128 protein-coding genes, 1 other RNA gene, 1 pseudogene and 1 riboswitch (2 of these 131 only partly in view) are annotated in these 115,343 nt (G+C 34.5%); of the genes and pseudogenes, 112 read left to right on the top strand and 18 right to left on the bottom strand.

The genetic code is table 11. From position 1 onward, the window contains the following. The 4 genes from lysA to CS937_RS10520 all read left to right on the top strand — a co-directional run. Window positions 1-386, top strand: partial view of a diaminopimelate decarboxylase gene (lysA, locus tag CS937_RS10535; protein ID WP_099158416.1) — the 3' end only. 934 nt of this gene lie to the left of the window's left edge; the window shows 386 of its 1,320 coding nt (coding positions 935-1,320); its start codon lies off the left edge, out of view; it ends in the stop codon at window positions 384-386. A 137-nt stretch (window positions 387-523) separates the two neighbouring features. Then, entirely contained in the window at window positions 524-961 is a 438-nt protein-coding gene (locus tag CS937_RS10530; protein WP_099158415.1) for a peptidylprolyl isomerase, read from the top strand. Window positions 962-1,000: 39 nt separating this feature from the next. Beyond that, window positions 1,001-1,465: a site-2 protease family protein gene (locus tag CS937_RS10525; protein WP_099158414.1), complete on the top strand. Its 465-nt coding sequence runs from the start codon at window positions 1,001-1,003 to the stop codon at window positions 1,463-1,465. 315 nt (window positions 1,466-1,780) lie between these two features. Next, entirely contained in the window at window positions 1,781-2,140 is a 360-nt protein-coding gene (locus tag CS937_RS10520) for a GNAT family N-acetyltransferase (protein ID WP_099158413.1), read from the top strand. 94 nt (window positions 2,141-2,234) lie between these two features. On the opposite strand, the gene CS937_RS10515 is transcribed toward CS937_RS10520, so the two are convergent. Then, on the bottom strand, window positions 2,235-2,318 hold the full coding sequence (locus CS937_RS10515) for a YjcZ family sporulation protein (RefSeq protein ID WP_099158412.1): 84 nt from the start codon (window positions 2,316-2,318) through the stop codon (window positions 2,235-2,237). 192 nt (window positions 2,319-2,510) lie between these two features. Between CS937_RS10515 and CS937_RS10510 the strand changes: the two genes are divergently transcribed. From CS937_RS10510 to CS937_RS10455, 12 genes are all read left to right on the top strand, one after another. Beyond that, complete coding sequence (locus CS937_RS10510) at window positions 2,511-3,248, top strand: segregation/condensation protein A (RefSeq protein ID WP_099158411.1); 738 nt, start codon at window positions 2,511-2,513, stop codon at window positions 3,246-3,248. 3 nt (window positions 3,249-3,251) lie between these two features. After that, window positions 3,252-3,842, top strand: a complete 591-nt coding sequence (gene scpB, locus CS937_RS10505) for an SMC-Scp complex subunit ScpB (protein WP_099158410.1) — start codon at window positions 3,252-3,254, stop codon at window positions 3,840-3,842. Between the two features lie 100 nt (window positions 3,843-3,942). Beyond that, on the top strand, window positions 3,943-4,809 hold the full coding sequence (locus tag CS937_RS10500) for a superoxide dismutase (protein ID WP_425445471.1): 867 nt from the start codon (window positions 3,943-3,945) through the stop codon (window positions 4,807-4,809). Between the two features lie 125 nt (window positions 4,810-4,934). Continuing rightward, on the top strand, window positions 4,935-6,038 hold the full coding sequence (locus CS937_RS10495; RefSeq protein ID WP_099158408.1) for a D-alanyl-D-alanine carboxypeptidase family protein: 1,104 nt from the start codon (window positions 4,935-4,937) through the stop codon (window positions 6,036-6,038). Window position 6,039: 1 nt separating this feature from the next. Further along, window positions 6,040-6,624, top strand: a complete 585-nt coding sequence (locus CS937_RS10490) for a nucleoside recognition domain-containing protein (protein ID WP_099158407.1) — start codon at window positions 6,040-6,042, stop codon at window positions 6,622-6,624. 2 nt (window positions 6,625-6,626) lie between these two features. Continuing rightward, window positions 6,627-7,157: a spore maturation protein gene (locus CS937_RS10485; protein WP_099158406.1), complete on the top strand. Its 531-nt coding sequence runs from the start codon at window positions 6,627-6,629 to the stop codon at window positions 7,155-7,157. A gap of 110 nt (window positions 7,158-7,267) precedes the next feature. Continuing rightward, complete coding sequence (locus CS937_RS10480) at window positions 7,268-8,008, top strand: pseudouridine synthase (protein ID WP_099158405.1); 741 nt, start codon at window positions 7,268-7,270, stop codon at window positions 8,006-8,008. 54 nt (window positions 8,009-8,062) lie between these two features. Next, window positions 8,063-8,635 carry a thiol-disulfide oxidoreductase ResA gene (gene resA / locus CS937_RS10475; protein WP_425445466.1) on the top strand — a complete coding sequence of 191 codons (573 nt, stop codon included), beginning with the start codon at window positions 8,063-8,065 and terminating at the stop codon, window positions 8,633-8,635. A 30-nt stretch (window positions 8,636-8,665) separates the two neighbouring features. Further along, window positions 8,666-10,303: a cytochrome c biogenesis protein ResB gene (resB, locus tag CS937_RS10470; protein ID WP_099158403.1), complete on the top strand. Its 1,638-nt coding sequence runs from the start codon at window positions 8,666-8,668 to the stop codon at window positions 10,301-10,303. A gap of 29 nt (window positions 10,304-10,332) precedes the next feature. After that, window positions 10,333-11,523, top strand: a complete 1,191-nt coding sequence (ccsB, locus tag CS937_RS10465) for a c-type cytochrome biogenesis protein CcsB (RefSeq protein WP_099158402.1) — start codon at window positions 10,333-10,335, stop codon at window positions 11,521-11,523. 53 nt (window positions 11,524-11,576) lie between these two features. Further along, window positions 11,577-12,293, top strand: coding sequence for a response regulator transcription factor (locus CS937_RS10460; RefSeq protein WP_099158401.1), 717 nt, complete (start codon window positions 11,577-11,579; stop codon window positions 12,291-12,293). Further along, window positions 12,293-14,059 (top strand): ATP-binding protein, encoded by a 1,767-nt coding sequence (locus tag CS937_RS10455; RefSeq protein WP_176555815.1) that lies wholly within the window; start codon window positions 12,293-12,295, stop codon window positions 14,057-14,059. Before CS937_RS10460 ends, CS937_RS10455 begins: the two co-directional genes overlap by 1 nt. Window positions 14,060-14,107: 48 nt before the next feature. After that, window positions 14,108-14,288, top strand: a riboswitch (cobalamin riboswitch). On the opposite strand, the gene CS937_RS19485 is transcribed toward CS937_RS10455, so the two are convergent. Continuing rightward, window positions 14,251-14,406, bottom strand: coding sequence for a hypothetical protein (locus CS937_RS19485; protein ID WP_176555814.1), 156 nt, complete (start codon window positions 14,404-14,406; stop codon window positions 14,251-14,253). It overlaps the preceding riboswitch by 38 nt. Before the next feature lie 36 nt (window positions 14,407-14,442). Here CS937_RS19485 and CS937_RS10450 point away from each other — a divergent pair, with 36 nt between their 5' ends. The 5 genes from CS937_RS10450 to CS937_RS10430 all read left to right on the top strand — a co-directional run bounded on the left by CS937_RS10450 (window position 14,443) and on the right by CS937_RS10430 (window position 17,874). Beyond that, window positions 14,443-14,886 (top strand): DUF4430 domain-containing protein, encoded by a 444-nt coding sequence (locus CS937_RS10450; protein ID WP_099158399.1) that lies wholly within the window; start codon window positions 14,443-14,445, stop codon window positions 14,884-14,886. Between the two features lie 5 nt (window positions 14,887-14,891). Continuing rightward, window positions 14,892-15,410 carry an ECF transporter S component gene (locus tag CS937_RS10445; protein WP_099158398.1) on the top strand — a complete coding sequence of 173 codons (519 nt, stop codon included), beginning with the start codon at window positions 14,892-14,894 and terminating at the stop codon, window positions 15,408-15,410. 97 nt (window positions 15,411-15,507) lie between these two features. Next, window positions 15,508-16,041, top strand: a complete 534-nt coding sequence (locus CS937_RS10440; RefSeq protein WP_099158397.1) for an RNA polymerase sigma factor SigX — start codon at window positions 15,508-15,510, stop codon at window positions 16,039-16,041. Beyond that, a complete protein-coding gene (locus CS937_RS10435; RefSeq protein WP_099158396.1) occupies window positions 16,041-17,255 on the top strand; it encodes a hypothetical protein in 1,215 nt (404 codons plus the stop codon). The genes CS937_RS10440 and CS937_RS10435 overlap by 1 nt, the downstream gene beginning before the upstream one ends. 346 nt (window positions 17,256-17,601) lie before the next feature. Next, the gene (locus CS937_RS10430) at window positions 17,602-17,874 is read left to right on the top strand and encodes a helix-turn-helix transcriptional regulator (RefSeq protein ID WP_099158395.1); all 273 of its coding nucleotides are present in this window, start codon (window positions 17,602-17,604) and stop codon (window positions 17,872-17,874) included. Window positions 17,875-17,893: 19 nt separating this feature from the next. Here the strand turns inward: CS937_RS10430 and CS937_RS10425 are convergent, their stop codons facing one another. Continuing rightward, a complete protein-coding gene (locus tag CS937_RS10425) occupies window positions 17,894-18,148 on the bottom strand; it encodes a ferredoxin (protein ID WP_099158394.1) in 255 nt (84 codons plus the stop codon). 184 nt (window positions 18,149-18,332) lie between these two features. Here CS937_RS10425 and CS937_RS10420 point away from each other — a divergent pair, with 184 nt between their 5' ends. The 6 genes and pseudogenes from CS937_RS10420 (at window position 18,333) to CS937_RS10395 (ending at window position 24,601) form a co-directional block, all read left to right on the top strand. After that, window positions 18,333-19,379, top strand: a complete 1,047-nt coding sequence (locus tag CS937_RS10420; protein ID WP_099158393.1) for a YpbB family protein — start codon at window positions 18,333-18,335, stop codon at window positions 19,377-19,379. Between the two features lie 5 nt (window positions 19,380-19,384). After that, a complete protein-coding gene (locus CS937_RS10415) occupies window positions 19,385-20,932 on the top strand; it encodes a RecQ family ATP-dependent DNA helicase (protein ID WP_099158392.1) in 1,548 nt (515 codons plus the stop codon). Continuing rightward, on the top strand, window positions 20,919-21,485 hold the full coding sequence (locus tag CS937_RS10410; protein WP_099158391.1) for a CPBP family intramembrane glutamic endopeptidase: 567 nt from the start codon (window positions 20,919-20,921) through the stop codon (window positions 21,483-21,485). The genes CS937_RS10415 and CS937_RS10410 overlap by 14 nt, the downstream gene beginning before the upstream one ends. A gap of 10 nt (window positions 21,486-21,495) precedes the next feature. After that, on the top strand, window positions 21,496-21,816 hold the full coding sequence (locus tag CS937_RS10405; protein ID WP_099158390.1) for a hypothetical protein: 321 nt from the start codon (window positions 21,496-21,498) through the stop codon (window positions 21,814-21,816). 187 nt (window positions 21,817-22,003) lie between these two features. After that, window positions 22,004-22,947: pseudogene (locus tag CS937_RS20010) on the top strand (BMP family lipoprotein). Window position 22,948: 1 nt separating this feature from the next. Then, window positions 22,949-24,601, top strand: a complete 1,653-nt coding sequence (locus CS937_RS10395) for a methyl-accepting chemotaxis protein (protein ID WP_099158389.1) — start codon at window positions 22,949-22,951, stop codon at window positions 24,599-24,601. A 32-nt stretch (window positions 24,602-24,633) separates the two neighbouring features. On the opposite strand, the gene CS937_RS10390 is transcribed toward CS937_RS10395, so the two are convergent. Genes CS937_RS10390 through CS937_RS10380 form a run of 3 tightly spaced genes read right to left on the bottom strand, consistent with a single transcriptional unit; the run spans window position 24,634 to window position 25,730 of the window. Further along, window positions 24,634-25,203 (bottom strand): manganese catalase family protein, encoded by a 570-nt coding sequence (locus tag CS937_RS10390; RefSeq protein ID WP_099158388.1) that lies wholly within the window; start codon window positions 25,201-25,203, stop codon window positions 24,634-24,636. A gap of 46 nt (window positions 25,204-25,249) precedes the next feature. Continuing rightward, window positions 25,250-25,513, bottom strand: a complete 264-nt coding sequence (locus CS937_RS10385) for a spore coat protein CotJB (protein ID WP_099158387.1) — start codon at window positions 25,511-25,513, stop codon at window positions 25,250-25,252. Next, the gene (locus tag CS937_RS10380) at window positions 25,506-25,730 is read right to left on the bottom strand and encodes a spore coat associated protein CotJA (protein WP_099158386.1); all 225 of its coding nucleotides are present in this window, start codon (window positions 25,728-25,730) and stop codon (window positions 25,506-25,508) included. Before CS937_RS10380 ends, CS937_RS10385 begins: the two co-directional genes overlap by 8 nt. 162 nt (window positions 25,731-25,892) lie before the next feature. Between CS937_RS10380 and CS937_RS10375 the strand changes: the two genes are divergently transcribed. The 5 genes from CS937_RS10375 to CS937_RS10355 all read left to right on the top strand — a co-directional run bounded on the left by CS937_RS10375 (window position 25,893) and on the right by CS937_RS10355 (window position 31,067). Next, window positions 25,893-26,666 carry a metallophosphoesterase gene (locus CS937_RS10375; protein WP_099158385.1) on the top strand — a complete coding sequence of 258 codons (774 nt, stop codon included), beginning with the start codon at window positions 25,893-25,895 and terminating at the stop codon, window positions 26,664-26,666. 165 nt (window positions 26,667-26,831) lie between these two features. Further along, complete coding sequence (locus tag CS937_RS10370) at window positions 26,832-27,410, top strand: genetic competence negative regulator (protein ID WP_099158384.1); 579 nt, start codon at window positions 26,832-26,834, stop codon at window positions 27,408-27,410. 65 nt (window positions 27,411-27,475) lie between these two features. Next, entirely contained in the window at window positions 27,476-28,402 is a 927-nt protein-coding gene (locus CS937_RS10365; protein ID WP_099158383.1) for a D-alanine--D-alanine ligase, read from the top strand. A 143-nt stretch (window positions 28,403-28,545) separates the two neighbouring features. After that, the gene (locus tag CS937_RS10360; protein WP_099158382.1) at window positions 28,546-29,820 is read left to right on the top strand and encodes a Glu/Leu/Phe/Val family dehydrogenase; all 1,275 of its coding nucleotides are present in this window, start codon (window positions 28,546-28,548) and stop codon (window positions 29,818-29,820) included. Window positions 29,821-30,083: 263 nt separating this feature from the next. Further along, a complete protein-coding gene (locus CS937_RS10355; protein WP_099158381.1) occupies window positions 30,084-31,067 on the top strand; it encodes a YpdA family putative bacillithiol disulfide reductase in 984 nt (327 codons plus the stop codon). 43 nt (window positions 31,068-31,110) lie between these two features. Here the strand turns inward: CS937_RS10355 and CS937_RS10350 are convergent, their stop codons facing one another. After that, window positions 31,111-32,082: an asparaginase gene (locus tag CS937_RS10350; RefSeq protein ID WP_099158380.1), complete on the bottom strand. Its 972-nt coding sequence runs from the start codon at window positions 32,080-32,082 to the stop codon at window positions 31,111-31,113. A gap of 93 nt (window positions 32,083-32,175) precedes the next feature. Between CS937_RS10350 and prsW the strand changes: the two genes are divergently transcribed. The 36 genes from prsW (at window position 32,176) to CS937_RS10170 (ending at window position 63,904) form a co-directional block, all read left to right on the top strand. Then, complete coding sequence (gene prsW / locus CS937_RS10345) at window positions 32,176-32,853, top strand: glutamic-type intramembrane protease PrsW (protein WP_099158379.1); 678 nt, start codon at window positions 32,176-32,178, stop codon at window positions 32,851-32,853. A 143-nt stretch (window positions 32,854-32,996) separates the two neighbouring features. Then, entirely contained in the window at window positions 32,997-33,836 is an 840-nt protein-coding gene (gene sleB, locus CS937_RS10340; RefSeq protein ID WP_099158378.1) for a spore cortex-lytic enzyme, read from the top strand. Between the two features lie 14 nt (window positions 33,837-33,850). Next, window positions 33,851-35,194, top strand: a complete 1,344-nt coding sequence (gene ypeB / locus CS937_RS10335; protein ID WP_099158377.1) for a germination protein YpeB — start codon at window positions 33,851-33,853, stop codon at window positions 35,192-35,194. A 92-nt stretch (window positions 35,195-35,286) separates the two neighbouring features. Beyond that, a complete protein-coding gene (locus tag CS937_RS10330; protein ID WP_099158376.1) occupies window positions 35,287-35,946 on the top strand; it encodes a flagellar brake protein in 660 nt (219 codons plus the stop codon). A gap of 143 nt (window positions 35,947-36,089) precedes the next feature. Next, on the top strand, window positions 36,090-36,767 hold the full coding sequence (cmk, locus tag CS937_RS10325) for a (d)CMP kinase (protein ID WP_099158375.1): 678 nt from the start codon (window positions 36,090-36,092) through the stop codon (window positions 36,765-36,767). Window positions 36,768-36,779: 12 nt separating this feature from the next. After that, entirely contained in the window at window positions 36,780-37,364 is a 585-nt protein-coding gene (locus CS937_RS10320; RefSeq protein ID WP_099158374.1) for a lysophospholipid acyltransferase family protein, read from the top strand. A gap of 86 nt (window positions 37,365-37,450) precedes the next feature. Continuing rightward, the gene (rpsA, locus tag CS937_RS10315; RefSeq protein WP_099158373.1) at window positions 37,451-38,581 is read left to right on the top strand and encodes a 30S ribosomal protein S1; all 1,131 of its coding nucleotides are present in this window, start codon (window positions 37,451-37,453) and stop codon (window positions 38,579-38,581) included. Between the two features lie 175 nt (window positions 38,582-38,756). Beyond that, window positions 38,757-39,365 (top strand): YphA family membrane protein, encoded by a 609-nt coding sequence (locus CS937_RS10310; protein WP_099158372.1) that lies wholly within the window; start codon window positions 38,757-38,759, stop codon window positions 39,363-39,365. A gap of 97 nt (window positions 39,366-39,462) precedes the next feature. Then, entirely contained in the window at window positions 39,463-40,773 is a 1,311-nt protein-coding gene (gene der / locus CS937_RS10305) for a ribosome biogenesis GTPase Der (RefSeq protein WP_099158371.1), read from the top strand. A gap of 13 nt (window positions 40,774-40,786) precedes the next feature. Continuing rightward, on the top strand, window positions 40,787-41,824 hold the full coding sequence (locus tag CS937_RS10300; protein ID WP_099158370.1) for an NAD(P)H-dependent glycerol-3-phosphate dehydrogenase: 1,038 nt from the start codon (window positions 40,787-40,789) through the stop codon (window positions 41,822-41,824). 72 nt (window positions 41,825-41,896) lie between these two features. Next, window positions 41,897-42,157: a stage VI sporulation protein F gene (locus CS937_RS10295; protein ID WP_099158369.1), complete on the top strand. Its 261-nt coding sequence runs from the start codon at window positions 41,897-41,899 to the stop codon at window positions 42,155-42,157. Window positions 42,158-42,434: 277 nt separating this feature from the next. After that, the gene (locus CS937_RS10290; RefSeq protein WP_099158368.1) at window positions 42,435-42,632 is read left to right on the top strand and encodes a DUF2768 domain-containing protein; all 198 of its coding nucleotides are present in this window, start codon (window positions 42,435-42,437) and stop codon (window positions 42,630-42,632) included. 60 nt (window positions 42,633-42,692) lie between these two features. Continuing rightward, window positions 42,693-43,379, top strand: a complete 687-nt coding sequence (locus CS937_RS10285) for a hypothetical protein (RefSeq protein WP_099158854.1) — start codon at window positions 42,693-42,695, stop codon at window positions 43,377-43,379. A gap of 304 nt (window positions 43,380-43,683) precedes the next feature. After that, window positions 43,684-45,162, top strand: a complete 1,479-nt coding sequence (gene spoIVA, locus CS937_RS10280; RefSeq protein ID WP_099158367.1) for a stage IV sporulation protein A — start codon at window positions 43,684-43,686, stop codon at window positions 45,160-45,162. Between the two features lie 349 nt (window positions 45,163-45,511). After that, window positions 45,512-45,784, top strand: a complete 273-nt coding sequence (locus CS937_RS10275) for an HU family DNA-binding protein (protein WP_099158366.1) — start codon at window positions 45,512-45,514, stop codon at window positions 45,782-45,784. 113 nt (window positions 45,785-45,897) lie between these two features. Next, window positions 45,898-46,128, top strand: coding sequence for a trp RNA-binding attenuation protein MtrB (gene mtrB, locus CS937_RS10270; RefSeq protein ID WP_099158365.1), 231 nt, complete (start codon window positions 45,898-45,900; stop codon window positions 46,126-46,128). Between the two features lie 114 nt (window positions 46,129-46,242). After that, window positions 46,243-47,046, top strand: a complete 804-nt coding sequence (locus CS937_RS10265) for a heptaprenyl diphosphate synthase component 1 (protein WP_099158364.1) — start codon at window positions 46,243-46,245, stop codon at window positions 47,044-47,046. A 3-nt stretch (window positions 47,047-47,049) separates the two neighbouring features. After that, on the top strand, window positions 47,050-47,754 hold the full coding sequence (locus tag CS937_RS10260) for a demethylmenaquinone methyltransferase (protein ID WP_099158363.1): 705 nt from the start codon (window positions 47,050-47,052) through the stop codon (window positions 47,752-47,754). 43 nt (window positions 47,755-47,797) lie between these two features. Continuing rightward, window positions 47,798-48,769 (top strand): heptaprenyl diphosphate synthase component II, encoded by a 972-nt coding sequence (hepT, locus tag CS937_RS10255; protein ID WP_099158362.1) that lies wholly within the window; start codon window positions 47,798-47,800, stop codon window positions 48,767-48,769. A 613-nt stretch (window positions 48,770-49,382) separates the two neighbouring features. After that, window positions 49,383-49,829 carry a nucleoside-diphosphate kinase gene (ndk, locus tag CS937_RS10250; protein ID WP_099158361.1) on the top strand — a complete coding sequence of 149 codons (447 nt, stop codon included), beginning with the start codon at window positions 49,383-49,385 and terminating at the stop codon, window positions 49,827-49,829. Window positions 49,830-49,887: 58 nt separating this feature from the next. Further along, window positions 49,888-50,661: a CheR family methyltransferase gene (locus CS937_RS10245; RefSeq protein WP_099158360.1), complete on the top strand. Its 774-nt coding sequence runs from the start codon at window positions 49,888-49,890 to the stop codon at window positions 50,659-50,661. A gap of 186 nt (window positions 50,662-50,847) precedes the next feature. After that, window positions 50,848-52,014, top strand: coding sequence for a chorismate synthase (gene aroC / locus CS937_RS10240; protein WP_099158359.1), 1,167 nt, complete (start codon window positions 50,848-50,850; stop codon window positions 52,012-52,014). Then, entirely contained in the window at window positions 52,014-53,090 is a 1,077-nt protein-coding gene (gene aroB / locus CS937_RS10235) for a 3-dehydroquinate synthase (RefSeq protein WP_099158358.1), read from the top strand. The genes aroC and aroB overlap by 1 nt, the downstream gene beginning before the upstream one ends. After that, the gene (gene aroH, locus CS937_RS10230) at window positions 53,087-53,458 is read left to right on the top strand and encodes a chorismate mutase (protein WP_099158357.1); all 372 of its coding nucleotides are present in this window, start codon (window positions 53,087-53,089) and stop codon (window positions 53,456-53,458) included. The genes aroB and aroH overlap by 4 nt, the downstream gene beginning before the upstream one ends. Before the next feature lie 2 nt (window positions 53,459-53,460). After that, complete coding sequence (gene hisC, locus CS937_RS10225; RefSeq protein ID WP_099158356.1) at window positions 53,461-54,549, top strand: histidinol-phosphate transaminase; 1,089 nt, start codon at window positions 53,461-53,463, stop codon at window positions 54,547-54,549. A gap of 5 nt (window positions 54,550-54,554) precedes the next feature. Next, window positions 54,555-55,658, top strand: a complete 1,104-nt coding sequence (locus tag CS937_RS10220) for a prephenate dehydrogenase (RefSeq protein WP_099158355.1) — start codon at window positions 54,555-54,557, stop codon at window positions 55,656-55,658. A gap of 32 nt (window positions 55,659-55,690) precedes the next feature. Continuing rightward, on the top strand, window positions 55,691-56,980 hold the full coding sequence (gene aroA, locus CS937_RS10215) for a 3-phosphoshikimate 1-carboxyvinyltransferase (protein WP_099158354.1): 1,290 nt from the start codon (window positions 55,691-55,693) through the stop codon (window positions 56,978-56,980). A 600-nt stretch (window positions 56,981-57,580) separates the two neighbouring features. After that, complete coding sequence (locus CS937_RS10210; protein WP_245835729.1) at window positions 57,581-58,819, top strand: tetratricopeptide repeat protein; 1,239 nt, start codon at window positions 57,581-57,583, stop codon at window positions 58,817-58,819. A gap of 55 nt (window positions 58,820-58,874) precedes the next feature. Then, the gene (locus tag CS937_RS10205) at window positions 58,875-59,450 is read left to right on the top strand and encodes a ReoY family proteolytic degradation factor (protein ID WP_099158352.1); all 576 of its coding nucleotides are present in this window, start codon (window positions 58,875-58,877) and stop codon (window positions 59,448-59,450) included. 95 nt (window positions 59,451-59,545) lie between these two features. Further along, on the top strand, window positions 59,546-60,004 hold the full coding sequence (locus CS937_RS10200; protein ID WP_099158351.1) for a DUF2487 family protein: 459 nt from the start codon (window positions 59,546-59,548) through the stop codon (window positions 60,002-60,004). Between the two features lie 164 nt (window positions 60,005-60,168). Then, complete coding sequence (locus CS937_RS10195) at window positions 60,169-60,681, top strand: QcrA and Rieske domain-containing protein (protein WP_099158350.1); 513 nt, start codon at window positions 60,169-60,171, stop codon at window positions 60,679-60,681. A 6-nt stretch (window positions 60,682-60,687) separates the two neighbouring features. Further along, on the top strand, window positions 60,688-61,362 hold the full coding sequence (qcrB, locus tag CS937_RS10190) for a menaquinol-cytochrome c reductase cytochrome b subunit (RefSeq protein WP_099158349.1): 675 nt from the start codon (window positions 60,688-60,690) through the stop codon (window positions 61,360-61,362). A gap of 18 nt (window positions 61,363-61,380) precedes the next feature. After that, entirely contained in the window at window positions 61,381-62,151 is a 771-nt protein-coding gene (locus CS937_RS10185) for a menaquinol-cytochrome c reductase cytochrome b/c subunit (RefSeq protein WP_099158348.1), read from the top strand. 94 nt (window positions 62,152-62,245) lie between these two features. Then, window positions 62,246-62,824 carry a lipoprotein heptaprenylglyceryl N-acetyltransferase LhaT gene (lhaT, locus tag CS937_RS10180; protein ID WP_099158347.1) on the top strand — a complete coding sequence of 193 codons (579 nt, stop codon included), beginning with the start codon at window positions 62,246-62,248 and terminating at the stop codon, window positions 62,822-62,824. 68 nt (window positions 62,825-62,892) lie between these two features. Further along, window positions 62,893-63,147 carry a sporulation protein YpjB gene (locus tag CS937_RS20005; protein WP_099158346.1) on the top strand — a complete coding sequence of 85 codons (255 nt, stop codon included), beginning with the start codon at window positions 62,893-62,895 and terminating at the stop codon, window positions 63,145-63,147. 70 nt (window positions 63,148-63,217) lie between these two features. After that, complete coding sequence (locus CS937_RS10170) at window positions 63,218-63,904, top strand: zinc metallopeptidase (protein WP_099158345.1); 687 nt, start codon at window positions 63,218-63,220, stop codon at window positions 63,902-63,904. A 65-nt stretch (window positions 63,905-63,969) separates the two neighbouring features. Here CS937_RS10170 and CS937_RS10165 read toward each other — a convergent pair whose 3' ends face one another. After that, window positions 63,970-64,845 carry a YitT family protein gene (locus CS937_RS10165; RefSeq protein WP_099158344.1) on the bottom strand — a complete coding sequence of 292 codons (876 nt, stop codon included), beginning with the start codon at window positions 64,843-64,845 and terminating at the stop codon, window positions 63,970-63,972. Window positions 64,846-65,008: 163 nt separating this feature from the next. Between CS937_RS10165 and CS937_RS10160 the strand changes: the two genes are divergently transcribed. From CS937_RS10160 to nth, 16 genes are all read left to right on the top strand, one after another. Next, a complete protein-coding gene (locus CS937_RS10160; RefSeq protein ID WP_099158343.1) occupies window positions 65,009-65,347 on the top strand; it encodes a nucleotide pyrophosphohydrolase in 339 nt (112 codons plus the stop codon). 21 nt (window positions 65,348-65,368) lie between these two features. Next, entirely contained in the window at window positions 65,369-66,163 is a 795-nt protein-coding gene (gene dapB / locus CS937_RS10155; RefSeq protein ID WP_099158342.1) for a 4-hydroxy-tetrahydrodipicolinate reductase, read from the top strand. Window positions 66,164-66,174: 11 nt separating this feature from the next. Further along, the gene (mgsA, locus tag CS937_RS10150; RefSeq protein ID WP_099158341.1) at window positions 66,175-66,600 is read left to right on the top strand and encodes a methylglyoxal synthase; all 426 of its coding nucleotides are present in this window, start codon (window positions 66,175-66,177) and stop codon (window positions 66,598-66,600) included. After that, on the top strand, window positions 66,597-67,727 hold the full coding sequence (gene bshA, locus CS937_RS10145; RefSeq protein ID WP_099158340.1) for an N-acetyl-alpha-D-glucosaminyl L-malate synthase BshA: 1,131 nt from the start codon (window positions 66,597-66,599) through the stop codon (window positions 67,725-67,727). The genes mgsA and bshA overlap by 4 nt, the downstream gene beginning before the upstream one ends. Before the next feature lie 14 nt (window positions 67,728-67,741). Continuing rightward, complete coding sequence (locus tag CS937_RS10140; RefSeq protein ID WP_099158339.1) at window positions 67,742-68,944, top strand: CCA tRNA nucleotidyltransferase; 1,203 nt, start codon at window positions 67,742-67,744, stop codon at window positions 68,942-68,944. After that, window positions 68,920-69,924, top strand: a complete 1,005-nt coding sequence (locus tag CS937_RS10135; protein ID WP_099158338.1) for a biotin--[acetyl-CoA-carboxylase] ligase — start codon at window positions 68,920-68,922, stop codon at window positions 69,922-69,924. The genes CS937_RS10140 and CS937_RS10135 overlap by 25 nt, the downstream gene beginning before the upstream one ends. Continuing rightward, on the top strand, window positions 69,914-70,747 hold the full coding sequence (panB, locus tag CS937_RS10130; RefSeq protein ID WP_099158337.1) for a 3-methyl-2-oxobutanoate hydroxymethyltransferase: 834 nt from the start codon (window positions 69,914-69,916) through the stop codon (window positions 70,745-70,747). Before CS937_RS10135 ends, panB begins: the two co-directional genes overlap by 11 nt. Window positions 70,748-70,757: 10 nt before the next feature. Further along, on the top strand, window positions 70,758-71,630 hold the full coding sequence (gene panC, locus CS937_RS10125; RefSeq protein WP_099158336.1) for a pantoate--beta-alanine ligase: 873 nt from the start codon (window positions 70,758-70,760) through the stop codon (window positions 71,628-71,630). 12 nt (window positions 71,631-71,642) lie between these two features. After that, window positions 71,643-72,026 carry an aspartate 1-decarboxylase gene (panD, locus tag CS937_RS10120; RefSeq protein WP_099158335.1) on the top strand — a complete coding sequence of 128 codons (384 nt, stop codon included), beginning with the start codon at window positions 71,643-71,645 and terminating at the stop codon, window positions 72,024-72,026. Between the two features lie 220 nt (window positions 72,027-72,246). Continuing rightward, on the top strand, window positions 72,247-75,048 hold the full coding sequence (gene dinG, locus CS937_RS10115) for an ATP-dependent DNA helicase DinG (RefSeq protein ID WP_099158853.1): 2,802 nt from the start codon (window positions 72,247-72,249) through the stop codon (window positions 75,046-75,048). Between the two features lie 217 nt (window positions 75,049-75,265). After that, entirely contained in the window at window positions 75,266-75,433 is a 168-nt protein-coding gene (locus CS937_RS10110) for a YpmA family protein (protein WP_099158334.1), read from the top strand. Next, window positions 75,387-75,929 carry a cell wall elongation regulator TseB-like domain-containing protein gene (locus tag CS937_RS10105; protein ID WP_176555813.1) on the top strand — a complete coding sequence of 181 codons (543 nt, stop codon included), beginning with the start codon at window positions 75,387-75,389 and terminating at the stop codon, window positions 75,927-75,929. Before CS937_RS10110 ends, CS937_RS10105 begins: the two co-directional genes overlap by 47 nt. A 13-nt stretch (window positions 75,930-75,942) precedes the next feature. After that, window positions 75,943-77,127, top strand: a complete 1,185-nt coding sequence (locus tag CS937_RS10100; protein ID WP_099158332.1) for a pyridoxal phosphate-dependent aminotransferase — start codon at window positions 75,943-75,945, stop codon at window positions 77,125-77,127. A gap of 19 nt (window positions 77,128-77,146) precedes the next feature. Beyond that, on the top strand, window positions 77,147-78,439 hold the full coding sequence (gene asnS / locus CS937_RS10095; RefSeq protein WP_099158331.1) for an asparagine--tRNA ligase: 1,293 nt from the start codon (window positions 77,147-77,149) through the stop codon (window positions 78,437-78,439). Window positions 78,440-78,597: 158 nt separating this feature from the next. Next, window positions 78,598-79,275: a DnaD domain-containing protein gene (locus tag CS937_RS10090; protein WP_099158330.1), complete on the top strand. Its 678-nt coding sequence runs from the start codon at window positions 78,598-78,600 to the stop codon at window positions 79,273-79,275. Window positions 79,276-79,277: 2 nt separating this feature from the next. Further along, window positions 79,278-79,934 (top strand): endonuclease III, encoded by a 657-nt coding sequence (nth, locus tag CS937_RS10085; protein ID WP_099158329.1) that lies wholly within the window; start codon window positions 79,278-79,280, stop codon window positions 79,932-79,934. A gap of 54 nt (window positions 79,935-79,988) precedes the next feature. Here nth and CS937_RS10080 read toward each other — a convergent pair whose 3' ends face one another. Both CS937_RS10080 and recU read right to left on the bottom strand, forming a co-directional pair. Continuing rightward, window positions 79,989-82,730 carry a PBP1A family penicillin-binding protein gene (locus CS937_RS10080; RefSeq protein WP_099158328.1) on the bottom strand — a complete coding sequence of 914 codons (2,742 nt, stop codon included), beginning with the start codon at window positions 82,728-82,730 and terminating at the stop codon, window positions 79,989-79,991. Between the two features lie 17 nt (window positions 82,731-82,747). Further along, on the bottom strand, window positions 82,748-83,338 hold the full coding sequence (recU, locus tag CS937_RS10075; RefSeq protein WP_099158327.1) for a Holliday junction resolvase RecU: 591 nt from the start codon (window positions 83,336-83,338) through the stop codon (window positions 82,748-82,750). A 125-nt stretch (window positions 83,339-83,463) separates the two neighbouring features. Here recU and CS937_RS10070 point away from each other — a divergent pair, with 125 nt between their 5' ends. The 8 genes from CS937_RS10070 (at window position 83,464) to CS937_RS10035 (ending at window position 89,590) form a co-directional block, all read left to right on the top strand. Beyond that, window positions 83,464-84,423 (top strand): DUF2515 family protein, encoded by a 960-nt coding sequence (locus CS937_RS10070; RefSeq protein ID WP_099158326.1) that lies wholly within the window; start codon window positions 83,464-83,466, stop codon window positions 84,421-84,423. A gap of 307 nt (window positions 84,424-84,730) precedes the next feature. Beyond that, complete coding sequence (locus CS937_RS10065) at window positions 84,731-84,946, top strand: hypothetical protein (protein ID WP_099158325.1); 216 nt, start codon at window positions 84,731-84,733, stop codon at window positions 84,944-84,946. A 57-nt stretch (window positions 84,947-85,003) separates the two neighbouring features. Continuing rightward, window positions 85,004-85,351, top strand: coding sequence for a DUF1798 family protein (locus CS937_RS10060; RefSeq protein WP_099158324.1), 348 nt, complete (start codon window positions 85,004-85,006; stop codon window positions 85,349-85,351). A 75-nt stretch (window positions 85,352-85,426) separates the two neighbouring features. Then, window positions 85,427-85,834, top strand: coding sequence for a cytidine deaminase (locus CS937_RS10055; RefSeq protein ID WP_099158323.1), 408 nt, complete (start codon window positions 85,427-85,429; stop codon window positions 85,832-85,834). Window positions 85,835-86,035: 201 nt separating this feature from the next. Further along, window positions 86,036-86,341 (top strand): cell division regulator GpsB, encoded by a 306-nt coding sequence (gpsB, locus tag CS937_RS10050; protein ID WP_099158322.1) that lies wholly within the window; start codon window positions 86,036-86,038, stop codon window positions 86,339-86,341. A gap of 68 nt (window positions 86,342-86,409) precedes the next feature. Beyond that, an RNA gene (gene rnpB, locus CS937_RS10045) (RNase P RNA component class B) lies at window positions 86,410-86,786 on the top strand. Window positions 86,787-86,949: 163 nt separating this feature from the next. Beyond that, window positions 86,950-88,077 (top strand): THUMP domain-containing class I SAM-dependent RNA methyltransferase, encoded by a 1,128-nt coding sequence (locus tag CS937_RS10040; RefSeq protein ID WP_099158321.1) that lies wholly within the window; start codon window positions 86,950-86,952, stop codon window positions 88,075-88,077. Window positions 88,078-88,090: 13 nt separating this feature from the next. Beyond that, entirely contained in the window at window positions 88,091-89,590 is a 1,500-nt protein-coding gene (locus CS937_RS10035) for a carboxypeptidase M32 (protein WP_099158320.1), read from the top strand. A gap of 178 nt (window positions 89,591-89,768) precedes the next feature. On the opposite strand, the gene CS937_RS10030 is transcribed toward CS937_RS10035, so the two are convergent. From CS937_RS10030 to CS937_RS10020, 3 genes are read right to left on the bottom strand one after another with little or no spacing between them, the layout of a single operon-like run. After that, window positions 89,769-91,427 carry a b(o/a)3-type cytochrome-c oxidase subunit 1 gene (locus tag CS937_RS10030; protein ID WP_099158319.1) on the bottom strand — a complete coding sequence of 553 codons (1,659 nt, stop codon included), beginning with the start codon at window positions 91,425-91,427 and terminating at the stop codon, window positions 89,769-89,771. Between the two features lie 2 nt (window positions 91,428-91,429). After that, window positions 91,430-91,930 carry a cytochrome c oxidase subunit II gene (locus CS937_RS10025; protein WP_099158318.1) on the bottom strand — a complete coding sequence of 167 codons (501 nt, stop codon included), beginning with the start codon at window positions 91,928-91,930 and terminating at the stop codon, window positions 91,430-91,432. A gap of 35 nt (window positions 91,931-91,965) precedes the next feature. Further along, on the bottom strand, window positions 91,966-92,112 hold the full coding sequence (locus CS937_RS10020) for a cytochrome c oxidase subunit 2A (RefSeq protein WP_099158317.1): 147 nt from the start codon (window positions 92,110-92,112) through the stop codon (window positions 91,966-91,968). A gap of 207 nt (window positions 92,113-92,319) precedes the next feature. Here CS937_RS10020 and CS937_RS10015 point away from each other — a divergent pair, with 207 nt between their 5' ends. Then, window positions 92,320-93,408: a type III polyketide synthase gene (locus tag CS937_RS10015; protein WP_099158316.1), complete on the top strand. Its 1,089-nt coding sequence runs from the start codon at window positions 92,320-92,322 to the stop codon at window positions 93,406-93,408. Beyond that, window positions 93,405-93,926: an isoprenylcysteine carboxyl methyltransferase family protein gene (locus CS937_RS10010; protein WP_099158315.1), complete on the top strand. Its 522-nt coding sequence runs from the start codon at window positions 93,405-93,407 to the stop codon at window positions 93,924-93,926. Before CS937_RS10015 ends, CS937_RS10010 begins: the two co-directional genes overlap by 4 nt. Before the next feature lie 32 nt (window positions 93,927-93,958). On the opposite strand, the gene CS937_RS10005 is transcribed toward CS937_RS10010, so the two are convergent. Together CS937_RS10005 and CS937_RS10000 are read right to left on the bottom strand one after the other, a co-directional pair. After that, a complete protein-coding gene (locus CS937_RS10005) occupies window positions 93,959-94,636 on the bottom strand; it encodes a queuosine precursor transporter (protein ID WP_099158314.1) in 678 nt (225 codons plus the stop codon). Between the two features lie 153 nt (window positions 94,637-94,789). Next, window positions 94,790-94,990, bottom strand: a complete 201-nt coding sequence (locus CS937_RS10000) for a cold-shock protein (protein WP_099158313.1) — start codon at window positions 94,988-94,990, stop codon at window positions 94,790-94,792. A gap of 373 nt (window positions 94,991-95,363) precedes the next feature. Between CS937_RS10000 and CS937_RS09995 the strand changes: the two genes are divergently transcribed. Next, window positions 95,364-97,034, top strand: coding sequence for a formate--tetrahydrofolate ligase (locus CS937_RS09995; RefSeq protein WP_099158312.1), 1,671 nt, complete (start codon window positions 95,364-95,366; stop codon window positions 97,032-97,034). Next, on the top strand, window positions 97,034-97,624 hold the full coding sequence (locus tag CS937_RS09990; RefSeq protein ID WP_099158311.1) for an HD domain-containing protein: 591 nt from the start codon (window positions 97,034-97,036) through the stop codon (window positions 97,622-97,624). Before CS937_RS09995 ends, CS937_RS09990 begins: the two co-directional genes overlap by 1 nt. Window positions 97,625-97,824: 200 nt before the next feature. On the opposite strand, the gene CS937_RS09985 is transcribed toward CS937_RS09990, so the two are convergent. Together CS937_RS09985 and CS937_RS09980 are read right to left on the bottom strand one after the other, a co-directional pair. Continuing rightward, window positions 97,825-98,190 (bottom strand): DUF2512 family protein, encoded by a 366-nt coding sequence (locus CS937_RS09985; protein WP_099158310.1) that lies wholly within the window; start codon window positions 98,188-98,190, stop codon window positions 97,825-97,827. Window positions 98,191-98,286: 96 nt separating this feature from the next. Then, window positions 98,287-99,312 (bottom strand): C40 family peptidase, encoded by a 1,026-nt coding sequence (locus CS937_RS09980; RefSeq protein WP_099158309.1) that lies wholly within the window; start codon window positions 99,310-99,312, stop codon window positions 98,287-98,289. A gap of 181 nt (window positions 99,313-99,493) precedes the next feature. On the opposite strand from CS937_RS09980, the gene CS937_RS09975 reads away from it, so the two are divergent. From CS937_RS09975 to CS937_RS09915, 13 genes are all read left to right on the top strand, one after another. Further along, the gene (locus CS937_RS09975) at window positions 99,494-100,453 is read left to right on the top strand and encodes a thymidylate synthase (RefSeq protein WP_099158308.1); all 960 of its coding nucleotides are present in this window, start codon (window positions 99,494-99,496) and stop codon (window positions 100,451-100,453) included. Between the two features lie 23 nt (window positions 100,454-100,476). Continuing rightward, a complete protein-coding gene (locus CS937_RS09970) occupies window positions 100,477-100,971 on the top strand; it encodes a dihydrofolate reductase (protein WP_099158307.1) in 495 nt (164 codons plus the stop codon). A gap of 15 nt (window positions 100,972-100,986) precedes the next feature. Further along, on the top strand, window positions 100,987-101,565 hold the full coding sequence (gene mobA / locus CS937_RS09965; RefSeq protein ID WP_099158306.1) for a molybdenum cofactor guanylyltransferase: 579 nt from the start codon (window positions 100,987-100,989) through the stop codon (window positions 101,563-101,565). Between the two features lie 145 nt (window positions 101,566-101,710). Further along, window positions 101,711-101,917: a twin-arginine translocase TatA/TatE family subunit gene (locus tag CS937_RS09960; protein ID WP_099158305.1), complete on the top strand. Its 207-nt coding sequence runs from the start codon at window positions 101,711-101,713 to the stop codon at window positions 101,915-101,917. Window positions 101,918-101,938: 21 nt separating this feature from the next. Then, window positions 101,939-102,112 (top strand): twin-arginine translocase TatA/TatE family subunit, encoded by a 174-nt coding sequence (locus tag CS937_RS09955; RefSeq protein ID WP_099158304.1) that lies wholly within the window; start codon window positions 101,939-101,941, stop codon window positions 102,110-102,112. Between the two features lie 95 nt (window positions 102,113-102,207). Then, window positions 102,208-102,969 carry a twin-arginine translocase subunit TatC gene (gene tatC / locus CS937_RS09950; protein WP_099158303.1) on the top strand — a complete coding sequence of 254 codons (762 nt, stop codon included), beginning with the start codon at window positions 102,208-102,210 and terminating at the stop codon, window positions 102,967-102,969. 17 nt (window positions 102,970-102,986) lie between these two features. Further along, window positions 102,987-103,202 (top strand): YozE family protein, encoded by a 216-nt coding sequence (locus CS937_RS09945; RefSeq protein WP_099158302.1) that lies wholly within the window; start codon window positions 102,987-102,989, stop codon window positions 103,200-103,202. Window positions 103,203-103,315: 113 nt separating this feature from the next. After that, complete coding sequence (locus CS937_RS09940; protein WP_099158301.1) at window positions 103,316-104,467, top strand: exonuclease SbcCD subunit D; 1,152 nt, start codon at window positions 103,316-103,318, stop codon at window positions 104,465-104,467. A 1-nt stretch (window position 104,468) separates the two neighbouring features. Then, window positions 104,469-107,612: an AAA family ATPase gene (locus CS937_RS09935; RefSeq protein ID WP_099158300.1), complete on the top strand. Its 3,144-nt coding sequence runs from the start codon at window positions 104,469-104,471 to the stop codon at window positions 107,610-107,612. A gap of 446 nt (window positions 107,613-108,058) precedes the next feature. Beyond that, window positions 108,059-108,526: a VrrA/YqfQ family protein gene (gene vrrA / locus CS937_RS09930; protein ID WP_099158299.1), complete on the top strand. Its 468-nt coding sequence runs from the start codon at window positions 108,059-108,061 to the stop codon at window positions 108,524-108,526. Window positions 108,527-108,606: 80 nt separating this feature from the next. After that, window positions 108,607-109,566: a peptide-methionine (R)-S-oxide reductase MsrB gene (gene msrB / locus CS937_RS09925; RefSeq protein WP_099158298.1), complete on the top strand. Its 960-nt coding sequence runs from the start codon at window positions 108,607-108,609 to the stop codon at window positions 109,564-109,566. A 51-nt stretch (window positions 109,567-109,617) separates the two neighbouring features. Then, on the top strand, window positions 109,618-109,824 hold the full coding sequence (locus tag CS937_RS09920; RefSeq protein WP_099158297.1) for a DUF6501 family protein: 207 nt from the start codon (window positions 109,618-109,620) through the stop codon (window positions 109,822-109,824). Between the two features lie 182 nt (window positions 109,825-110,006). Next, entirely contained in the window at window positions 110,007-110,555 is a 549-nt protein-coding gene (locus CS937_RS09915; RefSeq protein ID WP_099158296.1) for a histidine phosphatase family protein, read from the top strand. On the opposite strand, the gene CS937_RS09910 is transcribed toward CS937_RS09915, so the two are convergent. Next, window positions 110,556-111,746 (bottom strand): M14 family metallopeptidase, encoded by a 1,191-nt coding sequence (locus CS937_RS09910; RefSeq protein WP_099158295.1) that lies wholly within the window; start codon window positions 111,744-111,746, stop codon window positions 110,556-110,558. Window positions 111,747-111,939: 193 nt separating this feature from the next. On the opposite strand from CS937_RS09910, the gene CS937_RS09905 reads away from it, so the two are divergent. From CS937_RS09905 to CS937_RS09895, 3 genes are all read left to right on the top strand, one after another. Beyond that, window positions 111,940-112,179, top strand: coding sequence for a ferredoxin family protein (locus CS937_RS09905; protein WP_099158294.1), 240 nt, complete (start codon window positions 111,940-111,942; stop codon window positions 112,177-112,179). 66 nt (window positions 112,180-112,245) lie between these two features. Beyond that, window positions 112,246-113,220 (top strand): P1 family peptidase, encoded by a 975-nt coding sequence (locus CS937_RS09900; RefSeq protein ID WP_099158293.1) that lies wholly within the window; start codon window positions 112,246-112,248, stop codon window positions 113,218-113,220. Between the two features lie 145 nt (window positions 113,221-113,365). Beyond that, window positions 113,366-115,343, top strand: partial view of a nitrate reductase subunit alpha gene (locus tag CS937_RS09895; protein ID WP_099158292.1) — the 5' portion only. The gene runs 1,700 nt beyond the window's last position; the window shows 1,978 of its 3,678 coding nt (coding positions 1-1,978); the start codon lies at window positions 113,366-113,368; the stop codon falls past the right edge of the window.

The following is a 115,343-nucleotide window of genomic DNA, read 5'->3' as shown; positions in this document are numbered from 1 at the left end:
AAATACCTGGAATCCGAGATTATATATCTGTTGACGGAGGTATGACAGATAATTTAAGACCTGCATTATATCAAGCAGTATATGAAGGGGTAATTGCGAATAAAGCAGATAGAGATGCTACACAAACTGTATCTGTTGCCGGAAAATGCTGTGAATCAGGTGACATGCTTATTAAGGATTTACCAGTTCCAGATGTTGAGAGCGGGGACATATTTGCAGTGTTTTCCACAGGTGCTTATGGATATTCAATGGCAAATCATTATAATCGTTTTCCTAATCCTGCTGTGGTCTTTGTGGAAGATGGAAAAGACAAGTTAGTCGTACGCAGAGAAACCTATCAAGATATTGTTAAAAATGATTTATCCTATGAAGAATTACTGAAATAATCTTCTATTTCTTTTAATAAACACAAGAAAATGGTAAGATAAAGTGAAACTTCATCAGTGTGATTCTATAGTTTAAGTGGGTTTTATTGTCTATAGGATAAACTGAGATTTAACAATTATTAAAAGGGGTCTAGATTATGACAAAAAAAGGATATATTGTAATGGAAAATGGAAATAAAATTGAATTTGACCTTTATCCAGAAGCAGCTCCAAAAACAGTTGAAAACTTTGAAAAATTAGCAAATAATAATTTTTATGATGGACTTACATTTCATAGAGTAATTGATGGCTTTGTAAGTCAAGGTGGCTGTCCAAATGGAAATGGTACTGGATCAGCTGGTTATACAATAAAATGTGAGACAGAAGGAAATCCGCATAAACATGTAGAAGGAACATTATCAATGGCACATGCTGGAAAAGATACTGGTAGTTGTCAGTTTTTTATCGTTCATGAACCGCAGCCACATTTAAATGGTGTCCATACTGTGTTTGGACAAGTTACATCAGGTATGGACTATGTTAAAGCAATGCGTAATGGAGATGTTATGAAAGAAATGAAGGTTTTTGAAGAATAAAATTAACGTAGTTGTTTCGGGACTTGTAGGAAGTGTCATATGGATATCTATTTAATAGCATGTCTTATATTATTTATTGCTCCGATTAGTACGATTTTTCATGAACTTGGTCATATTGTTGGAGCAAAGCTGGTAAAAGCGGAATCCGTAACACTTTCGATCGGTACCGGAAATGAAGTCTATAATTTTAATCATAAACGAATCCAAATTAGGCTACATGCATTATACTTTTTAGGTGGCGTAGCATATAGTGAAAGAAATATCCCTTATAAATCTGGGGAAATTATTTGGATTACTTTGTGTGGCCCAATTTTTAATGGAGTTGTTGCAATACTAGTTTCTGTTTTATTTGATTTAACAAACGGGTTCTCTCAATTGCTTGTTTTATTTAACAGCTGGCTGGCAATTGTAAATATTATTCCATTTAAAATAAAAGAAAAACAGTCAGATGGCTATACAATTATTCAAACAATTTCCCGCAATAAATTAAAGAATAAACAGTAGTATGACATAGGTGTAGACTGTTAATGCTGTTAAAGGATGAAATAGTTTTGAGTCAACGTAAAAAAAATTGGATACTATTTGGAATATTACTCATAGTGGGGATAACATGGGGAATTATTTACTGGAATGTATTTGTTTTTGATTAAACCGATTTGACAAATGTGACGTGATAGGGCATAAATATATATACAACTCTCACACGGCTAGATTCATAATGGCAAACGGTATAAGGCAAGACAAAATTTGGTTAATAGTTAATGGATGTATCTTTCTTTTATCCATGTTGGTAAGCTATTTTCTTAATGAGGGGTATCTATGTTAATTCGTTACAAAAAGAATTTGGAAAAGATTGCAATGGGATTACTTTCTTTTATGCCTGAAGAAAAAGATGTAAAAAAATTGCAACAAACTATAAAAGAATATGAAACAAATCCGGATTGGCATCTCTATTTGTGGAAAGATGAAGACATTTTAGGTGCGATCGGATTACGAATTGAAGATGGGATTAATGCAGTAATTCAACATATATCTGTTAATCCTTCTCACCGCAATGCGGGGATTGGCAAAAAGATGGTTAATGAAGTAAACAGACTTTATAATGATAAATTTGCTGTTTGCGCTGATGATGTAACCCAACAGTTTTACAATAAATGCGATGAAAATGAAGATGAATAAACAAAAGCCCAGCCCTCTCAAATAAAGGGCTGGTTTTTTGTGATAAATCCTGAAAGGTTTCAAGCAGTTTTAATCGTGGTTGCGATTGGCAAACTTACATCCAAGCAGCACCAACGATAATGAGAAGAATAAACAAAACGACGATTAACGCAAATCCACCGCCATAATTACCACCCATAATGAAATTCCTCCTTTTCATCTTTACGAATAAATGTTTTGCAACATTTATCTTACGTTAATAACTTATGTTAAAAATGGCTATGATGTATAGGCGATTATGACAAAGGATTTTATTTTTTTAATTTATTTGTCTATATTTTGATGGTAATGTGATATAGGAGTATATATTTATTGGAAGGGAAGAAACGAGATGAATCAAGCATATCAGGTTAAAATAGATTCTTTTGAGGGACCGCTTGATTTATTATTGCATTTAATTAATCAATATGAGATTGATATTTATGACATTCCTGTCGCTCAAATTACTGAACAATATATGCAATATATACATACTATGCAACACTTAGAATTGAATATTGCTAGTGAATATCTTGTAATGGCAGCTACGTTACTGGCTATCAAAAGTCAAATGTTATTACCTAAGCAAGAAATTGAAGAAGAAATTGACGACTATGCTGAAGATCCTCGGGAAGAACTAATGCAACGCTTAATCGAATACCGAAAATATAAAGAAGCTGCCGATCATTTAAAGGAAAAAGAAATTGATGCAAATCAAATTTTTACAAGACCTCCAGTTGTTTTTGACGATATAGAAAATAAGCAGCCGGTTACACAAGGGGATATATCGATTTATGATATGCTCGGAGCTTTAGGTAAAATGCTCGAGCGAAAAAAATGGACAGATCCAATGGAGACAAAAATTAAGCGTGTAGAGATTTCAATTGAGCAACGAATGACCGAAGTCGTGCAAATTGTTAAGGCGGCGTCTAAACAGGGTGTAACATTTGATCAGTTATTTTCAAAACGGACACGCTCGCATATTGTGGTCACTTTTATGGCCTTATTAGAACTAATGAAGGAAGCGCAAGTTTATTGCAAACAGGAAAAACAACTTGATGACTTATATGTTTTTTATTTGGAGGATTAGAAGGTGAAGATTACAGAACTAAAAGCTGTTGTAGAAGGGCTATTGTTTGCAAGTGGGGATGAAGGTATGACTGTAAAACAGTTATCCCGCATTTTAGAAATTAATGTGACAACAGTAGAACATTTATTGGAAGAATTAAAGTATGATTACGACCACACGGAACGCGGAATTATGATTATGCAATCACATCAGGTTTTTCATCTAACAACAAAACCAGAACATAGTATTTACTATAAAAAGTTATTGGAAACGCCGCAAACATCTCGTATGTCCCAGGCTGCATTAGAAACTCTTGCAATTATTGCATATCAGCAACCAATTACAAGGACAGAAATAGAAGAAATTAGAGGTGTAAAAAGTGATCGATCTGTCCAAACATTACTGTCTAGATCACTTATCGAGGAAGTTGGTAGAAGAGAAGGTGTAGGAAGACCTATCTTATTTGGCACGAGTAGGGAGTTTTTAACTTATTTTGGATTAACTTCATTAGAGGAACTACCACCATTACCTGAAAATATGGATCAGGAAGATATTGAACATGAGGCTGATTTGTTTTTTGAAAAATTTAACGAAATTGAGAGTGATATAAAGTAAAAGTCTTGCATAATTGCAAGGCTTTTTAATTATATTTACACGCTGTCACCTTTATAGGCATAAGTTACATGGAGGTGATTTTATGGATAATAATAAACAAATGTATCTTCAAAATCTTATTCAGTGGGGGGAGGAAACTAAAACTACGTTAAGAAATTCCTCGGTCTCAGAAGATATTTATGACGATTGGTTCAGGGAACTTGAAAGCTGGCAAAAAGACATTCAACATTATTTACATTCAGACGACAAAGGCGAAGAAAAATTTATATCTTTACAAAATAATGGACAACAAATATTTAATGAGATAAATAACGAATTAAATCATAGGCAACAAGAAAAAAGTATTGCATATGGACAGCATAAGCTACCACCATTACCCTATGATTATGCTGCACTTGAGCCATATATAAGTAGGGAGATAATGGAGTTACATCATAATGTTCATCATCAATCCTATGTTGACGGACTAAATAAAGCTGAGAAGGAACTATACAAAGCAAAAAATAAAAAGGAAGAAAATTTAATTAAGCATTGGTTAAGAGAACAAGCATTTAATGGATCAGGTCATAATCTCCATACTATATTTTGGTACAATATGACGCCAAACTCTAGTAGAAAGCCTATAGGAGAAGTCGCTAGAAGGATTAGTAAAGATTTCGGATCGTGGAATGCATTTAAGGAAATGTTCACGAATGCTGCAGCTTCGGTTGAGGGTGTAGGATGGGCCGTATTAGCTTGGAATCCAAGAAGCGGCAAGCTAGTAATACAAACATTCGAGAAGCATCAACTATTTCAATATGCCGACATTATTCCTCTCTTAGTATTAGATGTTTGGGAACATGCGTATTATTTACAATATAAAACAGATAAAAAAGGATATATTACAAATTGGTGGAATGTAGTAAATTGGCAAGATGTTAATAATAGATTTATAGAAGCTAAAAAAGTTATTTGGCCACTTTACTGATACTTGGTTTTTAAAAGGCCTCCTTCCGTTTTAATTTTCCGCTGATAATTATAGTTAGTTTATTCATATTGATAGTTGTCCTGCATAATATATATAGACACAATATCTGCGGGAGGAAGCCCACTATGCGTTTTTTAGTAATTATTATGTTGTTAGTTTTATTGTTTAGTGTATTTAACCCTACCATTGGACAAGCAAAACCAAGTGTATCAGCAAATAATGCAGTATTAATTGAACAATCTTCTGGAAGAGTGCTATTTGAAAAAGATGCACATGAAAAACGACCGATAGCAAGTATCACGAAAATTATGACTGCAATCATTGCAATCGAATCTGGAAAAATGAATGAGATGGTTACAACAAGTAAACGTGCAGTATACGCTGGTGGGTCATCCATTTATTTAGAGCAAGGTGAAAAGATGAAACTTAAAGATCTGGTTTACGGCTTAATGCTCCGTTCGGGAAATGATGCGGCTGTTGCTATTGCAGAGCATGTAGGTGGAAGTGTAGAAGGATTTAACTATTTAATGAATGAAAAAGCAAAGTGGTTAGGTATGGCAGATACAAATTTTGATAATCCACATGGTTTAGATTCAGAACAACATTATTCAACAGCCTATGATATGGCATTGCTAATGAAATACGCAATGACCAATGATGTGTTTAAAAATATTACCGGTACCACTTCCTATAAAGCGGAAACAAGAAAGTATGCATGGCGAAATAAAAATAAACTTCTGACCACTTATTACGATTATTGTATTGGAGGTAAAACAGGATTCACGAAGATATCAGGTAGAACCTTAGTATCTGCGGCACACAAAAATAATATGAGCCTCATTGCTGTTACACTGAATGCACCTGATGATTGGAATGACCATATCGGAATGTACGAATGGGCTTATGATAACTTTAATATGACATCTGTTATGGATAAAGGGGTTCAAACTTACCAGCTAAATGGTACGGATAAGACTGCAGTTGGTTATATTCAACATAATGTTACGTATCCGTTACTAGATGATGAAGCAAGTAATATTAAAAAGAAGACATTTATACTGCAGGATAGTAATAAATCGGCAGGGCCAATTATTGGTAAAACTATATTATATTTAAACAAAACACCTATAAGTGAGATACCTATTTTTAAACAGGAGCAACAGGAAAAAACAGATAGTTTGACTACTGAGACATTATCAGTGTTTAAGAAGATAATTGGGTTGAATTAATATGGTTAATATTATTTGGGCGGTAATGGCGATTGTAGGAATTGTATACGCAATGTTTAATGGAACAATGGACAAAGTGAATAAAGCTTTGTTTGAAAGTGCAGATGAAGCAGTAACCATATCCATTGGCTTAATTAGTATTCTCGTGTTTTGGCTCGGGATTATGAAGGTAGCTGATAAAGCAGGGATATTACATATACTCGCTAAAATTTTTCGACCAGTTGTCTTGAAGTTATTTCCGGACATACCTAAAGACCATCCGGCAATAGGGTATATATTATCCAATTTGACAGCCAACATGTTTGGTTTAGGAAATGCAGCTACTCCAATGGGAATCAAAGCAATGGAACAAATGAAACAATTAAGTGGATCAGACACAGCCTCAAGATCTATGATTACATTTTTAGCATTGAATACATCAAGTCTGACAATTATCCCAACGACTGTGATTGCTATTCGAATGCATTATAATTCAACTTCACCGACCGAAATTGTAGGTACAACAATCGTAGCAACCATTATTTCAACTTTGGGGGCAATATTACTGGATCGCTTCTTTCATCATAGAAGCATCAGGAGGGAGTAAAGATGGCTGTAATTACCTTAATTAGCACGTGGTTGATACCATGTTTTATATTGCTTGTACTTTTTGTAGCTACATGGAAACGTATACCAACATATGAAACGTTTGTAGAAGGGGGAAAAGAAGGTGTCAAGATGGCATTTACTTTACTTCCTTTTTTAGTAGGTATGATTGTTTCCATATCTATATTGCGAGCATCTGGTGCCTTGGATGCTTTTGTTGGCTTATTGTCTCCTATTTTAAATTTTTTCGGTGTACCACCAGATATCGTTCCACTTGCTTTAGTAAGACCAATATCAGGGACTGCCGCTTTAGGTGTTACAACTGAATTAATCGACTCAAATGGACCGGATTCTTTCATTGGAAGATTAGCATCTACCATGCAAGGAAGTACAGATACAACGCTATATATATTGACAGTTTATTTTGGAGCTGTTGGAATTAAGAAAATGAGGTATGCATTAAAGGTTGGACTCTTAGCAGATTTAATTGGTATAATAGCCTCGATTGTAATTGTAACAATCATATTTGGATAATCGTAAAAGTAGCGTTAACATGGAGTTAACGCTATTATTATGTTGTAATGAAAAAAGCGTGGGCCACTAGCAAATAAGGGTTTAAAAATATAAGAAGAATTGGTGATAGAATGACAAACACATTAGAACGACTACAAAAGGTAATTGCTAAGAGTGGAATTACCTCAAGAAGAAAGGCAGAACAGCTAATTGTTGATGGAAAGGTTAAGGTAAATGGACATGTAACGACAGAATTGGGCACTAAAGTATCAAACAAAGATGAAGTCGAGGTAAATGGAGTCCCGCTACAAAAAGAGATACCTGTTTATTATATGTTATACAAACCCAGAGGGGTTATATCAAGTGTTAAAGATGATAAAAATAGAAAAGTAGTGACCGATTATTTTCATGAAGTACCTGAACGCATTTTTCCTGTAGGACGACTTGATTATGACACATCAGGCATTATTCTACTGACGAATGATGGAGAATTTGCTAATCTTTTAATGCATCCTAAGCATGAAATGGATAAGGTGTATGTCGCAAAAATTAAGGGAATACCTCATAAAAATGAATTAAACACGCTTAGAAAAGGTGTGAAAGTGGATAAGGATCTCCTAAAAGCTGTTGAATATAAAGTTTTGTCTACTGATAAAAAAAGTCAAACGTCTATTGTTGAACTTACGTTACATGAAGGGAAAAACCGACATATTAGACGTATGATGGAGCACATCGGTTACCCCGTTATCAAATTGAAACGGGAAAAATATGGAATGTTAACGTTAAATGGTCTGCAACCTGGTGATTTTCGAGCTTTAACCCCTCATGAAGTTAAAAAAATGCGTCATTCAGCGAGTGAAATTGTTGAATAATAGTCAAATTTACCATCGTAGATACATGGTATAATGACGTGGGGAGTGAACAACGTGAGTAAGGAACATATTGGTAATAATAAGAAAAGAAAAAAAAGAAATCGTTTAATATTTAGATCCATTGTACTGGCGGTATTATTGGTAGCTGTAGCCTATGCTTTGGTATCCAATTTATCTGAAGAGGATACAAATGTCGATGTCGGTGACCAAGCCCCTCCCTTTAAATTACAACAGGTTAATCAGAATAATGAATTAGAAACCGTTGAATTAAGTGATTTAAAAGGTAAGGGTGTCATGCTTAATTTTTGGGCAACTTACTGCCCACCATGTGAAGCGGAAATGCCTTACATGGAAAAGCTTTATCCAGAGTATAAGGAAAAAGGTGTTGAAATCGTTGCGGTGAGTTTAGATGGCGCCGAGCTTGTTATTAATCGATTTATTGACAAATATGATTTAACATTTCCTGTTCCACATGATAAAAATGGACAAGTGATGGAACAATATGGTGTCGGACCAATTCCTAGTACATTTTTTATTAATCCTGAAGGGGAAATTGTAGAAGTAGTTAATGGCGCATTATCGTTGGATAAGTTGGAGGGATATTTGAAACAAATTCAACCAGAGTAGGTAAGAATGCTATTATTGTGAGGGATTCGAATGAATAAAATAAAATGTGATTGCGGTCATGTCAATCCAGAAGGAACGGTGCTTTGCGAAGCATGCGGTAAACCTATAGAAGAAAATCAACATATTGATGGGAACGATAAACGTACATTATTAAATATGCGTTACGATGGAAGTGCCCGTAGATCACAAACCTATAATAAATCAATAGTTGATAAAATATGGAGTTTTTTTTCATCTGTTAAAGTAGGAGTCTGGCTTATTGTTATTGCTTTGCTCGCTTCTGCTATTGGCACAATTTTTCCACAAGAAATGTACATACCAGCTAATGCTGTATCGCGTGATCCTGCTGTTTATTATGAAGATACATATGGAATATTTGGACAAATTTATTATCAACTAGGATTCCACAACTTATATAGTTCATGGTGGTATATGATTTTAATTGCACTTATTGGGATATCCTTAGTTATTTGTAGTATTGATCGATTTGTACCACTGTATAAAGCATTAAAAAGACAAAAAGCGAAGCGACATGAAACGTTTTTGAACAGGCAGCGACTTTATAGTGAAACCGAAAACGTTACTGCAGAAGAAAAAGATAAAATTGTCCATGCATTAAAAAAACAACGTTACAATGTACGTAACGAAAATGGTCATATATTAGCAGAAAAAGGAAGATTCTCACGTTGGGGTCCCTATGTAAATCATATCGGACTTATTGTTATATTAATTGCGGCTATTTTAAGAATGACGCCATTTATGTATTTAGATGATTACGTGTGGGTACGAGAAGGAGAAAGAACCGTCATTCCTTCTACAGACGGAGAATATTACATTGAAAATAAAGATTTTATCTTGGAAACATATGATAAAAATAATGATCGTTTTAAAGAAGCAATTGAGCAGGAAGGCATGGTCGCTAAAAACTTTCAAACAAATGCAATTATATATAAGGAAATAGCGCCTAGTGTAGCCGGTGCAGAACCGGAGCTGAAAAAAATTGCTGAGGAAAAGATTAAAATGAACCATCCATTAAAATTTGACGGATATACGCTTTATCAGGCGGGTTATCAATTAAATGAATTTACAAGCATGACGTTTAAAGTTCATGAAACCGATGATCCTGATGAAAAAGCTCTTGGGACCTTTACCATTGATTTAAATGCACCTAAACCAGAATATAAACTGGATAATGGTTTTCGTGTTGTAGTTGATCAATACTACCCTGATTACAGTTTAGAAAATGGGGAGCCAAGGTCAGAATCAAAATATCCCAAAAATCCAGCATTTGTGTTTTTTGTGTACCCACCAAACAGTGAACAAGCTGAAGTAAGCTTCGTAGGGATAGGTAGAAATATTGATGCAACGGGAGAAAATCAATATAAACTTGGTGTACAAGATTTTGAGCTTCGCGATGTAAGTGGATTAACAGTACGAAAAGATTATACACTACCATTTTTCATTGTTGGTGCAATTATCTTTATGCTTGGTGTTATTCAAGGAATGTATTGGCAGCATAGAAGAATTTGGATTCATCCAAAAGGAAATGGGCTATTAGTCGCAGCACATACAAATAAAAATTGGTATGGAGTAAAAAAAGATATTGAAAAAGTTATTTCTGGTACAAACGTAGAAATGGTCAAAGATCAACAAGAGTTGGATGAATAAATCATTTGTATGAAATGAGGAGGAAAATCATGGATAATTTAATTAGTGTTAGTAGCACTATGTTATACACTGCATTTATCCTATATTTGATCGCCACATGCTTTTTTGGGGCGACGATTAAAGAGAAAAAGGATAAAGGTAAAAAAGGTATTGCAGGAAAAATTGCTATCACATTAACAATAATTGGCTTTTTAGCGCAAATTGTATATTTCATTACAAGATGGATAGCTAGTGGACATGCCCCAGTAAGTAACTTGTTTGAATTTATGACATTCTTTGGCATGGGGTTAGTGTTTGCCTTTATTATCATTTACTTTATTTATCGTTTAAGTGTATTAGGTTTATTCGCACTACCGATTGCATTAATCGTTATTGCATATGCAAGTATGTTTCCAACTGAAATATCACCGCTTGTACCATCACTGCAAAGTCATTGGTTATATATACATGTAACAACGGTATCACTTGGAGAGGCCATATTATCAATTAGTTTTGTTGCAGGGTTAATCTATTTAATTCGCCAAATAGATCAATCTGTAAAAAGCAAGCGCACAACATGGCTTGAAGTCATTTTATTTTCCTTGTTTATATTTATTGGGTTTAGTGTCATATCCGCAACATTTAATATAGCTGATTATCATGCACAATTTGAGTATGAAGAGAGAGGAAGTACATTAACGACAGACTATCAATTACCAGCAATAGCCGGACCAAATGATGGGAAATTATTAACAGAAAATGCGATGGAGCCATTATTTGAAGTACCGTCCTGGATGCATGGTGCAAACGCGCCAAGGAAATTTAATACACTCATTTGGTCAATATTAGCTGGCTTTGTCCTATACGTATTAGCTCGGTTACTATTTAGAAAAAGAATTGGTGCAGCAATCCAACCCTTATTGTTAAAAGTGAAGCCAGATTTATTAGACGAGGTTTCCTATCGTGCAGTTGCAATTGGGTTCCCAGTTTTTACTCTAGGTGGATTAATATTCGCATCTATATGGGCACAAATTGCTTGGGATCGTTTTTGGGGATGGGATCCTAAAGAAGTCTGGGCACTTGTAACATGGTTTTTCTATGCAGCCTTTTTACATTTACGTCTATCAAGAGGCTGGCACGGTGAAAAATCAGCATGGCTCGCAGCTGGTGGTTTTGCGATTATTATGTTCAACTTGATCGCGGTTAACTTAATCTTAGCCGGGCTTCACTCTTATGCATAACGTAACAGATTTATAATACTTGTGGTGTAAAATTAGACAAAGGGGGAGTTTAAATGGAGGCAAATGCAAAAGTTTTGGTTGTAGATGATGAAGAAAGAATTAGACGTTTAATCCGAATGTACCTAGAACGTGAAGACTTTTTGGTTGAAGAAGCTGACAACGGAAAAGATGCATTAGATTTGTCACTTAATAATGATTACGATGTTATTTTGTTAGATTTAATGATGCCAGAAATGGATGGCATTGAAGTTTGTGAAGCATTGAGGAAAGAAAAAAATACACCAGTAATCATGTTAACAGCAAAAGGTGAAGAGGCAAATCGGGTACAGGGATTCGAAGTAGGTACAGATGATTACATTGTTAAACCATTTAGCCCCAGAGAAGTTGTTTTACGTGTAAAAGCGTTGTTAAGACGAGTATCGCAAACTAATTTTAAAAGTGACGATACAACTACAAAGGAACTTCTTGTTTTTCCGCATCTAACAATTGATCATGACGCACATAGAGTGACTGCTGACGGAAAAGAGATAAGTTTGACACCAAAGGAATATGAATTGCTTTGTTTTTTAGCAAGTGCTCCTGACAAAGTTTTTAACAGGGAGCTTTTATTAAAAGAAGTGTGGCAATATGAATTTTTTGGGGATTTAAGAACGGTTGATACCCATGTTAAACGTTTGCGTGAAAAGCTGAATAATGTATCCAAAGAGGCTTCGAAAATGATTGTTACGGTATGGGGAGTAGGCTATAAATTTGAGGTAGATGATGTATAATGTTTTGGCGTAGTGTAGTAGGGAAACTAGCAGTAACCATTTTATTGCTAGTTTCTTTTATATTATTTATTTTAACAATCTTACTATTGGAGTTTTTCGAGAACTTTCATATTGATGAAGCTGAACAGGATTTAATGCAGACTGCAACGAAGGTATCTGAAATGGTTAAGCAATATGATAATAAGGAATTAATTTATGAAACAACTGATCGTATAAAAGATCCTTCAAGCAGAGTAGTCATTGTCTTTGATAATGGTGACTTTTGGAATTCAAAAAGCAGCAACAAAAAATTAGCTAAGGTAAATGAGAATTGGCTAAAAAAGGATACTGATTTAGCAGAGGTAATAACAAATCATGGAGAAGTTAAGAAACAAACCGTATTGTCAGGAACAGATACCGAAGTATTAATGGTCGGTACACCGATTAAAAATGAAGATGGTGCCGTATTTGTTTACCAGTCATTAGATGTTGTTGATCAAACAAAGGCAGAAACGACAAAAAGAATTTTTCTAGCTGCTGGAATCGCAATAATTTTGACTACTATTTTTGCTTTCTTTCTATCAACTAGAATTACATCACCTCTTATCAAAATGAGAGAAGCAGCGTTTGATTTGACTAGGGGAGAATTCAATACGAAGGTACCAATCCTTACCCATGATGAGATTGGTGAGTTGGCAATGGCATTTAATCGAATGGGTAGACAGCTGAAATTTCATATTAATGCATTAAGACAGGAAAAAGAGCAATTATCTAGTATTGTAAGTTCTATGGCTGATGGGGTTATTACGCTTAATCGAAATGGGGATATGATTGTAACTAATCCTCCTGCAGAAAGGTTTATGGAGGATTGGTATTTTGAGCACAATCAAACAATGGATCAAGAAAATAAACAACTTCCACAAGAATTGAACCTTATTTTACAAAACGTTATTCAGGAAGAAAAAGAAGTACTGCAAGAAATCAGTGTCCAAGGTCGTAATTGGGTTATGATTATGACACCATTGTATGATCAAAAATATGTTCGAGGTGCTGTGGCAGTAATTCGTGATATGACTGAGGAACGACGATTAGATAAGCTCAGAAAAGATTTCATAGCTAACGTTTCACACGAATTACGAACACCGATATCAATGCTTCAAGGTTATAGTGAAGCAATTGTTGATGATATTGCTGAAAGTAAAGAAGAAAAGAATGACCTAGCTCAAATTATTCATGAAGAATCACTGAGGATGGGTCGATTGGTTAATGAATTGTTGGACCTAGCCAGAATGGAAGCTGGACACATTCAATTGAATATAGAAACTGTTCCTGTTGAAACATTTGTAGAAAGAATTTTAAAGAAATTCAAAGGTTTGGCAGATGATAATAACATTATTTTAAATCTCACGAAAGATATAACAGAACAAATTGTGAATTTTGATCCAGACCGTATTGAACAGGTATTTACAAATTTAATTGACAATGCAATAAGACATACAAATGAAAAAGGATTTGTAAATGTTAATGTTTCAGTAAATGAAAAGGAATTTGAAGTAACAATTGAAGATAGTGGTAGCGGTATCCCAGAAGAAGACTTACCATTCGTGTTTGAACGGTTTTATAAAGCTGACAAATCAAGGATGAGGAACAACAAGAAAAAGGGTACTGGTCTTGGATTAGCTATTGCAAAAAATATTGTAGAGGCACATCAGGGTACGATCTCAGTAAAAAGTAAATTGAATAAAGGAACTACCTTTATTGTCAAGTTTCCGAACAACTTAAAATAACTGTTCAATTATATTATCTTATGGTAATATTTATATGGTTATTTAATTAAATATAATTTTGAATTTGGTGCTTTTGCTTAAAAGGGAATCTAGTGAAAAGCTAGAACTGTCCTCGCAACTGTATGTAATGAACGAAATAAGTATAACCACTGTATGCTAGCCATATGGGAAGGACTTAAAGTAGGATTTAATTACAAGTCAGTAGACCTGCCAATATTCAACTGTTTCAATGCTTCGAGGGTATGAGCAATTGAGATAACCGATACATCATAATGGACTTTTTTAATGTTTCGATTGTCTTTTTTAGCTAGCTCTATTTGAAGAGTTAGCTTTTTTAGGTTGTTCAAACGACCCTCCAAAAAAATTATCTGGAGGTTTTTGGGATGAATAAAATTTTGTTACGATTAGGCTCTTTACTTTTAATTATTGGTCTATTAGTAGGATGTAGTTCAGATGATGAAAGTAATTCAGAAGCTACAACCAATGGTCAAACGGAACAAAGTGGTGGTAATGAAGTTAAAAACGAGGAAAATCAAGAAGTTGTAACAATAACAATTTCAAAGGATAAAGAAGCTGAATTTATCACTGAAAAAAAGATAGCAATTGAAGAAGGTGCTATTTTAATGGATGTTATGAAAGAAAACTTCGAAATTGAAACTGATTTTGATGGTGGATTTATTACGTCTATTAATGGAGTTGCCCCGAAAGAAGGAGAACAAAAATCTTGGATGTTCTTCGTCAACGATGAAATGGCGACAAAGGGTGCTAAAGAAATAACATTATCACCAGGGGATAAGGTTAGTTTTGATTTACAGGCATGGGAATGATGTAAGTGAATACATATAAATTAACATTACTTGCGTTACTGGCAGCACTTGCTGTAGTAGGAAGATCTGCATTCGCATTTCTTCCAAATGTTCAACCAGTTACATCGTTAATTATTATATGCGGTTTCATATTAGGACCTGTTGCCTCGATAGTATTAACTTTCTTAACGACATTTTTGTCTAATATGTTACTAGGAATGGGAATTTGGACTGTTTGGCAGGTAGTTTCGTGGGGATTAATAGGAATTTTTAGCGGTCTTTTAGGTAAATTTTTTAAGAACGTACCGTTATTTATAATTGTGGTTTTTGCTGTGTTTAGTGGTTATTTTTATGGATTTGTTATTTCGTTAACCACTTATTCCATAGCAGGAGGAAATTTCTTTGCATATTACCTAGCTGGGTTACCGTTTGATAGCTATCATGCAATAGGGAATGGTGTATTTATGGTTTTGTTGTATCCTGTCATATCCCATTTCTTCAAAAAATATGCTAATAACCGATTCACTATACAAAATACCAACTAAATTAAGGTTGGTATTTTGTATTTTTTTCTTTATAGTTATTATATAATGTAACATTTTAACGAGCGCAGACGACAATATAGATGAACGGAGGATCTTTATGAAGGTCATTTTTGAAAAATTATATGACAGTTATCATCAGGATTTATTTCAATTTATATTTTATATGGTTAAAAATAAACAAGTGGCTGAAGATCTCGTTCAAGAAGTTTATATTAAGGTGTTAAAATCACTTGATACATTTAAAGGAGATAGCAGTGAAAAGACGTGGATATTTTCGATTGCCAGACATACAACAATAGATTATTTCCGTTCACAAAAAAGAAAAAGGAATCGAATTGCTGAATTCTTTGATTGGCACGAGAAAGGGGAATTATTACAAGACCAAAATCATTTACCGGATGAAATAGCGATAAAAAACGAAGAGATAACACAGATATATAACCATTTAGATAAATGTACAGTTGACCAAAAGAGTGTATTGATCTTGCGTTACTTACATTCATTTTCAATTCAAGAAACTGCAGATATTTTAGGATTTAGTCTAAGTAAAGTAAAAACAACACAACATAGGGCTTTAAAGGCTTTGAGAAAGCTATTAACAGAAAATGAAGAGAAGAGAGGAGATGCGTAATGAAATCACGTTACAACAACGACAAGCAAGTAATTAATTTGCTAAAAGATATGCCAAAAGTAAAAGATTCTCGTGATAAAAATGAAATATTCCAGCGTATCTCCACTCAGATGAAAAATGAAAAAACTTCAATTAAACAGAAGAAAACCTATCTCATACCTATTTTAAGTTCTGCATTGGTTGTTGCTATTATGTTGGTTATCATACCTGTTGTTTTAAATAATGAAATGTTTCAAAGACATGAAGAAAAGTTATCTTTAAATAAGGCTGCCGACTCCAGTTCATCCAGTGGAGAATCAGGCATAAAAATGAATGAACAAGAAGACGCGGCACTTTCAAATGATAAAAGTAATCCTGAATTGAGCTTGTTCAGCAAGTCTTCGGAAAATCTAGTTCTAACAGAAATTGATGCCCAGTCCGATATCGTTCATGCAGCAGTATCTGACCAGCAAGGACAATATATGATACCAGTGACGTTTGTAATACCTAAAACAGAGGAATTGGAAAGTTACTATAATAAAGTAGAAACCTATTTGAAAGCAGAAGAATGGGGAGTATCGGGGTATTTGTTTAAAGATGCAACCTTTAAATTTGATTACACAAACAACCACGTTATAATGAATCTTCCTAAAGGATTTTCTTTGAATCACGGCTCTGCAAATGCGACTATTTTCGAAGATACGTTGTCAGCCATGTTTAGGCATCTTGGGTTCAAAAAGGTTGTTTTTGAAACTGATAACAATCAGGCAGTTGATCTTGGACAAATTGGCAATATTTCTGAGTTACCGATTAAGCCAGCTCAAAAATCTAGCTACAAACTCTATCAGGCGTCGGATGATAAACGTAAATTTTTAATCCCAATACCACTTAAAGAACAAACAGAGATTGAAGCTGCTTTAAATGGGATGAAACAAAACGAGGAAACTTTTAGTATATTTCAAACGATACCAAATAAAATTGGCTTTAATGTAGATGAATCATCAGGAGATCAGCTTAGCATTACTTTTGCAGAAGATAATTCATTAAAGGAAACATCAATCACGCTGCAAGAGAAAAATACAATGATTGAAGCTATATTAATGACTGCAAAAAGCTATGGATATAATTCTGTAAAATTTAACAATACAGGTATTGATCAGATTGGAATATATAATTTAACGGAGGCTATAAAAGTACCGTTAGCAGTAAACCCAATAAAAAATGAAGAGAAGTAGTACATCCAATAAATCCACATGCAATTAATTGCATGTGGATTTATTTTTTTATGTCTGTGACCGCTACGGGAGGAAAGGCGTAGGTGAGATCCCGGTTTGCGACAGCACGAGGATGCTCTCCAGCAATCCTTAGGTGCGCAACTGCCCGGAGCGGAAATCATGTTGTTGTTCCATCGTATTTTGTTTCAACTATTAAATACAATTCAACATGTGAAAAAGCGATATTTTTTTAGAAAATAGCCTTTTAAATAAACAAGCTGATTTTTACTTTTGACTTTTCTAATAAAGAAAATTAGTATATAAAGTAGAGGATTTTGGAATTTATAAATTGGGGAATGGTGTCAAAATGGATCAAGAAATAATAATAAGTTCGCTTTCTACCAAAATGAAATTAGTACGTGTAGAGAACGATTATACACAAGATACGATGGCATCTGTTTTAGGCATATCCAAAAAAACACTCGTACAAATAGAAAAGAAACGATTATATGCAAATTGGACAACAATAGTAGCATTATGTGCACTATTTCGAGACAGTGAAATTATACGAAATACATTAGGAGGCAATGTACTAGAAGTAATTAAAAATGCTGCACATAAAAAGGCTGATTCCATCTAATCATGAAACCAGCTATCTATTAGTCATCTTCAAATCTTAATGGATCACCATCAAATGGTTTATCGGATATTTTAATTGAATCACTTGGACAACCCTCATATGCATCAATCATATCCTCTTCTAACACTTCAGGGATTTCAGCTGTTCCCTTATTATTGTCAATTACGTTATAGGCAATGCCTTCATCATCGTAATCATATATATCAGGCGCTGAAGCTCCACACGCTCCACACGCAATACAAGTTTCTTTATCTACAATTGTGTATTTTGGCATGTTTAGGTCCCCCCCATAAGTTTACCAAAATTAAATTACTTATTATAAGTCACTAAAACTATTGTAATGCGGAATTTAATTCAATTCAACAATTGACACTGTGAATAAAAGGGTTCTTGATAGATCAAAAGAGAATAGTCAAAAAAAAGACACAAATATATCGAGTAGAGGAGGCTTGTTTTAATTGTTATTTGATGGAATTCTATTAAAATGCTGTTCTAATATAAAAAACGAACGATCCCTCGCTGCTATCTATCATCTTTTACAAGGGAAAAAATCCATACAAACTGTTCAGGATGCTCATAGTTATGCATTGAAAAATTTTTATGGTATCTATAGATCGATAACGAAACAATTAATTGATAAACAAATACGACAGTTAATAAAGCAAAATTTATTAACTGACGATTTTATACCTACTACAAATGGGGAAAATTGGCTTCTTCATAATGAATACATACTTTTACTCGATATGTTTAATGGAATAAAATATCATACGATTGCACCTGTTTTTTCCGATCGTCTATTATTACTCATTCAAACACTAACAAATAGTAAAAAGAACTATTTTTCGTTCATTCCAATAATAGACAAGACCTCCGTGTTATATTGGATGAAGCTTTACTACAGGAAAATAAAATCCAACGAAACAGCATATTTAAATGCTATATATGTTGAATTACAGCAACTATTAAGCACTTTTTCTAATGAAGAAGCAAATTTGTTTGTCGATCGATTATCCGGTTATAAAATGTATGGTAAAAGCAGTCACCAACTATCAGAGAGCCACAATTTGAATCTACCAGATCTACATCTGGTATGGGTAAGAATGGTTCATCGTATTTTATCAGCTGTTTATTCTGATTTTATGAGATATCCTATCTTACATTCAATTATCAGTGATATCGAAAACAAAATATTAATTACAAGTTCTGCTCAGCGAACAGTTAACTTATTACATGAGAAATACACAGTAGAGGATATTGCACAGATAAGAAAGTTAAAGATAAATACAATTTACGATCATATTGTAGAAATTGCGTTGTTTGATTCAGCTTTTCCAATAGCACAGTACGTTTCAAAAGAACAACAGGGAGAAATAATAAAAGCAATAGAAAGAACTAATTCATCCTCATTAAAGACTATAAAAGAAATCGTCAATAGCGAAATTAGTTATTTTCAAATTCGACTTGTATTAGCTAATGTAAATAAATATAAACAACTTAGGTGATTTAAATGAACAAAGAGGACTCTTTGAAAACAATCTTGTATGAGCAGTTTGGGTACACAATGTTTCGAAGCGGACAGAAGGAGATTATTCAGGATATTATACAGGGGAATGATGTATTGGGCGTATTACCAACAGGTACAGGCAAATCATTATGCTACCAGCTTCCTGCTAAACTACTTACTGGAACAACGATTGTTGTCTCACCACTCATATCACTCATGATTGATCAGGTAAAACAATTAAAAGCTAGCCAGTTCAAATCAGTTATTGCACTTAACAGTTTTATCGATCCACTGGAGAGAAAACAGGTTTATACACAATTGGATACCTATAAATTAATCTATGTATCACCTGAATTATTACAGCATCAAGAGCTAATAACACAATTAAAAAGGATACAAGTAAGTTTATTTGTGATTGACGAAGCCCATTGTATATCACAATGGGGCCATGAGTTCAGACCTGATTATTTAAAATTAGGTGATATTATACAAGTGTTAAACAATCCTACTATATTAGCATTAAGTGCTACAGCTACTCACGATGTTCAAAATGATATCGTTACGTTTTTAAAACGACCGAACATGATCAAACATATTTATCCAATGGATCGCGACAATATTACCTTTTCAATTGAGGAAGTGAGCAATGACAATGAAAAAATAGATGTATTAACTAAGCTCTTTAACCGTTATCGGGTTCCTGCATTAATCTATTTTTCAAGTAGACAATCAACCGAAACGATTGCTGCAATACTTAAAGGGAAGCTGTCAGATCAGCGAATTGCTTTTTATCATGGTGGAATGGAACAAATGGATCGTATAACCATTCAGCAACAATTTATGAATAATCAATTAGACATCATTTGTTGCACGAGTGCATTTGGCATGGGTATAAATAAGAAAAATATTCGATTAGTGGTGCATTTTCATTTCCCACCACAAATTGAGTCCTATATTCAGGAGGTCGGCAGAGCAGGAAGAGATGGGAATTCTAGTGTAGCGCTACTGTTATATTCCAAGAAAGATGATTTCTTGCCAAACAAATTAATAAAAAAGGAGCTTCCTACTGCAGAAAACTTAACTTACGTGTTTCAAAAATTATTACAATTATACAAAGAAGGTATGCTGCTTCCAAAGACAGTTGAACAATTAGGGGAGATTTTTCAACTTAGTGAAATACAATGGCGATTTTTACACTACCAATGTGAAAAACATGATATTATTAAGGGAAATACAATTTATTATGATGAGGAAAACTGGAAAAAATCATTTCGTATAATTCAGGACTTCATTGAAGAGCGTATTTCCATTAAGGAAAAAAAGCTATACGAAATGATTGAATGGATAAATGAGAAGGGATGTTTACGAAAGGGTTTATTCAAAAGTTTTCAAGATACAGTTAGACAACCAAGTTATGAATGCTGTAGCAATTGTGGATTTTCTTTTTTCAATTGGCAACCGGAAAATGTAGAATTAAACAATCCATTAGGAACGTGGGAAGAAAAATTAAAAACATTATTATTAATAGGTGACGGTAATGAAGCAAAGTGAATTGATCAAACACATGTCAGACTTTGAGCTTAAAAAGCAATTAATCATTTCACAAGTTATATTATTAGTATTAAGTATGCTGTTAAGTTTGTTTATGTTTGATCAGATGTCACAATGGTTCAGCTATTTCAATTTAGATAGTAAAGAAATCGTATACTATGGAATTATTCCAGGTTTGACAATAGTTGTATTGGATTTTCTATTAATCTACATTTTTCCTAAACGGTACTATGATGATGGTGGAATCAATGTTAAACTATTTAAAAATCGAACCGTTGGAGATATATGTTTCATTACGTTAATTGTGGCTTTGTCAGAAGAGCTTTTGTTTAGAGGAGTTATTCAAACAAGTTTTGGTTATATAATAGCCAGTACGATATTTGCGCTTGTTCATATCCGGTATTTAACGAAGCCGGTATTACTGATTTCTGTTATATTTGTTAGTTTTTATATTGGTTACATGTTTGAAATAACCGAGAATTTGTATTGTACAATTGTTTCCCATTTTATTGTTGATTTTTTATTAGGATTGGTAATCCGTTTTCAAAAATGAGGTGCTGTAAATGAGTAATAAAACGAAAGAGCTTGAAGACCAGGCTTCTGAATTACGTAAATTAGTTAATGAAGTCCAACAGGAAGAATTAGTAGAATCAACAGAGACTAACGATTTTACAGAAGAAAATGAAATAAAAACAGAAGAGACCCGAGAGGTAGATATTTTAAATCTACCACCGAGGAAGGAAGTACATAGTAAAAATAATACGCGAGCACACGTGAAAATGAGCAAACCATTTATGCGACTAGTACTTGTAATTGTAATCATTTTAGCCGTGTTATTCGGACTTTATTATGTATGGGGAGAAGAATTATTGAATGTTATTTAATATCTGAATTTAGTTAAAGCCATTCAACGCTTGATTTTAAAAGTGTTGAATGGCTTTTTATATTTCTTTTTAAATTTTTTAAGAGTTTTAAACTATTTTTTTATTTCATAGTACCCCCGTTGGTGACGATATATAATTTGGAATTGATAAATGTATGTCGTTAGACAACAAGAAAGGGGAATATTGATTGAGACGTTTACTTATAATTACGCTAATACTATTATTAAGTGCATGCTCAACTGGAGAATCAAAACAAGCTGAAAAAGATGTTTTTAGTGTTGGGTTATTGCTTTCTGACAGTGGGCTTGGAGATGGTTCATTTAATGATTCTGCATTTCGTGGACTAGAAAAAGCCCGTGATGAGCTTGGAATAATTTTTGATTATCGAGAACCAGTGGAGCAAAATTTTAAAGGGAAATTAGAAGAATTGATTAAAGATGGGCATGATTTAGTTATTGGGATAGGTTTTACTGCCGCACCTGCTGTTAATGAATTAGCAGAAAAATATCCTAAACAACAATTTGCACTTGTTGATGCAGTCTCTGATAAAAAGAATGTAATTTCCATTACATTTAAAGAAGATGAGGGAAGCTATGTAATTGGTTTAATTGCCGGTTTAAAAAAAAAACTAATATTGTTGGTTTCGTTGGCGGTGAAAAAGTACCATTAATTAAGAATTTTGAGCAAGGTTTTAAGGAAGGCGTTAAAGCCGTAAACAAGGATGCTACCGTTTTGACAGAATACACAGGGACTTTTGGTGACGATCAAAAAGGAGCTGCAATTGCTAACAAGCAAATTGAAAAAGATGCTGATTTTATTTTTCCTGCCGCAGGATTTTCAGGAATTGGAGTCTTAAAGGAAGCACAAAAAGAAGGAATTTATGCCTTTGGTGTTGATAGTGATCAATTTTACATAGCAGAAAAGGCTGTTGTCACATCAATGCTTAAGAATGTAGATGTAGCCCTGTACGATGTTGTAAAAAAACTAATGAATGGTGATGATCTAACTGGTGAGCAATTTAAATTAGGGGTAAAAGAAAATGGTATAGGACTGGCTCCAATTAGACTGATTCAGTTATCGGATAACGAGCAAGCAATTATCGATCAAGCAATGGATAAGGGGGAACAATGATATGTCGATAAAAAAAAGACTTTTTACTTTTACATTAATTCCGTTGCTCCTTAGCTTAGCTTTAATCTTTTTTATTATCATTCAAATGAATGATTTACAGAAGTCATCGAATAATGATGTCCAGTTATTATTAGAAGTTAAAGAATTGAATGGTGAGTTTATTACTGCAAAACAGTCATTAAGCAATTATGCATATAATCCTTCTGAAGGTACTAAAGCAGAAATTACGACACAATTAACAGAAATCAATAAGGAATTAAAAACTGTTAAAGAGGAATTAAAAACGAATAAACAGGAAGACTGGTTTAAACGAATTCAAGAAAAATATAAGAAATTAATGCCGACTATTGAAAAGGCACTAGTTGAATCGGACACGAATGAAATCAAACGTCAATCTGCAAAAACTGCCGGTGTTTTAAATGATGTGTATATGCTTCAACGTGGTGCAAATCTGTGGTATGAAAATACAGTAGAGAACCGTAATGATATGATAAAAAATATTATTAATTTCACGATTGTAGCAAGTCTCGTATTAATTGCAGCAACTATCTTTTCAATTATTCGGTTGACGATTAAAACAGCAAGACCTATTCGGCGTTTGGCTGATTATGCGGCACAGGTAGCAGAGGGAGATCTAACCGTAAATATAGATATTAACGAAAAAGATAAGAATGAAATTGGTCAGTTAACAACTTCATTTACCCAAATGATAGAGAATTTGAAATCAACGATACAGACAGTTAATAAAATTGGGAAAGAGGTTAAAACATTCAGTACAGATATATCTGGAAACATGCATGTCTTAACAGAAAGCACCAGTCAAGTGTCAACCTCTACTGAAGAATTATCAAGTGGGAGTCAATCTATTTCAGAGGAAATTCAAGATGTATCCTTTCATATAGAACAAATGAATAAAAAGTTTGAAGAAAATGTTCAAAGCAGTCAAAAATCTACCCATGCAAGCGAAATGAGTCTCCAATTAATAGAGGATGGCCAACATTCTATTAAGCAACAACGCTCTATTATGGAGAAGAGTATTGAGTCAACTAACCTAATTGAATCGTCTGTAAAATCTTTTGTAGGTTATGCGACAAAAATTGAAGAGACTGCTAAGCTTGTTAACGAAATTGCTGAACAAACAAATCTTTTAGCATTAAATGCAGCAATTGAAGCTGCACGTGCAGGTGAAAATGGGAAAGGATTTGCCGTGGTAGCACAAGAGGTTCGTAAACTTGCAGATGAATCAACAAACGCTACAAATCAAATTTTTAAAATGGTTGAACAAATTCATGTTGGAATTAAGAATATTAATGAAGTAACGCAACAAGCAAGTGATTTATCTAATGATCAATCGAAATCGATGCAAAATACAGTAATGTCGTTTTCTACGATAAAAGATAATGTAACAAATATGATGGTTCAACTTAAACAACTGAATGAGGATATGGTTCTTTCCAGTGAAATGAGTTCTACGATTGTAGCATCTGTTCAAAATATCAGTGCTGTAACGGAAGAAACTGCAGCAGGAACCGAAGAAATATCAGCATCTGTAGAAGATCAGCAGCGTTCATTTCTTCATGTTAATGAACAGGTACAGCAATTAGAGGAAATGATAAATGGATTAGATCAGCAGCTGAAAAAGTTTACACTTTAATAATAAAGAGGTGCCAACTTGGCACCTCTTTATTAATAATATGTTTTTTTATCCCTCTCTTCTTTCAATATTTCAGCAGCTTCTCTAAAACGCATTGAATGAACCACTTCTCGTTCACGCAGGAATTTTAATCCATCGTTTATATCTGGATCATCAGACATGTTTATTAACCATTGATACGTAGCACGGGCCTTCTCTTCAGCAGCAATATCTTCATATATATCTGCTATTGGATCACCTTTAGCTTGAAAATATGTTGCTGTAAAAGGTGCACCTGCTGCGTTATGGAAAAATAAAGCTTTGTCATGATCTGCATAATGTGCACCTAGACCCGCCTCTTTCATTTGCTCAGGAGTTGCATCTTTCGTTAACTTATAAACCATTGTTGCAATCATTTCGAGATGTGCAAATTCTTCTGTGCCGATATCATTTAATAGCCCAGCTACTTTATCAGGAATTGTATATCGTTGGTTTAAATAGCGTAAAGCGGCAGCTAATTCACCATCAGCTCCACCATATTGCTCAATTAAAAATTTTGCAAGCATTGGATTACATTGACTGACTCTAACTGGATATTGGAGCTTTTTTTCGTAATACCACACAAAAATTATCCTCCCATCTATTTGTTAATCATTGCAAAAGAACGAATTAGACTTGCCAAGGCCAAGGAGCTTCTTTCCAATCCCAAGGATAATTTGAATAGCTTCTGCCAAAATTCATAAGTGGACCGTACTTTTTCTCATAAACAACTTTTAATTCTTTGCTTTTTTTTGTGAATGTATTAAATTGTTCGATTGCATCATAATCATCTGGATGTGTATCTAAATATAAATTCAATTCGACCAAAACAAAATCTACTGCTTGGATTTCTTCAAGTAATTCATAATATTCTTGTGGAAGCTGTTTATTCATCCTGATCACCTCTTTTTTTAGGGTCTGGATAAGGGCTGAATAAAGCCGGCCACAAAGTTCCGCGATACAATGCTTCCATTGGTTTAAATTGTGGTAATCCTTTTGGCTGAAAGGGAATATATAGTTGTGGGGGGGTTGAATAACTCTTAATGCGCATTGGTGGGCAAGGGTCAAATGGACTGATGTACGGCTCCCAATATTTAAATTGTGTAAACATAAAATCCTCCTTTCTTAAGTAGGCAATCGTTCTCTCTTAAGCGTATGATTTTTAGTGGTAGTCCTATACCAAGATAAATACTTAAAACAAATAATTATTTTTTGTGATGGAACGATAATAAATATGGTATTATCGCAATACATAAGAAGGGAAGAATAATGTATGATTTATTTGCTTATCCTTGGTTGTTGTATATTTCTATTTACCTTATATATGGCATACAAAGCTCATCATGATACAATTGATTACTTAGAAATTACTGATAGGAATTTACCTGAAGGATTTTCTGGTTTTCGCTTGTTTTTTATCTCTGATATTCATCGCAGACAAATTAATGAAAATACACTACAATTAATAAAGGGAAAAATTGATATTGTTATAATCGGTGGAGATCTTACCGAAAAAGGTGTTCCAATTAAACGAACACAAAATTACATAAAAAAGCTTAAACAATGGAATAAACCAATTTATTTTATCTGGGGAAATAATGATTATGAGGCATTCCCCGATACGATCTATCATTTATTAATACAAGAAGGCGTTATTATTTTAGCGAATTCAAGTAAAGATATTGTCGCTAATAATGGTGATATACTTAGTTTATTAGGACTGGATTGTTGTAAATACCAAGAGGCACACTTGGATCAAGCATTACAAGGTGCAAAAGGGACGTATAATCTGTTATTAACACATGCTCCAAGTGCGTTTTATGATCTGAATGTGGACGAGCAACAAGTGATACATACCGTTTTAGCAGGCCACACTCATGGTGGGCAAATACGAATTTTGGGATTTGGGCTATACGAACCAGGTGGGTTTCAAGTATATCAGGGGACAAACATATTAATTAGTGAAGGCTATGGTTACACAACACTTCCGTTTCGTTTAGGTACAAAATCAGAATGCCATGTGATAACTTTTAAGAGGAACGAATAATTTAAAATTCATGAAGGATAGCAGTGGTCGATTTAATAAATTTAGATCATATTCATATAGTTCAACAATTAATCATGAAGCATATAGTATAGTAAGAAAAAAATTAAGGATTTTGTTTGATGGGTCATTTCAAGACCATATTGCTGTGTAAAGGAGGATGCTTACATGCGTATTGAACGAGTATCGATGAGTCAATTTACGATATTTCTTACGTTCGATGACCTAATTGAACGTGGTTTTACCAAAGAGGATTTATGGCAGGATGTCTCTAGTGTACGTAATTTATTTAGTGATATGATGTACGAAGCAAGTAGTGAATTAGGTTTTGAGTTGGAAGGAATGTTGCTTGTACAAGTTCACTTAATGCAAGCGCAAGGTATGCATGTCATTGTTACACAAAAAATCGAAAATTTAAATTGGGATGAGGATTTTATTGAAATGAAAGTTACCTTGGATGAAAGCAAAGAATTAATCTTTTCCTTTGATGAATTCGAGGATATTATACAAGTATCTTCTTACTTAATGGCAGCGTCCATTGAAGGCGGGCAAATTTATCATTTGAATCAACGCTACTATATGCTATTGCAGGATGTTGAGTTAGTTGGTAAAAATAAAGAACACATTATTGCCATAATGTCTGAGTTTTCATCACCAAGTATTATCACATCTACACGGTTATTAGAATACGGAAAGGTTATCATGGCATCAAATGCAGTAAGACAAATAATTGATACATTTTATTGATATTGTATGGAAAAGTGATACGATAAATTTGGTAAGTTATTTATGTAAATGAGGAGTGTACACAATTGAAAATAGCAGTACTTTATGGGGGCATTTCTGGTGAGCGTGAAGTTTCATTATCATCGGGAAAGGGAATAATAAATGCGTTAAAACACAATGGTCATGATGTTATCGGAATTGATTTTAATCCAGATGAAATGGAAGAAATTATTAATTTAGATGTTGACCTAGTATTTATAGGTTTACACGGGAAGTTTGGAGAAGACGGAAGAGTTCAAGGCCTATTGGATATGCTTAAAATTCCCTATGTTGGGTCAGGTGTTTTAGCTTCAGCGTTAGCAATGGATAAGGATAAAGCTAAGCAAATATTCCAAACAAATAATATTCCAGTAGCTAAAAGCCATGTTTATTCAATAACTCAACATACTAATATAAACGAGATAGTAAGAGCGATTGAAACATCGTTTGACACTCCTTTTGTTATTAAACCGAATAGGGAAGGCTCAACGTTAGGACTAACAATAGTCAAGGAAAAACAAGAAATTGAACTTGCATTAAAGAATGCATTAGTAAGTGACGATACTATTCTTGTAGAAGATTTTATTGATGGTAGGGAAGTAACTGTTCCTGTATTAGGATCAATTGGAAAAGAAACGGCACTACCTGTAATCGAAATTATTCCAAAGAACGGATTCTATGATTATGAATCAAAATACGCACCTGGTGGAAGTGAGCATATAATTCCAGCTAATGTGCCATTAGAGGTTACAAAACAACTTCAAGCATATGCTGTTCTTGCACATCAGTTGTTAGGGTGCAGCACATACTCTAGAGTTGATTTTATCGTTACATCTGAAAATGTTCCTGTGATTCTAGAAGTGAACACTCTGCCTGGAATGACGCCAACAAGTCTATTTCCAGATGCTGCAAAAGCGCAAGGGTGGACATATGAAGAGATGATCGAAATTTTCGTGAATCTTACAATAGAGTAGATAGGAGTAAACGTTTTCAAATTCGTATAAAATTAACTAATAAAATAGTTATATATTATTGCATATTTATGATGAAGGTGTATACTAATCTCTGAGTAAAGCTATTATACAAAATTTTTATGGATATTCTAGGAGGTAAATTCATGGTAGCCGATAAAGCAGCAGATTCTACCAAAGAAGAAAGTATGGATGTATTAAGTTCAACACGAACTGTTGTCAAAAATGCGTTGGAGAGGTTGGGTTACCCTGATGAAGTATTTGAATTATTAAAAGAACCAATCCGCATGATGACAGTTAGAATTCCAGTTAGAATGGATGACGGTTCAATTAAAATCTTCACTGGTTATCGCGCACAACATAACGATGCAGTTGGTCCTACAAAAGGTGGGGTTAGATTTCATCCAGATGTAACTGAAAAAGAGGTAAAGGCATTATCAATCTGGATGAGTCTGAAAGCTGGTATTGTTGACTTACCTTATGGTGGGGGGAAAGGTGGAATTATTTGTGATCCACGTGAAATGTCTTTTCGAGAGCTAGAAGGTTTAAGTCGTGGCTATGTTCGTGCAATAAGTCAAATCGTTGGACCTAATAAAGACATTCCTGCACCAGACGTATTTACAAACTCACAAATTATGGCATGGATGATGGATGAGTATAGTCGTATTGATGAATTTAATAGTCCAGGTTTTATTACAGGGAAACCGATTGTTCTTGGTGGCTCACACGGGAGAGAATCTGCAACTGCAAAAGGTGTTACAATTTGTATCAATGAAGCGGCAAAGAAAAAGGGAATAGATGTAAAAGGTGCACGAGTCGTTATACAAGGATTTGGTAATGCCGGAAGCTTTTTATCTAAATTTCTATATGATGCTGGAGCAAAGATTGTTGGAATTTCTGATGCCTATGGCGCTCTTCATGATCCTGATGGTCTTGATATTGATTATTTATTAGATAGAAGAGATAGCTTTGGTACAGTTACAAAACTATTCAATAACACTATTTCAAATAAAGAATTACTTGAATTGGATTGTGATATTTTAGTACCGGCTGCAGTAGAAAATCAAATTACTGAAGAAAATGCTCATAAAATTAAAGCGAGTATTGTAGTGGAGGCAGCAAATGGTCCTACTACATTAGAAGCAACAAAAATATTAACAGAACGTGGTATTTTACTTGTTCCAGACGTATTATCGTCTGCTGGTGGTGTAACGGTATCCTATTTTGAATGGGTGCAAAATAATCAAGGGTATTATTGGCCAGAGGAAGAAATCGCTGAAAAATTAGAAACAATTATGGTTAAATCTTTTAATGCCATTTTTAATATTGCTCAAACACGTCGTGTAGATATGCGTCTTGCTGCATACATGGTTGGTGTTAGAAAAATGGCTGAAGCAGCTAGATTCCGCGGATGGGTTTAAATAACAGACCTCTCTAGTTTGGGTTACTATAATATATTTTAAATTTTATCGGCTGAAATCTAAATAAATGACGAAAAAACTCTTATCATGTATAGTGGGATAAGAGTTTTTCTTTTTAGATTTAGGCTGTGTTCTAGAACATTGTTGCTTTATAATGAATAATTTTAATAATGCTGGCCACGAGCTAACAACAATCTATACAAAAACAGACTAGATTTATATTAATAATAATGCTCAAAGGTTTCGAAAAGGAAGTGCAGGTAATGCAAGAAGAACATACGATTATTGTTGGGGGAGGACCATGTGGTATGTCCTGTGCCATCGAATTACAAAAACAAGGTCACACCCCTCCTTTAATAATTGAAAAAGCAAATGTGGTAAACACCATTTATCATTTTCCTACACACCAAATGTTTTTTAGTTCTAGTGAGAAATTGGAAATTGGTGAATTGCCTTTTATTACGGAGAAACAAAAACCAGTTCGCAATCAGGCATTAGCATACTACCGTAATGTTGCTAAACGAAAAGATTTACGTATTAATACTTTTGAAAAAGTAATTGAAGTTAAGAAATTAAATGAAATGTTTCATGTAAAGACAACGAATAGCACTGGTGAACTAACTCACTATCAAGCTAAAAATGTAATAATTGCAACTGGTTATTATGATCAGCCGAACGAAATGAATGTGCCAGGTGAAAACCTTGATAAAGTAATGCACTATTTTAAAGAAGCACATCCATATTTCAACAAGAATGTCGTTGTGATTGGTGGGAAAAATTCAGCAGTTGATGCAACAATGGAACTCCATAAAGCTGGTGCGAATATTACAGTATTATATCGCGGAGACACTTATTCCAAGAGTATTAAACCATGGATTTTACCAGAATTTGATGCTCTGATTAGAAAAGGAATAGTCAAAATGGAATTTAATGCTCAAGTTACAGAAATTACGAATGATGCTGTAACTTATACAGTTAATAGTGAGACGAAAACAATAAAGAACGATTTTGTTTTTGCTATGACTGGATATAAGCCGGATCATCAATTTTTGCAAAAAATTGGAGTAAAGATTGACTCAGAAACTGGTCGTCCACAATTTAATGATACTACGTTTGAAACGAATATTCCTGGAGTTTATGTAGCAGGAGTAGTAGCGGCAGGGTACAATAACAATGAAATTTTTATTGAAAACGGAAGACATCACGGAGAACTTATTGCTAAATCTATTACAAAAAAAGAAAACTAAAATAAAAATGAGGCAATCTTCAAATAGGAAGACTGCCTCATTTTTAACGTTCTTTTTCAAAAATCTTCGTTAGTGATTCAACGTTCGTTGTTTGTTCCAGGCTGATGAGTAATTTTAATCTTGCTTTTGGTCCTGTTAGTCCGTTAGCAAAAATAACTCCGATATCTTTTAATTGCTTTCCGCCGCCTTCGTATCCATAAGTGGGTTGTACAATTCCTTGATAACATCTAGAAACTAGAATTACTGGAATGTCAGCTTGAATCATTTCTTGAATAGGTTCAACTGTACTTTTTGGCAAATTCCCTTGTCCGAGCCCTTCAATCACCAACCCATCAGGCTTTACTTGATAGATAGCGTTGATAATCTGTTCATCCATACCTGCATAGGCTTTTAACAAAAATACATTCTTTGTAATGTTGTTAACCGAGTGATTTGGTCTTTCAATTATCGTATGATGAAATATTATAGATTCCTTAGTAATTATACCGATGGGTCCATATTGCGGGCTTTGAAACGTTGCAACATTGCTGGTTGATGTTTTCGTTACATTGTTAGCAGTATGTATTTCATCATTCATTACAACTAGTACACCTTTATTATTGGCATCATCATTTATTGCAACACGTAATGAGCTAATTAAATTATAAAGAGCATCAGAGCCTATTTCATTACTTGAACGCATCGCTCCCGTTATAATAACAGGCTTGTCAGTTTTTATGACTAAATCAAGAAAATATGCTGTTTCCTCTAATGTGTCTGTACCATGTGTAATGACGATTCCATCATAAGATGTACTTTTCTCCTCAATTATATCGGCCAATTTCAACATCTCTGTTGGTGTTATTTGAGGTGATGGAAGACTGAATGCGATTATTTCGTCTACATTGGCGTACGTTTTAAACAAAAAGGATAATTCAGTTAATGGGTGATTATTTGTAGTAGTAACCTCTCCAGTTTGCTTGTTTTCCAGCATGGATATAGTACCACCTGTATGGATAAGTAAAATATTTTTCAATCATGTTCACCTGCCATTGTTTAATTGCTATTCCCAATCCTGCTACTTAATGATACGATAAAACTAATCAAATTGGAAAGAGGTCTATTAGCTATGTTTGCTATTTTATCCGCGGGTATAGCTCCTACACTTGCATTGATGGCGTTCTTTTATTTAAAAGACCGTTTCGCTGAACCATTACCCTTAATTATAAAAATGTTTATATATGGTGGATTACTTGTATTTCCTATAATGTTTATTCAATATGCCTTTAATGCTGAGGAGATTGCTCAAAATAATTTTATTCAATCCTTTTTTCTTATTGCTCTAATCGAAGAATTTTTTAAATGGTTTATTTTTATTTATGTTATTTATCATCATACCGAATTTGATGCACACTATGATGGTATTATTTACGCGGTTGCAATTAGTTTAGGTTTCGCAACGGTAGAAAATATACTATATTTAATTACGAATGGCATTGAATATGCATTTACTAGAGCATTGTTTCCTGTTTCCTCTCATGCCATATTTGGCGTGATTATGGGATACTATTTCGGTAAGGCAAAGATGAATCAAACCAATAAAAATAGAAATATTTTTCTTGCATTTTGCATCCCTTTTTTACTACATGGAACATATAATTATATATTAAAAACTGTAACAAGTGATTGGTTGTTTTTGTTAATTCCGTTTATGATCATATTATGGATATATGGTTTACGTAAAGTGAAATTAGCTAATCAACCGAAAGCAAAGGTTGCCCTTCATAGTGAAAAACAACGTGCATAAAATCCTCTGTAGCTAGAAACTACGGAGGATTTTTTTGTTGCCGTAAAACTGTTTCTAATACTCTTTCAAGAATGATGAATAAAAGTGAGATTTAATCAAAAAATAGACATCAAGAAGAGATTGGAAAAGTAGGAGGAAAAAGTATGAACTACAAAAAGATGTTCCTATTCTTTATCATTATATGTTTTATAACGATAGGGTTTCAAGCTTCCAAAACACCTGCAACTGTACATGCTTTCAGTCCACAAGTTATCCAACATGGGGCTGTTGGTGATGATGTAATTGAATTACAAGCGAGATTACAATATTTAGGTTTTTACAACGGAAAGATTGATGGTGTATTTGGATGGGGGACATATTGGGCATTACGTAATTTTCAGTATGAGTTTGGGTTGGATATCGATGGTTTAGCTGGCAAAACAACGAAGCAAAAGCTAGTTAAAGCGAGTAAATATGATAAACAGTTTGTCCAAGAACAGATTAAAAAAGGAAGAGATTTTACTTATTATGGTGGAGTTGATAAAGAAAAGCAAACTACACCTAGCAAAAATCAGGCAAATAATACAAATAATGCTAATGATACGAATGCAGAAACAACTCCAACAGCGGTAAATGTACCACAAGGATTTTCACAAAATGATATTCAACTAATGGCTAACGCTGTACATGGAGAATCACGCGGGGAGCCCTATGTAGGACAGGTTGCAGTAGCAGCGGTAATATTAAATCGCGTAGAAAGCCCTACATTTCCAAATACAGTTTCTGGCGTTATTTTTGAACCTAGAGCATTTACAGCCGTTGCCGATGGGCAAATTTGGTTAACGCCAAATGAAACATCCAAACAAGCAGTTTTGGATGCGATAAATGGTTGGGACCCAACTGGCAGTGCATTATATTATTTCAATCCAAACACAGCAACTTCTGATTGGATTTGGGGGAGACCACAGATTAAACAGATTGGTAAACATATATTTTGTAAATAGAAAGGTGTGATAAAATGATTCGATGGATATTAATTACAATTCTCACAATTGGGCTCGCTGGTGTTGCTTTTTGGGGTTACCAGGAGCATCAGGAAAAAAATGCGATTTTAATTCAAGCCGAAAACTCATATCAACGCTCTTTTCATGAGCTTTCCTACCGAATGGATATGTTACATGACAAAATCGGTACATCTCTTGCTATGAACTCTAAACAAAGTCTGTCACCACAACTGGTTGAGATATGGCGATTGACATCAGAAGCGTTATCTGATGTAGGTCAACTACCATTATCTTTGCTTCCCTTTAATAAAACGGAAGAATTCTTGTCCAATATTGGTGATTTTACGTATAGAACTGCTGTAAGAGATTTGGAAAAGGAACCTCTTACCAATGAGGAAACAAAAACGTTGGAAAAGTTATATGAGCAATCTGGTGATCTAAAAGATGAATTGAGACAAGTACAACACGTTGTTTTAGATAATAATTTACGGTGGATGGATGTTCAGCTTGCATTGGCAAGTACAGATAAACAAACGGATAACACAATTATTGACGGTTTAAAAACAGTAGAGAAAAAAGTAGAAGGATACACAGAAAGTAACGTGAATTCTGGATTAATTGGTACTTCATCGGAAGAACATACCTATCAATTTTTAAAAGGGGATAACATAAGTAAGGATGAGGCATTGGAAAAAAGTAAAAAACTGTTTGAAATAAAGAAAAATGCTAATCTAACTATTACTGAAAGTGGAAAAGGCTCAGATATACCACTGTATAGCATTTCATATCGAAATGGTGAAAAAAATGCCTACATGGACATGTCAAAAAAAGGTGGAAATCCAATTTCACTTTTAGTAAATAGACCGATTGGTAAAGAAAAAATAAGTCTTAATGAGGGGCTTAAAAAAGCTGAGGCTTTTTTAAAAAAGAATCAGCTGGATGACATGGCGATATTCCAAAGTAACGAATATAATAATGTTGGTGTTTATTCATTTTTATACAATCAAGATGGTGTTCGAGTGTATTCAGATGCTGTGGAAGTAAAAGTTGCATTAGATAATGGTGAAATATTAGGATTCACCGCAAGAAATTACTATATGAATCATTCGAAAAGAGATATACCTGAACCAAAGTTATCTAAAAAAGAGGCTAAAGCCAAAGTAAATCCAGATGTTAAAATTAATGAAGAATTTTTATCCATAATTGATAACGATATTGGAGATGAAGTTCTCACATATGAATTTTTAGGTGTTATGGGAAATGAAACATATCGAATCTTTATTAATGCAATGGATGGTACAGAAGAAAAGGTTGAAAAATTAGGTGGAACCGAAATAAACTTTGCAGCAAATTTTTAGTTGAATTAGGGATTGGCAAATGCCTTTCCCTTTTTTGATTTTTCTGTAATAATAGGTATAAAGTAATGTTTTCTATTTAGGGGGTAGTGTATATGAAAATCGGGACTTTACTCATGTTAGAAGTTACACAAACCGACAAAAATGACCTACAAAAATATCGCTGTAAGGTAATAGAAAAAAATGAACACTATTTATTTATTGATTATCCCGTAAATGAACAAACTAAAAAAACATCCTATTTACCTAAAGGGACGTATATTGCTGTTACGTATGTTGGAAGTGATCAATCGGTATATTCATTTCACACACAAATAGTTGCAAAAGTGAAATTTAATATACCAGCTCTTGCAATTAGTTTGCCTGAAAAGAGTAAAATCAATCGAATTCAACGTAGAAAATATGTAAGAATTGATACATCAGTAGACGTAACAGTGCATAGTCCAAATGATTCGTTTGAACCGTTTGTTACTGTTACATCGGATATTAGCGGCGGTGGACTGTCTATCATTTTACCCAATAAAGTCAATTTAGCTGAGCGTGATACGTTGGACTTGTGGGTAGTATTACCTATGCAATCAAACGAATATCATTATGTGTTTGCACAAACGGAAATAATTAGGATCAATGTTTCCGACACATCGGTAAATACAGCTTCGTTAAAATTTGTATCAATAACTAGTCAAGCACAACAACATATAGTTCAATATTGTTTCGAAAAACAACGGGAAGCACGAAAGAAGGAATTGTTGTAAATTGTAAATTTCACCTAAGAAAACAAATAGACCAAATTTTTGTTGATATGTTATTATTTTTATAGGATTACATTATCTAAACTTGGCTTCTGCCAAGTTTTTTAAACTACTATTTAGGAAAATGAGAGGAATGACAAGCATCAATGAAGAATAAAACAATTAGAATAGCAATCGATGGACCAGCTGCAGCAGGGAAAAGTACAGTTGCAAAGATTGTTGCAAAAGAACTATCTTATATTTATATAGATACTGGTGCAATGTATCGATCACTAACATTAAAAGCATTAAACAAAAATATAGAATTGGAAAATGAAGAGAAACTAACTGATTTATTAGTACATACTGATATTGAACTCAAACAGAGCGAAAAAGGACAATACGTTTTGGTTGATGGTAATGATGTTTCACTTGAAATTCGTTCTAACATAGTTACAAATAATGTTTCACATGTTGCAAAACATCCCAGTGTCCGAAGAGATATGGTGAAACGTCAGCAACAATTAGCTGAAGAAAAAAGTGTCGTGATGGATGGTAGAGACATCGGAACTCATGTACTCCCGGACGCAGAGGTAAAAATATTTTTAATAGCTACGGTAGAAGAGCGGGCGAAACGCAGGTATGAAGAAAATTTAAAAAAGGGTTTTTCATCAGATTTAGAGGAATTAAAAGAGGAAATAAAACAACGAGATCTTATTGATTCAAAACGGGAAGCTGCACCATTAGTGAAAGCAGATGATGCAATAGAAATTGATACAACATCCCTTACTATTGATGATGTTGCAAATCGTATTTTACAAGAAGTCGATAAATTTATTAATTAAAGGGAGATTGTAATGAGCCTTTATAAGTTTGCAAAAACAGTTGTTGCCATAATCTTTTTTCCTCTATATCGAATTAAGATAGTTGGTAAAGAAAATGTACCTAAGGAAGGCCCTGTAATTATATGCTCTAATCATATCTCAAATTTAGATCCACCGGTAGTTGGGATAACATCCCCTCGGGATATTTATTTTATGGCAAAAGGAGAATTATTCGATAAACCTTTTTTGGGTAAATTATTAATTGGCATCCACGCTTTTCCTGTAAAAAGAGGAATGCGAGATCGTAACGCATTACGAAAGGGTTTAGCCATTCTTGACGATGGAAGGACACTTGGGCTGTTTCCTGAAGGTACACGTAGTAAAGATGGGAAATTAGGAAAAGCTTTAGCGGGAGCGGGATTTTTCGCCTTACGTTCTAAAGCTTCGATTGTTCCTTGTGCGATTGTAGGGCCATATAAACCGTTTAAGAAGCTTACTGTAATCTATGGTGAACCAATGGATATGGACTATTACCGAGCTAATAAATCTTCTGCTCAAGAAGCTGCGGACGCCATTATGTCCGAAATAGAAAAATTGATAGAAAACTATCAATCTTAATATTCTTCACTTGACAAATAATTGTAATTATTAGAAGTTATTAAAAAGAGTATTTTTGTTGTTTGTATTTTAAGGAGGGTTTTCTTATGGGTGAGAATGGTAATGAAATATCGGTATTACAAGTAGGAGATACTGTGACAGGAAATGTTGTTAAAATAGAAGATAAGCATGTTCTTGTTGATATCGGATATAAAACAGAAGGTATTGTTCCAATAAGTGAATTATCAAATCTTCACGTAGAATCACCTGAAGACGTGGTTAAAGAGGGTGACCAACTAACTTTAAAGATAACAAAAGCTGCGGACGATGAAATAGTACTTTCTAAAAAAGCAATAGATTCAGATAAGGCATGGGATGAATTGGAAAAAGCTTATGAGAGTAATGAAGTTTTTGATACTGAGATTAAAGAAATTGTTAAGGGTGGACTGGTTGTCGATGTTGGTTTACGCGGCTTTATCCCAGCATCACTAGTAGAAACGTATTTTGTAGAAGATTTTAGTGATTATAAAGGTAAATCATTAAGTGTGAAAATAGTTGATTTAAATAAAGAACAGAATCGTGTTATTTTATCACATCGTGCTGTTGTTGAAGACCAAACTGCCAAGCAAAAACAAGAAGTAATTCAATCTCTAGAAGAAGGGCAAATAGTAGAGGGGGTTGTACAACGAATTACGAGTTTTGGTGTATTCGTTGACATTGGAGGGATTGATGGTCTTGTCCATATCTCACAGCTTGCACACCAGCATGTGGAAAAAGCATCTGATGTTGTATCAGTTGGTCAAACAATAAAAGTAGAAGTATTGTCAGTTGATCGTGACAATGAGCGAATTTCACTTTCACACAAGAAAACAATTCCTGGTCCATGGGCTAATATTCAAGAACGATTTTCTAGGGGTGATATTGTAGATGGTACAGTAAAACGCTTAGTTAATTTCGGTGCATTTATTGAAGTTGCACCTGGTGTTGAAGGATTGGTTCACATTTCACAAATCGCTAATCGCCATGTAGGTACACCTCATGAAGTTTTGGAAGCAGGACAATCAATTAAAGTTAAAGTATTAGACGTGAATGAAGCGGAAGAACGTATGTCGCTTAGTATTAAAGAAATAGAACAAGAGCAGGAAGCTGCTGAACTTAAACAATATGAAAAAGACGAAGACCAGTCAGGTTTTCAACTAGGCGATTTTATTGGCGATAAACTAAATAAATATAAATAGAATGCTACTTTGCATCTGGTTCCTCTTGTATGAAGAGGAACCTTTTTATTTACAGGGCTCTTTTCGCATAGTTTCTTTGAGAAAATAGCCATTTATAAAATCATTATCTGTTCTATCATCTAGCTTGTTTAAAACAATCTGTTAGTAGTTATAATGCTAATGGTAGGTGATGGTTGTGACGAGTGGTATTATATTTTATTGGATTGGTTGGATTTTTTGGGTTATTGTTACATTTTTTATGAAAAAAGGACGTCAAAGAACTTTCTATGCGTGTTGGATATTGTTAATCATTTTATGTTCTCCTATATCTATACCTATTGGTGGTTATCAAATAGGTGTTTCTTTTTTGATTTTACTAGCAGGTTCTACTTATTTTCACTCAATTGCAAAATCGTTATATCTCTTATTTTCTGCTTTTACCATTTCATTAGGATACATAGCAATTTTGTTTTGGGAAAGAATTACTCCTGTATGGTTATTTTTGCCACGGTCGGTTTTAATTCCACTTATAATGACATTCTTAATCGTAATATTGACAGAATCATTACATGATAAACTCGCTATAGGATTATTGGGAATAACAAGTGGGGAGATTCTCCACAGTATTATTTTATCGAGCTATCAGCTTTATGAAACAATTGGTGGATTAGCTTTTCTGGATATCTTTTTTATGATTACAATGTTAGTAATTTTTATTGAAACTGTACAAAAAGTAAAGGTAAAATTATACGCAGCCATACATGAATACAAACAATCGTTAAGGTGGAAAATGAATCAGCACTAAAAACAATTGTTAATATTAGTTTCTTTTGCTAGAATTAAAACTTGAATTAACTTGTACTTAATAAGTTATTAGAAAGAATAGAAAGGATGTTCCTTTCATGAGGAAATCTGTTGTAGCAATTGTCGGGAGACCGAATGTAGGAAAGTCAACGATATTTAATAGACTAGTTGGAGAAAGAATATCAATTGTGGAGGATATACCTGGTGTTACGAGAGATCGTATTTATGCACAAGGTGAATGGTTAACATCAACATTTAACATTATAGATACTGGTGGAATTGAGGTTGGTGACGAACCATTATTAATGTTAATGCGCCAACAAGCAGAACTCGCAATTGACGAAGCTGACGTGATCATTTTTATGGTAAACGGTAGAGAGGGTATTACAGCGGCTGATGAAGAGGTTGCAAAAATTTTATTTAAATCGAACAAACCTGTTGTACTTGGTGTCAATAAAATTGATAATCCAGAAATGCGTGATAAAATCTATGAGTTCTATTCGCTAGGTTTTGGTGAACCGTATCCAATCTCTGGATCACATGGACTTGGGTTAGGTGATCTATTAGATGAAGTGGTGAAGCATTTTCCTGAAAGTGATCCTGAAGATAAAGATGATGATACGATTTACTTTAGTTTAATCGGTAGACCAAATGTGGGCAAATCATCATTGGTTAACGCACTATTAAACGAAGAGCGTGTAATCGTAAGTGAAATCGAGGGCACTACAAGGGATGCCATTGATACGCATCTACATAAAGATGATCAGGATTTTGTAATTATTGATACAGCTGGAATGCGTAAACGGGGAAAGGTTTATGAAACAACCGAAAAGTATAGTGTGTTGCGTGCATTAAAAGCAATTGAACGTTCTGATGTCGTCTTAGTGTTAATTGATGCTGAAACGGGTATAAGAGAACAGGACAAAAAAATTGCAGGTTACGCACATGATGCAGGTCGAGCAATTGTAATAGTCGTGAACAAATGGGATACGATTCAATCGGACGAGAAAGCTATGAAAGAATTTGAAACAAAAGTAAGATCTCATTTTCAATTTTTAGATTATGCACCGATTGTTTTCTTATCTGCGAAAACAAAGAAACGATTACACACGTTAATACCAATGATTAAAGTAGCTAGTGAAAATCATGAAAAACGTATACCGACAAACGTACTAAACGATATAATTATGGATGCGTTGGCAATGAATCCAACACCAACGATGAAAGGGAAACGGTTGAAAATACTCTATGCAACTCAAGTTTCTATCAAACCACCAAGTTTTGTTGTTTTCGTTAATGATCCGGAATTAATGCATTTTTCTTATGAACGATTTTTAGAAAATAAAATTAGGGATGCATTTGGATTTGTAGGTACACCTATAAAAATATTTGCAAGAAGAAGACAATAAGGAGGAGACATTCTTGGCTAAAGTAGCAGTACTAGGGGCTGGTAGTTGGGGGACAGCTTTAAGCATCGTGTTAGCTGATAACAATCATGATGTCAGACTGTGGACCCACAGACAAGACCAAGCTGAAATTATTAACACTACACATAAAAATGAGAAGTACTTAGAAATAATGATCCCTGAAAAAATTAAGGCTTATCACGACCTAGAAGAGGCGGTACAAGATGTTTCTGCCATTGTAATTGCAGTTCCAACAAAAGCGATACGTGAAGTATCTCAGCAGCTGAATGAGATTCTTCATCACAACGTAACAATCATCCATGCTTCAAAGGGGATCGAGCCAGAGTCATTAAAACGAGTATCAGAAATGATTAGTGAAGAAATGACTGAATTCAAATATGATGATATTGTTGTTCTTTCTGGCCCAAGCCATGCTGAAGAAGTAGGAAAGAGACAACCGACAACGGTAACAGTTTCATCGTTAAATGATTCCAACGCAGAAGTTGCTCAGGACCTGTTTATCAATGAATCGTTTCGCGTTTATACGAGTCCCGATGTAGTTGGTGTTGAACTCGGTGGAGCGCTTAAAAACATCATTGCGTTGGGTGCTGGAATATCTGACGGCTTAGGCTATGGTGATAATGCCAAAGCAGCACTTATAACGCGTGGATTGGCAGAAATAGCAAGATTAGGCACATCACTAGGTGCAAATCCACTTACATTTTTAGGATTACCAGGTGTAGGTGATCTAATTGTAACCTGTACGAGTGTGCATAGTAGAAACTGGCGTGCTGGAAATTTATTAGGTAAAGGTAATAAGCTGGATCAAGTTTTAGACCAAATGGGAATGGTTGTTGAAGGAGTAAGAACGGCTAAAGCAGCCTATCAATTCGCATCCCAACAAGGAATTGAAATGCCAATAACAAATGGTATCTATAAGATTTTGTTTGAAGAGGCAAAACCAAAAGATGTTGTTGATCAGTTAATGAACAGAACGAAACGTGAGGAAATGGATGATATAGCGACCTTGCTTACGGAAAGATATTCACAATAGGCCTATCGAACTCACTTAATTCGCCGTCTTGCATATAATATTGTTGACTTAACAATGCAAGGAGGCGAGCCTGTGAGCGGTTTTCAAAAAAAAGCTTTTGACAAAATTCAACAAAATGCAAATATTGACCCCAGTGAAATTTATAAGGTAGCAGATTCTGTTAAAAATGCTGATTTTTCCGATGAAAAAACAGTAAGAAAACTAGTACGGCAATTAGCAAGAATGGCAAATAAACCAATTTCAAAAGAAAAAGAAGATAAAATTGTTCAGTCTATTGCAAAAAACAACATGCCTGTAGATATGCAATCGTTGAATAAACTTTTTAAAAAGTAATTTGAACTGGGCAAGTGAGGATACAAAAACGTATCAGCTCGCATAATATAAATCGCACAAGCATTCATGGAGAGAGTTGTAGTGGGTGTTATTTAGTCAAAATCGAGGTGGAGATGGCCCCCTCCATCTCGGTTTTTATTTTTTGTGTAAAAAATCAAATTAATAGGAATGACTTTACCTTTAATGACAATTAAAGGTTTTTTGATGCTACGACTATTTTCGATATGATATAATACGTTGTGCAAATATAAGGCGTTATTTATTAGGGGTGAGATAGATGTCACAGTCAATGCTAAAAATGTGGATTTCATTTGCAGGTATTATACTTTTGTTAGTGGCTATTGGTTTAATACTACTTAGCAGACATAAACTACATGGGTGGTTTGCAGGAATTGTATCGTTGCTTGCATATATTTGTTTGATCATTGGTAGTATTATTATCTTTTATATTGTCTTTAGTGGACCGACTATGTAAAAGTTTAGGAGGCATTTTATGAATCATACATATATTAAAGGTATAGGCGTTTTGTTACTTATGGTTTTGTTAAGTGGCTGTCTTTATCCAGATAATGAGTTAGCTAAGAACCAAGTACCCAATGAAGCACAGTTAGAATTAGTACAAACAGCTGTTGATAATTATCGTGAAGATAACAGTGGACTAGTACCTATCAAAACAAAACCAATGAATACTCCTATCTTCCAAAAGTATTTAATTGATTTCACTACATTAAAAGAAGGCCACCAACTGGCAGAAATACCAGGTAATGCATATGAAAATGGTGGTGTTTATCAGTATACTTTAATTACACCTGAGGACAATCCACGCGTGAAATTAATTGATTTACGAATTACGGAGGCAATACGTGAGGTAAGCGTGAAATTACAGATTTATCGTAATAAACATCTTTATCCACCGTTTGGGGATCAAATAGAGAAAGGTATTTATAAAATAAAATATAAAGAGTTAGGTTTAGAAAATGAACCATATGTAGTTAGTCCGTATTCCGGTGATAACTTGCCAATTATCATGACTACAGATGGTGAACTATATGTTGATTATCGAAATGATCTTTATGATGCTTTAAAGGAATATGATCATAACTATAAAGAAGGTGATGATATTCGGTATCTACTAGCCGAAAATACGCCATTCGTACCCGCTTATTCATTACCGTATACAGTCCATGATGGAGAGCCGATAATTTTGAATAAAGATAAATAAATATATCATAATAAATCCCTTGTAACATATATTGGTTGCAAGGGATTATTTGTATGCTTTTTTAATACCTATTCTATGAGCAAAACAGTCTGGATAACAAATTAGTATGCTTCACGGTCCTTTCTGAATGTACATCACAGCAAAATTATACCAGTAATTCCTAGTAAGTCTAAAATATTCATCTTTTTTAAATCTTTACACACATTTAAGTCATATTTTGATAGGACAACATCATAGACTTGTAATGTCAATTATTCGTAGTTTGTTCAACACTATTTGGTAAAGGAGATCGGGAGGGGATCGTTTGGAGAGAATTGATATTTTTAAAGATATTTCGAAACGGACGAATGGAGATATTTATTTAGGGATTGTGGGTGCCGTTCGGACCGGTAAATCAACTTTTATTAAGAAGTTTATGGAATTAGTTGTTTTACCTGATATTGAAGATGAAAGTGATCGGTCTAGGGCACTAGATGAACTACCGCAAAGCGCAGCTGGAAAAACAATTATGACAACTGAGCCTAAATTTGTTCCAAATCAAGCGGTGAAGGTTAATGTTGACGAAGGTCTCGATGTAAATGTTCGACTTGTTGATTGTGTCGGCTACGCCGTTGAAGGGGCAAAAGGATTTGAAGATGAAAATGGCCCAAGAATGATTCATACACCATGGTATGAAGAACCAATTCCATTTCACGACGCTGCCGAAATCGGAACTCGTAAAGTGATCCAGGAACATTCAACAATTGGTGTAGTGGTAACAACTGATGGAACATTTGGTGAGATACCTCGCAATGATTATGTTGATGCTGAATCAAAAGTCGTTGAAGAGCTGAAAGAAGTCGGAAAGCCTTTTATCATGGTTGTCAATTCAGTGCGACCAACGAGTCAGGAAACGGAATTATTACGGCAGGATTTGTCCGAGAAATATGACATACCGGTTCTTGCAATGAGTATTGAATCAATGACAGAACACGACGTACACAATGTATTACGTGAAGCATTATATGAGTTTCCTGTACTAGAGGTCAATGTTAATCTCCCTAGCTGGGTAATGGTACTGAATGAAGATCACTGGTTACGGAAGAATTATCAAGAAGCAATTCAAACTACGGTAAAGGACATCAAAAGACTAAGGGACGTAGATCAGATTGTAGGGCATTTTGCAGACTATGACTATATTGATAGGGCAAACCTGGCTGGAATGGAAATGGGTGAAGGGGTTGCAGAGATTGATTTACATGCACCAGATCACTTATACGATCAAATATTAAAAGAAATTGTTGGAGAAGAAATACGTGGTAAAGATCATTTATTAGAACTTATGCAGGATTTCGCACATGCTAAACGAGAATATGATCAAGTTTCAGGTGCCCTGCAAATGGTGAAACAAACCGGATATGGAATTGCTGCCCCTTCTTTAGAGGATATGGAGTTAGATGAGCCAGAAATTATAAGGCAAGGTTCAAGATTCGGTGTTAGACTTAAAGCAGTTGCACCTTCTATTCATATGATTAAAGTTGAGGTAGAATCTGAATTTGCTCCAATTATTGGAACAGAAAAACAAAGTGAAGAATTGGTACGATACCTCATGCAAGATTTTGAAGAGGATCCATTATCAATTTGGGAATCTGACATTTTCGGTAGGTCCTTAAGTTCAATAGTGCGGGAAGGGATTCAAGCAAAAATTGCTCTAATGCCAGAGAACGCCAGATATAAATTAAAGGATACCCTTGAACGAATTATTAATGAAGGGTCAGGCGGTTTAATCGCCATTATTTTATAGCAGCCGATCAGAGCTGCTATTTTTTTGTCTTTTTTTATAAATTTTTTATTAACAGCAGGAAAATGCAAATTTATGTCGTATATATATTAGTGAAACAAGGTATATTGGACGAGATGATTTTATTCCATTAAATGTAAATTCTGTATAAAATTATAGCTAAAATTCAATTTAAAAATAAAAAATATGAACTTATTGTTGAATTTTGTAGCAATCTCGGTTAATATAAGCCTTGTCATCCTTGAAAAAGATGGCATATAAGTATAATTGATGGCAAATTGGTTAACAAATGAAATTAAATTAGTTATTTGTTCCAATGTCGATTGAAATTTTTTGGGAGGAGGTGAATGTCATGAATAAAACAGACTTAGTTAATGCAGTTGCTGAAAAAGGTGAACTTTCTAAGAAGGATGCTACAAAAGCTGTAGATGCAGTTTTTGAATCTGTCATGGATTCACTTAAAAATGGTGAAAAAGTGCAACTAATTGGATTCGGGAATTTTGAAGTACGTGAGCGTTCAGCTCGTAAAGGTCGTAATCCACAAACTGGAGAAGAGATCGAAATTCCTGCTAGCAAAGTCCCTGCATTTAAACCAGGGAAAGCCCTAAAAGAAAGCGTAAAATAATAGTTTTACATAGGGCGAAAAAGGGTGCGTATTCACGCGCCCTTTTTCTTTTTGAATTGACACATTAGTTGTAATAAGCGATAGTATAAGAAACATACTGTAGGAGGATCCGAATGGACGAATCAAATACAAAATTTAAATCTGATTTCTTTGTAATTAAAGCGCTGGAAGATGGAGTTAATGTAATAGGGTTGACTAGAGGTTCGGATACCAGGTTTCATCACTCAGAAAAATTGGATAAGGATGAAGTTATGATTGCGCAGTTTACTGAGCATACTTCCGCAGTAAAGGTAAGAGGAAAAGCCATTATTCAAACAAGTCATGGTCAAATTGATAATAATTAGGAAAACCAAGAAAATGATTATTCATTCTGATCAAATATGTTCATCTGCTTATGATTTGCACAAAACTTATGCTATAATGTCAGATAGAATTGCGTAATGGGAGAAAGGGCTTAGGTGATTACTGTGCAAACCTCTAGTTTAGAACTTGAAAATCTTAAACGATCCATCGAGAAAACAATCCATCACACATATCTAGAGAAGTATTTACAGAAGCCAGTTATAGATGAGGGAAAGCTGTTTTTATTAGCCTCTATTGTTACTAATACACCGTTAACAGCATCAGAAAAACAGCAATATATTATAACCACGATGTTAGTTCAAATAGCTTTAGATACACATGACTTAGTTGCCAAAAAAACAGCAATTGATGAAAGTAAGGCATTAAAAAAGAAAAGACAACTAACTGTTTTAGCAGGGGACTATTATAGTGGCCTCTATTATTTACTTCTTTCAGAGATTGAGGATTATCAAATGATTCATGTGCTTGCGTCCGCAATCAAGGAAATTAACGAATATAAAATGCAAATATACTACAGAGAAGTAGATTCTTTTCCAGAGTACATTGATTTAATTAAAAAGGTTGAATCATTATTGATTTTACGTGTGGCAGACCATGTTCAAGCAACTGCAGTAAAATCTATAACAGAAGATTGGTTGTTAACTAGTAAATTATTACAGGAGAAAAGACTGTTTCAGAATAAGGATAGCTCTCCATTATTTGATATTTGGCTAGGACAATCAAAATCCAATACATATACAAGTATGGTAACTAACGTTGAAGCAATTATTCAAGAAAATTTATCATCCATGGAAAAGGAAGTGTCAAAACTACCTCTCCATCTATCAAATCTGAAATCACATGTTACAAATAAGATAAATCAATTTTTATATAAAGATCTAAACGTGGAAGAAGGGTAATCGATGCACGAGCAATCCAAAGAGGAACGTGTCCATCATGTTTTTGAAAAAATATATAATAACTATGATTCCATGAATTCCATCATATCTTTCCAGAGACATAAAGCATGGCGTAAAGATGTTATGAGACGAATGGAAGTAGAAAAAGGGACTAAAGCACTTGATGTTTGTTGCGGAACCGGCGATTGGTCAATTTCACTGGCAGAAGCTATTGGATCTGAGGGGGAAGTGATTGGGCTCGATTTCAGTCAGAATATGCTCTCGGTTGCGAATGAGAAACATCAACATCTTAACATGAAACAGCTTAGCTTTATTCACGGCAATGCAATGGAACTTCCGTTTGATGATAACTCGTTTGATTATGTAACAATTGGTTTTGGATTACGCAATGTTCCAGATTACATGACTGTGTTAAAAGAAATGTATCGGGTAGTTAAGCCTCATGGAAAAGTTGTTTGTCTAGAGACCTCTCAACCTACGATGATTGGCTTTAGACAAGGCTATTACTTTTATTTCCGTTATATAATGCCTCTCATCGGTAGAATGTTAGCTAAAAGCTATAAAGAATACGCATGGTTACACGAATCAGCCAAAAGCTTCCCAGACAAGAAAGAACTTAAGCAAATGTTCTTAAATGCTGGTTTTTCTCATGTACAAGTGAAAAGCTATACTGGCGGTGTTGCTGCAATGCATATGGGATATAAATAGTAAGAATAATACAAAATAGTAAGAGAATTAAAAGGTGACATGCATGAAAATAGCTAAAACATATGGATATTTAAAAAAAGATTTAGATTTAATTGAAGAGGCTTTAATGAAAGTAATTCAAGCTGAACATCCTGTTTTACGAGAAGCATCTACACAATTGTTGCGTGCAGGTGGAAAAAGAATCCGACCTGTTTTTGTTTTGCTATCTGGTCAATTTGGTGACTTTAACATTGAACGTATAAAAACAGTTGCTGTCTCACTTGAATTAATTCACATGGCATCACTTGTACATGATGATGTAATAGATGATGCAGCATTACGACGAGGAAAACCAACAATAAAACAGCTTTATGATAATCGTGTTGCAATGTATACAGGGGATTATATTTTAGCTAGATCTTTAGAGAGTATTACAAAGCTGCAAAAACCGTCTGCACACAAAGTGTTATCTAAAACAATTGTGGAAGTCTGTGTTGGAGAGTTTGAGCAAATTAAGGATAAGTATGTATGGGATCAGCAGCTACGAGATTATTTGCGTAGAATTAAGCGAAAAACGGCATTGTTGATTGCGACAAGTTGCAAATTAGGCGCGATTGCAGCTGATGTGCCTGAAACATTAGCAAATAAACTGTATAAATATGGATATTTCATTGGAATGTCTTATCAAATAATTGATGATATTTTAGATTTTACGTCATCGGCTAATGTACTCGGTAAACCTGCCGGAAACGATTTACTTCAAGGGAATATAACCTTACCAGTATTATTTGCTATGGAAGATTCGACGTTTAACCAGTTGTTAAGAGATACGTTCGCAAACCCTGATGATGTTGCGGAAAAGGACATGAACAATCTTTTAAGTGTTTTACATAAAACAAATGCAATTGAATGCTCTTATAAAATTAGTAATTTATATTTAGAAAAAGCCTTAAAGATGCTAGATCAGCTTCCAAATATTAAAGCAAAGCATACATTACAGGACATTGCAAAATATATCGGGAAAAGACGTTCATAATATTAGGCTCTTTTTGCTAGCTTGTTGTTATTTTTAGAATGTAACATAAGCGCTGTAGTAATTTCGTAATTTATATTGTTTTCTGCCTCGCAGACGGTATACACTCCGCATTTCGGGGTGACTGATGAGCCTCCTCGTCTACAAATTCCGGGGTCTCACCGATGCCTCTCATCTCCCCAGGAGTCTACGAGTATACGGGCTGCTAGTAAGAAAATAAATGCTTATCTATTTCTTATAAATGAAATCAGATGAATAAAAGCACAACGAAAGTGATGGAAATTTACATTGACCTCGCTCCAATCACTGAAATTAAGTGATGGATGTTACGGAATTATAGACGCTCGACCTTGGCGTAGTGTATTTCTGTAGTGGTAGCAGGGCACCGACTATTCCTCCAACTAGGAGATAAAGTAAAGCAAAAATGAAGAACGTAAGCAAATTCGTGTTAGACTTATCGTAAGAAGACTTCGGTCCGCTCACGTGGCCATTGAGAAATGGTATCAAAAGTTACATAGTCATATTTCTTACGGGTATATTGTTATTTATGCCAAAGTTTGATAAAATTTTTATCGGCTGTAATATTAGTACAAACATACATAGAAGAGGTGTAGAAATGGAAAAAACATTTTTAATGGTAAAACCAGACGGGGTTCAACGCAATTTGATTGGAGACATTGTTAATCGCTTTGAAAAGAAAGGTTTTAAACTTGTTGGAGCAAAATTAATGAGTATTTCAAACGAATTAGCAGAAAATCATTATGGCGAGCATAAAGAACGCCCATTCTTCGGTGAATTAGTTGATTTCATCACATCTGGACCTGTTTTCGCAATGGTTTGGGAAGGCGAAAACGTAATTGCTACAGCACGTGATATGATGGGTAAAACAAATCCACAAGAAGCTGCATCCGGTACGGTTCGCGGTGACTATGGTATGACTGTTGGAAAAAATATTATTCATGGTTCAGATTCGAGTGAAAGTGCTGAAAGAGAAATTGGTTTGTTCTTCAATGAAAGCGAATTAGTTTCTTATTCTAAACAAGACAGCAGCTGGATCTATTAAGCAAATAAACCTCCGTTTTTTTAACGGGGGTTTTCCTATAACAAAGAGGAGTAATGAAATGTCAGCGGATTACATAGATTTTATTTCCCATATAAAAAGAAAACTGGGAATTGATTTAACGTTGTATAAAGAAGCTCAAATGAAAAGGCGTCTTACATCTTTAAGAAATAAACGTGGTTTTTCTACGTTTAATGACTATGCTCAAGTTTTAGACAAAGATGAAGTTTTGTTACAAGAATTTGTTGATCGTCTTACTATTAATGTTTCAGAGTTTTATCGGAACCCTAAAAGATGGCACGTTTTACAAGACAAAATTTTACCTGCTTTACTAAACAAATCGACTAATCTAACTGTCTGGAGTGCTGCATGTTCAACGGGAGAAGAACCATATAGTATCGCAATTATGTTAAGAGAGCATTTTCCACATGTTAATTTACGCATTATTGCAACAGATATAGATGGTAAAGTATTAGAAAAAGCAAAACGTGGTATTTATCAGAAACAAGCATTAAAAGAACTCCCATTTGAATTGAAGGAAAAATATTTTCGTTGTGAACATGGATTGTATTATATTGATAATCGAATTAAACAAATGGTGACATTTAAAAAACATAATTTATTGGTCGATCGTTATCCAAGAAATGTGGATTTAATAGTTTGTCGAAATGTATTAATTTATTTTACTGATCAAGCAAAAGAAATCATCTATGAACGTTTCAGTGATGCGTTGGTAGAAAAAGGGGTTTTATTTGTAGGTAGTACGGAACAAATATTTAGTCCTAATCAATATCATTTTAGTTTACTGGATACATTTTTCTACACAAAAGAATGAATATTAAATACTCTTAGCAAACATTGCCGAGAGTATTTTTGTATTGTTTAAAAAAATTGCATAAATAATTATCTCGATTTATAATTACAAATTATACATTAAATTCGAAATAATTTTTTTGAATTTTAACTATAAACGACTGTGATATGGTATAGTAATACAAATTACGGAGATGGAGGAATTTAAATGCGCTACTTAACTGCAGGAGAGTCTCATGGAAAACAATTAACAACAATTATCGAGGGTATTCCTTCAAACATGCAAATAGTTAAAGAAGATATTAATGCTTCATTACTTCGTAGGCAAAAAGGGCATGGACGTGGTAAACGAATGCAAATTGAAAAGGATTTAGTTGAAATCACGAGTGGTATACGACATGGTTATACAATAGGATCACCTATTTCCTTAGTTATACATAATGATGACTTTAAACATTGGTTAGATGTGATGGGTGAAGACCCTATAGAAGAAGATACGAAAATTAGGAGAACTGTATCACGACCAAGACCTGGTCACGCTGATCTGAATGGTGCTTTAAAATATGGTCATCGTGATATGCGTAACGTTTTAGAGCGTTCTTCAGCAAGAGAAACAGCTGCACGAGTAGCAGCAGGAGCCGTTGCGAAGACGATGCTTAAACAGTTAGGAATTGAAGTAACAGCCTATGTAAAAGAAATAGCTGGTATTAGAGCAAGTGAGGATAGTTCTTTATCTATAGAGGACCGCAAAATGATAGCAGAGGAATCACCTGTACGGACACTTGATAAAAGCGTTGAAAAATCTATGATGGATGCGATTGATAAAGCAAAAAAAGATGGGGACTCAATCGGTGGTGTTGTAGAGGTTTATGTCGAGGGAATGCCTGCTGGTGTTGGTTCTTATGTACACTATGATCGAAAGCTTGACAGCAGAATTGCAGGTAGCGTTATAAGTATCAATGCTTTTAAAGGTGTAGAGTTTGGTATTGGATTTGAAGCAGCGAGAAAAAATGGTAGCCAAGTGCACGATGAAATTGCTTGGAACGAAGAGGATGGATATTATCGAAAAACAAATCGTTTAGGCGGTTTTGAGGGGGGAATGACAACTGGAATGCCTATCGTTGTAAAGGGTGTTATGAAGCCAATCCCGACATTATATAAACCATTACAGAGTATTGACATTGAAACCAAGGAACCTTTTAATGCTAGTGTCGAAAGATCTGATTCCTGTGCTGTACCAGCGGCTTCTGTTGTTATGGAGCATGTCGTTGCGTTTGAATTAGCACGGGCGATAACAGAACAATTTCCAAGTGATCAATTTCCTACTTTACAAAAAGCTGTAGCAGATTATCGCGAAGAAATAAGGTGCTTTTAGTGGAGAAAATAACAATCAATACGAGTACACATCCATACAACATTTATACCGGTGAAAATATTAGATTTAATATTAAGGGCTTTTTACCTAAAGAATATTCCTCTATTTTAATCATTTCAGATGAAACGGTAAGTAAGTTGTATTTGAAAGATGTAAAAAGCAATTTTTCTGTAAATGAACAGGTTTTTTATTCTGTCATTCCATCGGGTGAAAGTTCTAAAAATATAAATACGTATTACCAGCTTCAAACAGAAGCGATTAACTTTGGCCTGGATAGACAATCACTTATTATTGCACTAGGTGGTGGAGTTATAGGGGATATTGCCGGTTTTGTAGCGTCTACCTACATGCGCGGAATAGATTATATACAAATGCCAACTACTATTTTAGCTCATGACAGTAGTGTAGGTGGAAAAGTAGCGATTAATCATGATTTAGGTAAAAATATGATTGGCAGTTTTTATCCACCTGTTGCAGTTGTTTATGATATACAGACATTGAAATCATTAGATGAAAAAGAAATACGGTCCGGGTATGCTGAATTAATAAAAGAAGCATTTATAGCAGATGGTGACTTTTTACAAGTGTTATTAAATACAAATTTACAAGCGATAACTACTGAACAATTAGAAAAACACTTGCAAACCGGAATTAAAATCAAAGCTTCTATCGTTGAAAATGATGAAAAAGAGACTGGGATTCGTAAATATTTAAATTTTGGCCACACACTTGGTCATGCATTAGAAGCAGAAAAAGGATACGGAACGCTAACCCATGGAGAAGCAGTTGCAATTGGCACGTTATTTGCTTTAAGGGTAAGTGAATCTTTTTTTTCTATTAATCTTCCATACGATGCATTTTATCATTGGTTGCGAAATAATCTTTACCCTTTACAATTAGACAATTTAAACACAGATAAGATTATAAAGAAGATGAAATCAGATAAAAAAACCGTAAATAAAAAAATACAAATGGTTGTGCTGCGAAAGCTTGCAGATCCAACAGTTGTCGAAATAAATGATCATGAGCTTACACAGTTACTGGACAATTTTATTAGAGAGTTGGTGGTTAGTTGATACGTGGAGTAAGAGGGGCTACGACGGTTACAGAAAATGATGAACTGCAAATTCTTTCAAACACGAAATCACTTGTTGAAGAGATGGTTAAGAATAATAAAGTTAAAGTGGAATCAATCTCCCATGTATTTATTTCCGTCACAAAAGATCTGAATGCAGGGTTTCCTGCAAAATCATTAAGGCAAATTCAGGGCTGGAAGTATGTACCTGTAATGTGTATGACAGAAATTGATGTTCCTAACAGTCTTAAGAATTGTATAAGAGTTATGATGGTTGTAAATACAGATGTTGCCCAATCACAAATAAAACATGTATTTCATAATGAAGCAATTCGTTTACGACCAGACCTAAATAAGGCAGGCGAATAACAGTGAATGGAAAAAGTATTTTGAGTCAAATGACCCCATATAAACAAGGTATGCAAATTGAAGAAGTAAAAAAAGAATATGGATTAACTCGAATTGTAAAGTTAGCATCGAATGAAAATCCTTTTGGCTATTCTTCCAAGTTACAAGAACAATTACCAAACATGCTCCATGATTTTGCTATATACCCAGATGGCTATACTGCTGAACTTAGAACCGCATTGGCCACGAAACTACAAATAGAAGAAAACCAGCTTGTTTTTGGTAGCGGTTCTGATGAGCTTGTGCAATTAACCTGCCGTGCATTTTTATATCCAGGTGTTAACACAGTTATGGCTGCTCCTACGTTTCCACAATATAAACATAATGCGCAAATAGAGGGTGCGGAAATTAAGGAAATACCAACCGTTAATGGGTATCATGACTTAGAATCGATGGTTCATGCAATTGATGAAAATACAAAAGTTGTTTGGCTTTGTTCACCTAATAATCCAACTGGGTGCCTAACACCCAAAGATGAATTTTACTCATTTTTAAATAAATGCCCAAGGGATGTATTAATAGTCTTGGATGAGGCTTATTATGAATATGTTGAACCAGGATTAGATCCAGATGCCATCAATAACATAAACAATTATTCTAATTTATTAGTACTAAGAACATTTTCAAAGGCATACGGATTAGCTGGTTTGCGCATTGGTTACGGGGTTGGATCTGAGCAGATAATAACAAAACTTAATGTTGTCAGAGGTCCTTTTAATACAACTTCTTATACTCAAAAGGCAGCGTTAATTGCTTTAGAAGATGAATCGTTTATTAAAGAAACTTATGAAAAAAACAAATTCATTAAAGAAACGTTTCAGCATTTTTTAGATAATATAGGCTGGTCATACTACGACTCACATACAAACTTTTTGTGTGTTTCGTTACCGGTATCTGGTAATGAAATGTTCGCATATTTACTTAAGCACGGATATATTGTTAGACCAGGAGAAGGAATAGGTTGTCCAAATACTGTTCGTATAACCATTGGTAATAAACAAGATATGGAGAAATTACAGTCGATTATTCAAGAATTTAAACGTTGTAGGTGATTTTAATGGGGAAACGAAAGATACTAATGGTTGGTCTCGGCTTAATTGGTGGATCATTAGCAAAAAATCTTGCACAATCTAATGAAAATTATATTATTGGCTACGATACTAATGAAAAAACAATTGAATATGCACTGATGAATGGAATTATTGATGAATCATGTACATCAGTTACCGAAGCGATTAAAGATTTAGACTTTGTAATTATTGGAACTCCAATATCTCAGACGATTGCAATCATGCAAAAGTTAGATAAAATTGAGCTGGATCATAATGTGATTGTAACAGATGTTTCTTCTGTTAAAGAGCCAATAATGAAAACTGCTAAATCGTTATCAAACCGTAATATCACCTTCATTGGAGGTCATCCAATGGCAGGTTCACATAAAAAAGGGATCACTGCAGCAAAGGAGCATTTATTTGAAAATGCAATTTTTGTTTTAACACCTTTATTGAATTGTGCAAGTGAGCATATAGAAGCGCTACAACAATTACTAAAGGATACAAAAAGTCATTTTGTTATTTTACATCCAAATGAACATGATGAGATGACAGGGGTTATTTCTCATTTTCCACATTTAATTGCATCTTCATTAGTTCATCAAGCAAAAAAGTGGGAGCTTACACACGAATATATTCCAAAACTCGCAGCTGGAGGGTTCCGCGATATAACACGAATTGCATCAAGTAATCCAGAGATGTGGCAAGATATTTTTTATCATAATCGAGGCAAAATGTCACAATTGTTAGCGGATTGGATAACTGAAATGAGTGAGTTGAAAGATTTACTTGAAAATAATGATAAGAATCGGATAATTAGTTATTTACAGCAAGCAAAAGAGTATAGGGATGGACTAGGACACAAAGAAAAAGGTGCAATACCGGCATTCCATGATTTATATGTTGATATTCGAGATCAATCAGGGGCAATAGCAACTGTTGCACAATTACTCGCGACAGAGGAAATAAGTATAAATAATATTGAAATTTTAGAGATTCGCGATGGGATAACAGGTGTTCTACGGTTAAGTTTTCCTACTAAAAATGCACAATTACAAAGCTATACTTTACTAGGGAAACATGGATATGAAATGATGATAGATGAGTAATTCTATACAGATACATAAGGATGTGATGTAGTATGGATAAGAAGGTATTGTATCCAAGTTCTAAACCTTTATCTGGGGTTATCAACGTACCTGGAGATAAATCAATATCCCACAGATCTGTAATGTTTGGATCTATGGCGAATGGTACAACAAGAGTTGATAACTTTTTAGATGGTGAAGACTGTATGAGAACCGTTAATACATTCAGAGCAATGGGTGTCGTGATAAAGAAAGAAAATACAACACTATTCATTCAAAGTAAGGGTGCTTCATCCTTAACAGAACCAACCACTCCATTATACTTTGGAAATTCTGGTACAACAGCGAGACTAATGTTAGGTGTGTTGGCTGGTTTACCATTTTTTACAACTGCATATGGTGATGAATCGTTAACCAAGCGCCCAATGGATAGAGTTGTGGATCCTCTAACACAAATGGGGGCTTCATTCGATGGACGAAATCAAGGAAGCAACTTACCACTAGCAATTCGGGGTGGGGAGTTAAGCGGGATACGCTATGCACTTCCAGTTAAAAGCGCTCAAGTGAAATCAGCGGTTTTATTAGCAGGTCTATTTGCTGAGGGTGAGACAGAAGTAATTGAGGAAATTTCAACTAGGGACCATACTGAAAATATGTTACATGCTTTTGGCGCTGACATAAAAAGACATAAGAACCATACAGTTATTACAAATAAAAATGCATTGAAAGCAATAGATGTTCTCGTGCCAGGAGACATTTCATCTGCAGCCTTTTTTCTAGTTGCTGCAACAATTGTTCCAGAAAGTTCAATTACCTTGAAAAATGTTGGTCTTAACAACACTAGAACAGGTATTATAGATGTTATGGTAAATATGGGTGCAAGCATTGAAATTACTAATGAACAAACTGTTGGTGGTGAACGCATTGGTGACCTTTCCGTTTCTTATAGGAAGCTAAAAAGTATCGTAATCGGTGGGGATATTATTCCTAGATTGATAGATGAAATTCCTATCCTTGCTCTTTTAGCAACGCAAGCTGAAGGTACGACGATAATTCGAGACGCTGGTGAACTAAGGTACAAAGAAACGGATAGGATTGCAGCTGTTGTCGATGTATTGTCTACACTTGGAGCAAAAATAGAGGCTACGGATGATGGGATGATTATTCATGGTAAGACGCAATTAATAAGTGGAAGTGTAGCGTCATACGATGATCACCGCATAGCCATGATGATTGCAATTGCTTCATTGATTACAGAAGATAAGGTTATTTTGGATGATGATGCAAGTATTGCCATTTCATATCCAGATTTTTTTGATGATTTAAATTTAGTTTTAAGCTAAGGATGTTTTCTAGAAGATTGTTGCTTTTTAACATGCTGAATTTTATTTAATAGTTGATATAAAATGAGATGTAAGAGCTATGTTGATTTCGCATTTTTAGTTGCTCTTTGCCCCACAGTCCGTATACACTATTCTTTTCGGGGGCGGTTGGAGAGCGTCCTCGTACTAACTTCTTTAAGGGTCTCATTTCCCAAGAGTCTACGTGTATACGGGCTGCTTGTAAGAAAATATATGCGTTTCTATTTCTCATCATTGAAATTGGATTAAAAAAATCACAACACCAATGATGGAAATATACAGAGACTCCTACGGGAAAGCGAAGACGATGAGACCCCACAGGGAGCGGTCTTTGCGAGCGAGGAGGCTTAGTGTGAGCCCGTGTTAAGCGTAGTATTTTCCGTAGCGGTCGCAGGACGTCAAACAAGATTTTAAGTTATGTCGCAGTTTCTATAAATTGCAACAAACTATGTGAAAAGATCTTAGCTAATGATAGAAGAATCTGCACAGTGCGGATTCTTTTTTCTTTTCTTCACATGTATGATAAAATCTATCATACAGTTTTATTGTACGGTAGAGAGGATGTTTCGGGTGGAAACAATTATGGAAGCAGTAAATTTAATGGAAGCAAAGAAAATGAATGAAGCAATAGCACTCTTAGAGAATTATTTGCCATTGGCTGATGAAGAAGAAAGGTTTACAATTGCTGAATTATATATACAATGGGGGTTCCTTCAAGAAGCTAGTGTTATTTTAAATGAAATGCTCCAACAATATCCGGCAGAAAGTGAATTGAAAGTCATGCTTGCTGATATATATATAGAATTGGACAATGATGAAGAAGCTATTAACTTACTAAATGAAATTGGTGAAGACGATGAGTCATATATCCAAGCATTAATACAACTTGCTGATTTATATCAAGCTCAAGGACTATTTGAAGTAGCTGAACAGAAGTTATTGGCAGCAAAAAATTTGAATCCAAATGAACCAATTATCGATTTTGCGCTAGGAGAATTGTTATTTTCAACTGGGGATTATAAAAAATCAATTACGTATTATGAAAAAATTATCGTAAAAACAAATGAAATAGCAAATGTTTCCATCAATGACCGTTTAGCAGAAGCCTATGCCGCAATTGGCGAATATGAGAAAGCATTAGAAATTTTCCAAAGCATTGATAGTGAAAACTCTGATACATTATTTAAATATGGGTTTACAGCATCACAAGCTGGAAGACTCGATATTGCAATCAAGGCCTGGGAGCAAGTTATTACACTTGATCCGTATTATCATACTGTTTATTACCAATTGGCGAAAGCATATGAGGAAGAAGAACTACCAAAAGAAGCGTACAATACAGCCAAAAAAGGTTTACAGGTTGATGAATTCAATAAAGAGTTATATTTCTATGCGGGAACACTTGCTCATCAATTAAATAACAATGATGAAAGTGAAGAATGGATCCGACAAGCTGTTGCATTAGATCCAGATTATAAAGAAGCAATTATGTTTTTAATTGAGTTGTTAAAAGCGAGAGATAGCCATAATGGGATTATTGAGCTTATAAATGAAATCAAGCAATATGGTGCAGAAGATGCTCTTTATGAATGGGAACTTGCAAGAGCGTATAATGAAATTGAGTCGTATAATAATGCATTAAATCATTACAGGGAAGCATATAATAATCTTAATCAAGATAGTGAATTTTTAAAAGAATTCGCATATTTTCTTATTGAAGAAGGGAGGAGCAAAGAAGCTTTACCGTTATTTAAAGCATATTTACAACTACAGCCAGAGGACATAGATGTTGAGGAATTTTATAATCGATTAAGACAGTAAATCGATTATGAATGGTAACAATAAATTCTAATTGAATGTAAAGGAGGCAACTTAAGTGCAGACTCCTATTTCCGTACAAGATAAAAAAAGCTTTATAGATTGGTTTTTAAATCATTTTCAATTGAAAAAGAGAGAAAGTGTATGGATATTAAATTATTTAGTAAACCATGACGACCTGTTAACAAATGTCCATTTCATAAGAGAAGCAAGGTTTTGTCCAAGAGCGATTGTAATGAGTAGTCACTGCTCTGATGAAGTCCCTTTTCGTTTTTATAAGAATCAATTGGTGACAACTGACGCAGAAAAGTCATTTCACGATATACGTTTAAATCAAAAAGAGCCATTGTACATTCAATTAAATTTTAAAAACGCAAATCAGAATGCTTTTTATGTAGCTGTTTTAGAAGATAATCCATTTATTCCAGAGGGATTCTTTATCACTAAAAAGGATCAGGAGCTGGCAAAAAAACTTTTAGATAACTCATTATATAACTATAAAAAGAAAATGCTTCGGGAGCAAATTGATCGTTCTTTGGATAATAAGGATGAACAAACGTTTTTAAAGCTAGTAGAACAGCTACATAAACTAGAAGCTTACTATTCAAATCAGCCTAAGTTGCTTAAGCAATAGGTTGATTTTTTTTGTGTAAATAAGATAGTATTTATAATTATGATTAATAATTTTTTTAAATATGAACAAGAATAAAGAAAGAGGTCGACAAAAGCATGCAATGGATTAAAGAAGATCTACAGCAATACATACAGGCAAAGGAATACGTTGATACGATTATAGTTCCATTAATTCCATATCATTTATCACAGGATTCGGAACTAGAGAAAAATGCATTTCAGAGTGAAGTGCTATCTATATTTGCTAAAGAAATCGAAAAAGAATTATCAGGTCGAGTAATGTTAACTCCTAATTATCATTATTTAAAAAGTGGAAGTAAAGAAGAGGAATTGAAACGAATCAATTCATGGGCGGGTGATGCATTGTCTCAACCATTTAAGAATGTATTTTTTGTCACATTTGATTCAACTTGGAAAAAAAATGAACAAGCCTTAGATGGAACGTTGATATGGTTACCTGGTATTCAATCTGGAGATTTAAAATCTAATGAAATGCGTTCTTTTATTCATGATCAAGTAGAGCAAATTGGTGAGTTTATAAAATCCTACTGGTAAGGATAAACTATCATTTGCATCGGTGGTTGTATGTTTTTGCGAAACTTTTGTAACAATAATGAATAAATATTGACCCGACAAATACTTTGCGCTATCATGGTAATGTCCTAGTAATCTGATTAAAATATATTTGTCCGTGATAAACGAATAGAGGGGGGAAAATCATGAGTGAAAAAAAGCAACAAGTATCCCGTCGACAGTTTCTAAATTATACACTAACAGGTGTAGGTGGATTTATGGCAGCTGGAATGCTTGTTCCTATGTTACGTATGGCAGTTGATCCGGTTCTGCAGGAGTCTTCAGCAGGCGATTTAGTAAATGTTGGCTTAGCTGTAGAAGATATCACCACAGAACCACAACGTGTCGATTGGAAAATTGATCAAGTGGATGCATGGTATGAATCTAAAGTTGGTAAATCTGCATGGGTTTATAAAAATGATAATGATGAAGTTGTAGCACTTTCCCCAATTTGTAAGCACCTTGGTTGTGTTGTTTCTTGGGAAGGTAGCGAAGATTATCCAGACCAATTTTACTGCCCATGTCATGGCGGACGCTATCATAAGGATGGACAAAATATTCCTGGAACACCACCGACAGCAGCGCTAGACGTATATGAGAGTAAAGTTGAAAATGGGATGTTATACCTTGGTAGAGCACATCCAAGAGGGGAGGCGTAATCATTAATGCTACAAAAATTATATGACTGGATTGATGATCGTATCGATATTACGCCATTATGGCGCGATATAGCGGATCATGAAGTACCTGAACATGTTAATCCTGCCCATCATTTCTCTGCTTTTGTATATTGTTTTGGGGGCTTAACATTTTTCGTTACAGTAATACAAATTTTATCAGGAATGTTCCTAACAATGTATTATGTTCCTGATATCGAAAATGCATGGAAATCTGTTTATTACTTGCAAACAGAAGTAGCTCACGGTCAAATTGTACGAGGCATGCACCACTGGGGCGCAAGTGTTGTTATTGTAATGATATTTTTACATACATTGCGCGTATTTTTCCAAGGCGCGTATAAAAAACCGCGTGAGCTTAACTGGATGGTAGGGGTACTATTATTTTTCTGTATGCTTGGTCTAGGCTTTACTGGTTACCTATTGCCATGGGATAACAAAGCCTACTTTGCGACTCAGGTAGGACTGGAAATTGCTGAACAGGTACCATTTATTGGAGAACAAATAAAAATACTACTTGCCGGTGATGCACATATCGTTGGAGCGCAAACATTAACACGATTCTTTGCGATCCACGTATTCTTCTTACCAGCAGCACTGTTTGGATTAATGGCTGTTCACTTTTTGTTAATCCGTAAACAAGGTATTTCTGGACCACTATAATAAAAGGAGGGGAAAACTGTGCATAAGGGTAAAGGAATGAAATTTGTCGGCGACTCACGTATATCCGCTGATAAAAAGCCGAATATGCCAAAAGACTATTCTGAGTATCCTGGTAGAACAGAAGCTTTTTGGCCTAACTTCTTATTAAAAGAGTGGTTAGTTGGTGCTGTCTTTCTAATTGGTTTTCTTTGTGTTACAATCGCACATCCATCACCTTTAGAGGGTATGGCAGATCCAACTAATGCAAGTTATATACCATTACCGGATTGGTACTTCTTGTTCTTATATGAATTATTAAAATATAAATTTGCAAGTGGACCATATATTTTATTTGGTATTCTTTTAATACCTGGACTTGCATTTGGTGGACTTTTATTAGCACCATTCTTAGACAAAGGACCAGGCAGAAGACCACATCAGCGCCCGATTGCTGTTGGTATGATGTTACTTGCTGTAGCATCTGTAATGTGGTTAACATATGAATCAGCGGAACATGTTGATTGGGAAGCTCGTGCAGAAGCAAACAAACCGGTTGCTTCCGTAGAAATTGATAAAGAAGCTCCGGGATATAAAGTTTTTGAAAGTAACTGTATGTCTTGTCATGGCGATTCCTTACAAGGTGGAGCTGCTGCACCTTCATTGATTGGAATTGACCGTTCTGCAGATGAAATTATGAAAATTGCACAAGAAGGTACTGGATCAATGCCACCAGGTGTATTTAAGGGTACTGATAAAGAATTAAAACAATTGGCAGAGTTTATTGTCTCTGTTAATGAAGAAGCAAAATAGGATATTAAATAGACACCTTTGCCATTTCAATTGGTGAAGGTGTCTTTATCTATTTAAAGATTTTTGCAGGAACGATATAGAAGGGACTTTCTAAATGGTTAAATACATATTACAGAATCAAACGTTTATACTTATTTTATTTATTATTAATTTATTTGGAACGATATACGGATATATTTGGTATGAGAGCCAATTGGCCATTACACCCGCAATCTTTCTAATATTTGTACCCGACAGCCCCACAGCAAGCTTGTTTTTTACATTCGTACTTTTTTTCTTCTTATTAAAAAAAAATGCTCCTTATATCGAAGCGCTTGCAATGATTACCTTGTTTAAGTATGGCGTATGGGCCGTGTTAATGAATATACTAACACTTGTCGTTGACGGATCTTTAAGCTGGCAGGGGTATATGCTAATTGCATCACATGGTGCGATGGCGATTCAAGGTTTGCTTTATGCACCATTTTACAAAATAAGGTTAAGGCATATAATGGTTGCAGCAGTTTGGACACTACACAATGATATTATTGATTATGTGTTTGAAATGATGCCCATGTATGGGTCTCTAACTGACTACATGAATGAAATTGGATATTTCACCTTTTGGCTAAGTATTTTATCCATTATGATTGCTTATGTATTAACAAACAATAAACTCAAAATAAAGCTGTAAGTCCCTGTTATATAATTGAATTTCACCTCATACATTAATGATAGAACGATGTATATGAGGTGATCTCTATGAAACGCAATAAAATATCTTTGTTTTCGGTGCTTGTAGCAATAATCATAGGGATTTATGTTTATTTTCCATGTTCCGTTTATGCAATGGACATTGTTGCATCAGCACACTCGACTACATCTAAAGATATGACACCGTTTTATTGGACGGTAGGAATTGTAGGTGGATTAATTGCAATTACATTAACGTATGTTGGTTGGAGAAAATATAAAGGCGATAAAAAAAAGAGTGCAAATAATGATCCAAATAGTTGACTTGACTTTAATTATTGACTAAAATTGACCTTAAGGTAGTATATTTATACTAAACGATGGAGGAATGTAAATGCTAGGTGGACTTGGTGGATATATTATATATATTGTCCTATTAATGGCTATCCCGATATGGGCTCAATCAAAAGTGAAAAGTACGTATAAAAAGTATTCAAAAAAGGCAACTTCTTCCTATATGACTGGTGCAGAAGTTGCTCGAAAAATATTAAATGATAATGGGATATATGATGTTCAGGTGGAAGAAACTAGAGGGACGCTTTCTGATCACTATGACCCACGTAAAAAAGTAGTTAGGCTTTCAAGTAGTAACTATCATGGACAATCAATGGCATCATCTGCAATTGCTGCCCATGAGGTAGGACATGCAATACAAGATGCAGAATCATATGCATTTTTGCGTTTTAGACACGCAATCTTTCCTCTCGCTAGCTTTGGAGAAAAGATTTCATTTCTTCTTATTTTAGCGGGAATCATTTTTAGTGCAATGAACTTATTGTTAATTGGGATTGTTTTTATGTCATTTGCTGTATTGTTTCAGTTGGTTACATTACCAGTTGAATTCGATGCCTCTAATCGCGCAATGGCTCAATTGGTTTCAACAGGAGTAATAAGAAATAATGAAGAACGCGAAACGAAAAAGGTACTCAATGCTGCGGCATTAACATATGTAGCTGCTGCATTAGTAGCAGTAGCTGAACTAATCAGATTCATTTTGATGTTTGTAGCAAGTGAAGATTAATAAAAAAAGGATGACACGTGAGTTGTCATCCTTTTATTATATATTTTTTCATACTTGCCTGTCCCTTAATCATCGTTTAAAGGATTTTTATTTTCATCTAACGTAAATCCCTCACCAACAACATCATGGACGGAACTTACTGCAACAAAGGCATGTGGATCAATGCCATTAATAATATTTTTCAATCGGACAATTTCATTTCGACCAACAATACAATATAGCACATCACGCGTTTCACCAGTGAAACTTCCTCTGCCGGCTAATACTGTAACTCCACGGTCCATATCTATATTTATTTTGCTTGCGATTTTATCACTGTGACTGGATATGATTGTTGCACCACGTGCTGCATATGCACCTTCCTGAATAAAATCAATTACACGTGCTCCAATATAAACTGCCAATAATGTGTACATACCTTCAACTAACTCCAAGCTCGTAAATACGGAAGTTATTATAACTACTGCATCAAATAAGAACATTGTTTTTCCCATACTCCAGCCAACGTATTTATGAACTAGTCGTGCAATAATATCTACGCCACCAGTAGTTCCTCCATAACGAAAAATAATACCAAGTCCAACCCCGATAAAGACACCGGCGAATAATGCAACCAACGTCATATCTCCTTGCAGGTTTAATTCAAATGGATTAATTTGAAATACACTTAAAAATACCGATACCGCAAACGTACCAATAATAGTATAAATAAATGTACTGCGTCCAAGAAATTTCCAACCTACAAAAAATACTGGGACATTTAATATAATATTGGTTATTGCAGGGTCCCATTCCCATAAGAAATAAAATAATAACGTGATTCCAGTAAATCCACCTTCACCAAGATTGTTTTGCATATTAAAATGAACAATTCCAAAGGAAAAGATTGCAGAACCTAACAAAATAAAAAAGATATTTTTTATTTTTAATCCAAATAGCATAATATGTACCTCCTATCATTATGTAATTAGACACTTTTATTATTATAGTCAATTTAAATTACTTCAACAATCATATTTTTACCTGTTATAAAATAAATAATTTGTCAAAATCAACCCTTTTGGCTAACATGAAAGGAGATTAATAAAAAATGAGGGGATTATAATGACAAACGACAAACCTATTTATAACACAGTTGAGATACAAAAACGAGTAGATATGTATATTTCCCAATTTAAAGAGGGTTATTTCTCCCCATTAAGTCTTGTGGCCAGGTTAACAGAAGAAATGGGGGAGATGGCACGTGAAGTGAATCACTACTATGGTGAGAAGCCTAAAAAGACAACTGAGAATATTAAATCGATAGATGAAGAGCTTGGTGACATCCTATTTGTGCTGACTTGTTTTGCAAATTCCCTTGATATTGACCTTTCCGAGGCATTTGAATTGTCAATTAATAAAATTGAAACACGTGATAAGGACCGTTGGACTAAAAAAGATTAGAAACATAGGAGGATACTAGATATGACACGAATCATAATAGCAGGACCACGAGGTAAAATGGGGTCTGAAGCAATTCAATTGGTTAACAGTACGGAATCATTTGAATTAGTTGCATGCATCGATCGTAAAAATGATGGTAAAACAATGAGAGATGTTGAGTCTCTTCCTGATTTAGACGTTCCAATATACGAGAGTGTTGAAGAATGTTTTCAACAAATCCATGCAGATATTTTTATTGACTTAACTGTTCCTGAAACAGGTTATATACATACAAAAGCTGCATTAAAGAATCATGTTAGGCCTGTTGTTGGGACATCTGGATTTACAACTAAACAAATAGAAGAGCTTACAGAAGTTGCGAAATCAGAAAAAGTAGGTGGGTTGATTGCTCCGAATTTTGCTGTTGGTGCTGTACTTATGATGCAATTTGCACAGACTGCTTCGAAATACTTTCCTGATGTGGAGATTATTGAAAAACATCACGATCAAAAATTGGATGCTCCATCTGGAACCGCAATAAAAACTGCTGAATTAATATCTAGTGTACGAAGTTACAAAGAACAGGGACACGAAGCAGAAAAAGAAACGTTAGCAGGTGCAAGAGGGGCAAATTCTGATGGTATGAGAATACATAGTTTACGCCTACCTGGTCTAGTAGCCCACCAAGAAGTGATTTTTGGAAGTTCTGGACAAACCCTAACCATTAAACATGATTCCTATAATCGTGAGTCATTTATGGCAGGGATAAAGTTGGCAATTGAGGAAGTTATGAAATTAGACAAACTTGTTTATGGACTTGAAAACATTTTAGAATAGGTGGGGATTCGATGAATATTGCATTAATTGCTCATGACAAGAAAAAGCAGGATATTATTGGATTTAGTATTGCTTATAAACATGTCTTAAAAAAACATAACTTGTTTGCAACTGGAACTACTGGAAAGTTAATTACTGAAGCGACTGATTTAAACGTTCACAGATTTCAATCAGGTCCAATAGGTGGAGATCAGCAAATCGGTGCATTAGTGGCAAACAATGAAATGGATGTCGTAATCTTTTTTCGTGATCCACTTACAGCACAACCACACGAACCTGATGTAAGTGCACTGATGCGCTTGTGTGATGTTCATTTGATTCCATTAGCAACAAATTTAGCTGCTGCAGAAATCGTTATTCGAGCATTAGAGCGCGGTGACCTTAGTTGGAGAGAAGTCGTCAAACAAAATAAGCAAGAGAAGGAAATGTCAGAATGAAAAAAATTGGTATTACATGCTATCCGACTGTAGGAGGTTCAGGCGTTATTGCCACAGAATTAGGTATCCTACTTGCGGAACAGGGACACGAGATACATTTTATAACATCAAGTATCCCATTTCGTCTTAATCATATTTATCCTACTATTTATTACCATGAAGTGGAGTTGAACCATTATCCCGTATTTCAATACCCACCGTATGATCTTGCTTTAGCAAGTAAAATGGCTGAGGTGATTGATAGGGAGAAGTTGGATATATTACATGTACATTATGCAATGCCGCATGCAATTTGTGCCATTTTAGCCAAAGATATCGCACAGCATGATGTGAAAATAGTTACGACATTACATGGAACAGATATTACCGTGTTAGGAATAGACCATACGTTTAAAAAAATGATAAAGCATGGTATTGAACAATCTGATGCAGTTACAGCTGTTTCCAAAAGTTTAGTCGAACAAACAAAGGATATGCTAACAATAAATAAAGAAATATCGGTAATATATAATTTTGTTAATGAAAATGAATATCGAAAAAAAGAAATCCTTGATATTAAACAACAATATGGTATTCAAAAGGATGAAAAAGTAATTATCCATATATCAAACTTTCGTAAAGTAAAGAGAGTAACGGATGTCATCCATGCCTTTAACAAAATTAAGGAACAAGTAAAAGCGAAACTCCTGTTAGTAGGGGATGGTCCGGAATATTCAACTGTATGCCAATTAGTTGACAATCTTGGCCTACGAAACCATGTATTGTTTTTGGGAAAACAAAAAAATGTGAGTGATTTATTATCTATTTCAGATTTAAAATTACTTCTATCAGAAAAGGAAAGTTTCGGCTTAGTCTTACTTGAGGCTATGGCTTGCGAAGTACCTTGTATAGGGACAAATGTTGGAGGAATTCCAGAGGTTATTAGGCACGGTGAAACAGGTTATATTGTGGAAGTAGGAGATATTGAAAAAACTGCTTCTTATGCCATCAAGCTTTTAGAAGATGAGGAATTACTTAATAGCTTCTCAAAATATGCATATGATCGAGCAAGAACTAATTTTCATTCGGAAGAAATTGTAAAACAATACCTAGATTTATATGATCACGTATTACGTAGTACTAAATAGAGATGGTGATAGTAATGCTGGCAGAAAAATTTGAACAAGCAAAATTTGTTTTAAAGCAAATTGAAAAGCATCATCATCAAGCATATTTTGTAGGTGGATGTGTTCGAGATATACTGCTACGACGACCAATTGGGGATATTGACATTGCAACGTCTGCAACCCCACAAGAGATTATAACAATGTTTGATAAGGTAATTCCTGTGGGGATTGAACATGGTACAGTTATCGTAAGGCACCAACAACAATCCTATGAAGTAACGACATTTCGTGTAGATGGAACGTATAGCGATCAAAGGCATCCAGACTCTGTTGAATTTATTAGAACTATTGATCAGGATTTACTACGAAGAGATTTTACGATTAATGCCTTAGCGATGGATAAAAATGGTGATATCATTGATTTATTTATGGGTAAGAAAGACCTTGAAAATAAGGTAATTAAAACAGTAGGCAATGGGTATAATCGATTTAATGAAGATCCATTACGAATAATGCGCGCGCTTAGGTTCTCTAGTCAATTAGGATTTTCAATAGATCTAGAAACATTGGATCAGATGAAAGAGCTTAAACAACAAATTGAAACAATAGCTGTTGAACGCCTTGCTACAGAATTTACAAAGTTATTTGCTGGTGAGTTTATAAATCACGGAATGGAGTATTTAAAAAGCACAGATATATATAAACACCTACCTGTTATGGTAAAATATCCATATATCATTGATAATCTTCCTAAGAAACTAAACTCATTATCATCGTTTGGTCAAGTAATTGCTTTATTTCATTCTATTGAACCACAAATTAGCATCCTCACATGGGTGAAAGAATGGAAATGTTCAAATAAGATAAAACAGGAAGCAACTCAGTTATATGAAGCATTTTTACATTATAAAAATCATCAATTAGACCAATGGTTGGTATATTGTTTAAACACTGAAAACTATCAAGGTTTTGTAAAGATCATTAATATGTTTTATGGTCGTGGACATGTTTTGATAGAGGAACTAGAGCAAATCGAGCAATTGTTACCAATCAATTCAAAAAAAGATTTGGCTTTGAATGGGAATGATCTTATATCATTATTTCCTGATGTCAAAAAAGGACCGTGGATACAAACTTACTTAAATTTACTAGAGCAGCAAGTTGTATTCGGAAACATAAAAAACAATAAAAATGAATTAAAGGATTGGATAAGATGGCATCCACCCGAAATAAACTAATCAAGCTTTTAGAAAAAACAAGAGACAATTATGTTTCAGGTCAATTTTTGTCCGAAGAACTTAATATATCTCGTGCAGCAATCTGGAAGCATATGAAAGAACTTGAAAAAGACGGTTATGAAATTGAAGGGAAATCTAAAAGAGGGTATCGGATATTAAAGTCTCCAGAAAAATTAAGTGAAAACACTATCCAGTGGGGATTAAATACAGAATGGCTAGGGAAAAAAATAATACATAAATCGTCAACTACATCCACCCAACATATTGCCCATCAGTTGGCTCAAGAAAATACACCACACGGTACAATCGTCATTGCTGATGAGCAAACGGCTGGAAAAGGTAGAATGAATCGTAAATGGCATTCAACAGAAGGAAAAGGCGTCTGGATGAGCATTTTACTTAGACCTGATATCTTACCCTACCTAGCACCGCAATTAACATTATTGACGGCGACAGTGTTGGCAGACGTATTATCAAAAGATATGGATACAGAGCCAAAAATCAAATGGCCCAATGACATTCTAATAAATAACAAAAAGACAGCAGGTATATTAACAGAAATGCAAGCTGAACAGGACCAGATTCAATATGTTGTCATTGGTGTAGGCATAAACGTTAATCATACTTTGGGAGACATTCCTGAAGATATTCATAGGAAAGCTACCTCTTTACAAATAGAAACAAATAAAACATTCGATATTACTAATCTTATTCAACACATTTTACAAACGTTTGAATCCGCTTATGATTCATACATAAAGTACGGTTTTCCAAACGTTAAGAATAAATGGGAAAGTTATGGGTTTAGAATCGGTGAAACGATTCAAATTAAAACTATCAAAAAAAGCTGGGAAGCAGTCTTTTTAGGTATTGCGGAGGATGGAGCGTTGTTAACGAAAAACAATGACGGTGAGATCAAAAAGTTATATTCAGCAGAAATTGACTGGTATAGGGAAGGAGAGAGGAATCATGTTAACTAGGCTTGATCTACAAAAAATGAAAAATGAAAATCAAAAAATAGCAATGCTTACTGCTTACGATTACCCATCTGCAAAAATGGCAGAACAAGCAGGTATTGATATGATTTTAGTTGGTGATTCACTTGGAATGGTAGTGCTTGGGTATGACTCTACTGTAAAGGTAACAGTCAATGATATGATTCATCATGCAAAAGCCGTAAAACGTGGAGCAAAGAAGACGTTTGTAGTTGTTGATATGCCATTCATGTCATACCATGTATCACTTGAAAATTCTTTAAAAAATGCACAACAAATTTTTCAGGAAACGGATGCACAAGCTTTAAAAATTGAAGGGGCATCAGATGAAATTCTTGATCTTACAAAATTTTTAACAAATGCGGGGATTCCTGTCGTAGCACATATTGGGTTAACACCTCAAACTGTTAACGTTATAGGTGGTTATAAAGTCCAAGGTAAGGACAAACAAACCGGCGAGAAATTATTGCAACATGCTAAGCAATTAGAAGAAAGTGGAGCAATTGCAGTGGTTCTAGAATGTGTTCCCATGGAGCTTGCCGACATTGTTACAGAATCATTATCTATACCAACAATAGGAATTGGTGCAGGAATGGCTTGCGATGGACAAGTATTAGTATATCATGACATCCTCAAGTATGGAGTAGACCGCTTACCAAAGTTTGTAAAGTCTTATACGGACTTAAATTCAGAAGTAAAGCTGGCTATTCAATCGTATAGTAATGATGTCAAAAATAATAAATTTCCTACTGAAGCATATAGCTTTTTGATTAAAAATAAAGATGCATTACCAAACATAATTAAGTAGGTAGATAAAAATGGAAATAATACGTACAATAGATAAAATGCAAACAAAATCATTAGGATTGTTACGAAGCAATAAAACAATTGGTTTAGTTCCAACAATGGGTTTCTTTCATGAAGGACACTTATCCTTAATGAAGGAAGCAAAAAAAGATAGCGATATTGTTGTTACAAGCATATTTATTAATCCGCTACAATTTGGACCAAACGAGGATTATGAACAATATCCGCGTAATGAGGAAAATGACATAAAACTTGCGGAACAAGCTGGTGTAGACATATTATTCATGCCAGGTGTGCGTGATATGTATCCGAGAAAAATGATGATTGATATGACCATAAATGAACGTGTAAATGTTTTATGTGGTCGTTCTCGCCCGGGTCATTTTGAAGGTGTTTTAACTGTTTTGTCTAAGTTGTTTAATATTATTTTACCTGACAAAACGTTTTTTGGGATGAAAGATGCACAGCAGATTGCAGTTGTAAATGCGCTAATCCACGATTTGAATTTTCCAAACGAGTTAATTGCTTTACCAACTGTAAGAGAAGAGGATGGCTTAGCCAAAAGCAGTCGGAATGTAAATTTAAGTAAGATAGAGCGAAATGAAGCTGTATGGCTATACAAAGCTTTAAAACATGGGCAGCGTTTAGTAGTTGACGGGGAAAAAAATCCTGCTATTATTGAAAAAGAGGTTAAAAAGATTATTGAAAATAAGACTAGTGGTACGGTAGATTATGTTGAATTATTGAGCTACCCAGAACTCCAGGACGTATCTACGATAGATCAACAGGTTATTTTAGCAACTGCCGTTTTCTTTGAAAGCGCGCGACTAATAGATAATTTGATATTTGATACAGATGGAAGCCTCGTTAAACATATAAAGTAGGGGGAAATTTTTATGTATCGCACCATGATGAGGGCAAAAATTCATCGTGCACGAGTTACAGAAGCAAATCTTAATTATGTTGGCAGTGTTACGATAGATCAAAATATAATCGAACAAGTCGGTATTTTACCACATGAGAAAGTTCAAATCGTTAATAATAATAATGGTGCTCGATTAGAAACATATGTTATACCAGGTGATAGAGGATCTAGGATTGTTTGCTTAAATGGAGCTGCAGCACGACTTGTTCAACCAGATGACACTGTCATTATTGTTTCATATGCAATGGTTTCTGAGAAAGAGTTAGCTTCATTCAAACCAAAAGTTGCAATAATGAATGAAAAAAATGAAATTCAACAATTAATTGAACAAGAACCACCACTGACTGAATTGTAGTATAAAAAGCGAGATCGACTGGTTTGGGGTGGTCATTATAAATGAACTGCGGCTCGCAGGGATTTGTGATCGGAATACCAATTGGTTTTGCGGCAATACCCCTAGAAGTGTTGCTGGCATATTAAAAGCGAAGGCTATTTAATGTGATTTTGTAAGGCGCAAAACTCTTATCAGTTTTTTGATAAGAGTTTTCCTTTATGTAATGAAGGCAGGTGGTAATATGAACGGAAGATATGTTGTAATAGACCTTGAAACAACAGGGCACTCACCAATTAAAAATGATAAAATAATTGAAGTTGGAATTGTTGTTATAGAGAATAACACAATTAGTGAAGAGTATTCTACCCTTTTAAATCCAGAACAATCAATACCACCATTTATATCTAATTTAACAGGTATTTCCAATGAAGATGTTTTAGATGCCCCAACGTTTAAAGATGAGGCAAATGCAATTGTTTCGATGTTTGAAGACAGTTATCTAATAGCTCATAATGTACCTTTTGACCTAGGCTTTTTAAATGAAGAGCTTGCTACATATAATATGAAAAAGTTAAATAATCCTGTCATCGATACAGTGGAACTTGCAAGGATTTTATATCCGCAGGCACCCAGTTTTAAACTTGGCCAATTGGCGGAGTATATAGGAATTAAACATAGTGATCCCCACCGTGCTTTGTCAGATGCTTATGTAACAGCTGAATTATTTATAAACCTAATGGAAAAGCTTGAAACACTTCCATATGAAACGATTGATCATCTTTTAAAGCTAGAAAAAACACTAAAATCGGATTTATATCAACTACTTACAGAGCGACAAGAAGCGTTAGCTTTTTCAACAGAAGAACAAGCTACTATTACTTCTTACAAAGGATTAGCATTTAACCAACAAGACGATCGTAATGGTGCCAAAGTAACTGTCAAGACGGCTTTTGGGAGTTATTTAGATTCCATTTATGAGGCAAATGGAACGATGGCACAGCTTATGAAGAACTATGAAAAAAGGAACGGACAACGCGAAATGTCCGAAGAGATTTTTGATGCCTTTCAAGTGAAGTCACATGCGTTAATAGAGGCAGAGACTGGAACAGGTAAATCGTTAGCATATTTAATTCCGGCAATTTTTGAAGCTGTTAAAACAAAAAAACGTATTGTAATAAGTACGCATACAACTCAATTACAGTCACAGTTGTTAGATGAAGAAATACCATTAATCCGAAGGCTTGTTTCTTTTCCTTTTAATGTCACTTTATTAAAAGGAAAACAGCATTATATTAGTTTAGAAAAATTTGAAAGAGAGTTAGGAACAGGACAAGTTGACAATTATGATATCACATTAACCAAGGCTATGATTTTAGTTTGGTTAACTGAAACCGAAACTGGTGATATTGATGAAATTCAATTACCTCCCAGTGGGTATTTATTCTTTAAACGAATTTCAACTGATACAGAGGGATATGCAGATCCATCATCACCTTGGTTTTCACGATCCTTTTATCAAAGAGCTAGAAAACGAGCACAACAAGCGGATATCGTTATTACGAATCATGCATTGTTATGTACCGATATTTTTAATGGTTATCAATTTTTACCATCATATGAAAAGGTTATTATTGACGAGGCACACCATTTAGAAGAAACCGCATCAAAACATTATGGTTTGAAACTGGATTATGCGAATATTAACTATAATCTTAATCACATTGGATTAGTCGATGATGGGAACTGGCTTGGGAAATTATTGGGGAAATATCCAGTAAAAAATGAGGAAACCATAATGGACAAATGGGATCATAAATTTGGGTTAACAAAGCATGAAATTGATGATTTGTTTCGTCATATTTTTCAATATGTCGTTGATCAGCAAAAATACAAAAAATCTTTTAGTGATATTGGTCGTATTCAATACCGTTTTGAAAATGATAAAGAGAACCCTAAACAATGGCGTGTCATTAAGGAAATGGCAACGAGGTTAACTTTCAATTTTAGGGATTTAATTCACATCCTAGCACAGCTGGAAGACTATTTAACGAAACAAGAGCAGCTTGATAAAAATGATAGGGAGGAAATCCAGGCAGCTATTCAGCATATGCAATTATTTATTGATACAATGGAACAATTATTTTTAACTGAACTGAACAACGATGTTAAATGGATAGAAATTGAAGCATATGGAGCTAAAAATGCGGTGTATTTGTATAGTGAACCAATTGAAATTTCTAAGTTTTTAACAACTGACTTTTTCGAAAAGAAACAAAGTGTCATTTTAACTAGTGCGACATTGACAATGAAAAATTCATTTACATTTATTCAAAACCGTTTGGGATTACAATCTGAAAATACAATAACGAAAAAAATTGATTCACCATTTTCTTATCACGATCAGGTACAATTATTAATTCCAAATGACTTTCCAGATATTAAACATGGTGATTTAGATGCATTTATTTATTCAACATGTGAGGCAATTATATCGCTTTCTGAAATAACTAACGGCAGAATGCTTGTGCTTTTTACCTCTTATGACATGTTAAAACGTGCACATACAATACTCAAGGAAGCAATCGATATAACAAAATTCGCATTAATTGCTCAAGGAATATCAAGTGGTAGTCGTTCAAGACTTAAGAAGAATTTTGTAAACTTTGACCAAGCAATTTTATTAGGTACTAGTTCTTTTTGGGAAGGTGTTGACATTCCTGGTGAAGATTTATCATGTTTAATGATAGTTCGCCTACCATTTCAACCACCTGATCATCCAGTTTATCAGGCAAAATCTGATCATTTAAAAGAAGAGGGAATAAATGCATTTATGGAACTTTCTTTACCAAATGCAGTAATTAGATTTAAACAAGGGTTCGGACGGCTTATTCGTTCTTCCAATGATCGTGGACTTGTTTTTGTTTGTGATGCAAGAATCGTAAAAGCTAGATACGGAAAATATTTTACCGAATCAATCCCAAGTGTCCCAACAACATTTGATTCTACACACAAATTGATGGATAAAGCAGAAGAGTGGTTTTAAAACAAAAAAATACTGATGCACCATTGATGCATCAGTAAATATGGTATGGGTTGGAAAAAATTTTGTTGAAATAAATACAAACAAACAAATGCTTGTTATACTGTATATGTGCTACATAATATTTATCTTCAACGATACAATTAGTTTAAACCATAGAACCTTTACTATGTGTAACAAAATTTGATAAAACAAGAAGCTTTTTTGGAGGGAAAAATAATTGAATAAAATCGAGACATTATCAACTATAAAAATCCAATACTCATCAGACTTATACAAAATTGTCGATTGCTTAAATCGAACACTAAAAAAGGACGATCTAATGTTTGGGCTGGCATTAGATGAAAACGATGATAAACAAGCAGTATTCACGATCTATCGTACCTAAATGGTTGAAATGGACTTTTTTAGTTTTATGTCTTGTGCTCATATCTTGTTTTATTTACAGTGGGTTTTTATATCATGATATTCAATTGAGCAAAACGGATGGTTTTAGCCAAACGAAGAAAAAAGTTTTGGATGAAACCGAGTTGTCGTCAATCGCAAGTATATCGCGTTTTCAAGGATTAACCGAATATCATGTTGTACGAGGTAGTACCAAAGAGGAAGAAGACAAACTGGTATTTGTTCCGATTGAAAATGAATCGGAAAAATTAACAATTATTAACACTAAGGAAATAATAAGCAAACAAAATATTAAAGAACAATGGCAAGCCCAATGTAATAAATGTGAATTAATTGAAATTATGCCAGCAATGGTAAAAGAAAAGCCATTATGGGAAATAACATATAAGGACAATTCTGGGCGGTATATTTTTGATTATTTATCAATTTATGATGGAGAACGATATGAACAATTTCGTTTAAAAAGTATGTTTAAATAGGAAGGTGATCGTTATGGAATTAGCAAATAGAGTAAAGACATTAACACCATCATCAACACTTGCCATTACAGCTAAAGCAAAAGAATTAAAACAACAGGGCTTTGACGTTATTGGGTTGGGTGCAGGTGAGCCTGACTTTAATACCCCTGAATATATTATTGAAGCTGCTGAAAAATCCATGAGAAACGGGTTAACAAAGTATACGCCATCAGGTGGAATACTTAAACTTAAAGAAGCAATTATTAAAAAATTCAAAGATGACAACCAATTGGTTTATAATACAAATGAAATAATTGTGACTACAGGGGCTAAACATGCTTTATATACATTATTTCAAGTGCTTTTAAACCCGGGTGATGAAGTGATTGTTCCAGCGCCATACTGGGTGAGTTATCCGGAACAAATCAAATTAGCGGGTGGTAACCCAACCATTATTAAAGCGGCAGAAGACAATGATTTCAAGATTACACCAGATCAGCTAGAAGCAGTTATTACCGAAAAAACAAAAGCATTGATTATTAATTCACCTAGTAACCCTACAGGAATGATGTATGACGAACAGGAATTGGCAATGCTTGGAGAAGTATGTTTAAAACATAATATTACGATTGTTTCTGATGAAATATATGAAAAATTAATCTATACCGATGATTTACATGTTTCAATCGCACAACTATCTGATAAACTAAAAGAACAGACTGTTGTTATTAATGGCGTTTCCAAATCACATTCTATGACGGGCTGGCGGATTGGCTATGCAGCAGGAAATGAACAAATTATTAAAGCAATGACAAATCTTGCTTCACATTCAACGTCTAATCCAACTTCAATTGCACAATATGCCGCGCTTCAAGCGTATACGTCTAACGAAGATCCAATTACAGAAATGAAACAAGCTTTTAAGGAACGGTTAGAAAAACTATATGCCTTACTAATTGAAATACCCGGAATTAAATGTAAGAAACCAAAAGGTGCATTTTATCTATTTCCAAATGTGCAAGAAGCAGCGAAGTTAAACGGATTTGACAATGTCGATAAGTGGGTAGCTGCACTGCTTGAAGAAGAAAAAGTTGCATTAGTCCCTGGATCTGGTTTTGGGGCAAATGAGAATGTGCGATTATCTTATGCAACATCCATTGATTTATTAATAGAAGCATCTAAGCGAATAAAACGTTTTGTACTAAACCATCAATCTTAGTTTTTTGGAGGGAACTTTTTTGAAGACAACAATAGCACAAGTAATGAACTATGAAGGACAAACAGTAACAATCGGAGCATGGCTTTCCAATAAAAGATCCAGTGGAAAAATTGCTTTTTTACAATTACGTGATGGAACTGGGTTTATTCAAGGAGTTGTAGTGAAAAGTGAAGTAAGCGAGGAAGATTTTCAACTTGCTAAAAACATGACACAAGAAACTTCGATGTACATAACAGGTACGATTGTGGAAGACAAAAGATCACCATTTGGTTATGAAATGCAAGTACAATCAATCGAATTGATTCACGAAGCAGTTGATTTTCCAATAACACCGAAAGAACACGGAACAGAATTTTTAATGGATCATCGTCATCTTTGGCTTCGTTCTAAACGTCAGCATGCGGTGATGAAAATTCGTAATGAAATCATTCGGTCAACGTATCAATTTTTTAATGATGGTGGTTATGTTAAAATTGATCCACCAATATTAACTGGATCATCTGCAGAAGGAACGACAGAATTATTTCATACAAAATATTTTGATGAAGAAGCTTACTTATCACAAAGTGGTCAGTTGTATATGGAAGCTGCAGCAATGGCTTTCGGTAAGGTATTCTCGTTTGGTCCGACATTTCGTGCTGAGAAATCAAAAACAAGAAGACATCTTATTGAATTTTGGATGATTGAACCTGAAATGGCGTTTATTAATCATGATGAAAGCTTGGAAATACAAGAACAATATGTGAGCTTTATTGTTCAATCGGTTCTAGAAAATTGCAAACTCGAACTAGACATTTTAGAACGAGATACAACAAAACTAGAAGCCATTCAAGCACCGTTTCCAAGAATTTCTTATGATGATGCAATCGAGTTATTAAAGGAAAAAGGATTTACAGATATTGAATGGGGAGAGGATTTCGGTGCTCCGCATGAAACTGCAATTGCAGAAAGCTTTGCTAAACCAGTATTTATCACGAACTATCCAAAAGATATAAAAGCTTTCTATATGAAACCAGATCCTAATCGTGATGATGTTGTTTTATGTGCTGATTTGATTGCTCCAGAAGGATACGGAGAAATTATTGGCGGCTCACAACGTATTGATAATCTTGAATTGATGAAAGAACGATATGAAGAACACAACTTAACTGGTGATGCATATAAATGGTATTTAGAGCTTCGTCAATATGGAAGTGTTCCACATTCCGGTTTTGGTCTAGGTTTAGAAAGAACAGTAGCATGGTTGTCAGGAGTAGAGCATGTTCGAGAAACAATCCCATTCCCACGTTTATTAAATCGATTATACCCTTAAATTAAAAAACGGGTGCGCGGCTTAGTGATGGATGGACTATACCCTCCGTGTATGCGATAATTAAAAAATTTAATTACTTAAATCCCTTGTTTTAAAAGCGAGGGATTTTTATTCGTTTATAATTTATACGTGCTATACTATGTATGAGGTGCATGAATATGACAAAAGCAATTCCATTTCAACAAATATTACTAAATCAAATACAAATCCCAACAAAATTATTAACTTCCTACAAAGAATACGGGATGGATGAGAAAGATGTAATGTTATTATTACAGATACATCGTTTTATAATGAATTCAAATGAATTTCCAACACCAAATGAATTGGCATCTTATTTAACAATAGATGAAAAAGAATGCTCGAATGTATTACGGAAGCTTATTCAGAAAGGTTTTCTATCGATTGAGCAAATAGAAAATGATCAACAACAGCTGGGAGAAGTGTATTCGTTAGATCCTCTATGGGAGAAAATTTTTTCAAAGGAGGCACCTGAACCAGACCAAGAAGATGGTACAATTTTTATTCTATTTGAACAGGAATTCGGAAGACCATTATCACCATTTGAAATAGAGACCGTCAATGTGTGGCTAGATGAAGATGAATTAGCACCATCACTAATAAAGGCTGCACTTCGAGAATCTGTTTTGATGGGAAAGCTAAATTTCAAATATATAGATCGTATTCTTAGAGAATGGAAAAAGAAAGGAATAAATACAGTTGAACAAGCTAGGGAATTTTCCAAAGCTTTTCATACAAATCAAACGAATAAGTCATCAAATCCTTCAAAAAAGAGGGATACATCATTTTATTATAATTGGTTAGAGGGAGAATAAGGATGTTGAACAAAAAGCAAGTTAGATACTGTTTAGACGTTTTTAGAGATATGTTTCCTGATGCGGAATGTGAACTGAAACATTCTAATCCATTTGAATTAGTGATTGCTGTTTTGCTATCTGCTCAGTGTACAGACGTGCTCGTTAATAAAGTTACAAGAGACCTTTTTCAACAATACAAAACCCCTGAAGACTATCTAGCTGTCTCGTTAGAAAAATTGCAGCAAGACATTAAATCAATTGGTCTATATCGCAATAAGGCTAAAAATATTCGAAAGCTTTGTCAAATGCTGTTGGATGAGTATGAAGGTAAGGTACCTAACACGAGAGAAGAACTGATGAAATTAGCTGGAGTAGGAAGAAAAACAGCAAATGTTGTTGCGTCAGTTGCTTTCAATGAACCGGCGATTGCTGTTGATACACATGTTGAGCGTGTCGCTAAACGGTTAGCAATTTGCCGCTATAAGGATTCTGTTTTAGAGGTAGAGCAGACGTTAATGAAAAAGGTACCGATAGATGAATGGAGTGTAACACATCATCGAATGATATTTTTTGGTCGCTATCATTGTAAAGCTAAAAATCCCAATTGCCCTGAATGTCCATTGTTGGATCTTTGCAGAGAAGGGCAGAAGCGGATGAAAAAGGTTGAGAAAATATAAAATTAATTTACAAAAGGAAAGAGGCAAACTCATTTGAGTTTGCCTCTTTGTTAATTATTCTCCTCCATGTGTACGTTGTTCCGTTCCCTCATTTGGGTTTCCACCATCACTTTCTTCATTTTCATCTCCATCACCATTCGGTGGGATAGTTATCGACTTACCCTGTGGTTCTCCACGAACACCACTATTTGCCCCATTTTTACCAATTGGTGTTACGGAGATCGTGTATGTTTTACCAGGCTGTGCATTGTCAATTTTTAGACCATTTGAATTTACATTTTGTTTTTGTGGTGCGCCTCCTTCAAGTGAAACGATAACCTCAAAAGTTGCAGGCGGACCATTATATTGCCAAGATACGTCGATTGTATTACCACCCTCATAGGTTGCGGTCAAACCACTAACTGATTTTATGTTACCTTGACTGTCTTCATTCTCATCTTCTTCATCTTCTTTATCACCAGGAACCTTCACTTTCGTCGTTTTAGCTTCACTTGAATTAGCGTCATCTTTGTTACTAACTGCAACGACTTGAATTTCGTACTCAGCCCCAGGTTCAACATTTGAGATAGCAATAGATGTATCCTCAGTTGATGATAGACTTTGCATTTGACCACCGTTTACACTAGCACTTACATCAAAGGAAACATCTGCATCTTTATCATATTCCCATTCGACATTAACGGAATTTGCATCCTTATCGTATTTTGCTTTTAATTTGCTTACTGGATCAAGCTTATCATATTTTTCACTTGTTTTAGTTGGTTCTGTTCCTTTTACAAAAAGCTCTGTTATAATTTTTGATTCAGGTGTATAGTCACTAGGTAATTTAGCAGGATTAGATCCTTTTTCAACAGCAACTTCTACAACTGAACTCGGCTTTTTAAAATCAGCTGTTTCAATATCTTTTGATATCTCCGTCATCGTGTTTTTAAACAGTAATTGTGGAGTTACCTTGTATTCAGTTGGAATAGCCACTTTTTGATCATCGTAACCAACCCAAGCTGAAATTGTATAATTTGTTGTATATCCACTAAACCATGAGTCAGGACTAGCTGCTTTTCCTGGCAGATTTGTTGTTCCAGTTTTACCAGCTACTGGAAGGCCCGGTATATTAGCTCTGTAACCTGTTCCCTCTGTAACGACTGATTTCAGCATGTCGGTAATCATATATGCTGTAGAATCAGACATTGCAGCTTCCGGTTTCGGTTTCAAGTCAACTTCTTTGTCGTCTGGAAATACAACCTTTGTAACTGCATAAGGGTCGTTATAAATACCTTCATTACCAAAAGCACGATAAGCACCGGCAAGTTCCATTGGTGTAACACCAAGTCCGGCACCACCAATTGCATCAGTTGTTTGTAACTTATCGTTAATATTTATACCTAATCCTTCAGCAAATTCTTTTGCATCTGCTTTGCCAACTTCCCCAAATGTTTTAAGTGCTGGTACATTCAATGAGTCAGCTAACGCAGTACGCATTGTTATCCAGCCAGGATGTTTATTGTTCCAGTTGTCGACCGCGTGACCTCCTCCTAAATCATATGGTTTATCATCATTAATTTGATGATACGTTGACCACTGCTGATTTTCGATAACTGGACCATAATCAAGTATTGGTTTAATTGTGGAGCCCGGTTGGCGCCCATTCCCATCGATAGCGTAATTCCAGCCACCTTTTTCCAGACCGCCTCGTGCTCCACCGATTGCTCTTATAGCACCATTATTCGTGTCTAAAACAACCATACCAGCTTGTAAATCAACTTGTTTTCCTTTTGAGTCCTCAACTTTGTCCGGATATTGGATTGGGTTATCTTCGTTTTCCGATAATAGGAATTCAACATGTTCCTGAATGTCAGTGTCTAATGTTGTATAGACCTTTAATCCATCTGTATATATATCAGCACCATCAACTTTTTTCTCTACCTCTTTTTTCACTCTTTGAATAAATGCTTCATACGAAGAGTTGTCTGGTTTTTTATCTGTTAATAATGATGGAATATCGACCTTTTTGGCCTCTTCAGCTTCTTTTTCAGTAATTTTTCCATGCATGACCATTAGATGCAATACCGTATTCACCCGTTTTTTGGTCAACTCAGGATGATTAAATGGATTATATCCTGATGGACGCTGCGGCAATCCAGCTAAAATTGCTGCCTCTGGTAAGGTAAGTTTACTTAAATCCGTTTTCCCAAAGTATATTTGAGCAGCTTTAGCTACACCGTAAGCACCAGCGCCGTAATAGACTTTGTTCAAATACATTTCTAATATTTCTTCTTTAGAATATTTCTGTTCCAATTGAAGCGCTAGCCATTGCTCTTGGACTTTAATTTTAATTTTCTTTTCATGAGAAAGAAATGATTTTTCAACTACTTGTTGTGTAATCGTACTTGCACCTTCAGAACCGAAACCATCAGTTATGTTGGATACGATTGCACCACCAATTCGCCAAATATCAATACCAGGATGTTCAAAAAATCTCGAGTCCTCTGTTGCGATAACCGCATCAATTAAAACCTGTGGTAGATCGTCATAACCTATCTTTGTTCGTTGTTTCTTTCCTAAATCAGCTATCAGTTCGCCGTCCTTATCATATATTTTCGATGAAAACGGATCAGATAGCTTTGAAGCATCAATTTCTGGTGCGGTAGCAATATAATATGTGAATAGGGCACCGACACCAATTACTAATGCTAAGACGACGATTCCTGTTATAAGCATAATTCGTTTCCATAGTGGTTTCTTTTTGGAATTTTTTTGTTTTCTTCTTGCAGTACGAGATTGGCTGTTATCTGCCATAGCTCATTCCTCCGTCTCTAAAAATAAAACTTATCAATTATTGCTAGATAATCTACTCGTGCTTGGTATTGAAAGGGTATAAGATACCCCTCCTGTTTTACATTATCATAGGGTATGGATTTTCTCCCGCCGCTTATCTTGTTGTTCCAATAAGAAAAAAGTTTCTCAGCAGGAAAATAAAATGTCTCATCATAAACAGCGAATCGAATGATCAAAAAGCAAATTCCCCCATGATCAACAATAGATTTCATATGAATAATTTGATGCTCATGAATATTTGCTAGAGGGAACAGTGTTTTATTTTTTGTTTCTTTTGCCTCAAAATCAATATACTTTTTGCGGTATAAGCCATTATAGTCTGTCGTTGATGCTTGTTTAAAGTATCCCTCCGTTATGACAGCTGCACTTCTTTTCGGATAATTTACCTTTACAATTTGTACTGGTGTAGGTTTTTTATGAATAACTGCCTTGTTCATTTCTAAATAATACGTATTCGTTGCATTTATATCATCTTCCAATGTCATACCACGATTACTAAAACTGCTTTTGTTTAGCTTACTTGTTCCATTTAGTGGAACTGATTTCTTTTTCCCATTAGGATAATTCATCCATTTTCCCTCCTGCATATTACAGTATCATATCAGAAAAACTGATTCTTGATAACTAGCAACGTATAAAACGTGTGTTTTGTGAAGATAGTTAAAAAGAGCACGAGTAGAAAGTAGGTAATTTCATGTATCCAAGTATAAGGGAACAAGACTATATTCATTATATAATAATGAAGACCAAAGCGCATAACGTTGATAATATTTCCCGTACAAAAGCATATCAAAACTTTTATATGGATAATCCTGAAATACAATGGACGTTAGTAGCAAGTCTTGTATCTAGAAATGCTGGATGGAATATGACTGATCTATTCTTACCACCTTACAAAAAAATTCTTCATAAAGATGTCCGTAACCGCTTCTTCATGATATACGAACGGGCAAACTGGCTAATTTTTTCAGATGCATATCCACAATTATTAGTATATAAGCTTTCAAAAAAAGTTAACACTCCATTATTCTATTTGTTAAAAAAGTTTCACGTTTCCAGTTTTATCGTTAACGAGTGGTACCGATTTTGGCACAATCATGATAAACAAAGACTTATGGTCGCCCTTATAATAAATGAACAAAATGTCATTCATTCTCCAGTAATTAAACAGTCCTATTTTAAGTATCAGGTATTTTTTAAACTTCCATACCTCTTACAGGATTTTTTATTCATGAATGCTGTTGTTTTACCAACTAAAAGCACTAAAATCCATGGAGCATTTGTCCATGATTTTACCAACCTTACAAATCGCATTACGTTAGGTAAACAGATAGCTTCAATAATCTTCAACCCCAGCATCTATGACAACATTTTAAGCTTTGTGTTAACTATTGAGCATACGGGATCAAGATGGGATTATGAAAAATTTCTAGATGTATCTTTTCCGAAGAGTCCATTATTACGTTTAGTGTATCCTACCATAACCCATCAAGATATAGTTCGAAATGATTGGTATAAATGGGGGGGCATAAAATCAAAATGGTTCAATGAAGTTCCTTATTGTAGTTTACCTAAAAAAGATGTAGGAACTTTATTTTATAAGAAGCGGGATATGTTATTCGCATATTATCACGTTAAAAATATGTTTACATAAAACAAGGATTTGTATTGATTACAAATCCTTGTTTTAACAACATTTTTAAGTGGATGGTCTGTCTGGTCCATCTAATTTTTTATTTCCAAAACCGTTCCATTTTTTCTTTTCCTTTTCCTCAGATTTTTGCTTTTTTTGTTTCTTCATATTGAATGCCTCCTTTTACAATTAGTCTGTCTAATTTTTATAAAAAAATGAGTAATACCACTAGTTTTGCACTATTTCTTCTAGTTTTGTCGAATAGGAAGGATAGTCATCCATTATAACGAATTAGTTAGTAAATAATTAAAAGGTGAGGGTGAATCTAATGGGTATACGTGCACATAATTTGGAGTATTCTCAGTACGGTATTGAAAAAAAAGAGTTTGCTGATTCCCTGCAACGTATTTCTGATCAGCTTAGATGGATTGATCAAAAACTTCAGATGAAAGTGGAAAATAAAATTACTGATTCCTTTTACGAACAACAACATTCCATAAAAAGGGTACAATTAATAAGCAACCAATTAAAAACCGTGCAATAATTTCTTAAACCGTGGTACAGTTATATGTAGAACATATACAAAGGCGGTTTTTTTACGATGGATTTAAAGGAACAAACGGAAGAACTTAAACGTGAACTTAATTTGTTAAAAGATAGATTTGAAAATAATGAACCTCCTGAAAACAAGCGGGATAAAACGTTCTTTTTAAATGTTAAGGAATATACTGCACCAATATATCGGCTTTTAGAAGTGTGGGAAGAAGCTACGTTAAAAACTGTAAAGGAACGGAAAGTTAACTTACATCCGCATCAAGTAACATCGACTAGAGAAAATATGGAACTTTTATTAATGCACAGCTTTTATATTGATGTAAAACGAAAACGTTATATGGAGTTAAATCATTCAGTCCATTTTATATTTGATCAATTAATTAATGAACTTTAAGTAGTGCAAACGCTTTACAATTATAGTGATGTCTCGTATAATTACTTTCCACCTAAAGTGAAAGGGGAAAGTAAGATGGATCAAGGAAATTTAATTGAAGAAGCTAAAAAAATGAGATCAAAGGCATATGTACCATATTCTAAATTCCCTGTCGGAGCCTCATTACTTACTAAGTCTGGGAAATTATATAATGGTTGTAATATCGAAAATGCGGCATTTCCAGTAACCTGTTGTGCGGAGCGTGTTGCCATATTTAAAGCAATCGCCGATGGGGAAACAGAGTTTGTTGAAATGGCAATTGCAGCTGATACAGAGAGACCTGTACCACCTTGTGGATCATGTAGACAAGTTATGAGTGAATTTTTTAATAGTTCAATGACCATTCATTTAACAAATCTACATAATGATGTAAAAACAGTTAATATGGAAGAACTATTACCATTTTCATTTCAACCGGAAGATTTAACGAATTCTACGAAATAAAACAACCAAATCATATTTCGTTTTAGAGAAACTTTGACTTTTGTCCATTTACGTGTGGAACAAGTCAAAGTTTCTCATATTTATGGTATACTAATTAGTAGACATAAATTAATATCTCAAAAATATAATTAAAATTGACATAAGCTTGTTTGTTTGAAAAAATATAGATGAATTGTGAATAATTATGAGGTGATAATTACAATGGCGTTTAATCAGATTCAATTGAACGGAAAAGATATCTTAGAGAAAAATTTTAAAACAGCAATGCGCGGTTATAACCAGGAAGAAGTAGATGAATTTTTAGATACAATCATACAAGATTATGAAGCTTTTGAGCAGGAAATTGATAGGTTAAAACAAGAAAATGAACGACTTAAAAAGCAGTCAGACCAAACTAGAACAAGATCAACAGCTCCTAATCATCAAGTTAATTATGACATTTTGAAACGGTTATCTAATCTAGAAAAGGCTGTTTTTGGCAAAAAGTACGCTGACGCTGATTCTTAATTGTTTTCTTATTTTTACCAATGAACATAAGACTCAAATATGGTATACTAGATTTAGAAGAAAATTGAGTGCTCATGTAATCGCTGCATACCAATGCAGAGGAAAGTCCATGCTCACACAAACTGTGATGTTTGTAGTGTTCGTGCTTGACGAATTCATAAGTCAAGGTAGCCTGTGATGGCTAACGGCAGGAGAAATTCCTAAGTCTATCATGATAAGGAAGAATATCCTTGAAGGTGCCACAGTGACGAAGTCTGGGTGGAAACATCCAGAGTGGAACGAGGTAAACCCCGCGAGTGAGCAACCCAAATAATGGTAGGGGCATCCTTGATTAGGGAAATGAACCGAAAAAGGGACAAGTTATACTTGTAGATAGATGATTACGACCAAATGTACAAGGCTGACCACCACTTGAGTACAATGGTACAGAACATGGCTTATCGAGCATTCATTGGTCTATAATTTTAAACATATGATCAAACCTTTCAAATCGCTTATAGCTTTTTTGAAAGGTTTTTTACTGTTAAATTATATATATCCTTTTTAATTTATAGTTTACAATGGTAAACTAAGACTAATTTAAGTTATGGAAACGAGTGAATATGTAAATGGTACAACACGTAAAACTAATAGCAACTGCAGCAATGGGACTGGAGTCGGTTGTTGCAAATGAAGTACGGGATCTTGGGTATGAGGTAGAAGTTGATAATGGGAAGGTTTTATTCAATGCACCAATATCAGCAATTCCACGCTGTAATTTATGGTTACGAACTGCTGACAGGGTTAAATTGTTAATTGGAGAATTTAAAGCAATGACCTTTGATGAACTTTTTGAAAATACTAAAGCGTTACCATGGGAAAATTTCATAACGGAGGATGGCCAATTCCCCGTTTCTGGGAAATCAATAAAATCAACTTTATATAGTGTACCAGATTGTCAGGCTATCGTGAAAAAGGCTATGGCTGAACGATTGAAACTCAAATATGGGCTCGCCACTAAGATGTCGGAGTCTGGAGCAGTTTATAAGGTGGAAGTAGCTATACATAAAGACAAAGTAACATTAACATTAGATACATCTGGTAGTGGATTACATAAACGTGGATATCGTGTTGGCCAGGGGGAGGCTCCATTAAAAGAAACCATGGCTGCTGCATTAATAAAACTTACTAATTGGAAACCGGACCACATGTTAATCGATCCTTTCTGTGGTTCTGGAACAATTCCAATTGAAGCTGCCTTGATCGGACAAAACATTGCACCAGGCTTTAACAGGGAGTTCGCTTCGGAAAAATGGGATTTTATCAAAAGTAACTATTGGGAACAAGCTTTTGAGGAAGCCGAAGATAAAGCAAATTATGATCAAAAACTTACGATAATTGGTTCAGACATTGACCATAGTATGATAAAAATTTCTAAAGATAATGCAAAAGAAGCAGGACTAGGCGATTTAATTGAGTGGAAGCAAATGCAGGTAAAAGACTTGTTTATTCGAAACGAGTACGGTTACATCATCGGTAATCCACCATATGGTCAACGAATTGGAGATAAAAAAACAGTTGCTGGCCTATATAAGGATCTTGGAACTATTATGAAAGAGCATCCAACATGGAGTGTATATATTTTAACTGCGTTTACAGAATTTGAAAAACAATATGGACAAAAAGCAACCAAGAAAAGAAAACTGTTTAACGGGTTCATTCAAACAAATTACTATCAATATTTTGGCAAGAGATAGAGGGGGAAGAAATATGGGGAACTCGTCGTTATTAGAAAAAGAATTTCAAGATTTGTTAAAAGAAAAAAATTCATACCGTGAAGCGATTATGCTAGCTCACTGGGATATGCGGACAAAAATTCCTAAAAAAGGCGTCGAGCAACGCTCAGAGGTTATTGGCTTCTTATCGGAAAAACTTCATCAACTCGAAACATCTGAGAAAATGAAATACTTTATTGATAAGCTAAATTATTCAACTGAAAATGACGTTATTAAAAAGACAATCAAGGATTGTGAAGAGACATATGAACGTAATCGAAAAATTCCTGCAGAAGAATATAAAGAATACGTCATGCTCCAATCAAAATCTGAATCCATTTGGCAAGAGGCAAGAGAAAAATCAGACTTTTCCTTATTTCAGCCACATTTAGAGAAACTGGTCGACTATAATAAAAAATTTGCAAATTATTGGGGTTATGAAGACAACATTTATGATGCGTTATTGCATGAATATGAACCAGGGGTTACAACCAAAACACTAGACAAGGTGTTTCCGGAGCTAAGAAATGAATTAACAACCTTAGTGGATAACATTAATCAGAGTAACGCAAAACCTGATCCATCTGTTCTTACAGGGCACTTTCCTAAAAAAGAGCAAGAAGCTTTTAGTGTGGAGATCCTAAAACGTATGGGATATGATTTTGCTTCTGGTCGACTAGATGAGACTATTCATCCATTCGCTATTGGAATAAATATGAACGATGTACGTGTTACAACAAGATATGATGAAGAAGATTTCCGTATGGCAGTATTTGGTACCATACATGAGGGTGGTCATGCACTTTATGAACAAAATATTAGTCAAAAGTTAGCTTTTACGCCTTTAGCTACAGGAACTTCTATGGGAATTCATGAATCGCAATCATTGTTTTGGGAAAATTTTGTTGGTCGAAGTAAATCTTTTTGGCAGTCTCACTATAATCTGTTTAAATCATACGCTCCAAAGCATTTCAATGGCGTATCATTAAATGACTTCTATCGAGCGGTAAATGAGGTTAAGGCATCATTTATCCGAATCGAAGCAGATGAATTAACATACCCGCTTCATATTATGATCCGATATGAGCTAGAAAAGGCATTAATCAATGGAGATATCAATGTTTCGGAGTTGCCGCATTTATGGAATGAAAAAATGATCGATTATTTAGGAATTGAACCACCAACAGACCGGGAAGGGGTGCTACAAGATATTCATTGGGCAGGGGGAGATTTCGGGTATTTTCCATCGTATGCACTTGGTTACATGTATGCAGCACAATTCCAGCATACAATGAATAAGGAGTTAAATTTGAATGATAGTATTGTGAAAGGTGATTTTGATCAAATTCGTCAATGGTTAACGAAGAATATTCACCAATATGGTAAAATGAAAAAACCATTAGAAATTATTCAAGATGTTACAAACGAACAATTGAATCCAGACTATCTAGTTTCTTATTTAACTAAAAAATATACGGATATATATAATTTATAAAAAACAGGGGAGAGTTCCCCTGTTTTTTATTTAGATTGTTTTCTAGAAGGTTATTGCTTTTTCAAATCTAATGTTGATATAAATAGCAACATAAGTGTAGTGTTCATTTAGCATTTTTATAGGTTTTTGCGCCCGGCCCGTATACACTCCACCTTTGCGAAAAGAGCCTTTATTTACATTATTGATTCCCAATTGGCCAATCAAATGGAGGTGACCCTGCTGGTGAATGTACAATAATATCTATAAATGGAATTGTATAAGCAAACAATATCAACACAACAGTTAATCCAATCCATAATTTCCAGTTCTCCAAAAATTTTGGGGTTGGCTCCGCATCTTTTTCTTCCTCAGCAAGTGGGAATTCCTCGTTACCTTTCGGTGCAAAAAAAGCTAGATTTATAAAAATATAAATCATCAATAATATTCCAATGAATAAAATAGAACCGCCAATAGCTTGACCTATTTGATAGCCAATCCAATCTGAAGCTTGTTCTGTTCCTCCATAAGTTGAATAAGCTGATCGCCTAGGAGCTCCTAAAAGTCCTGCAATATGCATCGAACCAGACATAAAGGACATACCGACTGCCCAAACAACAGTTTGAATTAATCCGAGATTATTGATTTTTTTTGTTAATTTACGTCCAGTTAATACCGGGACTAACCAATAGGATACACCAAAAAATGTCAAAATAACAGTTGTTGCAACGGTTAAGTGAAAATGGCCAGTAACCCAGATTGTATTGTGAACTACGGCATTTAATTGGTGTGATGCATTAATGATTCCACCTGTGCCAGCAGGGATAAAAGCTAGCATACCAATCATTGGTGCGAAAAACCGTACATCTTTCCATGGTAGATGTTTAAACCAACCAAATAGACCAGTAAAACCTTTTCTTCGTCCAGTAATCTCAAACGTTGCAAACATCGAAAACGCTGTTAACAATGATGGTATAATTACCATAAAAGTAAGTACTACCTGTATAAATTTCCAAGTTGGATCAATTCCGGGTTCTGTCAGTTGATGATGGAATCCAACCGGTATAGAAAACATTAAAAATAATACAAAAGATAAGCGGGCTAGTGAATCACTGAATATTTTTCCACCGATAACTTTTGGTATAATTGCATACCAAGCCATATAGGCAGGTAGTAGCCAAAAGTATACTAATGGATGACCAAAATACCAGAACAATGTTCGACTAACCAAAACGTTAATTGTTTCAGCATATCCTAATGACCATGGGATAAATTGAATTATAACTGTGGCAGCTACTCCAAGTGTGGCAATTAACCACAATAACATGTTAATGACAACCATAAATGCTAATAATGGTGATTTTTCGCCTTTATTATCTTTCTTCCATCTAAATAATTGATGAAAGTTTACAAAACACGCTACCCAACTACCGATAATAACTAATGCTAACCCAATATAAAACGCTGGATGGGCCTTTAGTGGTGCATAAAATGTATACAGAACACTCGCTTTACCTAACAAAATTGTTACAGCAGTCATAATTGTTCCAACTAGCATAATCCAAAAGCCAATCCAAGCTATTTTTCGTTCTTTAATTGTAATTCCAACTGTCTTTTTCATTAACGCGTATTGAAAACCAATGATAAAGTAAGTTGTTAAAACAAGACCTAAAATTACACCATGTACGGTTAATATTTGATAGTAATTGATCCCCCATGGAAGTGTTAAAGCACCTGATCTAACAAAAGTTTGTAACAGTCCCATCAAACCACCGATTAATAGCGAAATAAACGCAACATATATAAAAGCCATTGATAATCTTGTATCTTTCTTGGTTAATTGTAATTTTTCATTAATCATGACTAATACACCTCCACTTTAGTAGACATGAGATGATGTCCTAAACCACAGTATTCATTGCATAATAACGTAAATTCTCCATATTTATCTAATTTAGTTTCATAACTACTTATATAACCGGGCTCAACCATCATATTTACATTTGTACCTGCAATTGAAAATCCGTGGACTACATCCTTTGTAGTTACCTGAAACAATACGGTTGCTCCTTTTGGAATACGAATTTCCTTAAGAGGGGTACCATCTTCGTTTTTTCCTAAGTCAAAATTAAATGCTGTTGCGACAACATTAACAATATATTTTTGATCATTTACTTTTGTAACACCTAAATTTTCTTGTTTGAACGCATCATACGCCTCCACATTTTCCGGATCGATTGTCATCATGTGACTTTGTGGTTGTAGTCCTTTATAAAATGCTCCAAAACCAATGATAGTTAGAAACAATAGTAAAGATCCAACCCCAAATATAAGCCAAATCTTTTCATATTTGTGTAAATGCATGTCTGTTCACTCTCCCTAATCATTCTTGTTCACGTTTATCTTGAAACGAATATTGCAAAAACCCCAAACCAACTTACAGCGATGAATGTTCCAAGTAAAAGTACAGAAATTAATGTACCTCTTAAATTTGGGTCTTCTTTTTGAAGACTAGAATGCTTGTTTTTTTTCGGTAGATCACTCATTCAACATCCCTCTTTTCATTTTGATTTATAAACATATATTCCTATATAGTTCCAAACTCATCTATGATAAATATCACACTTGTATAAAGTGTCACGATATGGACATATTTATAGTTGTAAGTCGTGCTATATAAGTTGATTAACGAAACATAAATTACTGAAAATAACACAAACTATCTTAAACATAATAATGAAGAAGGAGATACTATGGCATTTATTTGTTCAACTGGTGTAGGCATTCCGCAACATGAAATAACACAGCAAGAGATAAAGCTACTAGTCGAAAATATATTTACTTATACCGAAACGGAATTAACTAGATTACTTCCTGTATTTGACCATGCTGAAATAAACAAACGACAATTTGTTGTTGATAAGGAGTGGTTTAAAGAGAATCACTCTTTTGAAGAGAAAAATAACTTGTATCAACAATATGCATGTAAGTACTCACTTGAGGCTATTGATAATTGTTTAACGAACAAGGAATTTTTAAAGGAAGCTATTCCGTATAATGCGGTGGACATGATTATTTTCGTATCATCGACAGGGATTGCTACACCATCAATTGATGCTCATATACTTAACGAACGACCTTTTCGCGATAACATTTGTCGCATGCCTTTATGGGGATTGGGATGTGCTGGTGGGGCTACAGGCTTATCCCGGGCATTTGACTGGATTTCTGCACATCCTGACAAAACCGCCCTATTGGTTTGTTGTGAATTATGTGGGTTAACGTTTCAAAAAAATGATAATAAAAAAAGTAACCTAATTGGTACTGCTTTATTTGGTGATGGCGTAGCAGCTGTTTTAATTAGTGGTGAAGATTCACCTTATCATTCCTTTCGAAAAAAAGTATTACCGAAGATTATTAAGACAAGTTCAGTGACGAAAAAGAATAGTCTTTCTGTTATGGGATGGGACGTAACAAATAATGGGTTAGGAGTGATCTTTTCAAAAAGTATTCCAGAACTTGTACATACCTTTTGGAGTAATCATATACACGCATTTTTTCAAGAAATACATGTAAATGAAGTTGGGGTTCATTCATTTATTTCACATCCGGGTGGAAAAAAAGTATTAGAAGCAATGGAGGAGGTATTGCAATTATCTGAAGGGAAATTAGCTAATTCCTATAAAGTATTAGCTAATCATGGAAATATGTCTTCTGCAACAGTAATTTATGTATTAAATGAGTGGATGAAAGAAAAGATAAATGAAAAAGAACTTAGTATCTTATCAGCATTAGGGCCAGGCTTTAGCTCAGAATTATTATTATTGGAGTGGAATCGATGACAACTTGGATGTGGATCCTGCTTGGCGTTATTATTTGTCAACGTCTTGTGGAGCTTATAATAGCAAAAAGGAACGAACAATGGATGAAAAATAGAGGAGGCATAGAGCAGGGAGAAAAACATTATAAATGGTTTGTTATCCTGCATATAATGTTTTTTCTTTCTATTTTGTTCGAAGTAAGCATAAATAGTGTTAATGATCGACATTTAAATTATCTACTGTTTAGTATTTTTCTAGCAGTGCAAATAGGTAGAGTCTGGTGTATACAAACGTTAGGAAGGTTTTGGAACACGAAAATTATTGTACTACCTGGAGTTTCAATTCTAAAAAAGGGACCATATAAATATATAAAGCATCCAAATTATCTAATTGTTTTAGTAGAGTTAATTGTAATTCCAATGTTATACGGTGCCTATATTACAGCAATTTTATTTCCATTATTCCATATCGGATTGTTAAGAATACGGGTGCCTCGCGAGGAGAAGGCGTTGACAAAAGCTACACTACCTAAGATATAAAAAACGAGAATAGCATTTGCTATCCTCGTTTTTTACGCTTTATTATTCATATACTTCGCGATATACATAAATGGTGTGTCTAGAAGTGCCACGACAAACTTGATAATATATGTTGTTACAAAAATTTCTATCCAGATATCAAAAGGATATTGACCATAAAAGGCTATACTGCAAAATATAGTAGTATCCAATAATTGACTTATCATCGTACTACCGTTATTTCGAATCCATAGAAATCTGTCCGATGGAAATAGCTTTTTTAGTTTATCATATATCCATACATCAAAATATTGACTTATAATATATGCAGCTAGACTTCCCAAAGCTATCTGTGGAATTATGCCAAATAGCGATTCGAGTGAAGAATGTGCTATGTCATTAGGACCAGGCTCGAAGGATAAAGCAATTTGCATGATGACAGTCATTGTAATTAACGTGGTAAACCCCAGCCATACTGCTTTCTTAGCATCTTGCTTACTATATTTCTCGTTTAAAATATCGGTAGCTAAATATGCTGATCCATAAACTATATTTCCAAGTGTGGCTGTTAATCCAAATAATTCAATTGTCTTTAGGACTTGAATGTTTGCAATTACCGTAGCCATTCCGATCCAAACAAATAAACCCATCTTTCCATATAAGCGATAAAAGAGTAATAATAACGAAAAATTCACTACTGCAAATAATATCCATATTATTTCATTTGCCATTAAATTTCCTCCTTAGTTTTGATAACGCGGGAGTTTGCGAACCGCGAATTATACAACAGAAAGTATTATACGTATCACGATTGTAGAAAGCAAGTAAACTACCAAAAAAAGCGGTAATCTAGTGAGATTACCGCTTTTTATATAATGTTTTGATTATAATTTCGTGACATTAGCAGCTTGTGGTCCACGTTCACCTTCAACGATTTCAAATGAAACCTCTTGACCTTCTTCTAATGATTTAAAACCTTCTTCTTGAATTGCAGAATAATGTACAAATACATCATTTCCACCTTCTACTTGGATGAAACCATAGCCCTTTTCTGCATTGAACCATTTTACTACTCCATTTTCCATGTGAACAATCCTCCTAGAAACTTTCACGTAAAAGTATGTTTTCTAAAACCTACTTTAGAACGTGGTAATATACAAAGCAGAATAATAAAACATCAAAAAGGCAACTCTTATAGAAGCGTAGGATCACTATTGCATCCACTTCTATAGAAGCTGCCTGTCTTTAATGATTCCATACATCTTCTTTGCTTGTGTCCAATATAGCTTATTTCCAATTAACAGTCAAGAATTTGCCGCTGAAATTCAGCTATTTTTTTTGGATGAAATGGCTATATTTTTGTTGGAATTCAAGATATAATGAAAGCGTTTATAATTATGTGAAAACAAACACAAATAGATTATACTGTAATTATAGTTAAGAGAGGAGTTTTATGAAATGAGAACAGATATTGAAATTGCGCAACAGGCTACGCTGAAACCAATTAGCGAGATTGCGGGAAACCTCCATCTAACGGAAACAGACTGGGAACCCTATGGTCACACAAAAGCAAAACTGTCTGATGATTTATTAAAAAAACTTGAGAATAGGCCAAATGGTAAGGTGATTTTAGTAACCTCGATCAATCCAACACCTGCCGGAGAAGGGAAATCAACAGTTACAGTCGGATTAGGACAAGCGTTAAACAGAATCGGCAAAAAAGCTATTATTGCATTAAGAGAGCCTTCTCTTGGTCCTGTAATGGGGATGAAGGGTGGTGCAGCAGGGGGAGGATACTCACAAGTACTGCCAATGGAAGATATCAATTTGCATTTCACTGGAGATCTTCATGCAATCACAAGCGCTAATAATGCATTATCAGCTATGATTGATAATCATATCCATCGAGGTAATGTATTAAATATTGACCCAAGAAGAATTGAATGGAAACGTGTTATGGACATGAATGATCGTGCATTAAGAGAAATTGTCGTTGGTCTCGGTGGGCCGTTGAAAGGTGTTCCTAGAGAAGATGGATTTACCATTACAGTTGCTTCTGAAATAATGGCTATTTTATGTTTAGCGACAAGTCTTGAAGATTTAAAGAAACGAATTTCGCAAATTGTTATTGGGTATACATACGATGAGTCGCCGGTAACTGTTAAGGATTTAAAAGTAGAAGGGGCACTGACACTGTTATTAAAAGATGCTATAAAGCCTAATTTAGTACAAACTACCGAGAATACACCTGCAATAATACATGGTGGACCATTTGCCAATATTGCACACGGCTGTAATAGTATTATGGCAACAAGAACGGCCGCCAAGTTGGGTGAATATGTAGTAACAGAAGCTGGTTTTGGTGCTGATTTAGGTGCTGAAAAATTCCTAGACATTAAAACACGAGCAGGAAACATTGATACTGATGCAGTTGTTATTGTAGCAACTGTCCGTGCATTAAAAATGCATGGTGGAGTAAATAAAGATAATTTAACGGAGGAAAATGTAGAGGCATTAAAAACCGGTATAGAAAATCTTAACAAGCATATTGAAACGATAGAATATTTTGGATTACCTTACGTGGTGGCGATCAATAAATTTCCAACTGACACAAAGGACGAAATAAATTTTATTAAATCATGGTGTGAATCAAGAGGAATTGAAGTAGCTCTAACTGACGTATGGGCTCAAGGCGGTGAAGGAGGTCTTGAACTAGCTGAAAAAATTGTGAAAAAAGCCCAATCAAGTGATAGAAATTTTAAATACGTTTATGAGTTAGAAGATGCCTTGGAAACAAAAATTCGAAAAGTAGCTCAAACTGTTTACGGAGCAGATGATATTGAATTGTCATCTAAAGTCAAAAAACAACTCAATTTTTATGAACTGCAAGGGTGGGGAAAACTGCCGATTTGTATGGCAAAAACGCAATACTCGCTCTCTGATGACCCAACTTTGATAGGAAGACCTAAAGGGTTCACTGTTTCCATTAGAGAACTACGTATAGCTGTTGGTGCTGGTTTTATCGTTGTTTTAACAGGGGACATGATGACAATGCCAGGTTTGCCAAAGAAACCAGCTGCCTTGAACATGGACGTTACAGAAGACGGAAGAATCTTAGGATTATTTTAATGGAAAAAGAAAAACAACTGCAGGCTATTCAAGTCTATGTAAAAGAAATATTTCATGATGATGCTACAGGACATGATTATTTTCATATGAAACGCGTTGCTGAAATGGCAAAAACTATTGCTAAACAAGAAAATGCAGATTTATTTGTTGCTGAAGCAGCTGGCTGGCTTCACGATATTGGCGATCATAAGCTTTTCGATAATCCAACAAAAGTAATAAACGATTTATATTCATTTTTAGAATCGATACAAGTTTCCTCGGATGAAATTGAAAAAGTAAGAATAGCTGCACGTGATGTCTCGTTTAGCAAAGGGAAAACACCTACTACAATAGAAGGGAAAATTGTTCAGGACGCCGATAGACTTGATGCAATCGGGGCAATCGGAATTGCACGGACTTTTGCTTATGGAGGAGCTAAGGGTCAATTGATTTTTCATGATAGTAAACAAGAATCAACATCAATCCGGCATTTTTATGATAAATTGTTAAAACTAAAAGATTTAATTCATACGGCAACAGCAAAACAGATTGCAAATGAACGTCATTCATTTATGGAAACATTTTTAGAACAGTTTTATGAAGAATGGTAAACAAAACGAAAGTGCCGTCCCAACACAGGTGGTTCGGTGTCATTGGGAGCTGTAATTTTAGCTAAACATTCCTATCGCATGTGTGAGGAAATTTCAATGGGGGTTGGAGCTGGAAGTGGCTAATTCGATTATTGATTTGATAATTTCCTGATTAAAAAAAATCGAGTAGATGGAGTATCCCACCTACTCGATTTTTTACGTTACTCACTTACAGGATCGTCTTTACGTACCCTGCCACTTTGTAGTAACCAATTATGTTGAAAAATCTCTGTAACCGCAAGAATTGCACCTGTTAAAGCTGCTCCCCAAAAAGTTACTTCAGAATCTGCGAAAAACATCGCTCCAAAATAAATAATGAGAGTAGACGCAGCGAAATCCATAATCGTACTTAACCAATTTGTATCTTCTCGTAACATAGCCACTTCCATAAAATATCCAATCACCGCTAATACGACTCCAATGATAATGGGTTGGTACCAATATGCGAAATCTACATTAGGAAAGATCCACGAAGCTAATATGATAGCTATTGGAGAAATAATTAGTTTAACAATTAATCCGGTCATTTATATCCCACCTTTTTTTCTTAGTATTTGTTGTGTTTAGTGGGATTATTACGAAACGAAGTGGTAATATATTCTAGTACCATAACATTTCACTAATTACTTTATCCGCTTCGCTCCAAGATATCTTTTTTGCCAATAGTCGTATTCCATCTTTGAAATTTCTACTCCATTCGATTGACCAGCATGTATAAATTTTCCATCACCAATATAAATCCCCATATGTGATGGACCAGGTTTATACGTTTCAAAAAATACAAGATCACCAATCGATGGACTATTTACTGGAGTTGCAAAATTCCACATCTCAGGAACTGTTCTCGGTGTAGTGATATTTTGTGTCGAATAAATGTATTGAATAAATCCGCTACAGTCAAATCCACCTGGTGATTCACCACCCCACACATATGGAGTTCCGATATAAGAATATGCAGCTTGAACAACACCAGAGTGATTTTTCCCTGTTTTTTCTACGTTCTTTATTTCTTTTTCAGTTTCTTTTCTTTCATTATCCGTCTGTTGCTGCTCCGTTTTTACTTTTTTCGTTTCTGCTTTACTGGATTGATAAAGCGTTGTAAGAGATTCCTTAGATACCTTTTCTGTCAGTTCGATATCATGTTCTTCTTCAGCAATTTCCAATGCTTTTTTGGTTAGAGGACCGTATATTCCATCTATTTCCCCAGTATAATAACCAAAATAGGATAATGCTTTCTGAACAATTTTAACATCATTATTATGCAGACCAGGGTAAATGGAATCTGATAGTTCTTCTATTTGATCCAAATACATTTTCATTTCTACTTCTATTAATTTATCTATCGTTTCTTCATCTGCCTGACCAGACATTCTTAAATGGTATTTTGCTTGAAATTTCTTTAACGCATGTTCTGTCAGTATTCCATAATCTCCATCAATTTCGTCATCGTAGTAGGACAATTTATTTAATTTACTTTGTAAGACACGAACTGACTCTCCATGTTCACCATATTCCAATTGTTCTGCTTCTAATAATTGTTTATTTTGAAGTACAGGATATGCATCAACGTAAACAGCTAGCGGTTGGCTTAACATGTAGCTGTATACAACGGATTGTTTTAGTACATGTTCTACAGTACTATTTAGCATGCAAGATCCCCTTTCTCTGAGTTTGACTCTTCTAAATACGTTTATGTAGAAAAAAGTAAGTTTATGAGCTAATCGATTTTACGTTTATGTTACAATAAAGAGAAGTTTCACTTTGAGAAGCTACTGCGCATTAATGTGGGACAAAACAATTATACTACTATTAAAGTATGGAGGAGATTACATGCTAATAGGCGAGCAAGCATACTTAAATCTATGTAAACATGTTCTGGAAACAGGAGTAAAAAAAGAAGATCGAACAAATACTGGTACATATTCCGTGTTTGGACACCAAATGCGATTCAATTTACATGAAGGATTTCCATTATTAACGACAAAAAAAGTTCCGTTTCGTCTAGTAGCCAGTGAATTATTATGGTTTATTAAAGGTGATACCAATATACGATATTTAGTTGAAAACAATAATAATATTTGGAATGAATGGGCATTTAAAAAATGGGTGGAGAGTACTGATTATAATGGTCCTGATATGACTGATTTTGGCAATCGCTGTCAACGTGATCCTGAATTTAATAAGCTTTATCAGGAGCAGATGGCTATTTTTAAATACAAAATTTTACATGATGACTTATTTGCTGGAAAATATGGTGATCTTGGTTCTGTCTATGGTAAGCAGTGGCGTGCGTGGAAAACATCCAAAAATCAAACGATTGATCAAATAAAACAGGTAATTGAATCAATTCGTACGACTCCGGATTCACGTCGACATATTGTAACAGCTTGGAATCCTGAAGATGTTCCTTCAAATATGGCCTTGCCACCTTGTCATACGTTGTTCCAATTTTATGTAGCTAATGGAAAGCTCTCATGCCAATTGTATCAACGAAGTGCGGATATCTTTTTAGGGGTACCGTTTAATATCGCTAGTTATGCATTGTTAACGTATTTAATTGCGCATGAATGCGATTTAGAGGTTGGAGAATTTGTCCACACATTGGGCGATGCGCATATTTATACTAATCATGTAGAACAAGTAAATCAACAACTTAAACGAGAAATACGAACATGCCCTAAACTTCGTATTAACCAAGAAAAAGCTTCGATTTTTGACTTTGAGTTATCTGATTTTGAATTAATTAACTACAATCCACACCCAACGATTAAAGCACCAATTGCTGTTTAATTAGAGAAAGGGAGGGTTTCTACATGATTTCATTACTTTTAGCTATGGACCGTAACCAATTAATCGGTTCACAAAATGATTTGCCATGGCATTTACCTAGTGATTTAAAATTTTTTAAGGAAGTAACTACTGGTCACACTATTATTATGGGACGAAAAACATATGAATCAATAGGCAAACCATTACCAAACCGAGTAAATGTTGTTATAACAAGAAATCAAGCTGAATATCCAGAAAAGGTAAAGGTAATTGATAATATTGAAACTGTTCTAGATTGGAACAGGAATCATCCTAGTGAAGAATTCTTTATAATCGGTGGAGGTACCATTTTTGACCAAGTCCTCCCCCACGCCGATCGAATGTATATTACATATATCGATGAAATATTTGACGGTGAAATCTATTTTCCGAAATTTTCTTTTGAAGATTGGAACTTAACCTCAAAAGAAAAAGGGGAAAAGAACGAAAAGAATCCGTATGATTATTACTTTTTACAGTATGACCGTAAAAGTAACTAATGTGGAGTGAATATTATGAATAGTTGCGGTGTGATTTTATCAGGTGGTAAATCTTCTCGAATGGGGAAGACTAAATCATTATTACCCCTTCATAACAAATCGGTAATTGAACATATCGCTTTGGAGTTATCCAAATTTGTTGATGATCTAGTTGTAGCTACAAACGAGCCTGCTAAATATACATTTCTTGGCCTTCCGATGTTTACGGACAGATACACTAATAAGGGTCCATTGGCAGGCATAGAAACAGGCATTTATCATACAAATGCTGATTTTTACTTTTTTGCTGCATGCGACATGCCCTTTATTAATCAACAGGTTTATAATTTTTTAGTTGACCAATTAAAAGACTTTGATGCAGTTATTCCTGTGTATGAAAACACAATGCATCCATTAACAGGTATTTATAAAAGATCAGTGCTACCCAACATACAACAACAATTAGATAGGGATGATCGGAAGGTAAAAAAATTGTTCGATTATATTAACGTCAATTATGTAAGTCATTATGACACCATATCGGATGAAATTTTACAGCGACATTTTTTTAATATGAATTATCCAGCACAGTATGAACAAGCAAAAATATTATAAGTTGTTATATCATGGATAATCATGTTAAACTATATACGTTTACAAGCTTCATACTTTACCGAATTTGAACGTTTTATGTTATTTAAAAAATGTATTTTAAAGTTTAATCGTATGATATTATAATTAAAATAAAGAAGGTGTGTTTATGTTTACAAATATAGGGTTTCCAGGGCTAATATTAATTTTAATTATTGCATTAGTAATTTTTGGACCGAAAAAGCTTCCAGAGATAGGAAAAGCTGCGGGAAATACATTACGTGAATTTAAAAATTCTGCTCGTGAGTTAACTAGCGATGTAACGGATGAAGTGAAGGAAACAAAAGAAATCGTTAACGGAAAAGAAAACAAATAAATTCTTCGGAGTGATTGTTATATGTTTAGTAATATTGGTATTCCCGGTTTAATATTGATACTTATCGTGGCGCTAGTAGTCTTTGGCCCATCTAAACTCCCGGAAATCGGTAAGGCTTTTGGTAGTTCACTAAAAGAATTTAAAAATGCGACTAAAGATATTGTCTCTGATGATGAGAAAAATAAAAACAAATAATGGATATATAGTCAAGGTGTGAGGGGGTACGTAACCTTACATCTTCTTTTGTGCTAATGTAGAAATTAGCACAGTCTAGGAGAGAGTGTATAACAATGTCTGAAGATCAACAATTTGAAAATGAAAAAGAGATGAACGTAACTGGGCATTTATCTGAGTTAAGAAATAGGCTTATTGTGACTGTAGTTATTTTTGCGATCTTTTTTGGACTGGGTTTTGTCTATGTTAAAGAAATATATAGTTTTTTAATCAAAGATATAGATTTCACATTAAATTTCACAAGCCCTACGGATATTATTTCAGTTTATTTTACAATGGCTGGTTTAGTTGCAATAACTGGTACTTTACCAATTCTCTGTATTCAGGTGTGGCTATTTATAAAACCTGGTTTAACGTCTAATGAACGAAAAGCTTCTCTAGCTTATATTCCGGCAGTCTTTCTATTATTTTTGGGTGGAATTACATTTGGTTATATAGTTTTTACTAAACTAATAATGCCATTTTTGTTATCACTTAATGATGGGTTTGCAAACGAATTATATACGTTCGGTAACTATTTTAAATTTTTGTTACATGTTACCATTCCATTTGCCGTTTTATTTGAAATTCCTATAATTGCCATGTTTTTAACAACATTAGGAGTACTTACCCCTGATTTCATGCGTAAAACAAGAAAATATGCTTATTTCATATTAATTATTATTGGTGCTGTCATAACACCACCAGATTTTGTCTTACAAATTGTAGTAGCAATTCCATTAATCATTCTTTATGAAGCAAGTATTTATCTTTCTGGAATTGTTTACAGAAAAAAATTGAAGAAACATGAGGAATTCATGGAACAGGATAGCTTCTGATTAATGAGGTGTATAATGTGCGATCATTTTATCATTATATATTGACGTATCGGGGAAAAAAGCATGATGATAAAAGTCGGTTGGCTGATTGGATCTTTTATGATCATGATTTTCCAAAGTATTCCACTGATTATGGGGAAATTAGTAATTACTTAGAGTGGAATAGTCCATTTCCAAATGCATTAACTGTATTTGATGAGGTTTGGGAATTGTATAGTCAATATAAGAAGTAATATAGCTCTGGCAGCTTTTTATGCCAGGGCTTTTATTTTTACAAACTCCAGCCATATTAACGTCAATAAATGACAAAATCGTGTTAAACTATTCTGTACGAGGTGAATTTAAAATGAAAATAGTACATACGGCAGATTGGCATTTAGGTAAAATTGTTAATAGTGTTCACATGACAGAGGAACAGGAATATATTCTAAATCAACTGTTAGAAATTATAAAATCGGAGCAACCAGATGTCATTATTATTGCGGGTGATTTATATGATCGGGCAATACCTCCAAAGGAAGCTGTTGAGGTGTTAAACAAAATATTAACAAGTCTAATTGTAGATTTCAAAATACCCGTTCTTGCAATAGCTGGCAATCATGATAGTCCAGATCGATTAGAGTTTGGGAATCAGCTATTTCGTACACAACAGCTGTACATGGAGACTAAGTTAACAGAACAATTAAAACCAATTGTCTTATATGATTCATTTGGTCCAGTTCATTTTCATTTGATTCCGTATGTAGAACCGGCAGAAGTTAGACAATTATTAGATGATGACACTATAAATTCACACCATTCCGCATTTGAGGCCATTATAAATACTATTAAACAATCCAACAATATGAGTGATCGTCATGTATTTGTTGGACATGCTTTTTTAGCAGGTGGAATGGAATCTGAATCGGAAGAACGTTTATCAATGGTTGGAGGAAGTCCGTATATTGATGTATCACTGTTTAGCGATTTTTCCTATGTGGCATTTGGTCATTTGCATCAGGCACAACGTGTCACAAGTGATGTAATTCGTTACAGTGGATCAATTTTAAAATATTCTTTCTCAGAAGCAAATCACAGAAAGTCGGTTACAATCGTTGATTTGGATGAAAACGGAAATTGTGACCTGTCGATAATTCCTTTAATACCTAAACATGATATGCGAGTTGTAGAGGGTTACTTTGATAAGTTAATTAATGATCCAATTGGAAAAACGGATGACTATCTACATATTCGTTTATTAGACGAAGGACAAATTATTGATCCAATGAATAAGCTCCGAAAAGTTTATCCTAATATATTACGCCTGGAACGAAAAACCTTAGAATCGAAAAATAGCTTACTAGATTTAAAACGAATTAGGCAAAAACAATCAAAATCTCATTCAGAGCTATTTGCATCTTTTTATGAGGAAATCAAAGGTGTTCCTATTCCCAATGAAAACAGAGAACAAGTTGAGAAAGTTGTAACAAAATTAATGGAAAAAGAAAGAGGGGAATAACGTGCGAGCCCTTTCGTTAAGTCTTAGAGCATTTGGTCCTTATTGGGAGAAGCAAGAAATCGATTTTACTGAATTAGGCGGTGAATCTATTTTTCTTATAACGGGTCCAACAGGTGCAGGCAAAACCACTATATTTGATGCCATATGCTATGCACTTTATGGACGTGCAAGCGGATCTGATCGTGATCAGGACTCATTAAGAAGTCATTTTGCAACAATAGATGAACCAACAGAGGTACAATTCCGTTTTACACTGAATCAGAAAAAATATGAAGTTATCCGTAATCCAAAGCAACAAAAGAAAAAAGAACGTGGCGATGGTTATACAGAGGAACCTGCAAAAGCAATTTTGTACGAGGTTACAGATGATACTACAACATTAATTTCATCCAGGATTAAGGAAGTAAATGAAACAATTGAAGCCAAATTAGGATTTGATTACGAGCAATTTCGTAAAATGGTTTTAATACCTCAAGGTGAATTTCGAAAATTAATTTCTGAAAATAGTAAGGAAAGAGAAGCAATCCTACAGAAAATTTTCCATACCTATTTTTATGAAAAAATAACAGAAGAATTAAAGCTTCAATCAAAAGAATTAAAAGAAGAGATTGAACATATTGAACAAACTATTCAATATGAAATAACAAAAATACAATGGACTGAACTGGAAATCAGTAACGAGGACTCAATCGAAATTATTAAAGAAAAGCTAGTACAAGAAATTAACCGAACAAAAGAAAAGTTAGCAGGATGCGATAAGCAAAAAATTCAACAACAACAAGTGTTAAATAACGCTCAAAATAAACTGCTTGCGGGTAAAACACTTGAAGAAAAGTTTGTTGAACAAATGAAACTACAAAAAGAACAGTCTGAATTAAATGAGACTGCGAACAGAATTTTACAAAATAAAGAGAAACTTAAATTAGCACAAAAAGCCATAGAGATTATGCCACTTGAAAACCAAAGTAATGCACGTAAAAAAGAATGGCAAGATCAACTAACTAAATTTACACAACAACAAGAAAAGGTAGAATCACTTAGAAAGAAGTATAAATCAATTGAATTTACTTATAATGAAGCTGCAAGCAAAGAATCGGAACGTGAAAGATTAAAAGAAAAAGTTAAACTTGCCAAATCTCAATTAGATCAAGTAAATAATTATTTGGACTTGCAAAAGAGTGCAAAACAAATCAATTCAAAAAAAGAACAACAGCAGAGACAAATTAATTCCATAGAAAAAGAGATTATACACATTGATAATGAAATGGAACGTATGGAAGATAAGCTAAATAAAGAACAGGAATTAACGAAAACATATTATATGAAACGGCAAGAACTAGATAAGGGAAAAGATCTAATTAAGCAGCTTGAAAATTTATACGCGGAAAACAGCAAATTACAGGAATTACGTAAAAGCTATAAAATATATCAGCAAAAACATCATGAAAAGCTTACAAAATTGGAAAAATTACGAGCGCAATATAATACAAAGGATGAGGAACAAAAGAAACAATATGCTGTTCTAATTGCCCATCATTTAGAAGATGGTAAACCATGTCCGGTTTGTGGATCGATAGAACATCCCGATAAAGTAGTGGCAAATGAAGAAACTATTCGCGAAAGTGAACTAGAGCAATTGAAAAAAGACCTTCAGTTAAACGAGAAAGAATATTTACAGTTTCAAGAAAAATTTGCTGAATGTAAATCTGACGGACAAAGTCAACGTATAACCGTAATGAAACTCTATGACCAAATAAGTAATGAGCTCACAGAACTTGACGATAAGGTTATACTGGATACTTGCAATAAATGGAAAGATAAAGTTTTAGCCTTAAAGCAAGAAACTGTCACATTAGAACAGGAGTTAACAAATTTACAAGAACTTAGAATGCAACGAAATGGATACAAAAATAAGAAAGAAAAAATTAAACAAACGTTTGATCAACTACTAATTAACTTTCAAAAAGTATCAAGTGAAACGGTCAAAATGGAAACAAGACTAGAAGAATTAGCTAAACAATTACCGAAAGATATTCAAGACGCAAATGACTTTAAGAACCAAATTAATGAGATGGAACAAACATTGAATCATCAAATAGCAAGTTGGGAAAACATAAGTCAGCAATACAAGAGATCGTATGATGAATTACAAAAGGAGAAAACTATTTTAGATCAACAAAAGCATTTTGAAGAAAATAATAGAGCAAGTTTTGAAAAACAATATAAGCTGTTTTCTCAAGCTATTAATGTAAGTGGATTTCAAACAATTGAAACCTATCAGGAAGCTAAACTGTCATCAGAAGAGCAAAAAATAATTGAAAGTAAAGTGAAAGCATATGATACTAGAACAGAACAAATAAAGTTCAGGCTTAATGAATTAAAAAAACAAATTGGTAATCATTCTAGACCCAATGTACAAGAACTTGAACAACTGGTGGAGGAGAAACAAATAGAATTACAAAATACCAGTGACACAATTCATTCATTGCGGTTAAAGATAAATAATGATCATCTGGTTGAAAACAATATCCAGGAAAAATTAAGTAAACAAAAACACTTGACTGAAAACTATTTTACAATCGGAGAATTAGCAGATTTAGCTCATGGTAATAACCAATTAAAACTATCCTTTGAACGATATGTTTTAGCATCCTTTTTAGATGAAATATTAATTCAGGCCAACACTAGACTAGATCGGTTGACAGAGCATCGCTATCAGCTTATTCGTAGTGGGCAAGTTGCAAAGCGTGGTGCCCAAAGCGGCTTGGATCTTGAGGTACTGGATCATCACACTGGGCAACAGCGTTCCGTCAAAACGCTTTCCGGTGGAGAGGGGTTTAAAGCGGCTCTTAGTTTAGCACTAGGTTTAGCAGATGTCGTACAGGCACATGCAGGCGGAGTTCAAATGGATACATTATTTATTGATGAAGGATTTGGTACATTAGATGAAATATCGTTGCAGCAAGCGATTGATTGTTTAAAGGATTTACAAGAGAGCAATCGTTTACTAGGAATTATTTCTCATGTACCACAATTAAAAAATGAAATCCATGCAAAACTGCAAATTAAACCATCACACAAAGGTTCAAGACTTGCTTTCACATTTGGACAAGAAAATCAATATCAAAGGCAATTATCCACGTAGTTCGTTATATTTCGTCAAAAATCGTCAATATTATCTAGGTAAATTGTAATATCCTGCGGTTGCCCGGGAAATAGTTAGTGAAATATTCCCTAAATTATTTTTCGGAAAATCGTCAAAACTTTAATCTCCTTTTTCAACTAATCAAGTTTATAATAAAAGTATGAACTTGAGAAAGAGAGGGATAATATGTTTCCATTAATTATGTTTGGATTAATCTTTACTGGCACCATTGGGTTCATAATCGCATCTGAGGTTATCACTGAATAACAAAACTTTATTGACAAATCATTTAAAAGTCTTTGCCTCCAAGGCAGGGACTTTTTCTTTTTTATACGATTTAAAGATATACATAGATATATGTTTATAATTGTAGGTTCGATGCCTACACGCTTTGTGGTTCATAACGTACAATAATCTTGATAATTAATATGAAAAGAGGGATTAATATGGTATTTCCAATTCAGCGTCCACCAAATTTTCCTGTTAATCAAATGCAGCGAATGCCAAATAATACAATGTTTCCAAGTCAGGGGTTTTCTCCTCCACGGGGCAATACTATACAGCATATGTTACAACGTTTTTTACCTTCGCAGGGGATACAGCAGGGGGCCTTGCCAGCACGTGCTGTAGGTGGACTGTCAAGTACGATAAACAATGTTCAGCAGGTCCTAAAAGTGGTTCAATCTACTGCTCCAGTCGTTCAGCAATATGGTCCAATGGTTAAAAATCTTCCAAAGATGTATAAATTAATGAAGGCTCTTAAGGAAGATGACGATGATGAGACAAACATTGATACTGAATCCCATGATAACGAAAGTATGGATATAAAGGTTGAGTCTTCCTACACGGAAGAGCAAACAAAAAATAGTAATAAATCCAGGCAGGGTTTATCTAAACCAAAGCTATATATATAATATAATGAAGCACACCACTTGATTTTTTTTATGAATAGGGGAACAATAGGGATAAGAAAAAATGCACTGGAGGTAAAAGAATGACTAGTAATAACGAAATTGCAACATTTGCTGGGGGATGTTTTTGGTGTATGGTAGAACCTTACGATCAACGACCAGGCATTATAAGTGTTGTTTCTGGTTATACGGGTGGAACAGTTGAAAACCCAACTTATGAACAAGTTTGCTCAAATACTACTGGGCACCTAGAAGCAGTGCAAATTACGTTTGATCCAACCATCATGCCGTATGAAAGTATTGTTGATACGTTTTGGAAGCAAATAGATCCTACAGATGCTGGTGGACAATTTAACGATAGGGGTGAATCCTATCAAACGGCAATTTTTTATCACAATGAGAAACAAAAAGAAGTTGCTCAAATCTCGAAACAACAATTAGAAGCGAGTGGAAAGTTTTCAAAACCTATCGTTACAAAGATACTTCCAGCCAAAACCTTTTATCCAGCTGAGGATAAGCATCAAGACTATTACAAAACGAATTCATTCCACTATCGTTTGTATAAAAAAGGCTCTGGAAGAGAAGATTTTATCAAGAAAAATTGGAACAAGTCTGTTAACAAAGAAAATTTAAAGGCGAAGTTAACCCCCGTTCAATATAGTGTAACACAAGAAAATGGGACGGAGAGACCGTTTCAAAATGAATATTGGGATAATGAAAAAGAGGGAATATATGTAGAGATTGTTTCCGGTGAAATTTTGTTCTCATCAAAAGATAAATTTGATGCAGGCTGTGGTTGGCCAAGCTTTACCAAGCCCGTTGACCATTACCATGTCTCCGAAAAGACAGATACATCACACGGGATGATTCGCACTGAAGTAAGAAGTAAAGAAGGGAATTCACATCTTGGTCATGTTTTTAATGACGGTCCGCAAGAACAAGGTGGTCTTCGATATTGTATGAATTCTGCGGCAATGCGCTTTATTCCAAAAGAGAAGATGGCTGAAGAAGGATATGAAAAATATTTGTATTTATTTGATTGATTTACAATAAATATATTATGTAAACTAAAACGGGAAGTGAAGTGATAATTCATGATTCATCTAAATTGGGAGAAAAGAGATACAATAAAACAAATTGAATGTGTGCATGCCAATGCCAAGAAGTTTATCGTACATAATAAATTAACTCCTGGAAAAATGTACGATGTAAAAAATGAAACAGAAGAATTTTATTTTATTATTGACAATAGCAATCGAATTGGTGGATTTAGAAAAGATTATTTTAAAGAAGAAAGATAACAGGAATTTTATCCTGTTATTTTTTTGTATAAAATTAATTTAATTTGTATAACCTGTGATAAAAGTGTTTTCTATTAACATTATTAATGCTATAATTTATTTATTATTTTTAATTATTCAATATTATATATTTCTACGAATCATAGTCGACTCACTATAACCATAAAAGGGACTGAATCGTATTGAAAAATATTTATGTAGTTCGCCATTGTTCGGCAGAAGGACAACATAGAGATTCCCCATTAACAAACGAAGGGATTAGACAAGCGCGTCTACTTTCAAATTTTTTTACAGAACAAAATGTAAGGTTTGACAAAATAGTTTCCAGTCCATATTTACGTGCAATAGAAAGCATTAAACCCTTTGCTGAAAACAACAATTTGCAAATAGAGGTAAACGAGCTTTTAAAAGAGCGAATTTTAAGTGAAGAACCAATCGATGACTGGATAGAAGTATTAGAACAGTCATTTATAGATTTAGATTTCACTTTGCCTGGTGGGGAATCTGCAAATGATGCAATAAAACGTGTTTCTAACGTACTAGATGATATTTTTAATAATGATAGTTTAACAAATGTTATTTTAGTTAGTCATGGAAACCTAATTGCATTATTATTAAAACAATACGATGATACGTTTGGCTTTAACAAATGGAAAAATTTAAGAAATCCTGATATTTATTTAGTGCAAATAGATAACAATGAGCAGATAGTACAATGTTTATGGGACTGATTATAAATATAAGTTTGCTAGCATAATGCCTAAACTTTCTTGATATATTTCAGGATACTGCTCAATTGGTAATGGATTCACCCCAATTCCTAATTCGATGGTGAAGCCAGATTTTTGGTATTCTTGCATGTACCAATCTTTATAACCTGCATAATTATCAATGTATCTTACCGGAAGATACCCGCTCACCCTCTTGTATTCCTCTACAATTATCTTAGATGTAGGTGGAGTATAGCCTTCAAATCCCCAATAAATTTCTTTTCCCTGTGTATGAAATGCATTTAAACGATCAAATTTTCTTGTCCTAGCTAATTCTGCCATTGCGATTGACTCTGGTTCCGAAAACGGTTTGTGACCTGGAAAATCTCTTGGCTCTGGCGATGTCGGTTTACGAGCCGCTTCTACTTCCCACAATGCTGGAAATTGCTTATTAAGATCAACACCTTTGATGTTCGCTTTCCAATTTGAAAAATCATCACAATAATTATTTATTTGACGTACTTCTTGTTGATAGATTCCAGCTGCCGCCGAGCCATTTAATACTAGATTTACTCCATCCGGATTAACCATTGGTACAAGAGACAAGGTAGTATCGATATATAATGGAAGCATATAAATTCCTCTTATTGATATATTATTTGTTAAGGACATAGCATATTGATTTAAAAACTGCATAATGACAGGAGTTGTGATCCATTCATTTGCATGGAATGAGCCGTTGAGATGGACTTGCTTTTTCCCATTGCCAACTTTTATTTCTACCAATTCTTTCCCCAATACTGACTGACCAATAGACTGACTAAATAAGAAAGGATAAACCTCTTGCAATTGTCCTAGATCCTGCAGCATTTTTTCATATGTATATTGTTCAACTTTAGTAATAAGTAAATCGTTCACTCTCTGTGGAATATGAATTGTTTGTCCAACTTTTAGGGTATATTGATCAACAAATGGATTTACTAAAAACAATGCGTCCATTGGAATATTATTAGTTATCGCGATTTCCCAAAATGAATCATCTTCTTTTATATCATATTCTTTTAACATATATCCCGGAATTTGGATTCGCCCACCAATAGGTAACTGTTTCGCATTTATCTGTGGATTAGAGTTTTCTATTAGTAATAGAGGTATATCAAAGAGTTGACTAAAATACCAGAACGAGTCATTATATCGAATTGTCACTTCCATTATTTTTCGCCCCTTTTAAAGATGTAAATACTAATCTTTATGTAAATGATATAAAAAAGATGATTAATTAGTTAATAATAGATTGTTTCATCTTTCAATTAGTAGGTAAAATAAGCTATAATAGCTAATGACAATTTTTTTATAAACTATTTCAATACAAATTGCTAAATTGAAACATGAGGAGGAGATTTAGTTGGCATTTGTCATTACATCGCCCTGTAAAGATGAAAAAGCAGGTGAATGCGTAGAAGTATGCCCTGTTGATTGTATAGAAGAAGGTAAAGATATGTTTTATATCGATCCTGATATATGTATTGATTGCGGAGCCTGTGAAGCTGTATGTCCTGTAGAGGCAATCTATATGGAAGACGAAGTCCCAGAAGAAGAAAATGAATATATTGCACTAAATCGTAAATTTTACGAAGAAGGGTAATCATCAAGTCGCTACTTACTAAAAAGGTAGCGGCTTTTTTATTTAATGGGAAAGGGATGAGAATTTATGAAGAAAATTAATATAACAGAAATAAAAGGCTTTTCGTTTGGGCATGCTCATGATGTAAAGGCTTTCACTGGATGTACCGTAATTTTATGTAAAGACGGGGCTGTTGCAGGTGTAGATGTGAGAGGTGGTTCACCTGGTACTAGGGAGACGGATGTATTAAACCCTATAAACATGGTAGAGGAAGTGCATGGCATATTTTTATCAGGTGGAAGTGCGTACGGCCTCGATGTTGGAGGAGGGGTAATAAAGTTCTTGGAAGAGTATGGGATAGGCTTTGATGTACAGGTTACCAAGGTGCCAATTGTTTCAGGTGCTATATTATTTGATTTATATCCTGGTGATCCATTCATTAGACCTGATAAAGCGATGGGATATACGGCATGTCAAAATGCTTTTAACAACAATTCATTTAAAGAAGGAAGTGTTGGTGCTGGAACTGGGGCAACTGTAGGTAAGTGTTTAGGATATGATTATGCCATGCGAGGTGGCGTCGGGGTTCATGCAATACAAATTGGTGATATACAGATTGGGGCAGTTGTAGCAGTTAATGCATTTGGTGATATTGTTAACTTTAAAACAAACCAAGTGATTGCTGGAGTTTATGATCGAACAACAAAGAGTTTTTTGAATAGTGAACTGAAAATACAAGAGCAACTGAATGAACAATCAACCAATCGCTTTTCAGGAAATACGACAATTGGTGCAATCGTAACAAATGCTAAACTAACGAAATCACAGGCAAATAAAATCGCATCAATTGCTCATGATGGGTATGCACGAGCAATCCATCCATCCCATACATTTGTAGATGGTGACACTATCTTTGCATTAACAAGTAATCAAATTGAAGTTGATTTAAATAGTTTAAGTATGTTAGCAACTCAAGTTGTCGAACAAGCTATTTATAATGCAGTTTCAAAAGCTTCAAGTTCTACTGAAATTCCAAGCCATTTTGAGGTAATGAAGAAATAAGACCTAATATTTATCCATTTATGTGACAATTATCACGCTTAATTCCATACTTGTTGTTACACAATATTTTCCATGTTATGCTTTAAAAAATATGTGATTTTTATAAAAAATTCCTAAGAATCTGTCATTTATTGGAGGTGCTAACATGAAACAATCTTCAAATCCTTTCTGGAAAAGACTATCCTATTTTGGAAAATCCGAGAAGTTAAACGATCAGTATGAACGTTCTCCACAAGACAGGAAATCTGAACAATACTACCGTAACAGGTGGCAACATGATAAAGTGGTTCGAACAACACATGGTGTAAACTGTACTGGCTCTTGCAGTTGGAAGGTACATGTTAAGGATGGAATTATTGCTTGGGAAACGCAGCAAACTGATTATCCATCAACCGGACCAGATATGCCTGAATATGAACCACGTGGCTGTCCAAGAGGAGCAAGTTTTTCTTGGTATACCTATAGCCCACATAGAGTGAGATATCCATATATTCGATCTACATTATTGAAAATTTGGTCGGATGCTTTGCATGAACAAAAGGATCCCGTTAAAGCATGGAAAAGTATTGTGGAAGATCCGGTTAAATCAAAACGATACAAATCAGCACGTGGTAAGGGCGGATTTGTTAGAACAACATGGGAAGAAATTAATACATTAATCTCCGCATCTATTATTCATACCATTCAAACCGTCGGACCTGATAGAATATTTGGATTTTCACCAATTCCTGCAATGTCCATGGTAAGTTACGCAGGTGGTGCCAGATTTCTAAATTTAATTGGAGGCTCTCTTTTAAGTTTTTATGATTGGTATGCTGATTTACCACCAGCATCGCCACAAATTTGGGGTGAACAAACAGACGTACCAGAAAGTTCAGATTGGTACAACTCAAGTTATCTATTAGTTTGGGGCTCTAATTTACCACAAACCCGTACACCAGATTCACACTTTATGGTTGAGGCAAGGTATAAAGGAACAAAAGTTGTTGCTGTTGCTCCTGATTATGCTGAATATGTAAAATTTGCCGATACATGGCTGCCAGTAGAAGCGGGGATGGATGGAGCATTAGCTATGGCAATGACACATGTTATTTTGAAGGAATACTATGTTGATAGGCAAATACCTTATTTCAATAACTATGTTAAAAAATATACAGATTTACCTTTTTTAATTACGTTAGAAAAAGAGGGGGATTCCTATCAATCAGGTAAATTTTTACGTGCAGACGATCTTGATATGGAGATCGAAAATTCACAATGGAAGACAATTGTTTATGACAAAAACAATGAAAAATTTGCAGCACCTGATGGAACAATTGGACATCGCTGGGAAGAAAATAAAACATGGAATCTTCATTTACGTGACACTGATAACAAATTAGGTGATATTGATCCAATTCTAACATTCCAACAACATTCAGATGACGTTGTTAATGTTAGTTTTCCAGAATTTATGGTTTCTGAGAAAAAAGTTTACAAGCGACCAGTTCCGGTCAAAAAGGCGATCATTGATGGTAAAGAAAAATATGTGACGACTGTTTTGGATCTCCTTATGGCTAACTGTGGGGTTAATCGTGGTTTGGACGCTAACTTTACAGCGTCGTATGATGACGAAAATGCACCATTCACTCCAGCATGGCAGGAAAAACTTACTGGGATTAAACGTGAAGACTGTGCTCAAATTGCTAGAGAGTTTGCACAAAATGCGATTGACTCGAACGGTCGTTCCATGATTATTATGGGTTCTGGTATAAATCATTGGTATAACTCTGATATCATCTACCGAGCAATCTTGAACCTTGTATTATTAACAGGTTGTGAGGGGGTAAATGGAGGTGGTTGGGCACATTATGTTGGACAAGAGAAGGTAAGACCACTTGAAGGCTGGCAAACTGTAGCAATGGCACGGGATTGGGGTGGACCACCGCGATTACATGCTGGTACACCATTTTTCTATTTTGCTACCGAGCAATGGCGGTATGAAGATCAAAAGGTTGATACACTCATATCTCCATTAACCAAAAAAGGTCGCTATCAACATTTGGGAGATTACAATTCGTTGGCAGCGCGTTTAGGATGGCTTCCATCATATCCACAGTTTAATAAAAATTCAACAAAATTAG

The organism is Virgibacillus ndiopensis, from assembly GCF_900187325.1.
GTDB lineage: Bacteria > Bacillota > Bacilli > Bacillales > Amphibacillaceae > Virgibacillus_E > Virgibacillus_E ndiopensis.
This window is presented reverse-complemented; position numbering and strand designations above follow the sequence as displayed.

Coding starts and splice junctions, on each gene's coding strand:
- CS937_RS10410 (WP_099158391.1), top strand. CDS start 20,919: ATGAAGCAAAGTGAATTGATCAAACACATGTCAGACTTTGAGCTTAAA.
- nth (WP_099158329.1), top strand. CDS start 79,278: ATGTTGAACAAAAAGCAAGTTAGATACTGTTTAGACGTTTTTAGAGAT.
- CS937_RS10135 (WP_099158338.1), top strand. CDS start 68,920: ATGGCATCCACCCGAAATAAACTAATCAAGCTTTTAGAAAAAACAAGA.
- CS937_RS10510 (WP_099158411.1), top strand. CDS start 2,511: ATGAATCAAGCATATCAGGTTAAAATAGATTCTTTTGAGGGACCGCTT.
- tatC (WP_099158303.1), top strand. CDS start 102,208: ATGTCTGAAGATCAACAATTTGAAAATGAAAAAGAGATGAACGTAACT.
- mgsA (WP_099158341.1), top strand. CDS start 66,175: ATGAATATTGCATTAATTGCTCATGACAAGAAAAAGCAGGATATTATT.
- CS937_RS10530 (WP_099158415.1), top strand. CDS start 524: ATGACAAAAAAAGGATATATTGTAATGGAAAATGGAAATAAAATTGAA.
- CS937_RS10485 (WP_099158406.1), top strand. CDS start 6,627: ATGGCTGTAATTACCTTAATTAGCACGTGGTTGATACCATGTTTTATA.
- CS937_RS10395 (WP_099158389.1), top strand. CDS start 22,949: ATGTCGATAAAAAAAAGACTTTTTACTTTTACATTAATTCCGTTGCTC.
- CS937_RS10515 (WP_099158412.1), bottom strand. CDS start 2,318: ATGGGTGGTAATTATGGCGGTGGATTTGCGTTAATCGTCGTTTTGTTT.
- CS937_RS10500 (WP_425445471.1), top strand. CDS start 3,943: ATGTATCTTCAAAATCTTATTCAGTGGGGGGAGGAAACTAAAACTACG.
- CS937_RS10090 (WP_099158330.1), top strand. CDS start 78,598: ATGACAAAAGCAATTCCATTTCAACAAATATTACTAAATCAAATACAA.
- dinG (WP_099158853.1), top strand. CDS start 72,247: ATGAACGGAAGATATGTTGTAATAGACCTTGAAACAACAGGGCACTCA.
- CS937_RS10005 (WP_099158314.1), bottom strand. CDS start 94,636: ATGGCAAATGAAATAATATGGATATTATTTGCAGTAGTGAATTTTTCG.
- mobA (WP_099158306.1), top strand. CDS start 100,987: ATGAATAGTTGCGGTGTGATTTTATCAGGTGGTAAATCTTCTCGAATG.
- CS937_RS09985 (WP_099158310.1), bottom strand. CDS start 98,190: ATGACCGGATTAATTGTTAAACTAATTATTTCTCCAATAGCTATCATA.
- CS937_RS10000 (WP_099158313.1), bottom strand. CDS start 94,990: ATGGAAAATGGAGTAGTAAAATGGTTCAATGCAGAAAAGGGCTATGGT.
- gpsB (WP_099158322.1), top strand. CDS start 86,036: ATGGCGTTTAATCAGATTCAATTGAACGGAAAAGATATCTTAGAGAAA.
- CS937_RS10010 (WP_099158315.1), top strand. CDS start 93,405: ATGACAACTTGGATGTGGATCCTGCTTGGCGTTATTATTTGTCAACGT.
- CS937_RS10200 (WP_099158351.1), top strand. CDS start 59,546: ATGCAATGGATTAAAGAAGATCTACAGCAATACATACAGGCAAAGGAA.
- CS937_RS10140 (WP_099158339.1), top strand. CDS start 67,742: ATGCTGGCAGAAAAATTTGAACAAGCAAAATTTGTTTTAAAGCAAATT.
- dapB (WP_099158342.1), top strand. CDS start 65,369: ATGACACGAATCATAATAGCAGGACCACGAGGTAAAATGGGGTCTGAA.
- aroA (WP_099158354.1), top strand. CDS start 55,691: ATGGATAAGAAGGTATTGTATCCAAGTTCTAAACCTTTATCTGGGGTT.
- CS937_RS10070 (WP_099158326.1), top strand. CDS start 83,464: ATGTATCCAAGTATAAGGGAACAAGACTATATTCATTATATAATAATG.
- CS937_RS10375 (WP_099158385.1), top strand. CDS start 25,893: ATGATTTATTTGCTTATCCTTGGTTGTTGTATATTTCTATTTACCTTA.
- CS937_RS10260 (WP_099158363.1), top strand. CDS start 47,050: ATGCACGAGCAATCCAAAGAGGAACGTGTCCATCATGTTTTTGAAAAA.
- CS937_RS09975 (WP_099158308.1), top strand. CDS start 99,494: ATGCTAATAGGCGAGCAAGCATACTTAAATCTATGTAAACATGTTCTG.
- resB (WP_099158403.1), top strand. CDS start 8,666: ATGAATAAAATAAAATGTGATTGCGGTCATGTCAATCCAGAAGGAACG.
- CS937_RS10035 (WP_099158320.1), top strand. CDS start 88,091: ATGGGGAACTCGTCGTTATTAGAAAAAGAATTTCAAGATTTGTTAAAA.
- CS937_RS10040 (WP_099158321.1), top strand. CDS start 86,950: ATGGTACAACACGTAAAACTAATAGCAACTGCAGCAATGGGACTGGAG.
- CS937_RS09920 (WP_099158297.1), top strand. CDS start 109,618: ATGATTCATCTAAATTGGGAGAAAAGAGATACAATAAAACAAATTGAA.
- CS937_RS10030 (WP_099158319.1), bottom strand. CDS start 91,427: ATGATTAATGAAAAATTACAATTAACCAAGAAAGATACAAGATTATCA.
- CS937_RS10065 (WP_099158325.1), top strand. CDS start 84,731: ATGGGTATACGTGCACATAATTTGGAGTATTCTCAGTACGGTATTGAA.
- rpsA (WP_099158373.1), top strand. CDS start 37,451: ATGGGTGAGAATGGTAATGAAATATCGGTATTACAAGTAGGAGATACT.
- qcrB (WP_099158349.1), top strand. CDS start 60,688: ATGCTACAAAAATTATATGACTGGATTGATGATCGTATCGATATTACG.
- vrrA (WP_099158299.1), top strand. CDS start 108,059: ATGGTATTTCCAATTCAGCGTCCACCAAATTTTCCTGTTAATCAAATG.
- CS937_RS09970 (WP_099158307.1), top strand. CDS start 100,477: ATGATTTCATTACTTTTAGCTATGGACCGTAACCAATTAATCGGTTCA.
- mtrB (WP_099158365.1), top strand. CDS start 45,898: ATGGACGAATCAAATACAAAATTTAAATCTGATTTCTTTGTAATTAAA.
- CS937_RS10525 (WP_099158414.1), top strand. CDS start 1,001: ATGGATATCTATTTAATAGCATGTCTTATATTATTTATTGCTCCGATT.
- CS937_RS10330 (WP_099158376.1), top strand. CDS start 35,287: ATGAAAATCGGGACTTTACTCATGTTAGAAGTTACACAAACCGACAAA.
- CS937_RS10100 (WP_099158332.1), top strand. CDS start 75,943: ATGGAATTAGCAAATAGAGTAAAGACATTAACACCATCATCAACACTT.
- CS937_RS09980 (WP_099158309.1), bottom strand. CDS start 99,312: ATGCTAAATAGTACTGTAGAACATGTACTAAAACAATCCGTTGTATAC.
- CS937_RS10170 (WP_099158345.1), top strand. CDS start 63,218: ATGCTAGGTGGACTTGGTGGATATATTATATATATTGTCCTATTAATG.
- panC (WP_099158336.1), top strand. CDS start 70,758: ATGGAAATAATACGTACAATAGATAAAATGCAAACAAAATCATTAGGA.
- CS937_RS10380 (WP_099158386.1), bottom strand. CDS start 25,730: ATGTTTACACAATTTAAATATTGGGAGCCGTACATCAGTCCATTTGAC.
- CS937_RS10495 (WP_099158408.1), top strand. CDS start 4,935: ATGCGTTTTTTAGTAATTATTATGTTGTTAGTTTTATTGTTTAGTGTA.
- CS937_RS10105 (WP_176555813.1), top strand. CDS start 75,387: ATGAAAACGATGATAAACAAGCAGTATTCACGATCTATCGTACCTAAA.
- CS937_RS09900 (WP_099158293.1), top strand. CDS start 112,246: ATGAAGAAAATTAATATAACAGAAATAAAAGGCTTTTCGTTTGGGCAT.
- CS937_RS10210 (WP_245835729.1), top strand. CDS start 57,581: ATGGAAGCAGTAAATTTAATGGAAGCAAAGAAAATGAATGAAGCAATA.
- ccsB (WP_099158402.1), top strand. CDS start 10,333: ATGGATAATTTAATTAGTGTTAGTAGCACTATGTTATACACTGCATTT.
- CS937_RS10020 (WP_099158317.1), bottom strand. CDS start 92,112: ATGAGTGATCTACCGAAAAAAAACAAGCATTCTAGTCTTCAAAAAGAA.
- CS937_RS10490 (WP_099158407.1), top strand. CDS start 6,040: ATGGTTAATATTATTTGGGCGGTAATGGCGATTGTAGGAATTGTATAC.
- CS937_RS10480 (WP_099158405.1), top strand. CDS start 7,268: ATGACAAACACATTAGAACGACTACAAAAGGTAATTGCTAAGAGTGGA.
- CS937_RS10385 (WP_099158387.1), bottom strand. CDS start 25,513: ATGAATAAACAGCTTCCACAAGAATATTATGAATTACTTGAAGAAATC.
- prsW (WP_099158379.1), top strand. CDS start 32,176: ATGTTTGCTATTTTATCCGCGGGTATAGCTCCTACACTTGCATTGATG.
- CS937_RS10430 (WP_099158395.1), top strand. CDS start 17,602: ATGGATCAAGAAATAATAATAAGTTCGCTTTCTACCAAAATGAAATTA.
- CS937_RS10520 (WP_099158413.1), top strand. CDS start 1,781: ATGTTAATTCGTTACAAAAAGAATTTGGAAAAGATTGCAATGGGATTA.
- msrB (WP_099158298.1), top strand. CDS start 108,607: ATGACTAGTAATAACGAAATTGCAACATTTGCTGGGGGATGTTTTTGG.
- CS937_RS20005 (WP_099158346.1), top strand. CDS start 62,893: ATGAAACGCAATAAAATATCTTTGTTTTCGGTGCTTGTAGCAATAATC.
- CS937_RS10415 (WP_099158392.1), top strand. CDS start 19,385: ATGAACAAAGAGGACTCTTTGAAAACAATCTTGTATGAGCAGTTTGGG.
- CS937_RS10450 (WP_099158399.1), top strand. CDS start 14,443: ATGAATAAAATTTTGTTACGATTAGGCTCTTTACTTTTAATTATTGGT.
- CS937_RS10290 (WP_099158368.1), top strand. CDS start 42,435: ATGTCACAGTCAATGCTAAAAATGTGGATTTCATTTGCAGGTATTATA.
- CS937_RS10425 (WP_099158394.1), bottom strand. CDS start 18,148: ATGCCAAAATACACAATTGTAGATAAAGAAACTTGTATTGCGTGTGGA.
- ndk (WP_099158361.1), top strand. CDS start 49,383: ATGGAAAAAACATTTTTAATGGTAAAACCAGACGGGGTTCAACGCAAT.
- CS937_RS09960 (WP_099158305.1), top strand. CDS start 101,711: ATGTTTACAAATATAGGGTTTCCAGGGCTAATATTAATTTTAATTATT.
- CS937_RS10360 (WP_099158382.1), top strand. CDS start 28,546: ATGGTAGCCGATAAAGCAGCAGATTCTACCAAAGAAGAAAGTATGGAT.
- panD (WP_099158335.1), top strand. CDS start 71,643: ATGTATCGCACCATGATGAGGGCAAAAATTCATCGTGCACGAGTTACA.
- CS937_RS10275 (WP_099158366.1), top strand. CDS start 45,512: ATGAATAAAACAGACTTAGTTAATGCAGTTGCTGAAAAAGGTGAACTT.
- hepT (WP_099158362.1), top strand. CDS start 47,798: ATGAAAATAGCTAAAACATATGGATATTTAAAAAAAGATTTAGATTTA.
- CS937_RS10285 (WP_099158854.1), top strand. CDS start 42,693: ATGGTTTTGTTAAGTGGCTGTCTTTATCCAGATAATGAGTTAGCTAAG.
- CS937_RS10080 (WP_099158328.1), bottom strand. CDS start 82,730: ATGGCAGATAACAGCCAATCTCGTACTGCAAGAAGAAAACAAAAAAAT.
- CS937_RS10370 (WP_099158384.1), top strand. CDS start 26,832: ATGCGTATTGAACGAGTATCGATGAGTCAATTTACGATATTTCTTACG.
- CS937_RS10025 (WP_099158318.1), bottom strand. CDS start 91,930: ATGCATTTACACAAATATGAAAAGATTTGGCTTATATTTGGGGTTGGA.
- CS937_RS10460 (WP_099158401.1), top strand. CDS start 11,577: ATGGAGGCAAATGCAAAAGTTTTGGTTGTAGATGATGAAGAAAGAATT.
- CS937_RS09990 (WP_099158311.1), top strand. CDS start 97,034: ATGGAAAAAGAAAAACAACTGCAGGCTATTCAAGTCTATGTAAAAGAA.
- CS937_RS10440 (WP_099158397.1), top strand. CDS start 15,508: ATGAAGGTCATTTTTGAAAAATTATATGACAGTTATCATCAGGATTTA.
- CS937_RS09940 (WP_099158301.1), top strand. CDS start 103,316: ATGAAAATAGTACATACGGCAGATTGGCATTTAGGTAAAATTGTTAAT.
- panB (WP_099158337.1), top strand. CDS start 69,914: ATGTTAACTAGGCTTGATCTACAAAAAATGAAAAATGAAAATCAAAAA.
- sleB (WP_099158378.1), top strand. CDS start 32,997: ATGAACTACAAAAAGATGTTCCTATTCTTTATCATTATATGTTTTATA.
- cmk (WP_099158375.1), top strand. CDS start 36,090: ATGAAGAATAAAACAATTAGAATAGCAATCGATGGACCAGCTGCAGCA.
- bshA (WP_099158340.1), top strand. CDS start 66,597: ATGAAAAAAATTGGTATTACATGCTATCCGACTGTAGGAGGTTCAGGC.
- CS937_RS10165 (WP_099158344.1), bottom strand. CDS start 64,845: ATGCTATTTGGATTAAAAATAAAAAATATCTTTTTTATTTTGTTAGGT.
- CS937_RS10015 (WP_099158316.1), top strand. CDS start 92,320: ATGGCATTTATTTGTTCAACTGGTGTAGGCATTCCGCAACATGAAATA.
- recU (WP_099158327.1), bottom strand. CDS start 83,338: ATGAATTATCCTAATGGGAAAAAGAAATCAGTTCCACTAAATGGAACA.
- CS937_RS10195 (WP_099158350.1), top strand. CDS start 60,169: ATGAGTGAAAAAAAGCAACAAGTATCCCGTCGACAGTTTCTAAATTAT.
- CS937_RS09995 (WP_099158312.1), top strand. CDS start 95,364: ATGAGAACAGATATTGAAATTGCGCAACAGGCTACGCTGAAACCAATT.
- CS937_RS10435 (WP_099158396.1), top strand. CDS start 16,041: ATGAAATCACGTTACAACAACGACAAGCAAGTAATTAATTTGCTAAAA.
- lhaT (WP_099158347.1), top strand. CDS start 62,246: ATGGTTAAATACATATTACAGAATCAAACGTTTATACTTATTTTATTT.
- CS937_RS10160 (WP_099158343.1), top strand. CDS start 65,009: ATGACAAACGACAAACCTATTTATAACACAGTTGAGATACAAAAACGA.
- CS937_RS09955 (WP_099158304.1), top strand. CDS start 101,939: ATGTTTAGTAATATTGGTATTCCCGGTTTAATATTGATACTTATCGTG.
- CS937_RS09910 (WP_099158295.1), bottom strand. CDS start 111,746: ATGGAAGTGACAATTCGATATAATGACTCGTTCTGGTATTTTAGTCAA.
- CS937_RS10055 (WP_099158323.1), top strand. CDS start 85,427: ATGGATCAAGGAAATTTAATTGAAGAAGCTAAAAAAATGAGATCAAAG.
- CS937_RS10405 (WP_099158390.1), top strand. CDS start 21,496: ATGAGTAATAAAACGAAAGAGCTTGAAGACCAGGCTTCTGAATTACGT.
- aroC (WP_099158359.1), top strand. CDS start 50,848: ATGCGCTACTTAACTGCAGGAGAGTCTCATGGAAAACAATTAACAACA.
- CS937_RS10320 (WP_099158374.1), top strand. CDS start 36,780: ATGAGCCTTTATAAGTTTGCAAAAACAGTTGTTGCCATAATCTTTTTT.
- CS937_RS10355 (WP_099158381.1), top strand. CDS start 30,084: ATGCAAGAAGAACATACGATTATTGTTGGGGGAGGACCATGTGGTATG.
- der (WP_099158371.1), top strand. CDS start 39,463: ATGAGGAAATCTGTTGTAGCAATTGTCGGGAGACCGAATGTAGGAAAG.
- CS937_RS10245 (WP_099158360.1), top strand. CDS start 49,888: ATGTCAGCGGATTACATAGATTTTATTTCCCATATAAAAAGAAAACTG.
- CS937_RS10220 (WP_099158355.1), top strand. CDS start 54,555: ATGGGGAAACGAAAGATACTAATGGTTGGTCTCGGCTTAATTGGTGGA.
- ypeB (WP_099158377.1), top strand. CDS start 33,851: ATGATTCGATGGATATTAATTACAATTCTCACAATTGGGCTCGCTGGT.
- CS937_RS10455 (WP_176555815.1), top strand. CDS start 12,293: ATGTTTTGGCGTAGTGTAGTAGGGAAACTAGCAGTAACCATTTTATTG.
- CS937_RS10060 (WP_099158324.1), top strand. CDS start 85,004: ATGGATTTAAAGGAACAAACGGAAGAACTTAAACGTGAACTTAATTTG.